General features: G+C 38.8%; 98 protein-coding genes, 2 tRNA genes, 2 pseudogenes and 1 riboswitch (2 of these 103 only partly in view). Of the genes and pseudogenes, 45 read left to right on the plus strand and 57 right to left on the minus strand.

The features are described 5' to 3' along the window. From A6E03_RS05705 to A6E03_RS05725, 5 genes are all read left to right on the plus strand, one after another. On the plus strand, positions 1–670 hold the 3' portion of the coding sequence (locus tag A6E03_RS05705; RefSeq protein WP_065600367.1) for an MIP/aquaporin family protein. Its footprint begins 185 nt before the window's first position; the window shows 670 of its 855 coding nt (coding positions 186–855); the start codon falls outside the window, past its left edge; the stop codon is at positions 668–670. Between the two features lie 76 nt (positions 671–746). Next, positions 747–2,261 carry a glycerol kinase GlpK gene (gene glpK, locus A6E03_RS05710; RefSeq protein WP_065593346.1) on the plus strand — a complete coding sequence of 505 codons (1,515 nt, stop codon included), beginning with the start codon at positions 747–749 and terminating at the stop codon, positions 2,259–2,261. Between the two features lie 190 nt (positions 2,262–2,451). Then, complete coding sequence (locus tag A6E03_RS05715) at positions 2,452–3,219, plus strand: DeoR/GlpR family transcriptional regulator (RefSeq protein ID WP_065600368.1); 768 nt, start codon at positions 2,452–2,454, stop codon at positions 3,217–3,219. Between the two features lie 181 nt (positions 3,220–3,400). Then, positions 3,401–4,948: a glycerol-3-phosphate dehydrogenase gene (gene glpD / locus A6E03_RS05720; protein ID WP_065600369.1), complete on the plus strand. Its 1,548-nt coding sequence runs from the start codon at positions 3,401–3,403 to the stop codon at positions 4,946–4,948. Positions 4,949–5,107: 159 nt separating this feature from the next. Continuing rightward, a complete protein-coding gene (locus A6E03_RS05725) occupies positions 5,108–6,190 on the plus strand; it encodes a linear amide C-N hydrolase (protein ID WP_065600370.1) in 1,083 nt (360 codons plus the stop codon). Positions 6,191–6,367: 177 nt separating this feature from the next. Here A6E03_RS05725 and A6E03_RS05730 read toward each other — a convergent pair whose 3' ends face one another. Both A6E03_RS05730 and A6E03_RS05735 read right to left on the minus strand, forming a co-directional pair. Further along, positions 6,368–9,193 (minus strand): PAS domain-containing hybrid sensor histidine kinase/response regulator, encoded by a 2,826-nt coding sequence (locus tag A6E03_RS05730; RefSeq protein WP_065600371.1) that lies wholly within the window; start codon positions 9,191–9,193, stop codon positions 6,368–6,370. Next, the gene (locus A6E03_RS05735) at positions 9,190–10,221 is read right to left on the minus strand and encodes a cytochrome-c peroxidase (RefSeq protein ID WP_255310589.1); all 1,032 of its coding nucleotides are present in this window, start codon (positions 10,219–10,221) and stop codon (positions 9,190–9,192) included. The genes A6E03_RS05730 and A6E03_RS05735 overlap by 4 nt, the downstream gene beginning before the upstream one ends. A gap of 503 nt (positions 10,222–10,724) precedes the next feature. Between A6E03_RS05735 and A6E03_RS05740 the strand changes: the two genes are divergently transcribed. After that, on the plus strand, positions 10,725–12,686 hold the full coding sequence (locus A6E03_RS05740) for a methyl-accepting chemotaxis protein (protein ID WP_255310590.1): 1,962 nt from the start codon (positions 10,725–10,727) through the stop codon (positions 12,684–12,686). Positions 12,687–12,729: 43 nt separating this feature from the next. Here A6E03_RS05740 and A6E03_RS05745 read toward each other — a convergent pair whose 3' ends face one another. From A6E03_RS05745 to glpA, 4 genes are all read right to left on the minus strand, one after another. Then, the gene (locus A6E03_RS05745; protein ID WP_083201840.1) at positions 12,730–13,971 is read right to left on the minus strand and encodes a winged helix-turn-helix domain-containing protein; all 1,242 of its coding nucleotides are present in this window, start codon (positions 13,969–13,971) and stop codon (positions 12,730–12,732) included. 137 nt (positions 13,972–14,108) lie between these two features. Then, positions 14,109–15,380 carry an anaerobic glycerol-3-phosphate dehydrogenase subunit GlpC gene (gene glpC / locus A6E03_RS05750; RefSeq protein ID WP_065600375.1) on the minus strand — a complete coding sequence of 424 codons (1,272 nt, stop codon included), beginning with the start codon at positions 15,378–15,380 and terminating at the stop codon, positions 14,109–14,111. Next, positions 15,377–16,747, minus strand: coding sequence for a glycerol-3-phosphate dehydrogenase subunit GlpB (gene glpB / locus A6E03_RS05755; RefSeq protein ID WP_065600376.1), 1,371 nt, complete (start codon positions 16,745–16,747; stop codon positions 15,377–15,379). The genes glpC and glpB overlap by 4 nt, the downstream gene beginning before the upstream one ends. Further along, complete coding sequence (glpA, locus tag A6E03_RS05760; RefSeq protein ID WP_065593354.1) at positions 16,744–18,459, minus strand: anaerobic glycerol-3-phosphate dehydrogenase subunit A; 1,716 nt, start codon at positions 18,457–18,459, stop codon at positions 16,744–16,746. The genes glpB and glpA overlap by 4 nt, the downstream gene beginning before the upstream one ends. A 294-nt stretch (positions 18,460–18,753) precedes the next feature. On the opposite strand from glpA, the gene fdhF reads away from it, so the two are divergent. Continuing rightward, positions 18,754–22,917: a formate dehydrogenase subunit alpha gene (gene fdhF, locus A6E03_RS05765; protein ID WP_065600377.1), complete on the plus strand. Its 4,164-nt coding sequence runs from the start codon at positions 18,754–18,756 to the stop codon at positions 22,915–22,917. A gap of 95 nt (positions 22,918–23,012) precedes the next feature. On the opposite strand, the gene pepT is transcribed toward fdhF, so the two are convergent. Together pepT and A6E03_RS05775 are read right to left on the minus strand one after the other, a co-directional pair. Next, positions 23,013–24,251, minus strand: a complete 1,239-nt coding sequence (pepT, locus tag A6E03_RS05770; protein WP_065600378.1) for a peptidase T — start codon at positions 24,249–24,251, stop codon at positions 23,013–23,015. Positions 24,252–24,391: 140 nt separating this feature from the next. Beyond that, positions 24,392–24,772 carry a helix-turn-helix domain-containing protein gene (locus tag A6E03_RS05775; protein WP_065593357.1) on the minus strand — a complete coding sequence of 127 codons (381 nt, stop codon included), beginning with the start codon at positions 24,770–24,772 and terminating at the stop codon, positions 24,392–24,394. Between the two features lie 589 nt (positions 24,773–25,361). Between A6E03_RS05775 and A6E03_RS05780 the strand changes: the two genes are divergently transcribed. After that, the gene (locus tag A6E03_RS05780) at positions 25,362–26,150 is read left to right on the plus strand and encodes a helix-turn-helix domain-containing protein (protein WP_065593358.1); all 789 of its coding nucleotides are present in this window, start codon (positions 25,362–25,364) and stop codon (positions 26,148–26,150) included. A gap of 13 nt (positions 26,151–26,163) precedes the next feature. Here A6E03_RS05780 and A6E03_RS05785 read toward each other — a convergent pair whose 3' ends face one another. Then, a complete protein-coding gene (locus A6E03_RS05785) occupies positions 26,164–26,355 on the minus strand; it encodes a hypothetical protein (RefSeq protein WP_065593359.1) in 192 nt (63 codons plus the stop codon). A gap of 63 nt (positions 26,356–26,418) precedes the next feature. On the opposite strand from A6E03_RS05785, the gene A6E03_RS05790 reads away from it, so the two are divergent. Further along, positions 26,419–26,784: an MmcQ/YjbR family DNA-binding protein gene (locus A6E03_RS05790; protein WP_141676964.1), complete on the plus strand. Its 366-nt coding sequence runs from the start codon at positions 26,419–26,421 to the stop codon at positions 26,782–26,784. An 87-nt stretch (positions 26,785–26,871) separates the two neighbouring features. Here the strand turns inward: A6E03_RS05790 and A6E03_RS05795 are convergent, their stop codons facing one another. Further along, positions 26,872–27,435, minus strand: coding sequence for a malate synthase (locus A6E03_RS05795; RefSeq protein ID WP_065593360.1), 564 nt, complete (start codon positions 27,433–27,435; stop codon positions 26,872–26,874). Positions 27,436–27,596: 161 nt separating this feature from the next. On the opposite strand from A6E03_RS05795, the gene A6E03_RS05800 reads away from it, so the two are divergent. After that, positions 27,597–29,111: a DUF3612 domain-containing protein gene (locus A6E03_RS05800; protein WP_065593361.1), complete on the plus strand. Its 1,515-nt coding sequence runs from the start codon at positions 27,597–27,599 to the stop codon at positions 29,109–29,111. Positions 29,112–29,199: 88 nt separating this feature from the next. On the opposite strand, the gene A6E03_RS05805 is transcribed toward A6E03_RS05800, so the two are convergent. From A6E03_RS05805 to A6E03_RS05835, 7 genes are all read right to left on the minus strand, one after another. After that, positions 29,200–31,116 (minus strand): monovalent cation:proton antiporter-2 (CPA2) family protein, encoded by a 1,917-nt coding sequence (locus tag A6E03_RS05805; protein WP_065600379.1) that lies wholly within the window; start codon positions 31,114–31,116, stop codon positions 29,200–29,202. Further along, positions 31,113–31,739, minus strand: a complete 627-nt coding sequence (locus tag A6E03_RS05810; protein ID WP_065593363.1) for an NAD(P)H-dependent oxidoreductase — start codon at positions 31,737–31,739, stop codon at positions 31,113–31,115. The genes A6E03_RS05805 and A6E03_RS05810 overlap by 4 nt, the downstream gene beginning before the upstream one ends. Before the next feature lie 72 nt (positions 31,740–31,811). Further along, positions 31,812–32,045, minus strand: coding sequence for a multidrug efflux SMR transporter (locus A6E03_RS05815; protein WP_255310591.1), 234 nt, complete (start codon positions 32,043–32,045; stop codon positions 31,812–31,814). 134 nt (positions 32,046–32,179) lie between these two features. Beyond that, positions 32,180–32,587: an RNA-binding S4 domain-containing protein gene (locus A6E03_RS05820; protein WP_065593364.1), complete on the minus strand. Its 408-nt coding sequence runs from the start codon at positions 32,585–32,587 to the stop codon at positions 32,180–32,182. An 87-nt stretch (positions 32,588–32,674) separates the two neighbouring features. Then, complete coding sequence (locus A6E03_RS05825) at positions 32,675–33,847, minus strand: YcbX family protein (protein WP_065600380.1); 1,173 nt, start codon at positions 33,845–33,847, stop codon at positions 32,675–32,677. A gap of 66 nt (positions 33,848–33,913) precedes the next feature. Beyond that, complete coding sequence (locus tag A6E03_RS05830) at positions 33,914–35,176, minus strand: HAMP domain-containing sensor histidine kinase (protein WP_065593366.1); 1,263 nt, start codon at positions 35,174–35,176, stop codon at positions 33,914–33,916. Further along, positions 35,151–35,816: a response regulator transcription factor gene (locus A6E03_RS05835; protein WP_065593367.1), complete on the minus strand. Its 666-nt coding sequence runs from the start codon at positions 35,814–35,816 to the stop codon at positions 35,151–35,153. Before A6E03_RS05835 ends, A6E03_RS05830 begins: the two co-directional genes overlap by 26 nt. 80 nt (positions 35,817–35,896) lie before the next feature. On the opposite strand from A6E03_RS05835, the gene A6E03_RS05840 reads away from it, so the two are divergent. Both A6E03_RS05840 and A6E03_RS05845 read left to right on the plus strand, forming a co-directional pair. Further along, positions 35,897–36,796, plus strand: a complete 900-nt coding sequence (locus tag A6E03_RS05840) for a DUF5666 domain-containing protein (RefSeq protein ID WP_065600381.1) — start codon at positions 35,897–35,899, stop codon at positions 36,794–36,796. Positions 36,797–36,946: 150 nt separating this feature from the next. Continuing rightward, the gene (locus A6E03_RS05845; protein ID WP_065593369.1) at positions 36,947–37,852 is read left to right on the plus strand and encodes a DUF808 domain-containing protein; all 906 of its coding nucleotides are present in this window, start codon (positions 36,947–36,949) and stop codon (positions 37,850–37,852) included. A gap of 183 nt (positions 37,853–38,035) precedes the next feature. Here A6E03_RS05845 and A6E03_RS05850 read toward each other — a convergent pair whose 3' ends face one another. After that, positions 38,036–39,049 (minus strand): acyltransferase, encoded by a 1,014-nt coding sequence (locus tag A6E03_RS05850; protein ID WP_065593370.1) that lies wholly within the window; start codon positions 39,047–39,049, stop codon positions 38,036–38,038. 207 nt (positions 39,050–39,256) lie between these two features. Between A6E03_RS05850 and A6E03_RS05855 the strand changes: the two genes are divergently transcribed. Continuing rightward, entirely contained in the window at positions 39,257–40,222 is a 966-nt protein-coding gene (locus A6E03_RS05855) for a trypsin-like serine protease (protein WP_065593371.1), read from the plus strand. 73 nt (positions 40,223–40,295) lie between these two features. On the opposite strand, the gene A6E03_RS05860 is transcribed toward A6E03_RS05855, so the two are convergent. Beyond that, positions 40,296–41,423 (minus strand): fatty acid desaturase, encoded by a 1,128-nt coding sequence (locus A6E03_RS05860; protein ID WP_065593372.1) that lies wholly within the window; start codon positions 41,421–41,423, stop codon positions 40,296–40,298. A gap of 320 nt (positions 41,424–41,743) precedes the next feature. Here A6E03_RS05860 and A6E03_RS05865 point away from each other — a divergent pair, with 320 nt between their 5' ends. After that, positions 41,744–41,980, plus strand: coding sequence for a DUF3389 domain-containing protein (locus tag A6E03_RS05865; RefSeq protein ID WP_065593373.1), 237 nt, complete (start codon positions 41,744–41,746; stop codon positions 41,978–41,980). A gap of 130 nt (positions 41,981–42,110) precedes the next feature. Here the strand turns inward: A6E03_RS05865 and A6E03_RS05870 are convergent. The 4 genes from A6E03_RS05870 to A6E03_RS05885 form a co-directional block, all read right to left on the minus strand. After that, positions 42,111–42,187 (minus strand) — tRNA-Asp (locus A6E03_RS05870). A 38-nt stretch (positions 42,188–42,225) separates the two neighbouring features. Further along, positions 42,226–42,316, minus strand: a tRNA-Ser gene (locus tag A6E03_RS05875). Between the two features lie 82 nt (positions 42,317–42,398). Continuing rightward, positions 42,399–42,896, minus strand: coding sequence for a RimK/LysX family protein (locus A6E03_RS05880; protein ID WP_065593374.1), 498 nt, complete (start codon positions 42,894–42,896; stop codon positions 42,399–42,401). 196 nt (positions 42,897–43,092) lie between these two features. Further along, the gene (locus tag A6E03_RS05885) at positions 43,093–44,037 is read right to left on the minus strand and encodes a TerC/Alx family metal homeostasis membrane protein (protein WP_065600382.1); all 945 of its coding nucleotides are present in this window, start codon (positions 44,035–44,037) and stop codon (positions 43,093–43,095) included. A 389-nt stretch (positions 44,038–44,426) separates the two neighbouring features. Between A6E03_RS05885 and A6E03_RS05890 the strand changes: the two genes are divergently transcribed. Then, a complete protein-coding gene (locus A6E03_RS05890; protein ID WP_065593376.1) occupies positions 44,427–45,590 on the plus strand; it encodes a tetratricopeptide repeat protein in 1,164 nt (387 codons plus the stop codon). A 93-nt stretch (positions 45,591–45,683) separates the two neighbouring features. Here the strand turns inward: A6E03_RS05890 and A6E03_RS05895 are convergent, their stop codons facing one another. Continuing rightward, positions 45,684–46,568, minus strand: coding sequence for a metal-dependent hydrolase (locus tag A6E03_RS05895; RefSeq protein WP_255310592.1), 885 nt, complete (start codon positions 46,566–46,568; stop codon positions 45,684–45,686). A gap of 239 nt (positions 46,569–46,807) precedes the next feature. Here A6E03_RS05895 and nrdD point away from each other — a divergent pair, with 239 nt between their 5' ends. The 4 genes from nrdD to A6E03_RS05915 all read left to right on the plus strand — a co-directional run bounded on the left by nrdD (position 46,808) and on the right by A6E03_RS05915 (position 51,389). Beyond that, the gene (gene nrdD, locus A6E03_RS05900; protein ID WP_065593378.1) at positions 46,808–48,928 is read left to right on the plus strand and encodes an anaerobic ribonucleoside-triphosphate reductase; all 2,121 of its coding nucleotides are present in this window, start codon (positions 46,808–46,810) and stop codon (positions 48,926–48,928) included. Continuing rightward, positions 48,928–49,398: an anaerobic ribonucleoside-triphosphate reductase-activating protein gene (nrdG, locus tag A6E03_RS05905; protein ID WP_065593379.1), complete on the plus strand. Its 471-nt coding sequence runs from the start codon at positions 48,928–48,930 to the stop codon at positions 49,396–49,398. Before nrdD ends, nrdG begins: the two co-directional genes overlap by 1 nt. A 90-nt stretch (positions 49,399–49,488) precedes the next feature. Then, positions 49,489–50,676, plus strand: a complete 1,188-nt coding sequence (locus A6E03_RS05910; RefSeq protein WP_065600384.1) for an amino acid aminotransferase — start codon at positions 49,489–49,491, stop codon at positions 50,674–50,676. A gap of 68 nt (positions 50,677–50,744) precedes the next feature. Beyond that, positions 50,745–51,389, plus strand: coding sequence for an ATP-dependent zinc protease (locus tag A6E03_RS05915; protein WP_065593381.1), 645 nt, complete (start codon positions 50,745–50,747; stop codon positions 51,387–51,389). Positions 51,390–51,463: 74 nt separating this feature from the next. Here the strand turns inward: A6E03_RS05915 and A6E03_RS05920 are convergent, their stop codons facing one another. The 4 genes from A6E03_RS05920 to A6E03_RS05935 form a co-directional block, all read right to left on the minus strand. Next, on the minus strand, positions 51,464–52,879 hold the full coding sequence (locus A6E03_RS05920) for a lytic transglycosylase F (protein WP_176703457.1): 1,416 nt from the start codon (positions 52,877–52,879) through the stop codon (positions 51,464–51,466). Between the two features lie 169 nt (positions 52,880–53,048). Further along, positions 53,049–54,974, minus strand: coding sequence for a methyl-accepting chemotaxis protein (locus tag A6E03_RS05925; protein WP_255310594.1), 1,926 nt, complete (start codon positions 54,972–54,974; stop codon positions 53,049–53,051). Between the two features lie 57 nt (positions 54,975–55,031). Further along, positions 55,032–55,571: a hypothetical protein gene (locus tag A6E03_RS05930; RefSeq protein WP_060992246.1), complete on the minus strand. Its 540-nt coding sequence runs from the start codon at positions 55,569–55,571 to the stop codon at positions 55,032–55,034. Between the two features lie 83 nt (positions 55,572–55,654). Next, positions 55,655–56,032: a YgiW/YdeI family stress tolerance OB fold protein gene (locus tag A6E03_RS05935; RefSeq protein ID WP_065593383.1), complete on the minus strand. Its 378-nt coding sequence runs from the start codon at positions 56,030–56,032 to the stop codon at positions 55,655–55,657. A gap of 225 nt (positions 56,033–56,257) precedes the next feature. Here A6E03_RS05935 and A6E03_RS05940 point away from each other — a divergent pair, with 225 nt between their 5' ends. The 5 genes from A6E03_RS05940 to yjjG are packed head-to-tail and all read left to right on the plus strand — an operon-like array spanning position 56,258 to position 61,006. Then, positions 56,258–57,745, plus strand: coding sequence for a cobyric acid synthase (locus tag A6E03_RS05940; RefSeq protein WP_065600386.1), 1,488 nt, complete (start codon positions 56,258–56,260; stop codon positions 57,743–57,745). A 13-nt stretch (positions 57,746–57,758) separates the two neighbouring features. Continuing rightward, a complete protein-coding gene (gene modA, locus A6E03_RS05945) occupies positions 57,759–58,493 on the plus strand; it encodes a molybdate ABC transporter substrate-binding protein (RefSeq protein ID WP_065600387.1) in 735 nt (244 codons plus the stop codon). Next, positions 58,493–59,182, plus strand: coding sequence for a molybdate ABC transporter permease subunit (gene modB / locus A6E03_RS05950; protein ID WP_065593386.1), 690 nt, complete (start codon positions 58,493–58,495; stop codon positions 59,180–59,182). Before modA ends, modB begins: the two co-directional genes overlap by 1 nt. Before the next feature lies 1 nt (position 59,183). Next, the gene (modC, locus tag A6E03_RS05955; RefSeq protein WP_065600388.1) at positions 59,184–60,278 is read left to right on the plus strand and encodes a molybdenum ABC transporter ATP-binding protein ModC; all 1,095 of its coding nucleotides are present in this window, start codon (positions 59,184–59,186) and stop codon (positions 60,276–60,278) included. A gap of 47 nt (positions 60,279–60,325) precedes the next feature. Further along, a complete protein-coding gene (gene yjjG / locus A6E03_RS05960; protein WP_065600389.1) occupies positions 60,326–61,006 on the plus strand; it encodes a pyrimidine 5'-nucleotidase in 681 nt (226 codons plus the stop codon). Between the two features lie 96 nt (positions 61,007–61,102). On the opposite strand, the gene A6E03_RS05965 is transcribed toward yjjG, so the two are convergent. After that, the gene (locus A6E03_RS05965) at positions 61,103–61,291 is read right to left on the minus strand and encodes a DUF2986 domain-containing protein (protein WP_065593389.1); all 189 of its coding nucleotides are present in this window, start codon (positions 61,289–61,291) and stop codon (positions 61,103–61,105) included. Between the two features lie 4 nt (positions 61,292–61,295). After that, positions 61,296–61,814 carry a DUF2058 domain-containing protein gene (locus A6E03_RS05970; protein WP_065593390.1) on the minus strand — a complete coding sequence of 173 codons (519 nt, stop codon included), beginning with the start codon at positions 61,812–61,814 and terminating at the stop codon, positions 61,296–61,298. Positions 61,815–61,901: 87 nt separating this feature from the next. Between A6E03_RS05970 and A6E03_RS05975 the strand changes: the two genes are divergently transcribed. The 5 genes from A6E03_RS05975 (at position 61,902) to A6E03_RS05995 (ending at position 68,455) form a co-directional block, all read left to right on the plus strand. Next, a complete protein-coding gene (locus A6E03_RS05975) occupies positions 61,902–62,210 on the plus strand; it encodes a DUF1289 domain-containing protein (RefSeq protein ID WP_065593391.1) in 309 nt (102 codons plus the stop codon). Positions 62,211–62,540: 330 nt separating this feature from the next. Beyond that, a complete protein-coding gene (torE, locus tag A6E03_RS05980; RefSeq protein WP_065593392.1) occupies positions 62,541–62,717 on the plus strand; it encodes a trimethylamine N-oxide reductase system protein TorE in 177 nt (58 codons plus the stop codon). A gap of 57 nt (positions 62,718–62,774) precedes the next feature. Continuing rightward, positions 62,775–63,953 (plus strand): pentaheme c-type cytochrome TorC, encoded by a 1,179-nt coding sequence (gene torC / locus A6E03_RS05985; RefSeq protein WP_065593393.1) that lies wholly within the window; start codon positions 62,775–62,777, stop codon positions 63,951–63,953. A gap of 23 nt (positions 63,954–63,976) precedes the next feature. Further along, on the plus strand, positions 63,977–66,439 hold the full coding sequence (gene torA / locus A6E03_RS05990) for a trimethylamine-N-oxide reductase TorA (RefSeq protein ID WP_065593394.1): 2,463 nt from the start codon (positions 63,977–63,979) through the stop codon (positions 66,437–66,439). Positions 66,440–66,715: 276 nt separating this feature from the next. Beyond that, a complete protein-coding gene (locus tag A6E03_RS05995; RefSeq protein ID WP_065600390.1) occupies positions 66,716–68,455 on the plus strand; it encodes a glycoside hydrolase family 36 protein in 1,740 nt (579 codons plus the stop codon). 274 nt (positions 68,456–68,729) lie between these two features. On the opposite strand, the gene A6E03_RS06000 is transcribed toward A6E03_RS05995, so the two are convergent. The 6 genes from A6E03_RS06000 to pspF all read right to left on the minus strand — a co-directional run bounded on the left by A6E03_RS06000 (position 68,730) and on the right by pspF (position 75,131). After that, positions 68,730–69,554: an ATP-binding cassette domain-containing protein gene (locus A6E03_RS06000; protein WP_065593396.1), complete on the minus strand. Its 825-nt coding sequence runs from the start codon at positions 69,552–69,554 to the stop codon at positions 68,730–68,732. Then, positions 69,538–70,551 carry an oligopeptide/dipeptide ABC transporter ATP-binding protein gene (locus tag A6E03_RS06005; RefSeq protein WP_065600391.1) on the minus strand — a complete coding sequence of 338 codons (1,014 nt, stop codon included), beginning with the start codon at positions 70,549–70,551 and terminating at the stop codon, positions 69,538–69,540. The genes A6E03_RS06000 and A6E03_RS06005 overlap by 17 nt, the downstream gene beginning before the upstream one ends. Beyond that, on the minus strand, positions 70,551–71,438 hold the full coding sequence (gene sapC / locus A6E03_RS06010) for a putrescine export ABC transporter permease SapC (protein ID WP_065593398.1): 888 nt from the start codon (positions 71,436–71,438) through the stop codon (positions 70,551–70,553). The genes A6E03_RS06005 and sapC overlap by 1 nt, the downstream gene beginning before the upstream one ends. After that, positions 71,425–72,387 (minus strand): ABC transporter permease subunit, encoded by a 963-nt coding sequence (locus A6E03_RS06015; RefSeq protein ID WP_065593399.1) that lies wholly within the window; start codon positions 72,385–72,387, stop codon positions 71,425–71,427. The genes sapC and A6E03_RS06015 overlap by 14 nt, the downstream gene beginning before the upstream one ends. Further along, a complete protein-coding gene (gene sapA, locus A6E03_RS06020) occupies positions 72,387–74,012 on the minus strand; it encodes an ABC transporter substrate-binding protein SapA (RefSeq protein WP_065600392.1) in 1,626 nt (541 codons plus the stop codon). Before sapA ends, A6E03_RS06015 begins: the two co-directional genes overlap by 1 nt. A 78-nt stretch (positions 74,013–74,090) precedes the next feature. Beyond that, the gene (gene pspF, locus A6E03_RS06025) at positions 74,091–75,131 is read right to left on the minus strand and encodes a phage shock protein operon transcriptional activator (RefSeq protein WP_065600393.1); all 1,041 of its coding nucleotides are present in this window, start codon (positions 75,129–75,131) and stop codon (positions 74,091–74,093) included. 196 nt (positions 75,132–75,327) lie between these two features. Between pspF and pspA the strand changes: the two genes are divergently transcribed. The 12 genes from pspA to thiE all read left to right on the plus strand — a co-directional run bounded on the left by pspA (position 75,328) and on the right by thiE (position 85,079). Beyond that, the gene (gene pspA / locus A6E03_RS06030; RefSeq protein WP_023603015.1) at positions 75,328–75,993 is read left to right on the plus strand and encodes a phage shock protein PspA; all 666 of its coding nucleotides are present in this window, start codon (positions 75,328–75,330) and stop codon (positions 75,991–75,993) included. Between the two features lie 45 nt (positions 75,994–76,038). After that, on the plus strand, positions 76,039–76,263 hold the full coding sequence (gene pspB, locus A6E03_RS06035; protein ID WP_012551815.1) for an envelope stress response membrane protein PspB: 225 nt from the start codon (positions 76,039–76,041) through the stop codon (positions 76,261–76,263). Next, complete coding sequence (gene pspC, locus A6E03_RS06040; protein WP_017021854.1) at positions 76,263–76,649, plus strand: envelope stress response membrane protein PspC; 387 nt, start codon at positions 76,263–76,265, stop codon at positions 76,647–76,649. The genes pspB and pspC overlap by 1 nt, the downstream gene beginning before the upstream one ends. A gap of 135 nt (positions 76,650–76,784) precedes the next feature. Beyond that, complete coding sequence (locus A6E03_RS06045; protein ID WP_065600394.1) at positions 76,785–78,182, plus strand: YcjX family protein; 1,398 nt, start codon at positions 76,785–76,787, stop codon at positions 78,180–78,182. Further along, the gene (locus tag A6E03_RS06050) at positions 78,179–79,216 is read left to right on the plus strand and encodes a YcjF family protein (RefSeq protein ID WP_065600395.1); all 1,038 of its coding nucleotides are present in this window, start codon (positions 78,179–78,181) and stop codon (positions 79,214–79,216) included. Before A6E03_RS06045 ends, A6E03_RS06050 begins: the two co-directional genes overlap by 4 nt. A 63-nt stretch (positions 79,217–79,279) precedes the next feature. Then, positions 79,280–79,377, plus strand: a riboswitch (TPP riboswitch). 103 nt (positions 79,378–79,480) lie between these two features. Beyond that, positions 79,481–80,335, plus strand: a complete 855-nt coding sequence (thiD, locus tag A6E03_RS06055) for a bifunctional hydroxymethylpyrimidine kinase/phosphomethylpyrimidine kinase (protein ID WP_065600396.1) — start codon at positions 79,481–79,483, stop codon at positions 80,333–80,335. Beyond that, a complete protein-coding gene (locus A6E03_RS06060; RefSeq protein ID WP_065600397.1) occupies positions 80,335–81,108 on the plus strand; it encodes an ABC transporter ATP-binding protein in 774 nt (257 codons plus the stop codon). Before thiD ends, A6E03_RS06060 begins: the two co-directional genes overlap by 1 nt. A 55-nt stretch (positions 81,109–81,163) precedes the next feature. Next, entirely contained in the window at positions 81,164–81,919 is a 756-nt protein-coding gene (locus A6E03_RS06065; protein ID WP_255310603.1) for an ABC transporter permease, read from the plus strand. Between the two features lie 27 nt (positions 81,920–81,946). Next, positions 81,947–82,894 carry an ABC transporter substrate-binding protein gene (locus tag A6E03_RS06070; RefSeq protein ID WP_012551822.1) on the plus strand — a complete coding sequence of 316 codons (948 nt, stop codon included), beginning with the start codon at positions 81,947–81,949 and terminating at the stop codon, positions 82,892–82,894. A gap of 33 nt (positions 82,895–82,927) precedes the next feature. Beyond that, the gene (gene tenA, locus A6E03_RS06075; RefSeq protein ID WP_065600399.1) at positions 82,928–83,590 is read left to right on the plus strand and encodes a thiaminase II; all 663 of its coding nucleotides are present in this window, start codon (positions 82,928–82,930) and stop codon (positions 83,588–83,590) included. A 54-nt stretch (positions 83,591–83,644) separates the two neighbouring features. Then, positions 83,645–84,448: a hydroxyethylthiazole kinase gene (gene thiM / locus A6E03_RS06080; protein WP_083201841.1), complete on the plus strand. Its 804-nt coding sequence runs from the start codon at positions 83,645–83,647 to the stop codon at positions 84,446–84,448. A gap of 10 nt (positions 84,449–84,458) precedes the next feature. Further along, positions 84,459–85,079, plus strand: coding sequence for a thiamine phosphate synthase (gene thiE, locus A6E03_RS06085; protein ID WP_065600400.1), 621 nt, complete (start codon positions 84,459–84,461; stop codon positions 85,077–85,079). 41 nt (positions 85,080–85,120) lie between these two features. On the opposite strand, the gene A6E03_RS06090 is transcribed toward thiE, so the two are convergent. The 6 genes from A6E03_RS06090 to A6E03_RS06115 all read right to left on the minus strand — a co-directional run bounded on the left by A6E03_RS06090 (position 85,121) and on the right by A6E03_RS06115 (position 90,917). Continuing rightward, positions 85,121–85,903 (minus strand): GGDEF domain-containing protein, encoded by a 783-nt coding sequence (locus tag A6E03_RS06090; protein ID WP_065593411.1) that lies wholly within the window; start codon positions 85,901–85,903, stop codon positions 85,121–85,123. A 336-nt stretch (positions 85,904–86,239) separates the two neighbouring features. Further along, positions 86,240–86,968: a DsbA family protein gene (locus A6E03_RS06095; RefSeq protein WP_065600401.1), complete on the minus strand. Its 729-nt coding sequence runs from the start codon at positions 86,966–86,968 to the stop codon at positions 86,240–86,242. A gap of 10 nt (positions 86,969–86,978) precedes the next feature. Further along, positions 86,979–87,515 (minus strand): protein disulfide oxidoreductase, encoded by a 537-nt coding sequence (locus A6E03_RS06100; RefSeq protein ID WP_065593413.1) that lies wholly within the window; start codon positions 87,513–87,515, stop codon positions 86,979–86,981. Further along, the gene (locus A6E03_RS06105; protein ID WP_065600402.1) at positions 87,515–89,623 is read right to left on the minus strand and encodes a protein-disulfide reductase DsbD; all 2,109 of its coding nucleotides are present in this window, start codon (positions 89,621–89,623) and stop codon (positions 87,515–87,517) included. Before A6E03_RS06105 ends, A6E03_RS06100 begins: the two co-directional genes overlap by 1 nt. A 53-nt stretch (positions 89,624–89,676) precedes the next feature. Then, a complete protein-coding gene (locus A6E03_RS06110; RefSeq protein WP_255310596.1) occupies positions 89,677–89,988 on the minus strand; it encodes a hypothetical protein in 312 nt (103 codons plus the stop codon). A gap of 230 nt (positions 89,989–90,218) precedes the next feature. Beyond that, positions 90,219–90,917: a metal-dependent hydrolase gene (locus A6E03_RS06115; RefSeq protein WP_065600403.1), complete on the minus strand. Its 699-nt coding sequence runs from the start codon at positions 90,915–90,917 to the stop codon at positions 90,219–90,221. A gap of 56 nt (positions 90,918–90,973) precedes the next feature. Between A6E03_RS06115 and A6E03_RS19995 the strand changes: the two genes are divergently transcribed. Beyond that, entirely contained in the window at positions 90,974–91,144 is a 171-nt protein-coding gene (locus tag A6E03_RS19995; RefSeq protein WP_141676963.1) for a hypothetical protein, read from the plus strand. 169 nt (positions 91,145–91,313) lie between these two features. Here A6E03_RS19995 and A6E03_RS20210 read toward each other — a convergent pair. The 3 genes and pseudogenes from A6E03_RS20210 to A6E03_RS06125 form a co-directional block, all read right to left on the minus strand. After that, positions 91,314–91,919, minus strand: a pseudogene (locus A6E03_RS20210) (OmpA family protein); the annotation flags it as partial. A 51-nt stretch (positions 91,920–91,970) separates the two neighbouring features. Further along, positions 91,971–93,413 (minus strand): annotated as a pseudogene (locus tag A6E03_RS19790) (S9 family peptidase); the annotation flags it as partial. Positions 93,414–93,685: 272 nt separating this feature from the next. Further along, the gene (locus A6E03_RS06125; protein ID WP_065600405.1) at positions 93,686–94,153 is read right to left on the minus strand and encodes a MarR family winged helix-turn-helix transcriptional regulator; all 468 of its coding nucleotides are present in this window, start codon (positions 94,151–94,153) and stop codon (positions 93,686–93,688) included. Positions 94,154–94,302: 149 nt separating this feature from the next. Between A6E03_RS06125 and A6E03_RS06130 the strand changes: the two genes are divergently transcribed. Both A6E03_RS06130 and A6E03_RS06135 read left to right on the plus strand, forming a co-directional pair. Beyond that, positions 94,303–94,725, plus strand: coding sequence for an organic hydroperoxide resistance protein (locus tag A6E03_RS06130; RefSeq protein ID WP_065600406.1), 423 nt, complete (start codon positions 94,303–94,305; stop codon positions 94,723–94,725). A gap of 37 nt (positions 94,726–94,762) precedes the next feature. Beyond that, complete coding sequence (locus A6E03_RS06135) at positions 94,763–95,158, plus strand: DoxX family protein (RefSeq protein WP_065600407.1); 396 nt, start codon at positions 94,763–94,765, stop codon at positions 95,156–95,158. A 106-nt stretch (positions 95,159–95,264) separates the two neighbouring features. Here the strand turns inward: A6E03_RS06135 and ygjK are convergent, their stop codons facing one another. From ygjK to A6E03_RS06150, 3 genes are all read right to left on the minus strand, one after another. Beyond that, positions 95,265–97,646 (minus strand): alpha-glucosidase, encoded by a 2,382-nt coding sequence (gene ygjK, locus A6E03_RS06140; RefSeq protein WP_065600408.1) that lies wholly within the window; start codon positions 97,644–97,646, stop codon positions 95,265–95,267. A gap of 142 nt (positions 97,647–97,788) precedes the next feature. Beyond that, a complete protein-coding gene (gene ygjJ, locus A6E03_RS06145) occupies positions 97,789–98,784 on the minus strand; it encodes a protein YgjJ (protein WP_065600409.1) in 996 nt (331 codons plus the stop codon). Positions 98,785–99,018: 234 nt separating this feature from the next. Continuing rightward, on the minus strand, positions 99,019–99,789 hold the full coding sequence (locus tag A6E03_RS06150) for a helix-turn-helix domain-containing protein (protein ID WP_176703454.1): 771 nt from the start codon (positions 99,787–99,789) through the stop codon (positions 99,019–99,021). Positions 99,790–99,883: 94 nt separating this feature from the next. On the opposite strand from A6E03_RS06150, the gene A6E03_RS06155 reads away from it, so the two are divergent. Further along, the gene (locus tag A6E03_RS06155) at positions 99,884–101,116 is read left to right on the plus strand and encodes a CynX/NimT family MFS transporter (RefSeq protein WP_065600410.1); all 1,233 of its coding nucleotides are present in this window, start codon (positions 99,884–99,886) and stop codon (positions 101,114–101,116) included. Positions 101,117–101,243: 127 nt separating this feature from the next. Here the strand turns inward: A6E03_RS06155 and A6E03_RS06160 are convergent, their stop codons facing one another. From A6E03_RS06160 to A6E03_RS06200, 9 genes are all read right to left on the minus strand, one after another. Further along, positions 101,244–102,665, minus strand: coding sequence for an amino acid permease (locus tag A6E03_RS06160; RefSeq protein WP_065593428.1), 1,422 nt, complete (start codon positions 102,663–102,665; stop codon positions 101,244–101,246). 303 nt (positions 102,666–102,968) lie between these two features. Beyond that, positions 102,969–105,878, minus strand: a complete 2,910-nt coding sequence (locus A6E03_RS06165) for an HD domain-containing phosphohydrolase (RefSeq protein ID WP_255310597.1) — start codon at positions 105,876–105,878, stop codon at positions 102,969–102,971. Between the two features lie 161 nt (positions 105,879–106,039). After that, the gene (locus A6E03_RS06170) at positions 106,040–107,467 is read right to left on the minus strand and encodes an amino acid permease (RefSeq protein WP_065600411.1); all 1,428 of its coding nucleotides are present in this window, start codon (positions 107,465–107,467) and stop codon (positions 106,040–106,042) included. Positions 107,468–107,598: 131 nt separating this feature from the next. Beyond that, on the minus strand, positions 107,599–108,051 hold the full coding sequence (locus tag A6E03_RS06175; RefSeq protein ID WP_065600412.1) for a beta-galactosidase subunit beta: 453 nt from the start codon (positions 108,049–108,051) through the stop codon (positions 107,599–107,601). Next, positions 108,051–111,152, minus strand: coding sequence for a beta-galactosidase subunit alpha (gene ebgA, locus A6E03_RS06180; protein ID WP_083201842.1), 3,102 nt, complete (start codon positions 111,150–111,152; stop codon positions 108,051–108,053). Before ebgA ends, A6E03_RS06175 begins: the two co-directional genes overlap by 1 nt. Before the next feature lie 340 nt (positions 111,153–111,492). Further along, positions 111,493–112,488: a transcriptional regulator EbgR gene (gene ebgR, locus A6E03_RS06185; RefSeq protein WP_065593432.1), complete on the minus strand. Its 996-nt coding sequence runs from the start codon at positions 112,486–112,488 to the stop codon at positions 111,493–111,495. A 153-nt stretch (positions 112,489–112,641) separates the two neighbouring features. Next, positions 112,642–113,982: an MATE family efflux transporter gene (locus A6E03_RS06190; protein ID WP_065593433.1), complete on the minus strand. Its 1,341-nt coding sequence runs from the start codon at positions 113,980–113,982 to the stop codon at positions 112,642–112,644. Between the two features lie 119 nt (positions 113,983–114,101). After that, entirely contained in the window at positions 114,102–115,112 is a 1,011-nt protein-coding gene (locus A6E03_RS06195) for a substrate-binding domain-containing protein (protein ID WP_065593434.1), read from the minus strand. Between the two features lie 172 nt (positions 115,113–115,284). After that, positions 115,285–115,343, minus strand: partial view of a beta-galactosidase gene (locus A6E03_RS06200; protein ID WP_065600414.1) — the 3' portion only. 3,034 nt of this gene lie beyond the right edge of the window; only the last 59 of its 3,093 coding nucleotides appear in the window; its start codon lies off the right edge, out of view; it ends in the stop codon at positions 115,285–115,287.

Raw genomic sequence — 115,343 nt, forward strand, 5'->3', positions numbered from 1 at the left:
GGGTGTCTCTGGTGCACATCTTAATCCAGCGGTTACCATTGCATTAGCTGCCTTTCATGGGTTTGATAAAGCAAAAATAATTCCTTACATCATTGCTCAAGTACTTGGTGCTTTTTGTTCTGCTGCGTTAGTTTACGCGTTATACAGTAATTTATTTGCTGATTATGAAATTGCGAACGGTTTTTTAAGAAACAGTGAAGCTGCATTATCAACGGCTGGTATCTTTTCAACTTATCCCCATCCTTCTTTATCGATACTAGGCGCATTTTCTGTTGAATTTGTTATTACTGCGGTTCTTATGTTCGGAATTCTTGCTTTAGGTGATGAACATAATGGCGCTTCTCGCGGCCCTATGAATCCACTTCTTATTGGTTTGCTAATTGCGGTTATTGGTGGTTCTCTTGGTCCTCTAACCGGTTTTGCAATGAACCCTGCGCGTGACTTTGGTCCAAAACTATTTGCTTACTTAGCGGGTTGGGATTACGCATTAACAGGTGCAAAAGAAATTCCTTACTTTATCGTTCCAATCTTAGCGCCAATTGCAGGTGCATGTTTCGGTGGTTGGGCTTACCCAAAAATGATTGGCGCTTATCTACCAACAGCGGGTCAAGGTTGTACTATTCCGAATCAATGTGATTCAGAGAAAGACGCTAAAGCAGCTGAAGCTTAATATAAAAAATAAGAAACTAACAAATATAACCCTACGAGTTAATACATTATAAACTTATACATAAAAGGATTCCATCATGACTGAGCAAAAATACATTGTTGCACTTGACCAAGGAACTACTAGCTCTCGTGCCGTCATTCTTGACCACGATGCGAATATTGTCAGTGTTTCTCAGCGTGAATTTACTCAGATTTATCCTCAAGCAGGATGGGTTGAGCATGATCCACTCGAAATCTATGCAACACAAAGTTCGACGTTAGTTGAAACCTTAGCGAAAGCGGGTATTCGCAGTGATCAAATTGCTGCAATTGGTATTACTAACCAACGTGAAACGACGATTGTTTGGAACAAAGAAACGGGAAAACCAGTTTACAACGCTATTGTTTGGCAGTGCCGTCGTACTGCGGACACGTGTGAAAAACTAAAAGATGCAGGTCTAGAAGAGTATATTCGTGAAAATACGGGTTTGGTTGTTGACCCATACTTTTCTGGTACAAAAATCAAGTGGATTCTTGATAATGTAGAAGGCGCTCGTGAAGACGCTGAAGCAGGTAAATTGTTGTTTGGTACTGTTGATACTTGGCTTGTATGGAAGATGACACAAGGGCGTGTTCATGTCACTGATTACACCAATGCTTCTCGTACTATGGTCTTCAATATCAATACATTACAGTGGGATGAAAAGCTGCTGAAAGAACTGGATATTCCTCTTTCAATGATGCCTCAAGTGAAATCGTCATCAGAAGTGTATGGCGAAACAAACATTGGTGGTAAAGGCGGAACACGTATTCCAATTGCAGGTATTGCAGGGGATCAGCAAGCGGCACTTTACGGCCAAATGTGTGTAGAACAAGGTCAAGCTAAGAATACGTACGGCACGGGTTGTTTCTTGCTAATGAACACGGGCAAAGAGAAAGTAACGTCTCGCAATGGTCTATTAACAACGCTAGCATGTGGTCCTCGTGGTGAAGCCTCTTACGCACTGGAAGGTGCGGTATTTATGGGTGGTGCATCAATTCAATGGCTACGTGATGAAATGAAATTACTGGCCGATGCAAAAGATTCAGAATACTTTGCAACTAAAGTGGATTCATCAAACGGTGTTTATGTGGTTCCTGCCTTTACGGGGCTTGGTGCTCCTTATTGGGATGCGTATGCTCGAGGTACGATTGTTGGCTTAACGCGTGGTTGTGGTTCTAACCATATTATTCGTGCAACGTTAGAAAGTATTGCTTACCAAACTCGTGATGTGATTGATGCAATGCAAGCGGATTCAGGTATCAAATTATCGGCACTTCGTGTTGATGGTGGTGCGGTAGCCAATAATTTCTTAATGCAGTTCCAATCAGATGTATTAGATGTGGCCGTTCATCGTCCACAAGTCACTGAAGTTACTGCTTTAGGTGCCGCTTATCTTGCTGGTTTAGCGGTTGGATTCTGGGGTAGCTTAGATGAATTAGCGGGCAAAGCTGTGATAGACCGTTCGTTTGAACCTCATCATGATGAAGAAAAACGTAATCAACGTTACCGTGGTTGGAAACGAGCAGTTAAATGTGCTCAATCATGGGCAGAGATGCATGACGAAGAGTAATTAACCTAATTTGATGGTTAATTAAACAAAGGGAGCACAAATATTGTGCTCCCTTTTTCTTTTTCGAACTTTGTTTGATATATATCACGCATATTCATGTCAAATATTTCCAATCTTTATGGCTTCTTTGTACACTGATTTCAGATAAAAATAATAAGTCATTGATTGTTCGAAATTAGGGGAGTAATTCGTGAAGCAAATATCAAGACATCAAGAAATTGTGAATTTAGTGCAACAGCATGGTTATGTCAGTACTGAAGATTTAGTGGAGCAATTCAAAGTCAGTCCACAAACGATTCGCCGTGATTTAAACGAATTAGCAGATGAGAACAAAATACGCCGTCATCATGGTGGAGCGACCATTCCATTAAGCTCGGTAAACACCGCATACACAACACGTAAAGTGATGCAGTTAAACGAGAAAGACACGATTGCAGAAGCGTTAGCGAAACATATACCAGATGGCGCTACGTTATTTATTGATATCGGTACAACACCAGAATCAGTAGCTAAAGCATTGGTTAAAAATCATAAAGATTTACGAGTCGTAACGAACAACATTAACGTAGCGATGATCTTAATGGCTAACCCTGATTTTAAAGTTATTCTTGCCGGTGGCGAAGTCAGAAATCGCGATGGTGGAATTGTAGGTGAAGCAACGTTAGATTTTATCAAACAGTTCCGTTTAGATTTTGGCATATTGGGGATCAGTGGTATTGATTATGATGGGTCGCTATTAGATTTCGATTATCATGAAGTTCGAGTGAAAAAAGCCATTATTGAAAATAGCCGCAGCGTATACCTTGCGGTTGACCATACGAAATTTGGTCGTAATGCGATGGTTAATTTAGGTAGCATCACTGAATTACAGATGATAATCACAGATCAAGAACCACCAGAAGAGATCGTTGCGATTCTAAAAGATAATGAAATTCCTTATGAAGTAATTTCTAAGTAAGCCTCATTTCTAATAAATAAAAAATCCCTGTTCTTGATTGAGATCAGGGATTTTTTGTATCTCCATCACACTAAATGTTCGTAATCGAAAATATAAAGTGACTCAAAACGAAAGTTAAGTTATCGTTAATTCCCATCAACTAATGTTCGTTCGCTCATTATGAGTCTTTGAGGTCACTACTATGAATAATGGAAACCAAACACACACAGACTGCGCTGTTTTAGATTTAATCGTAGTTGGTGGTGGTATTAATGGCGCTGGAGTTGCCGCTGATGCTGCTGGACGAGGCTTAACTGTTGGCCTATATGAAGCCGCTGATTTTGCTTCTGCCACTTCATCTGCAAGTTCGAAATTAATTCATGGTGGGTTACGTTATTTAGAGCATTACGAGTTTCGTTTAGTATCAGAATCATTAGCTGAGCGTGAAGTCCTATTAGCTAAAGCCCCTCATATTGCAAAACCAATGCGTTTTCGCTTGCCTCATCGTCCATTTTTACGTCCAGCATGGATGATCCGAGCTGGTCTTTTCCTTTACGATAATTTAGGCAAACGAACTACGCTTCCAGCAAGTCACTCTGTTAATTTAGCTGCATCGGGTTTATTAAAACCTGAAATGACCAAAGGCTTTGAATATTCAGATTGTTGGGTGGATGATGCTCGGTTAGTAATTTTAAATGCAATGGCAGCTGAGAAGAATGGTGCGGAAGTAAAAAACTATTGTCGAGTTGAAAAAGCAATACGTGTTAATAACATTTGGCATGTCACTATGTTTGATGAGCAAACGAACACACGCTTTGAACGTAAAACTAAAGCGTTAGTTAATGCCGCTGGCCCGTGGGTAAAACAATTTTTTGATGACAGTTTAGAAGACGAGTCTCCACGGAATATTCGTTTAGTTAAAGGCTCTCATATTGTCGTGCCAAAAATTCATAACGAAGAGCAAGCGTACATTCTACAAAATAAAGACAATCGCATCGTCTTTGTTATTCCTTACATGGAAGACTTTTCTATCATTGGCACAACCGATGTTGAGTATAAAGGTGACCCAAGAAAAGTTGCAATATCTGAAGATGAAGTAAATTACTTAATTGATGTTGTGAATCAGCATTTTGTTGATCAAATTCAACGTGATGATGTTGTGTGGACTTACAGTGGCGTGCGTCCATTATGTGATGACGAATCTGATTCACCACAAGCAATCACTCGTGATTACACCTTAGAGTTAGAACAAGAATTAGACCAAGCACCGTTATTGTCTATTTTTGGTGGGAAGCTAACGACGTACCGAAAACTAGCAGAAACGGCAATGAAGATGTTAAGCCCATACTTTATGAAGATAGGGACTCCGTGGACCAAAAATGTTGCATTACCAGGTGGTGATTTTGATTACCCACGTACACAATTAGTGAATAACATTTGCAGTAAACATATTTGGCTAGCAGAGAAAACAGCAACACGTTATGTGAATCAATTTGGTACTTTGGTTTGGACATTATTAGAGAACATTACTTGTGAAGCCGATATGGGGCAAGTGTTCGGCGAAGGCGTATATCAAGCTGAAATCGATTATTTAATGCACCATGAGTTCTCACAAAAAGCAGAAGACGTATTGTGGAGAAGAACTAAACTTGGTCTGTATCTAAGCAAAGAAGATCAAGCAAAAGTAGCTGATTATATGAATAGTTCAATAGCATCAAAGGTTGAAGTTACATTAGAACAAGTAAGTTAAATAAGAGATAAAAAGCACTCAGATAATTCAATAAATGAAATGCATCTAATTCTAATTAGGTGCATTTTTTATTATCTGAATTACGAATGAACCAAGATTATTCTTGGCATTATTATCGATAAGAGTACTATCTGAATGTCATTAAAATGAGATAGTAAAATGAAAATTAAATTCCTCTCAATGCTTATTGCATCTTGTGTAGCTTATTCTGCTAGTGCCTGTACTGGTATTTCTCTTTCAACAACAAATCATGATTATATTCAAGCACGAACGATCGAATGGGGCCAAAATGACCTCAACAGTAAATTGATTGTGTCTCCTCGTGAATATACATATATATCGACCATGCCAGATCAGAAGAAAGGACTTGAATGGAAGTCTACATATGGTTTTGTTGGTATTTCCGTCAGTGATGATCGTTTTATTGCTGATGGGGTTAATGAGGAAGGATTAACCGCGGGTTTATTCTATTTTAAAAACTACGGTTCATTAGAAACATACGATCCTAAAGACACAAAAACAACCATTACGGATATGGATTTTAATCGTTGGATGTTATCGAAATTTAAGACGGTTGCTGAAGTAGAGCAAGCGCTAAATCAAATCAAAATTATTCCTGTTTATATTGATGCAAAAGGTGTCCCATCGCCAACGGCACACTGGCGCGTTGCAGATAAAGAGGGAAATAACATTGTTATTGAAATTATGAATAACGGTGAAATTAGTATCCATAAAAACACAGCGAAAGTACTAACCAATGCCCCTGATTACCAATGGCAGGTGACAAACTTGAATAATTACATTCATCTAACGCCAGGTGTTAGCCAAGGGCAGAAGATTAATGATGTTAATGCTTTCTCATTCGGTGTCGGTTCTGGTTTCTTAGGGTTGCCGGGTGATATTACCCCACCTTCTCGATTCGTTCGTGCGGCTTTTTATGTGAACGCAGCTCCAACAATAAAAGAGAGTAATGATGCCGTTTCTCAAGCCTTTCATATCTTAAATAATTTCGATATTCCTATTGGCAGTGAGTTTAATAGCAAAGCGCATATTCCTAATCTACCTAGTGCAACTCAGTGGACTTCAGTTGTTGATCAGACTAACGGATTGTTTTTCTATAAAACGATGTATGACAGTACAATTAAAAAAGTGGATCTAAACAAGCTTACTTTTAGTGGTAAAACAGAAGAAAAGCGCCCATTAGATGCAGGCAAGTTCCATGTTGAAGAGATCACGCCTTAACATTAAGTCAATATACGATTAAAAAATAAGCCTCGGAATGAGGCTTATTTTTTATCTTTACTGTCCGCAAAAAATGTATAGATAATTAATTAGAATGCCTGAATCTTAATCATGCTTCATAAGAAACAATAAACCCTTACAAAGTATAACTATTGATGATATCTAGTTTCATTTAAATTAAGAGTTAATGCTAGCATCACCTTGATTTATATCAGAATTGTTTTTTATTAATCGAGTGGCTTGTTGAATATTTACTTCTAATAAATTAATTAATTGTTGTATATCGTCTAAATTTGGCATGGTGTTATTTTTAGCCTGTTTTTCAATGTTGGTAGCACTCTCTACAAGACGATGGGCGTCAAAATTACTCGCCATTCCTTTTACTGAATGTGAATGCAGGCGAATATTATCAATTTCCTTTTTATCGTAAGCGGTAATTAAAGAAGTAATGCAGTCTTCAGAGGTATTAATAAATGAGGTTAAAAAGTCATTTAATATATCAACATCATCACCACAAATAGCAATTAAAGGAACTAAAGTTAATTCAGCTTCGGTAAGTGCTAATGTAATTTTTTCTTTAGAATGCCTTTTTAATTCAATCACATTTGTTTTTTGTTCTATGGCCGTTTTATTCTTTGTCTGATTGCGCTCAATGCTGGTTTTATAATGGTTAATAGCATCAAGAAAACTTTGTTCTTGAAGTGGTTTTGTTAGTACATAATTGGCACCCGCTGCAATAAAATTATCATGAGCTTCTTGGAACACATCTGCGGTACAGGCAAAAATGACGGTTGAAAGTTTTCGTTCATTTCGGATAATTGTGGTTGCACTAATGCCATCCATTACTGGCATATGATTATCCATAATAATCAAATCAAATGCACTTTCTTGTAATATATCGAGAGCGATTTGCCCATTCTCGGCTATGGTCACTTGGTGACCTAAACGTTGACAGAACATTTTAGCGACTAACGCATTTACCTTATTATCTTCTGCTATCAAAATAGATAGATTTTTAGGCGCGTCATCTTCTTCTATATCCACTATTGGTAAATGTTCAGTACTTGGTTTTTCTGGCTGCTGTATACGGCTTTTAATAGGGATCACAATGGTGAATTCAGTGCCTTCACCTTCGACACTGTGAACCGAAATATCACCTTGCATCACATTAATTAGCTGTTTAACAATGGCTAAACCTAATCCAGTGCCACCATATTGTCTTGTTGTGGACGATTCAGCTTGAATGAAAGGGTCGAAGATTTTCTCTAAACGTTCCTGACGAATGCCAATCCCACTATCTTTGATTTGAAGAATGAGTCCACTTTCATTATTGGCTTTGTAAATAGGCTTGAATAATAACGTAATGCTTCCTTTATGAGTAAACTTCACAGCATTACTAATTAGATTAAAAATTATTTGTCGGATCCTAGGCTTATCCCCATTAAATATGGCGTTAGGATTGATATCATTTTTTATAATCAGATTAAGGCCTTTATCTTCGCAAATTGAAAAGTAAGTATGCGTGATAGGGCTTATTACCTCTTTGAAGTAAAACTCTTCATAATTTAGCTCAAGCTTATTTTGTTCAATTTTAGAAAAATCAAGAATGTCATTAAGTAAAGAAAGTAGGTGATCTCCTGATTCGAGTAGAACGTTAATCTGTGTGTGTTGTTCGGGATCTTTTATATTACTTTCGATGATCTGTGCCATGCCTAAAATACCGTTAAGTGGCGTTCTTAATTCATGGCTCATGGTTGCTAAGAAGGTTGATTTGGCTTTATTGGAAACTTCCGCTTGTTCTGCTGCATTGAATAAATCAATTTCAAGGGCTTTACGTTTGGTGATGTCTCTTTCTACGGCGATGAACTGCTCTACTGAACCATCCGAATTGAAGGTTGGGGTAATGGACATATCTATCCAGTATTCAGATCCGTCTTTATGATAATTGATTAATTCTGATTCAATCGATATCCCTTCTTTGATGGCGGAAGAGATGCGTGCAACGTCGTCTTTTGATGTGTTTTTACCTTGTAATAGTTCACCCGGTTTTTTTCCTATCACTTCATTGAGTGGGAATCCTGAGAGTGTAGAAAAACTTTGGTTTGCCCAAGTAAGTATGCCATTTTTATCGGTGATAAGAATGGCATCGTGCGCGTGTTCGGCAACAAGGGCGAGCTTTGATTTTTCTTTTTCTGAGCTTACGAGTTCTCTTTTTATAATTAAGGTTTGTTGTAAGCGTTCTCGTAATTGAAGGTAGAAATAAGCGGCAATCGCGCAGATAAACAGTATTACAGTAATGAACATGTGATTTTTTATTGATTCTGATTGAGATAACCAATAATTATTTTGCTGTGTGAGCCTTTTTTTTACGTCGTTGGTAAAGATGTCTTTTTCTTTGTTTTGACTTTCTATTTTAATACGTTCACGAAAGGAGATGTAATTAGATAAACTGTTAAAATCAGCGTGTTTTTTTAATTCATTACTCGGGGGGGATTCCATTAAACCCATCAGTGTGAATTGTGAAACATACAATTTATCTTCTAGTCTGGCTAAGCTAGATAATAGCTTCTTTTCTAATAGTAAGGTTGTGAGCGTTGAGTATTCGTATGAGACTTTTAATCTTAGCAACGTTTCTAGATCGTTTACTAAAGCAGAGACACTGACTTGAGTATTTTTTGCATAAGTAGCGGCTTGTTCGGTATTGATAAGTAAACTTGATAACCACTGATTTTGGTCGTTTTCTAAGTGTTCAGAGAGAAAGGAGGCTTTTAGATCGGCATTAACGAGTTGAGATGAGTAAGTGTCATAGGCTCTATTGTCTTGATGATTAAAATAATAAAGACTTTCTCTAGATTGAATGATGCTGTCAGATAATGATAAATAAGCGCGTTGATATTGCTCGACTAAATGGCTTTTGGTGACAATCAATGACAAATACAGAGCTGCACAGGTGATAACCGCGATCAGTATAAGGCTGAGTTTGTTGGTATTAATTAATATCATTGAATTAACTCCTCTAGTGCTGCGGGTCTTGGTGCCGTTAAGGTATTTAAAAAGGCACTTATCTCAACAACGGTCATAGGATTTAACTCTTGCCCTAATTGTACCCTAGCCATAATGATAATGGCTTCTTCAAGGGTTGCTGTTTTTCCATGATGGAAATAAGGAGCGGTAATGGCGACATTGCGCAGGCTAGGGACGCGGAAGACGTGGCGATCATTATTGTCTCCTGTGATATCAAAGCGACCAAGGTCGTTATTTACAGAATCGCCAAATTGCGTTTCTAATTCAGTTAAATTACCAAATTTCTGAAATAGATTACCGCCTACGTTTTGTCCTTGATGGCAAAATACACACCCCAATTGTTGGAATTTATCCCAACCATTGGCTGCTATTTTGGATATGGCTCTTTTGTCGCCCTTTAAATAGTGGTCAAAAGGAGCGTCTGGTGTATTGAGAGTTGTCATGAAAGTGACTAAGGCGTTTTTGATTGTTGCTTCTGTGATGTCGCCGTTGTATTCCTGTTTGAAACGATTTGAATAGTGCTTAGAAGTACTAAGAAATTGAATGATGTCAGTCCAATTACTGTCCATCTCTAATGGGTTATGAATAGGGCCATCAAGTTGTTGCTCTAAACTTGCGGCTCTTCCATCCCAGAAAAAACGAGTATTTAAACTGATATTAAACAGTGTTGGAGAATTGCGTAGCCCTTCACCATTAACCCCAATCGAAGCGGGAATAGATTCGGCGCCATTCGTAAATATGTGGTGGCAAGATTCGCAACTGACTTGCCCGTTAGAGGATAACCTTGGATCAAGAAAGAGTTCTAAGCCTAATTTAGCTTTGCTTTTTTCTTTAATTTCTACCTCGTTGATGGCAGTAATGGCTTTAGAAAACAGTTCATTACTTTCAATCGTTTGTGGATGAGAATTAGGACCCCAAATAGGATCTTGAAAAGAGAAGTACAAATAGATACTACAGACACTGATTATAATAAGTGGGATAACCCAGCGAAACGGTAAAAGATGCACTATTAGTTTTCCTATTAGATTCCTTTCATTTGAAAAGTATAGGATAAAGAATCACGTCTTTATGTAGAAAGTTCCTTTTATTAAAAAGGACAGTGATTTTTCTTATATTTCTAGTCTCATTTTCATCTGCGTATTCAGAAAACAAGGGTGATTCTTTTAAATGGGAATTTAGACCTAAAATATTCTAAATTAAACCTGTTCAGTTTTATTTAAACTATTGATTAATAATGTTTTATGGTTTTAATTGCTTATTGTGGCATTACGCATGGTTAAATAAATCGTTTACACTGCTTTTCCTTAAAATTAGAGATGTAACTCAATGAAAATAAATGAAAGGAATAAGAGTGGAAGTAAAGTCAATTATAGAAACTTTAAAGACCATTTTCATACTGTGTCAAATGTATTAAGTGACGAAGAAATTGCTTTTATTGAAGGTGTTTTTGGAATGCAGTTAATTGAGTTATATGGAATTAATAATTAATAAAGCAAAAAGGAAAGTAAGTTTGACTCAATTAGAACGCATTTTTATGAATCTTCAATTAAGATATCAAATACTCATACCAGTAGCGATCGCCATCTCTATTATGGCGTTATCGTTAAGTGTGATCATTCAAAGCTATGATAAATTATCAGCAAACTCATTAGCCATGGATTACAATTCCATTGATAGTGCAAAGCTCACTTATGCACAAGAAAAACTACTTCATCTCCGTATTATTACAAGTCGTGCTTTAGGTAATCCTAATTATTTAAAGTCAGCTGATAAAGAATTCATAGAAACAAATCGAGCCGTTCTTCAATTATTATCTGAAGTGAAAGCATCCGCTAATGTCACGACATCTACGGATGAGTTTCAAAGACGTATGACAGAAGTTCAGGTATTGATTGGGAAGTATGGTGCTGATTTACAAAAAGTTAAATCGGACTATGAGCAAATGGATACCGCTTGGATGTCTCTTCCTTGGATTAGTGATTATATTGATCAAGCGAATAATATAATAATGGCAAGTAATGTCAGCTTAGAAGAAGAAACAAAATGGGCACAAATCCGTCAAGCGTTGTACTCTTCAAGTACAAAAATCATTGTAAGAATGTCATCAGTGCATTCTTTAGATTTACTGCCACAATTTGAAAAAGATCTCATCGAAAATTTTAATATCGCATTTACTGAAATTGAAAAGCTGAATAATAAAGAAGCTAAAAAGGTGTTAGAGCAAGGTTTTAATACGTATTCAGCGATGAATGGGATGCTGTGGGAAAGTGGTCGAGGAATTCTTCAATATAGCGATAATATCGTCGCATCAGGCACGAAAGCGGATGACATTTTAGCAAAGACGTTATCTGAGTTAATTCAACGAACTCATGATTTAACAGTAGGTTCTACCGGTTTAATTACTGATAGTGAATCTATGCTGTTGGCATCGTTAACTTTCATTATTCTGTTTTCGATCTTAACTGGCTGGTTTGTTGCAAGAATCATTATCAGACCTATTTTACGTATTCAGGATCAAATGGCGTATGTGGCGAAAGGTGATTTGACTGATATTATCAATTATCAAGGTACTAATGAAGTTGGAACCCTTTGTAAATATACTGATGATACTGTTAGGAATCTACAGACGTTAATCTTTGATTTGAGGAATGTGGGTGATGAAGTGTCTTCAGCTTCAACTGAACTCGCTGCAGTTATGGTGGAAAGTGAAGCTAATGCGAATGATCAAAAAGGGCAGGTTGAACAAATTTCTACAGCAGTCACTGAGTTATCTGCATCTGCAACGCAAGTTGACGCTTCAGCTAACCAAGCAGAATTAAGGGTGAAAGAAGTATTGGAATTAACGTTAACGGGCTCTAAAATTGCTAATGAGAGTGCACAGTTAAGCCATTCTTTAGCAATGCAAATGGATGTGACTTCGGAAGAAGTGAACGTACTTAAAGAACAAACAGATAAGATAAGTGAAGTCATCACTGTTATTGATTCTATTTCTGAACAAACTAATTTACTGGCTTTAAATGCGGCTATTGAAGCTGCTCGTGCAGGGGAAAGCGGACGAGGCTTTGCCGTTGTTGCGGATGAAGTTAGAGTGTTGGCTGCAAAAACTCAAAAATCGACACAGGATATTCAACGTATTATTGATAACCTTCAGCAAAAATCTTCTGATGTTGTTACTTCTGTTTCTGATTCAATTAAGATCATTCATGAAACCACACGTATGAGCCAAGAAACTAATGAGCAGTTAGATAATATATCGGTGGCGATTGACATGATATCGCAAACGAACTCAGAGATGGCAAATGCTGCCAATGAACAGAGTCGAGCTATTTCGTCTATTAGTGAAAATGTTAGTACCATTAGTGAAAGTATTAATCAAAATGTAGAAGGAATAAAAGAGACTGCTCAAGCTAGTAATCATTTGTCTGAGCTATCTGAGGGACAGAAAGCGAAGCTATCATTTTTTAATGTATAAATTGTCTTAATGTTAGGGGGAGGGTTATCCTTCCCCCTTAGATTTATTTATGTTCAAACATAAGTAGAGATGTTTTAGTATCTTCAAAATAAGTGAAATTAGTATTTTTACTTATTGGGTAAATATGGGCATAAGATGTTTTTATTGGGCCATTAAGTAATCGTGGATAGGCATAAAGTTGAGTTTGATCTTTGATTATTCCGTGGTGTTCACGACCAAGTTTAAAATTCGTTGTTTTATTCATATTACTTAGCAGTGCGAAATATTTATCATTCTCTTTATGAAGATTGATAGTTAAATCTGATGAGTATCGATAGCTTCCCTCGTAGCCAGACTCAGTAATGAAAATAGAAAATTCACTAATGAGTTTCTCATTACGCTCCGTTTTAAGGTCGTAGTATAGATAAGCGTGGCCTGAATAATTGTCATTATCTAATGCGCCAAGATCAACACTGCTTTCCACCTTGAATTCATCATCTATTTGATGGGCAGCCAATAATTTAGGAGGGGTGTAGTCAAAGTATACTTCTGATAAATAAGGAGTTATTTCTTCTGGTGTGTTATTTTCGTTAGTAAAGAATAGTTTGTTATAGATAGATCGACATTGTCCATCTTCTAGTTTACAAGCTGAAATACTTAGATTGCATTTTTGTCTATTAATATAATAGTAAATATCAGTTTTGATGACATTGTTATCAAATATTACTGGCAGTGAATTACTTGGTTTGAAAATATTAGGTGAATGCTCTACAAGCTCTTGAACTATAGGCTTTTTAATTATGTAATCGTCATATAACATATATGAGATGACAGTGCAGGTTAAAAAAGCAACAAGTAAAGCCCATGTTTTTATGTTAGGTATTTCAAATGAGTTGGTTTTTTCTGTCGCTTTATATCCTTCGCCTTTTATCGTGTCAATTATATCTATATTATGTCGATGAAGCTTTTTTCTTAACAGTGAAATTGTTTGTGGAACCACACTGACGTAGTTATCATTTCTATTCCAGGCATAATTCAGTATGTCTTCTTTTCTGTGTGTAACATTATGATTTTTAATCAAAAGAATGATTATTCTTAATTCAATGTCTGTTAGTTGAATCGTTGTTTTCTTTGTCGATATGCTCTTCTTTTTTATGTTAAGAGAAATGTTATTATAGTGAATGTTGTTTTGTTTTTTAACAAAAGGCTGTTTTAACATTGAGATAAATAAATGACTACTATTTGAAATAATCGAGTATTCTATCAATATACCGTAATTAATATCAACATTAATTAATATCAACATTAATTAATGATTGAATCGGTTATTTTTACTAGGGTCGATGTTGTGAATTTAGATCAGTGAATATTTACTATTAGCCCTTTAGTATTAATATAATGGGTGATATTTAGTATATTCTATATATCACCCATTTAATTCATTCACATTAAGGCTTCACACAATAACGAGATTGGATGAATAGTCGTAACATTTGTATTCTCTTCTATTTGCCATTTACAGGTTTCACAATCGGTAATGGCATAATCTGGCTTAGCCGCTTTTATTTGGTCAAATATGTTTTTACCAATAGCAATAGAGGTATCGTAGTTTTCTGTTTTAAAACCGTAAGTTCCTGCTAAGCCGCAACATTCACTGTCCAGTACTTGCACTTCTAAGCCCGGTATCGCTCGTAATAATTCAATGGTGTAAATGTTGCCGCCACTGCGCTCTAAGTGACAAGGCGTATGATATACAATTTTTTTATTTAAAGGTTTCATTTTAGGGCCGCGACCGTTCATGATCTCTTTTAATAAAAAGCGAGTTACGTATTCTATTTTCTTCGCTACTTTGCTGTTATCTACATCCAGTACGTGTGGATACTCTTGCTGTAAGGTGAAGGAGCACGTTGAAGAGGTCGATAAAATCGGTACGTCTCTACGTTCAATGGCTGCTTCTAAGTTAGCGACATTAAATTCTGCATTTTTCTGTGCTTTTTTATGGTATCCATTTGCGATAAGAGGTACGCCACAGCATTTCTCTTTATCTAATAACTGAACCCCAATGTGCATGTTGTTCATGACTTTAATAAAATCTTTCCCCAGTTGTGGGTGGTTATAATTTACAAAACAGCCATGAAAATAATGAACTTGTTGTTGGTAGATAGATTGATCATTAACTTCTTTTTTATACCATTTACGAAAGGTGCCGTGAGAGTATTTTGGCAGAGATTTATGATCATGAACGCCAATGGTTTTGTGCATCACTTTTTTAACTAATGGCACGCTCGTCATTGCGTTAACAATAGGGGCAATAGGCGTTGCGACTGAGCCAAATAGGTCAGTATGACTTAATACAAAATCTCGGATCCCCTTCATGTTATACGCGGGTTTTCCGTGTATTCCACGAGCGACTGCTATCATGTCACCAATTTTAACCCCTGACGGACACGCGGTTTCACAGCGTTTACAGTTGGTGCAGAGTTTTAAGGTTTCATCATAATATTCTGGGCTTTTAAAGCGTAAACGCTCGCCATCAGGTCCACATTGTTTTGGACCGGGGTAATCAGGGTTCTCTTTAGCAACCGGGCAATACACGGTACATACGGTACATTTTAGGCATTGATCAAAGCTCGTATTTGCTGGCGCTCTAAAAATTAAGTTATCTTTTGCAAACTTGTCTTTTAATAAGTTTGAATTAAATAGTGGGCTGCTCATAATGCGACCTCTTGTTGTGTTTTTATTTTATTGCCTGATAAAAACTCAGGATTTATTTGTTTGATAATAGACTCTGCAGCATGAAAGCCAGAGCTAATTGCAACGCCACTGCCACTGCCTTCTAATACGGGGTTATAACCAGATAAAATGGCACCGGCGCAATAGACGTTATCAATAACATGACCTGATTTTATAGCTTGCAATTGTGGCGTTGTTTTTACGCCCATACTTAAAAACGGGTGTGATTGTGGACTAAAAAAAGCAGAGCTATACCAATCGGTGCGAGACGCGGTTTGGTCCATATCTAAACCAAAAATAGGTTCTTCCATTGAATCAGCACTTGCTTTTAAGCCTTGGCTAAAGAAACTGCCTGTTGCTAGTACAAACTGTTTTGCTTGCAGTGGAAAGTCACCATGATTTTTAGTGAAAATTCGATTTAGTCGGTAATGTGAATGCTCAGGGTCTTCTTTATCAACATACGAGAACTCACCTTGAATGACATGATCCCCATTGAGTAATGTTCCCCCTTGAGTAATGAAAGCGTGTTTCATCGTTTCTTCTAATCGAATGCCCAATAAAGAAGGTGGCATCGTTGGGACTTCACATAAAGTTAATTGGGTTAACGCTTCAATTTCTTTTAAAAATCCCAATCCTTTTCCGTTACCAAAAATGGCAGGGATTACGACAAGATCGCCGGGATTAGCGTGTTGTTGCAATGCATGTGCAAATTCTTGTAGGTTGGCTCGTTTGGCAAGCAATCGAGAAAGATCAATGGAGCGTAATTCACAGTGATTACGTTGAATGTCATTAAAAGCAGACAGAGAGACGGTTGCTGTTGAAATCTCGACATCAGATAATTGAGTGATATGCTTTAAGTTATCTTGTGCTAACTTTGGTTGAAAATCACGAAAGCCATCCACGGTGATCAGTACGATTTTTTGCACTGTATTGCTTTCTAATGCCATTGGGAATTGATGAACAAAAGGCTGTGATAACCAGGTTGATTTCATTGTACCTAAAGGCGTTAATCGATAATGATTGCATCCATTTGCTTGTGAGGCGAGAGGGACACCGATAGTCGATAACGTTGTTTGGTACCAATCAATCGCGCGATTTACCGTTTCTCTTCCTAGTGTGCCGTAAGGATGTTCAGGATAATGAGTCGAAAACCCATCAATTGCCGCCATTGGGTCGACAACATGCGTACCATCTGGTGTTTTTGCTAATACGTCGACAGAGCCTGATGAGAAATGCAGAGCGCTTTGACCAGAGGCTATCACCGCTGTTTTTAATCCAGCTTCTAAGCAGCGTAAAGCACAACTTAAGCCAGCCATGCCACCGCCAATGATAATGGTATCGAAATTCATAATGTTGCCTCTTGTTTTTCTTTTGATTGAGACGTAGTTATTTGAGAGCCGTCTACGTGGTCTTTTTCTAATTGAGTATTCGGCGTTGGCATATTACTTGTTGGAATGTCACTTGCGCCAAACAGACCTTCATAAATCCAATAACTGAATTCTGCTTCACGTAATGCATCACCCCAAAAAACGGGTTTAATGCCTTTCCAACGTTCTTCTAAAAAGTGCGTTAATAATTGGCTTGATTGATTGCCAGAGACTTGGCCGCATTCTTCAAAAAGCCCCGCAGCACGGTAAGTACATAGTTCGCCTTGGCAAGGTCCCATACCTAAACGAGTACGGCGACGAAGATCCACCAGATTGTGAACATCTAATTGATTGATGGCGTAGTTAATTTCGCCTTGAGTTACCATTTCACATTCACAGATCACCGCTTGATCTTTGGCGTTATCAGTCAAAAATTGCTGCGCCCGTTCACCATGACGATATACCGCACTTTGATAAACAGGTTTTGCCAGGCTTGCGGTTTTTTTCGCTGCGATAGAAGCACTATTTGAACCTGGGAGTGGACGGCTATGTGTTGTACATTCTTGGTTGTTATTTAGTTTTTTCGCCACGAGATCGGTCGTCATTTCTGCCATCAAACGAGAGGTCATTAACTTGCCTCCGGTAATGGTTGTGAAACCATTGAGGCCATCTTTTTCACCATGATCAAGCAAGACAATGCCACGGCTTATATTTCGACCCGAGCCATCATCATCAACAGCGACCAACGGACGAACACCAGCATAAGCACGAAGTACACGAGTGTTGGCCATTATTGGGGCTAATTTCGCGCCTTCACTTAATAGAATATCCACTTCTTTAGCGCTGACATGTAAGTCATCAATTTTATCGTAGTCAATGTGCTCAGAGGTGGTTCCTATCAGTGAAATTGTGTCACCGGGAACTAAAATGTCAGCATCTGATGGCTTACGGCAACGGTTTATTACTAAGTTATTAATACGATAATCTAAGATCAGTAGAGAGCCTTTCGCTGGGAACATCTTGATACTCAAATCAGCGTATTCACAAATATTTTGTCCCCAAATACCTGCGGCGTTAATCACTTCTGAAGCAAATATTTCAATCTTTTGATTGGTTCTCACATCAATGCAATTAACCCCAAGCACCGTATCTTGATGGCGAATAAGCGAGGTTACGTGAGTGTGTGTGAGCAAACGCGCACCATTTTCTTTCGCATCAAGTACATTTGCCGCACATAAACGAAAAGGGTCAAGTGTTCCATCGGGTACTTGAACCGCGCCAATTAGATTAGGGTTGACGTTTGGCTCAAGTAATAAGGCTTCTTTAGGGGTAAGTTGTTTTGCTTCAATACCAGCAACTTGGCATGATTCAATAAACTGCTTTTGAAAATCTAAATCATCATCAGGAAGAGAGATAAACAGGCCTTGTGTATCCTCAACACAATGTTTTGCGATATTTTTTAGAATTTTATTTTCATGGATACATTCTTTAGCTGATTCGTTATCCGTCACCGCATAACGCGCGCCAGAATGAAGTAAGCCATGATTTCTACCTGTGGTTCCAGAGGCTAAATCGTCCTTCTCGATCAAAATACAATCGATGCCACGCAGTGCACAATCACGCATGATGCCAGTGCCAGTTGCTCCCCCTCCGATGATGATTACAGAGGTGTCTAATCGAGAAGTTTTGTCCATAATGTGGTCTCTTTTTTACTACTTTTGATGTATGAAACCATCATGATATGAATGTTCGACACTTTCTTTGATTTAGCGCAATTATGCTCGTTCGCGCTTTCGTTTTGTTTTCGTAATGGTGCATGAGTCACACGTTTTTCATTATACGAACGTGTTTTCGGTACTTTTACGCGACGGATGATGGAATAATTTGCGCGTTTTAGATTGCGCTGACAGCAGATTTGCGAGTGACATCAAAAACACTCGAAATGAGGTGATATAATCGAGAAAATTATAAGTCAATCTGGGTATTGAATGATGAAAATAACTATAGATAACCAAACATTCACTATCGATGAAGAGATAACACTGTTAGCAGCTGCAAAGGAATGCAATGTCGAGATCCCTTCACTGTGCGGAAACAATATTAATGGTGAAAAATTGCCATGTGATTTGTGCGTAGTAGAAATCGAGGGACAAGGAATTCAACGCGCTTGTGAAACAAAAGCGGTTGATGGAATGCAAGTGATCACTTCGTCTGAAGCGTTAGCAAAACGTCGTCAAAGTGCATTAAATAAAATACTTTCTGATCATTACGCAGATTGCGAAGCGCCGTGTCAAACCGCGTGTCCTGCTGGCGTGGATATACAGTCATATCTGTATCATATTTCGCAGAATGATCATCAAAAAGCCATTGAAGTCATTAAACGAACATTACCAATGCCATTATCGATTGGTCGTGTGTGTCCTGCTTTTTGTGAAACCGAGTGTCGTCGTGGCTTGGTTGATGAGCCATTGGCTATTCGTCAGCTAAAACGTCACGCGGCTGATGCAGATTTACATGCTCAAGAATCGTATGTACCGCCAAAAAAAGCAGACAAAGGTAAATCCATAGCTGTTATTGGCAGTGGCCCTGGTGGATTAACCTGTGGTTATTACCTAACCAATGAGGGTTACAACGTCACGGTGTTTGATTCGATGCCTAAAGCAGGTGGTTGGTTACGCTATGGTATCCCTGAGTACCGTTTACCAAAATCGATTCTAGACAAAGAAATTGAGTTGATGTGCCGTAATGGTATGGAGATCAAAACCTCGGTTAAATTAGGTGAAGATTTCTTATTATCACAGTTAAGTGATGATTATGATGCGGTGTGTTTGGCTGTTGGTGCGTCTAAAGCGGTAGAAATGCAGTATGAAGGCAGTGAGCTTGGTGGTTGTTATTTAGGTGTTGATTACCTAAAAGATTACGTAATGGAATCTAAACTCATTACCGGTAAAAAAGTAGCGGTTATTGGTGGTGGTAACACAGCGATTGACTGTGCGCGTACTGCGGTGCGTGATGGTGCTGATACCACGCTTATTTATCGTCGTACTCGTGAAGACATGCCCGCTGAAGATTACGAAGTGGTTGAGGCTGAACATGAAGGCGTTAAATTCCATTTCTTAACTAATCCTGTTGAGAATATTGCAGATTCAGAAGGGCGTGTTACCCAAGTTCGCTTAGAGAAAATGGCATTGGGCGAACCGGATGCATCAGGCCGACGAAGCCCTAAAGCGACAGGTGAATTCTTCATTGAAGACTTTGATACCGTAATTTCAGCCGTATCTCAAAAACCAGATTTAAGCTTTCTAGAAAACGACACGATTGATTTGCCGTTGACGCGTTGGAACACGGCTGATTCTAATAGCTTAACCATGCACAGCGGTGTGAAAAACATCTTTAGCATTGGTGATTTTCGTCGTGGCCCTGCAACAGCGATTGAAGCCGTTGCTGATGGTCGTATTGCCGCAGAAGCGATTGATCGTTTCTTTAAGGGTGATATGGAGAAAATACCGACTAAACAGTTTAACTCTCAAAAAGAGAAGAAGACGAAGCAGGTTGATCCTAAATATTTCGAGCACATCCAAAAAGCGATGCGCGTTATCATGCCTGAATTAACGGCAGAGCAGCGCGAGCAAAGTTTTGAAGAAGTCGAAACGGGCTTTGATAATACCGATGCGATCCGTGAAGCAGAGCGCTGTTTAGAGTGTGCGTGTCAGGCGAATACAGATTGTGGCTTGCGTGATTATGCGACGGAATACAAAGCGTCAGAAACCGATTTAAGTAACGAAAGTAAGCAAAAATTTGCTATCGATACCAGCTCTGAATTTATCGTGTTTGATGCCAACCGCTGTATCAGCTGTGGTCAGTGTGTTGATGCCTGTAATGAAAAAGGCGTACATGGCGTATTGAGCTTCATGAAAAATGAAGACGGTACCAATGCCTCTCGCCCTGAATGTCGTGCTGGTTTTGAACACGGTTATGACATGGGTAACTCCAATTGTGTGCAATGTGGTGCGTGTGTTCAAGCGTGCCCTGTTGGTGCATTGGTTGATTCTCGTGATAAGTCTCAAGGCCGAATTGAAATTTTAAAACCAGTAGATACCATTTGTACTTATTGTGGTGTGGGTTGTAAGTTAACCATGATGGTGGATGAATCAACAAACAAAATCAAATACGTGCAAGGGGCGAAATCGTCTCCGGTGAACGAAGGCATGTTATGTGTTAAAGGTCGTTTTGGGTTTGATTTTGTCAGCAGTGAAGAGCGCTTAAAAACACCGTTAATTCGTAAGAATGGCGAACTCGTTCCTGCAAGTTGGGAAGAAGCGATCACGCTGGTTGCTGATAAGTTTAATGCAATTAAAACGCAACATGGTGGCAATGCATTAGCGGGCTTCTCTTCAGCGAAAACAACCAATGAAGATAACTACGCATTCCAGAAACTGGTTCGCTGTGAGTTTGAAACAAATAATCTCGATCACTGTGCACGTTTATGTCACTCAACCACGGTAACGGGTTTAGAGGCCTCTATCGGCAGTGGGGCAATGACCAATGATATTCCAAGTATCAAACATTCAGATCTGATCTTTATTATTGGTTCAGACACCACATCGGCTCACCCGATCATTGCGTCTCATATTAAACAGGCCATTCGCCATCACGGTGCGCGTTTGATTGTTGCCGATCCTAAGCAAGTGGATATTTCTGATCATGCTGAGTTGTATGTAGCGCAGCGTCCGGGTACGGATGTGATGTTACTTAACGGTATCATGCAGCAGATCATTAAAAATAACTGGCATGATCAAGCGTACATAACAGAACGTGTTGAAGGCTTTGATGAGCTGAAAGCAGAAGTAATGTCAGAGACGTATTCGCCTGAGAAAATTGAGTTAATCACTGGCGTGAAAGCGCACGATGTGATTGAAATGGCGCGTTATATCGGAACAGCCGAGCGCACAGCTATTTACTATTCAATGGGTATTACGCAGCACACGACAGGTCATGATAACGTTCGTTCTATTGCTAATTTACAAATGCTGTGTGGCAACATTGGTATTGAAGGCGGTGGTATTAATCCACTTCGTGGTCAATCAAACGTACAAGGTGCGTGTGATATGGGCGCGTTGCCAACGGATTTCCCTGGTTACCAAAAAGTGGAGAATCCAGCGGTTTACGAGAAGTTTGTTAAAGCATGGAATAAGCCAAACTTACCAAATAAGAAAGGCTTAACGTTAACAGAAATCATTGATGCAGCATGCCATTCAGAAGTGAAGGGCTTATTCATTATGGGTGAAAATCCAGTATTGAGTGATCCTGACCAAGCGCACGTTATTCACGGTTTAGAGACGTTAGATTTCTTAGTGGTACAAGATATCTTCATGACGGAAACCGCCGCATACGCAGACGTGATCTTGCCTTCGTGTTCGTTTGCTGAAAAAGCGGGGCATTTCACTAATACAGAGCGTCGTGTTCAGCGTATTTCTCCGGCAGTTAATCCTCCGGGTGAAGCGAAAGAAGACTGGTGGATCATTCAAGAAATTGCGAAAGCGATGGGCGGAGATTGGAGCTATCAATCGGTTGAGGAGATCACCGAAGAGATCACTCAGGTTACGCCGCAGTATCAAGGCATGCATTGGGATGCTATTGGTAAAAATGGACTTCAATGGCCATGTAATGATGCGAATCCAGAAGGAACGCGCATCATGCATAGTGAGAAATTCATTCGTGGAAAAGGTCAGATGGCCGCCGTACCATTCAGATACGCCGCAGAACTGCCTGATGGAGAGTATCCATTAGTGCTGACTACGGGTCGCTTATTAGAGCAATACCATACCGGCACCATGACTCGTAAAACCAAAGGGTTGAACAACCTTGCAGGGCCGCGAGCTATGATCAGTGTGGCAGATGCAGAGCGTCTTGGTATTTCTAACAGTGAAATGGTTCGTGTATCAACTCGTCGTGGCACGATTGAAGCGCCCGCATTTGTGACTAAGCGTATGCAAGAAGGGGTGGTATTTGTTCCGTTCCACTTTGTTGAAGCGGCGGCGAATAAATTAACCACAACAGCGTTAGATCCTCATGCGAAGATCCCTGAGTTTAAAGTAGCAGCGGTGAAGGTTGAGAAGGTAATACAACCAGAACCTGAATTGTGTATATAAATAACGCATAGCGTAAAATAAAATGCCCGATGGTTATTAATCATCGGGCATTTTTTATCATTGCTGATGAATAGTCACTAAACAGTGAGTATTAATTACTGGTGCGATTTAGTATTGATTGCGTTTAACTCTGCAATTTTCACAATCACATCAACCGCTTGTTTCATGCCATTAATGGTAATGAACTCATGAATACCGTGGAAATTGTAACCACCAGTAAAGATATTCGGACAAGGTAATCCCATGAATGATAAACGAGCGCCGTCTGTTCCGCCACGAATAGGCTTGATGTCTGGTTGCACATCACACGCCGTCATCGCTTGTTTTGCTAACTCAATGACGTGTGGATGAGGCTCTACCATTTCACGCATATTGAAGTAACTGTCAGTTAAAATCAGCTCAACACGGCCTTTTTCTAGTTTTTCGTTCAGTTCATCGACTTTTTGTTGCATAAAGGCTTTACGCTCTGCCATGCCTTCACGACTAAAATCACGCACAATATAACCAAGTTCAGTTTTGGCAACACCTGCATTCATTGATTTTAAGTGGTAGAAACCTTCGTAGCCTTCAGTGCCTTCCGGTGTTTCTTCAGCAGGCATCATCAATTGAAATTGTGCGGCAATGTTCATTGAGTTGATCATTTTGCCTTTGGCTGTGCCCGGGTGAACGTTAACCCCATGACAAATCACATCAGCGCTAGTGGCGTTAAAGTTTTCATACTCCAATTCACCAACGGGACCACCATCAATGGTATAAGCCCACTTAGCATTGAATTTTTCTACATTAAATAAGTTTGCACCACGACCAATTTCTTCATCTGGCGTAAAGCCAATGCAGATATCACCGTGAGGGATCTCTGGGTTTGCTTGTAAGATGGCGATTGCAGTTAAGATTTCTGCAATGCCCGCTTTATTATCTGCACCTAATAGAGTAGTGCCGTCGGTGGTAATTAAATCATGACCGATAAGGTTTTTTAAATCAGGAAATTGGGTTGGATTTAACTCTTCACCGCTGGTGCCTAATGTGATTGTTTCACCTTGATAGTTTTTAATAATTTGTGGTTTTACATTTTCACCTGATGCATCTGGTGCCGTATCCATGTGGGCAACAAACCCGATAGCAGGCACGTCATAATCAACGTTTGAAGGCAAGCGAGCCATGACATAGCCATTTTTATCTAAAGAGACATCAGAAAGCTCTAATTCGTTTAACTCAGCGATTAATTGTTTTGCTAAGTTGAATTGCTTTTCTGTACTTGGGCACTGTGGTGCTGCAGGATTTGATTGGGTATCGATACTTACATAAGAAAGAAAGCGTTCTACAAGGTTTTTCATGATAGTCACTCTGTATAGTTGAAAAGAAGGCAAGGAGTGAGTATGGATCAAAAAGGAAAATTAGAAATTGCGATGGGTCATAAAAAAGGAAGGTCTTGATAGCGCATATTTTATCTATATGCGCTAAATAAATTCGATGTTTACTTTGTCCCTTTTGTTTTTAAAATAAAGCCAAATTGCTGAATTAAGCTACTGATTGACTTAAACAACATGGTTCGTTCAGATTTTGAGTACTTTGATAGTTGCTGATGAAATTCGATCACATCAGACATGGTTACGCCTAACCAATCAGAAATGTCATTACTTCCTGATATGATCCAATTGATCTCTTTTTTAAGAACAAAACTTAACGGAACAAGCTTGGATATATGCGGACTAGAAAGTCCGCTAGTCCAGTTGATCACAGTCCTGGTGGATACATCACACGCAGTAGCAATTTGGATGTTGGAAAGCCCTAGTTCTGCTTTTCTTACCTCGATCCGTCGAGAAATGCTTTCCATAGAGGTGTTTTTTTCTAACACAGTCGACCTCGGAAATAGTGATTTTATAATATAAAAGAAATGAGGTTGTCATTTTTAATGAAATAAATTCTCGCTTTGCTTTTAAACCGAATGAAATAAACTTCATGATGTTAATATAATTAAATAAATGGGTAAGATGTTTTACACCATGATATTTATTTATTAATTACATTTAAATAATCGTGACACTGTCAATTTTCTTATTTTAATATGAATATGTTCATTATAATTAACCATAATAAATGGAACGCAGTTAACAATAAATCTAATTAGCCAAATCATTATTACTGTTACTCGATATGCTTTTGATTTAAAACAAATAAAGACAAGTTATAGATTAATTGGCTGCATAGTAATCATATTGATACTCTAATGCAAATGGTTTGTAGGTAAAATTATTTTTATTTTTTCTTCATTATAACAAGAATGGTAATATGTTTTAAAATGTGAATAAGCAAAGTGTATTTAAGTTGGTTTTCTTTTTTTCTATTAATATGCTTGTTAGTGATAAGTAACTATGCTTATATGGTTTAGTTACAAATTATTAGTTGATATTCAAACAGTTATACACCGTGAATTAGGAAGATAGATGGCAGTTAAACGGCACATACAAGCATCAGTCACTTTTGAAACTCTGCCGTCAGATATTTATTTATTATTTGACGCGTTTCGGTCAAATACTGAAACTCGTTCCCATTCCCATTCATGGGGGCAATTACAAATTATAAGTGGGGGAATTTTAGAGTTAAAAGCGGAAGGCCATCGCTTTCTTGCTCCTTCACATTTTGCTATTTGGGTTCCTGCTGGAATGCAGCATCAAAGTTATAACCGTAAACCTATTGCCTATTGTTCCGTAAATATTATTCCTGATTTAGCAAAGAAGCTGCCTTCTCATACGTGTTTATTGGAAGTGAGCCCTTTAGTGGAAGCTCTTATTGCGGAGTTACGTGAGCAAGGTATACAGCAACCAGAAAATGAGCAAGAAGATAGGTTGATCCGCGTTTTATTTGATCAACTATTAGTTGCAAAACAGAGTGAACGTTTTTTACCAACATCAAAAGATAAATTATTAAAGCCAATTTTAGAAACGTTAGAATCCAATCCTGCTGATGAAAGAACGTTAGCTGAATGGGCTGCCCGGAATCATACAACAGAGAGAACGTTAGCACGTCATTGTCAAAATGAATTAGGAATGAGTTTTACGGAATGGCGGTTACGTATTAGATACCTTTATTCATTAGAATTATTGCGTAAAAAAATGTCAATTAAAGAGATCGCATTTAGTTTAGGTTATAGTCAAACTAGCCCTTTCATTACTATGTTTAAGCGATATGCCGATTGCACTCCTGAACAATATAAATTGAAGCACTCAATTTAGGGCAGAAAAAACGTTATCGGTCATCATTTTTAGCGGCAAATTGAAAAGCAAAATAAACAATAATAATCATAAGTAATGGAATAAATGCCGCAGTGTATTCAAGCCAACTCGCATTAGAAAAAAGGCTGCTAAGAATAATATGTCCTACAACTGAAAGAACCGCGCATAGAATTGCAATAGGAATAAGCTTAAGTTCTGATGACATTACTGTTTCTTCACGGTAAATTAAAGTACAAAGATATTAACATAAAATAGGACGGAGCTATTGATGGAGAGCAACATTCAAGAAAAGGAATGGATCAATTATCTACTTGCCAAACCATGCAGTGAAGATTCATTTCCATTTGGACCAGAAGCTCATGTGTTTAAAGTTTTTGGTAAAATGTTTGCATTAATTGGATATAGAAAAGATCAGCTAGAGATTACGCTTAAAGCGAAACCAGAAGACGTAACGTTCCTTACAGAAGAGTTTAAAGAGATTCAACGTGGCTACCATATGAGTAAAAAACATTGGATTACAGTAAGGTGCTCAGAAGATGTCACAATGAGCATGATAGAGTCATGGATAGATAATTCTTATGATCTTGTTGTTTCAAAACTTACAAAAGTAGAAAAAATGAAGATTAAAGAATGAATCGGATCATAATAAAAATTGAAAGATTTAGATGGAAATGGACCATTATTAAAAATCATATAATGGTCCATTCTATTGATATTTTGTTTAAAGACTAAAACAGCAAGCAAGTTGGTAATCGTCCCCATTCTTTGCTGTGTATTCTTTATCTTCACGATGAGCTTTATGATGCGATTTCTCATCACGTTTTAGTAAACTAATCCAATGACGCATTGCTGCTAAACTGAAATCTTGACTAAACGTAGTACACGTCTCCATTTCAATATCTTCAATCGTTACTAGTGTATTTTTCCCCGGCTCATGATGACCAAAAATGATTTCAACATGGCTGCCACTGTTGTCTTTTAAAAGAATGGTGTCTGGAGAAGAACGATGACCTGTAAATGCCACAAACTTCCCAGGGTTACGCAAACCACTGCAACCGCCATCTTTAAAAAACACCACTAAATGATGATAATCTAATAGATAGTTGGTTACCTCTTGATGCGATCCTTTTGTTAAAGGGAACAGTTGGTCGAGTAAATTTTTAATGTTGTGTTGTTTTTCTTCTGTATGACCTGCATCCATGTTTTCCACGGCATAGACAGCTTCAGCCATAAACGGAGTTTCTTGTTGTGCATTGTTTGTGTTGTTTATATTTGTGATAGCCATAGTCTTGCCCTCGAATAAATAGTCCTTAAGTAATGCCAATTTCTTATCGACATTGGTAAGTAAGTCACACTGGTCAGAGTTGTTTGCTTACTTGTATTGAAGCTTAGCTTAATATTGACTACAATTTCACAACAAAAACTTAACAGTGTGAATTTTACAAGATGCGTCAGTCAAAAAGTATAATTAGACAAAGTCATTTTCTTGGGACTAAAATTCGAAACCTGAGAAAACGCAATCACTTAACGATGGAAGATCTCTCTACGCGATGCATTCGTGTGGATCCCGAGAATTCACCATCAGTGTCTTATCTTTCTATGATAGAGAGAGGAAAGCGGGTTCCCAGCGCTGATATGTTAGAAGTTATCGCTACTGTGTTCCAAAAAGAATCATCATGGTTTTTAGACAGTGAACCTGAGTCTCAGGCTATTACGCCTGATAAAGGCAGAAAAGGCGGGATCAGTGGAATGGCATTGGAACCGAGTTTTCTGTTCTCTAATGACATCCTTCAAATTGCTATTCCTGAAATGCTCAACCAAACAGGGGTTACTGGCCGTCAATTTGCACACCTTCTTATTCGAGCCCATCAAGAAAACAATCAAAATCACTTTCCTGATTTAGAGCGTGCAGCAGAAGAGGTTGGGTTAAAACAACTGCCACTCAGTGTTGAGCAGATGATGGATATTGCGGCTAAGCATGGCTTGATATTCAAATGGGTAAAAGAAACGCCTAAATCAGTCGTAGATGAATTCGGTGTTAATGGTAAAGAGCTCTTGACCTCTTTTTTTGAGCCGCCATGTACTGTGTATCTGAATGAGATCTTAAAGAATCACCCAACACGATTAAAGTATGATTTAGCCGTTTATATTGGGCACTGTGTTTTACATAACAAAGAAGGGTTAAAGAGCTCATTATCTGTGGGCAGTCATCGTGTATTTGATGATGAAATACACCACACAGATAGCTCACTAAACGCACAAGACATTTTGAATGCATGGCGTGATTTTGAATCCAGTTTTTTCGCTGGTGCTCTATTATGTCCACGAGTTCCATTTAGACAATTACTTGATAGACATGGGTATGAAATAGATGCTCATCGCTTGGCTGGCGTCTCTCCTTCTGTTGCTATGAGGCGAATGACGGTCGTTTCTCCTTACCCTCATTGGCATTATTTTGATGCGTATGCTCCGGGCAAGCTTAAAGCGGTGTATCGAGGTAATGGTATCCCTCTGCCTTGGGGAAATATGAAACAAGTGAATGACCCTTGTCATCATTGGGCGGTATTTCGCCGATTATCAGAACCAAAAGAGGGGAGTTCGGCTCAGATATCCATTCTTAATGTCGATAATGAACCGCGTATTTATTGTTGTGAATCGGTGAATATGACCGATCCTGCGGGTAATAATCGAGTGTTGTGTGCCGGAATTGATTTAAACCCAGCCATTGAAGCACAAGGTAAAGATGCCGTTTCATTAGCTCGTGATTTACAAAAAGCGTGTGTCAAAAATGGTGGAGAAAGCCCGATAGCCAAGAGTATAAAAAGAGAGTTGATCAGTGTCGCTAAGATATTAAATATTAATTGGATTGAGCGTGGGTTAGAAACGGATGCGAGAGTGATTTGTTCTCGTGGTGCGGTGTGCCCGAGAAAGCCAAGTTGTTATTCTGAATGCAAAGAATAAGGAGTGTATAGTTCCAAAGTAAAATGCCCTAGTCAGTAATGAGTAGGGCATTTTTATGTGTGGATACTTGAGTTATTTATTCACGTGATTACTCATCAAGATCATCAGCATAGCCTTTTGGTGGTGGAGTCCAAGCACGCTCTGATTGATTGTGTTTATCAGAGCGATCTTTACTCATGGCATGTTTAATGGTGCTTTCAAGCTCAATGAAAAGTTTACGATAGTTATTATCAAATCGTTCGCCTTCGGAGTCATCTAACCACGCTTGATATAATTTATCAGAGCTTTGATTCTCTACCTTTTTGTAGGCCAATTTTTGTTGTTCAACATGGAATGGATGTTGGCCAAGTTCACGCATTGCTTCTGCTCCCATCTCAAGCGCAGAACGAGTCGTTTCAGATTCAATAAAATCGGCACCTGCACAACGAAGCATATAAGAATGGCCTCTATCGTAAGCACGAGCGAGCACTTTTACTTTTGGATAAGTGTGCTTAACGTATTTTACCAATTCGACACTGCTTTCTTGGTTATCGATGGCAACAACCAACATTGCTGCATGTTCGATTCCAGCGGTATGCAGTAGGTCAGGGCGAGTCGCATCACCAAAGTAACTCTTTGTATTTACTTGTCGTAATGAGTCAACCTGATCTGCCTGGTGGTCAAGCACAATGGTTTTTACATGATTTGATACTAAGAAGCGATTTACTACTTGTCCAAAACGACCTCCACCCGCGATAATTACCGTGCCTTTCTCATCAATACTATCAGTTTCACGATCATTCGATTTTTGCTCAAATCGAGGCAAGATCACTTTATCAAATAAGATGAATAGCCCTGGAGTTAAGAACATCGAAAGTGCAACCACTAATGATAACGGTTGTGCAATTTCAGGAGGAAGAACATGACTTTGAACGGTAAAGCTTAATAGTACAAAACCAAATTCACCAGCCTGAGCCAGACTTAATGTAAACAACCAACGATTGCTGTTTTTAATCTTAAAAATTAAGGCGAGAACGTATAATATCAAGGCTTTTAGAGCCATAACACCAAGGGTAAGACCGATAATAGTAAAGAAGTCGTCAAACAGAATACCAAAATTGATGCCGGCTCCTACAGTGATAAAAAATAACCCAAGCAATAAGCCTTTAAAAGGATCAATATTAGATTCTAGTTCGTGCCTAAACTCTGAGTTCGCTAATACTACGCCGGCTAAAAAAGTCCCCAGAGCAGGAGATAGACCCACTAAACTCATCAGTGCTGCGATACCAATCACAAGCATTAATGCCGTGGCAGTAAAGATCTCTCGTAGGCCTGAGCTTGCGACAAAACGGAATAACGGACGACTTAAGTAGTGACCACCGACAACGACGATAGCAATAGACGCTAAGATCACCATACCATAGGCCCAACCCGGAAGACCGACGACTAAGCTGATTTCGTCATGATGCTCTGCTGCACTTGCTGCGGCTAATTGGGCTTTTTCAACCAACTCAGGTAATGCTAATAGCGGAATGAAAGCGAGCATTGGAATAACGGCGATATCTTGAAATAACAACACAGAGAATGCGTTTTGTCCGCCTTCTGTTCTAGCTAGTCCTTTTTCATTGAATGTCTGCAACACGATAGCGGTTGAAGAAAGCGCAAAGATTAAACCAATACTCAATGCAATGGTCCAAGGTTGACCAAAGAATAGGGCAATAGCCATAACAATGGCAGTAGTACCTCCGACTTGTAATCCACCTAGTCCCATTAAGCGATGACGCATTCCCCATAGCATTTTAGGTTCAAGCTCAAGACCAACAAGGAACAGCATCATTACAACACCGAATTCAGCAAAGTGCTGGATCGTTGTAGTCTCTTCGCCAACTAATCCAATAATTGGACCAATCACGACACCAGCAATTAAATAACCAAGTACAGAACCAAGGCCAAGGCGTTTAGCGATAGGTACGGCTACGACGGCGGCAAACAGGTAGATAAAGGCTTGTAGAAAATATCCTGTCATGATGCTGGGTCCTTAATAAATTTATCAAACGAATGATTTAATTTTGGCAGTGTTTTTGCGATTTCAATATCAACACGATCTTCAATTAATGCAGAGAGTAAATTTTTAAAACGGTCAGAGTGTCTTTCTATGCGGTCATCTTCCAACGCAGTACGTGCACCAAATAAAACAAGTGGGGCAATGTATTCCATACTTGTTAAAGAAGCCATTTGCTCAAGGGGGTGAAGGAGTTCACGAATGGTAAATTGATTATAGCCATTGGTTTGGTACGCTTCTTCTTTGCCACCAGCAGTAATCGCACATAGGAAGGTTTTATCTTGTAATGCTTTTCCTTCTGTCCCATAAGCAAAGCCATATTCTAATACCATATCTTGCCATTCTTTGAGAATGGCCGGTGTGGAATACCAGTACAGAGGGAATTGAAAAATAACCACATCATGGGTTAATAACAGTTGTTGTTCTCGATCAATATCTATATTGAATTTTGGGTAGTCATGGTACAAGTCAACCACAGTAACATGATCAATTTTCTTTGCTGCCTTTAAAAGTGACACATTCACTTCAGAACGATGCTGGGAAGGGTGAGCAAATAATATCAACACTTTCTTAGGTTGTTTGGTCATAAAACCTCTTTGTTTTTATTCTGTTTATAAAGTAAAAATAGCTTCCTTTTCTATCATAACAATAAAAAGAGATTAATGGGTATGTGGAACAGATGAAAGATTTATGATCGCAATTCCGATACTAATAAATCCAATACCGAGCCAAATTTTGCTGTCTAAATGCGGGTGATAAAATAGGCTTGAAATTAAAGTAACAGCGATAATAGCCAGTCCTGCCCAAGAAGCATGAGCAATACCAACAGGTAGGGTTTTCATTGCTTGGCTAAGAAAGTAAAAGGCACCTAAGTGTCCGGTAATAACAATCACATTAGGTACAAGGTGTTATTAAGTTGGGAAGAGTATATCTTTTGCATATTTGTAATAATAAAAGGCGGAAGGATGCCATGCTATTGGGGTAATAAATAAGCCCCTGAAGATAGGGGCTTATTATTGAAACTGGATTAGAAGAAGTTAATTGAACGTCGACCGCTTTCTGGATCAATCGTAGTTGGTATTTCTGGCTTTTGCTTTTTCTTTTTTTCTTTCTTAGGTTTTGGCTCTGTATACTCAGGTTCTACTGGAATAAATTGAGGTTTCTCTTCAACTTCTGGCAGCTCACCAACTGGAGTGTCACAGATAACTACGTAATATTCTTCATTAAACTCAATCACATCACCATCGTACATTTTACGACGTTTGCGTTGTTCTAATTCACCATTGACGCCAACATAACCTTCGCCAATCATGTGCTTAGCTTCACCGCCACCATTCACAACATTGGCAATTTTTAATACTTTGTATAGTTCAATTGGTTGCATGTTAACTTCAACACCAATCGCTTCTACTTCAAATTCTTCTTGGTCTGACATGACGATCTCTTTAATTACGAATTGGCGCTATTGTAACTGAGAGAAGGGCATCGTCCTATGCCTTTCTCTTTTTAGCATCAGTTTAGGTTAATCAACCACTTCAATGTCGGTTTTAGGTACAGAGCAGCAAGCTAAGATCATTCCTGCATCTCTTAACTGCTGATTTAAGGCCGGAGAATCTTCTTGTTCAACATCTCCAGATTCTAAAGTAACTCGACAGGCACCACATAAACCAGCACGGCAGCTGTTATTTATATTAAGTCCTGCGGCCTCAGCTTGTTGAAGTAAAGGCTCAACAGTATTTCCTGTAAATAAATTGCCGTTTAAGCTAATGGTGATCTCTTCTGATACCGCAGCACGTTGAGGTGTTGTTTTATGATCTGTTGTTTCTGAAGTATCTGTATTTTTGGTTGAATCGACGTAAAACTCTTTTTCTTTGGTTTCTAATACTTCAATTACGTCACCAACGTTAATCGTGCCTTCATTTTTAGCAATGAGGTTTTGACCAAAATAGACATTGCCAGAATCGTCAGCACGGAAAGTCGAAAATGTCTTTAGCGGTTCTTTGTTAGGATGGTATTGAGCGGTGTTTGGATTTACCGTCGTTAGGATACAACGTTGGCAAGGTTTAACAATTTCAAATTCTACTTCGCCAATACGGATGCGTTTCCAAGAATCTTCAATGAATGCTTCTGTTCCTGATACAACAAGGTTTGTTCTAAATTGTGCCATCGTTTGGTGGCCAGTACTGCGTTTGTTTAATTCTGCTAGAGAGGCTTCGCTGATCACGAGTAATGGATAACCATCGGCAAAACTTACGTTAGTTTGGATTTTTTCACGAACACGATTAGATTGCTCACCAGAGTAAAGCAGTTGTGTTTGAAGGCCTAAAATTGCAGAGAACCATTGATTGGCTTCTTGAGTGGTACTATAGGCAGAAAAAGAATCACTCCAGACGGTAGTTGTCACCTTTTTCATGTCAAAATCATTAAAAATTAGATGTAAATCAAGTAAGCCAGGATAACAAAGTATCAATCCATCAGGTTCTATAATGGCTTTGATTTTTACCATGTTAGGATGAGTACGTGCAGTAATCATTTTGCCATCCAAGGTTGCGACCATAAAGCGGCGATCGCATTGCAAGCCTTGCTTTTCGACTTTAGCGGCAGAAACTGAAATTCCTGAAATTGATTTTACTGGGAATATATTAATGTTTGATAAATTTGAAACTGAATTAATTTCGCTCACAGTGGTATCCATTCTTTGTGTTTTTATTAAGTAAAGTGTATCAAAATCTGTGTTGTTTTACTGTCAATTCTCTGCTTACTACGAGATTGAAAGGTCATAAGAACTAAAGATAACCGTCGTAATAAAGTATTTTTCAGTTTGCTGTATCTCAAACTGCCAGTTCATTCTTTCACAAATTCTTTCAACAATGACTAATCCACAGCCATAGCCTGCGTTGTAAGTATCGTTGCCATCATGGCAATTGGAGATACATAGAGTATTTTCATTTAAGCTTATTTCGATATCACCAACACTGTAACTGAATGCATTTTTAATCAAATTATTTATAACTACAGTGATAAAACTACTTGGAGCAAGGCAGGGTTCTCCTTGTTTTATAGAGAGTTCTGCGCCCATTTCTTGCTTTGCAAATAAAGGTTTCAGGTGTTTCAATTGTGTATTTAATATTTTATCTATTTGATATTGATGAAAATGGTGAGTTTCAATGTCTTGCTTACCGAGTAACAAAAAGGTCTCTGTTAGTAACGTCATTTCTTCACTGGCTTGATGTAAGCGATTGATGGCTTTTAAAGCGACATTGGGTTGATTAGGCACTTTTGCGAGTAAATCAGCAGAGCCTTGAATAACCATGATAGGGGTTCTTAATTCATGTGACGCAAAGCGGCTAAACTCTTTTTCCCGAGTGAAAAATTGAGCAATATGATGTTTATTTTCTAGGAGAGTTCGCTCGATATCTCGCGTTTCTTGGTACTTAGTATCAACTGTGAAGTCATCATACTCTGGAGACATGAGTTCCACTTTATGTTGAATATGGCGAAGCGGTAAGGAAATACTACGAACAAAATAAATGCCGTATAAGATCATTAAAATAGTAGAAATACCACCAAGAGATAAGGTTAATATATGCAAAGTTGCTTCGTATTCATCTAAATAATCATCGGAATCATCTTGAAAGAGAACATACAATAAGCCTGAACCAGATGGATGAGGCTTAACGATAAAATGTTTATCTTCAATACCGAGTTGTTGCTCGTATAGCCCCGGTTTATTATAAGTATTTAACCAAAGAGGGTGTTCTTGTTCGCTCCAATAAGTAGAGAACTCTTCTTCATTAGGCAAAGGTGTTTCTTCGCCTAATTGAGGGTATTTTCTGATGTATTGATTTGCTTCGGTATCAAGCCAATGATGAAGACTAATTATTTCTAATTGATCTTCAGCAATGTAGATAACAGACCAAAATAAAGAGAACATTAAAAACGTCAGTATGCCAAACGTCCAACGTATTTTTTTAAAGAAACTAGGGTGCTTTATTGTGTTATTTAAGTCGGTAACCTTTTCCATGAATCGTCTCTAGTATTGAGGTATCAAAGCCTTTATCAATGGCGTTTCTAATGGTGTATAAATGACTTCGTAATGCATCACTTGACGGGGATTCATCACCCCAAATATGTTCAATAAGTTCATTTTTACTGACTATATCAGGCGCTTTTTTCATTAATAATGCAATAATTTTTAATTGAATAGGGGCCAGTTTTATTAATCGTTGTTGGCGAGATAAGGTGCCTGCTTTGATATCCATTTCCATATCTTTAAACGTTAGTTTTCCAATGTCGGTACGACGTCCGCGTTTGGATAAAGCCAATAAACGTATATGTAATTCTTCCATGGCAAAAGGTTTTACAAGGTAATCGTCTCCACCGACTTCAAAGGCATGAATTTTATCTTCAAGGGTGTCTTTGGCGGTTAAAAATAGAATTGGAGTGCTGCAAGCATGATCGTTTCTTAATGATTCAACAGTACTGATACCATCAAGTTTTGGCATCATAATGTCCATTACGATGACATCGAAGCTTTCTTTTTTTAGAATTTCAATCGCCGCAACGCCATGATACGCACAATCGATATCAATACCGACAAGCTCTAAATAATCGGCAATGGTTTCTGCTACGTGGTGGTTATCTTCAACAATTAATACTTTCATTTCTCTCTTCACGAATCCTTCACACTCTTACCACTATAGTACTCTTAGAAATTGAATTAATTATAAGAATTAGGTTAAAAATGAAGAAAGTCGCTATTTTATTATTAGGAACAGCTGTTTTAACGGGGTGTGGCTCTGAGGATTCAGGTGATTCAAATGATCATCACGCATCAAGCTCATACATTGGCGCGATTGAAGCGGTTGATACGAATACTGATACGATGACAATCAATTCTATGCCATTAAGTTTAGCGAGTACTCGTATTGAGTTAAATGGTCATTATGTTGATAAAAACAATCTTGCAGCAGGTATGCAGGTTGATGTTGAGTTCGACGATGGTGTTGCTTATGAAGTTGATCTTGACCCTGAAATTGTCGGAGCTGTTGAGGAAGTAAAAGCAGATAGTATTAAAGTTAATGGGCAGCTTTTTACTTTTTCTAATTTGGATGTTTCAAATATTGTAGTTGGTGATTGGGTGATGCTTTCTGGTTATATAGATGCTACACCTAAATGGGTACTTACTGCTATAAATGAGATTAATTTTACAACTCAAGCTTTACATGAAGGCAAGATCTCGGCTTTAAATTTAAATACTAAAACATTTAAAATTGGTGATGTAGATATAGAGTATTCAGGTGCATTCTTAGATCATGAGGATGAATCTGAATTAAGTGAGGGTGCTTGGGTTGAGATTGAAGGTTCTTATAATACTGCCTCAAAAATATTCGATGCAACAGACGTTGATGTTGAGGACGGTCTAGATCTAGCAAATGCAGAAGTAGAAGGCTATGTAACAACACTAGTCCTGAATAATGGTGTTGGTATGATGACTCTAAATGGTAAAACAGTTGTCACTATTACTGAAAATACTCGCTTTGAAGATGGAACGAAAGATCAATTAAAAGTAGGTTCTAAAGTCGATGTTGATTTGATTAATAACGCTGGTCAATTACAAGCATCTGAAATCGAATTTGATTAAATTGATATATGTATCAAGATTAACCACTGCCTTTCCTAAGTCAGTGGTTTTTTGTTTTTCTGCACGATCTAAAAAATAAGCCATGACAATTGATAAATTCGGCTTACTATTTAATGAGAACTCAAAAGAATTAGTTAAAAAGGAAACAAAATGGCTGGGTTAAGTTTATTAACACTTTTAGATGATATTGCATCCGTACTTGATGATGTTGCTCTGATGTCGAAAGTGGCAGCAAAGAAAACAGCAGGTGTATTGGGCGATGATTTAGCGCTTAATGCACAACAAGTGTCTGGTGTTAGGGCGGAACGAGAGATCCCTGTTGTATGGGGCGTTGCAAAAGGCTCATTCAAAAATAAGCTAATTCTGGTTCCGGCAGCCTTGTTGATTAGTTCCATTGCACCTTGGTTAATTACCCCATTATTGTTAATTGGTGGCTTGTTCCTCTGTTTTGAAGGTGCAGAGAAAATTCATGAGAAATTCTTTCACCAGCATGATGCAAACGAAGATCATGACAAAGAGACGCAAACCAATCCAGAAGACAGTGAAGATTACGAGCAGAAGAAGATAAAAGGGGCGATTCGTACCGATTTTATTTTATCAGCTGAGATTATTGTCATTGCACTTGGCACGGTACAAGGGCACCCGTTTATTACTCAAGTATTAGTAATGAGCTTAATTGCGGTATTAATGACCATTGGCGTGTATGGCCTTGTGGCTGGTATCGTAAAAATGGATGACCTTGGCTTTTATCTACAGCGTAAAAGCAAAGGTGAAGGCATTTTAAGCTCTGTTGGTAATGGTTTAGTGGCACTGGCACCAAAGTTAATGAAGTTTCTAACCGTGGTTGGCACTATTGCTATGTTCTTAGTCGGTGGTGGTATTGTCGTTCACAGCCTTCCATTTGTTCATCATGCGTTAGAAAGTGGGTTAACTCTTCTTCCTACTATCCCATATGTCTCTGTGACATTTCCGACAATAGGTAATGGTGTGATAGGGCTAGTTAGTGGCTTTATTCTTCTTGCTGTGATGAGCGTGTATCATAAAATAAGAGCATAATAAAAAACAGCCGATGTGTATGCATCGGCTGTTTGGCTTTTATTTAAACATTGTAATTAGTAGCTCCATTTTCAACAAAGCCAATTAAAGCACATATGATTTGGCCTACTAAATTTGTAAATAAATAAGGCGAATCAATGGCTGCGACAGTTAATTATCGCAGCCGAGAAGAGTTAGTTTATTCTAAGGGACAAGCCATGCCGTCTTCTTGGATTTTGAAAGCAACCAACTTAACCCTAATGCGCCAGCACCACTGAGCACAACCCACACAGGGATCACCCACATAGGATTATGGCCGTCATACCATTGGAAATTCTTCATAGGCCATAGGAATAATGGGTGAAGTAAGTAAATACCTAAGCTGTAGGTACTAATGAAGCCGACGATGGTTCGTGATTTTTCTGATAATGACTCGCCATAGTAACGACACACAAAAAATAGCATTCCAGCCGCTGCAACGGTATTGATGGTTTTATACGATAACCATCTTCCGACAGTGTATTCACCTAATAGCACACTTTGGCTTATCACCATGTAAACGGTTGTCGCTAATGCAGTGATCCCAATAATAAGCGCTATTATTGTGTTTTTCTGGGTTAGTTCTACTCGTTGATATAATGCATAACCCAGTAATAAGTAACCACTGTATAGCCAGATCTCAGTGCTCCACAACCCCTCAAATTTGGCTAGGAAGAAGCAAGTGGTTAGTAACCAGATCCCAATGATTGAAAATAGAGCGGTATTATCCAGTTTTTGCACCATGACTCGAAAGAAAGGGATCACAAAATAGAGTGGAATGAAGTAATAAAAGAAACCTAAATGGTAATAGGTATACTCAAAAGGAAGATCGATAAGGACGCTTTTCGCCGATTCAAAATCATAACCTTGTGCGGTTAGCCCTGAGAGTAAGGCATAAAATATAGACCAAAAAAGAAAAGGAACTAACACCTTTCCTAGGCGTTTTTTTGCATAATAAGGGGCGTTAAATTCTCGTTTGTCACTGAGCATTAATGCACCCGTGATCATAATAAAAACAGGGACAGCCCAGCGACTTAAGCTGTTTACTGATACCGCCGTTGCCCATTGGTCAAATGGAATCACATTAAGCTCGTTTCTGTAAGGGGCAAGCACATGAATAGCGACTACCGCAATAGCTGCAATGCACCTTAGTAAATCAAAAAAGAAGACTCTTCCCATCGTACGTTCCTACCTATCATTTATTTTGGTTAGCTTAGTTGTACTTTAAATAGTGCAATAAAGTGTCTGATTCATGTAAGGAGTTGAAATATGTTAACTGCAACGTAAAGTATTACTGAATATAATAAAGAAACAAATATAAACTAAAATTAAAACAACATATTGGTATATTATTAACATATATTATCTGTGTATCAAGGAATAAAGATGAAGACAGTTCTTGGGGTGTTGTTACCATTATCATTGTTTTCTTCTGCTCTACAAGCAGAGGAAGTTAATATTGCACCATATATTGTTGGAGGGGATCCTGTAAATGTTGCGGGTTATCCTTTTATGGCATCGCTTATGTTTGAATATGAGAGTCAACCAGGAAGCGTTTATCCATTTTGTGGCGGTTCAATATTAGATAGCACTCATATTTTAACCGCAGCCCACTGTGTTTATGATGTCGCTTCTTACCGTATTGGAAATATGAAAGTAGCAATAGAAGCGAATGATGGCCAAGGCATGTTGGCAGCACAAAGAGTATCAGTAAAAAATATTTATTATCCGAATAATTACAATGATTTAACGTTACTTAATGACGTAGCAGTACTTGAGCTATCTCAGCCTTTATCGACATATACACCATCACATGCTGCCATATTAGGTGATTTGACAGTTGAAGGGCAGGGATATAGAGCTGCTCCAGTGAAAAACTTTAATATTATTGGTTATGGTCGATTAAGTTCAAGTACAGCAAATAGCCAAGTCGATTTTATGCAAGCAACGGTTGAATACGTTGCTCCTAATGTATGCGATATATGGACTAATTTTACCACATCAAATAAACAGGTTTGTACAACGGGTAGTTCTTTTGATAGCAGTCATTTAGTGACTGCAACATGCCAAGGTGATTCTGGCGGTCCGTTGGTTTGGGATAACAACGGTGTAAAAACACAAATAGGTATTGTAAGTTTTGGTCCTGGTGTTTGTGGTGATGGTTCTCTGGTTGCACAGTCAGTTTTTACCGATGTCAGTCAATATGCAGATTGGATACGTAAAGCGCAGAATGGTGAAATAGCAGCAACAAGAACTGCGACAGATTTAAGTGATAGTTCTGGTGGTTCTTTGGGTTTTGGTAGCTTCTTTTCATTGGTTTTGTTTAGTTTATATCGTCGTAAGTTTTCTTGATTTTTGTATTCACATCAATAGAGAAAAAGGACAGCTCATTATGGGCTGTCCTTTTTATTTACGTTAAAAAAAATTAAACATATTGTAAAACAAGACTGTTCCATGCTCTTTTTTGTTGTTCAAACTGCAATTTAATTTGCTTATGTTGAACACTAAGTACTGCCAATTCATATTGTTTTGATAGTGCATTTTTTTTGTTTTCAATAAGCTGTTTTTTTGAATCATAGTATTCAGACATACGCTCAATTAAAACATCGTATTCTGCTTCTAAGTGTTCTTTTATGGCTTGATAATTTTGTAGTGTTGCAATTTTATCTTCGGCTTTTTTTCTCAACATTAGAGCTTTGGCTTTTTCAATTTTATCTTGTGGGCTAACTCGTAATTTATTAGTTAATCCTAACCATGAGCAGCTTTTAATTAGCCATTTTGTTGGATCGTATTGCCACCAATAAATACCATTGCGGTAATCGTTTTCAAAAATATGATGGTAATTATGGTAGCCCTCACCAAAAGTTAATATGGCAAGAATACCGTTATCGCGTGCTGTGTTTTTTTCGGTATAAGGTTGAGAACCCCAAATATGTGCTAACGAGTTAATAAAGAAAGTGGTGTGATGGCTTAAGGTTAAACGAACAGCACCAATCATTAAAAACATACCGATTATATCACCATAGATAACACCTAATAATAAAGGTATGCCAAAGTTCATTAGTAGAGCAAGAAGAACGTAATACTTATGCTGCCACATTACAATCTTGTCTTTTTGAAGATCTCGACAATTTGCATAATCATTATAAGCGGCAGGTTGGTAATGACGTAGCATCCAACCAATATGAGAAAACCAAAATCCACGTTTAGCAGAGTAAGGGTCTTTATCATTATTATCTACATGACGATGGTGAATTCGGTGATCAGAAGACCAATGAAGGGCGCTATTTTGAAGTGCAAACGCGCCACCTAAGGCAAAGATAAATCGTAAGGCTGGGTGTGCATTATAGGTTTTATGTGACCATAAGCGATGATAACCAGCGGTAATTGAAAGATTACAAAAGCTAAAAGCCAATAGAAGCCATATCCAATGTTCGCCATCTAAGCCATGATAGTAGGCATAAATAGGAGTAGCGACAAAAGCAAGCAACAAACTTGATGTAAAAACAAATACATTTAACCAAATAATTGGTGGTTTCGATCCCTTGTTCATAATTAACGTTCCATCTAGGCGTACAGTTGTGCGCTAGAATAATTTGTGTGATTCTTTTAGTCAAGAAGAGTAAGGGAAGAATATGTAACAAATGTGATGAGGTAATCTCAATTTTATTCATGATTCATTGCTTAAACAAATAAATAAGATCGAGGTAGTTATACCAACCCCAGTTATTATCTTGTTTATTCTTACTTGTAAGTTACTTTTTGACGTCATAAATATATTGTCGAGTTAATGGAATAGGTATGGTATTACTTTGAAGTGAAGGTAAAGAGGGTATAATTTGAAGCTATCAAACAGTGTAGAAGAAAATTAGAATGAAAATTACTTTTTCAGAAGGCGATATCATTGCAACTCAGCATGAGATTGTTGTTCGCTTAAAAAATAATTCGAGAACCACAATGCAGGCAGAAATTGATGCGCTAACTTTAATTGGTGGGGCAAATGTGATTAGTGCTGTTGGCAGTGGTATGAAATGGTCGCTGAAATTAGATGATGAGATCCAATTAAAGCAACTATCTCAAGAAATAGGCATAGCTATCGAATTTTATTGATATATATGGGTAGTAATCAGGTAGAGCAATTCGGTGTCTGCCTTGTTGTTTTGCTTGATACTGCTTGTTGAGATTTCATATTCGACAGATACAAAAAAGCCTCGTCATTTCTGACAAGGCTTCGTTGTATTGGCGGAGCGGACGGGACTCGAACCCGCGACCCCCGGCGTGACAGGCCGGTATTCTAACCAACTGAACTACCACTCCAATTTTTAAAACTCAGACTCTATCTGAATTTTGAAAAGTGGTGGAGGGATAGGGATTTGAACCCTAGAACCGCTATTAACGGTTGCCGGTTTTCAAGACCGGTGCTTTCGACCACTCAGCCATCCCTCCAGTGCGGTGAATAATAGTCAGCTTTGATTTTTATGTAAAGCATTTTTTTAAAATAAATCGTTAAGCGTTTAAAAAATAAACGTTATTCTACATTTTTTTCAACATCGACTAAGTAATCACCTTCTAACCAGTTGCGTCCGATTAATAATTTGTAATCTAGCTTACTTCTATCTCGAAGGTTTACGGCAATTTTCTTTTCTTTTCCATCGAACTGTAAATGCATTCTTACTGCATAACGACGTTCAACACCTTGAGCATTGCGAATTTTACTGACTTTTATAATACGACCAGTGTGTTTAGAGGCGATGTTTTCTTCGTTATAAGTCGTAAATGTAACGGTATCTCCTAAATGATCTCGCATATCATTACTTTCATCGTCCTGCCCAAGGATCTCAATATTCGTTGCATGGATAGAGGTTGTAGCTGCGCCTGTATCAATACGAGCTTTGTAGTTTGTATCAAGCTCTTTGATATGAATCGTTTCTATTTGCCCAACAATGGTTTTGTTTGAACAACGTTCACTAGCAAAGCTCGGTGCCGCGAGTAATAAAAAGCAGAGAGAGATAATGAGTTTTTTCATGATAACCTTTAATAATTAAATACAATAATAAAGCATAGACGCTTTAATGCTCTGTGAGTTCATTTATATGTAAAAGGTAGGACAAATTTATGCAAACACCTAATATCAATCTAAATAGATAATTGAAGATGTATTACTCATTTAGATTGAAATGATAGAAAATGGCGATGCTCAAATTAGCATCGCCGTTGCGGTGTTAAGCCTTCAAAGAGCGATTTTTAATAACCGATCCAATAATAGCTAATGAAATAATACCAATAATAGTTAGTAGTGAAATTACTGTTGGGACTTCATATGCAGTACCTACCAAGAACATTTTAATACCGATGAAACTTAGTATAAATGCTAATGCTGGTTGTAAGTAACAGAACTTATCTAACATACCTTGAAGAACAAAATACAAAGAACGTAAGCCTAATAGTGCAAATACGTTAGCTGCAAATACCAAGAATGGTTCTTGAGTGATGGCAAATATTGCAGGAATTGAATCTAGCGCAAACATAATGTCGGTAAACATAATCACAATAACAACCAACAATAGTGGGGTTGCGATTCTTTTACCATTTATTTTTGTAAGTAATTTGTGGCCATCGTATTTGTCATCAAATGGAATGTATTTCTTTGCAAATACGACCAATTTTGATGATGAAAAATCACTGGTCTCTTCGGTATTGGCAAACCATAATTTCACACCTGTAATGATTAAGAACACAGCGAAGATATATAAAATCCAATGGTATTCAGCGAGCAACCCAGCCCCGACAAAAATCATCACAGCACGTAATGCAAGAGCACCAATAATACCCCATAACAAAATACGAGGACGGCTTGATTCAGGAACCGCAAATTGACTGAAAATTAAAGCAAAAACAAATAAGTTATCTACGCTTAGCATTTTTTCGAGTAAATACCCGGTAATGAAAGCGATGCTGGCATCTTTAGGCGAATAGCTGCTGTTTGGTGCCATTAATGGCCAATAAACATAAATAGCAGCACAAAAAATAAAGGCAAGAACAAACCAGAAAAAAGACCAAAGTAATGCTTTTTTCAAGCTTGGTGCTTCTTTTCTTGTTTGAAACATATCTAGAGCGAATAGAGCGAGAACAACGAAACCAAAAAGTTCCCAAGTTAACGGTGACATAATAATTCCTTACAAGTAGGTGAAAGGAATCCCGCTAAAATGAGTGAGTAAACCTTCCACCATAAACAATAAAATTAACGTTATGGTGTTTGGTCTTGTCAAAGTGATTGGCATTCATTTGCCCACTTACAGATACCGGAAGCCTAAGCTTCGGGATGACGATATCTGAACAAAGTTAAGTATTAAACTTTGTGACTACTCCCCAAGATCTGGATAGTAATCCTCATTTTTGATTTTTACAAACAAAAACTACTTGAATAGAAGTAATTTATAAATCAAAGGCATCAGGCATGAATATTTTCAGCATAAGTCACAAAGTTTTCTCTCGAGTTTTTACCTTTTGTGTCGATAATATAGGAGATGTCAAAAAATAGAATAAATGGTGTAACATGAATTGGATTCAAATTGCTGTTGGTGGATTAATTACTTTACTTGTATTGGTGAGTGTGAATTTCTTCTTTGTAAATCAAAAACAAAATAAAAAAGAGAAGCAAAGGGAGATGAAAGCAAGCTCTTATCGTAGAGCATTAGCGGATGCTCGTGCTGCTGAACATCAAGAGCGAGTATATAAAGCACAAACAGGTCATATTTCAACTCAACTTTTTTTAGCGAAAGAAGCTGAAATGAATAACTTTGATGAAGCGTTACATTGGTATGAAATGGCTGCAAAGTTAGATAATAATATAGCAATGCGTTCGGTTATTCGTTTATGTGATAGCCGTCGTGAAAATTCAGGTCTAAAAGAAAAATCTGTATTTTGGAGTAAAGTTGTTGCAGCCCAAGATGGCGGAGCTGAAGAGAAACTAATACTGGGTATTGCCTTTTTACAAGGTAATGGCGTAGACGTTAACATGGAAAAAGGGATTAATTTAATCTCTGAAGCTGCAGAATTAGATTATATACCAGCTCAATTATTCATTGCTGATTGGTATATAGCAGAGTCCAATCCCCAACCTAATGCACGATTAGCCGCAGAATGGAATTTACGAGCAGCAATGCTTGATAATGTTGAAGCTCAAATCCGTATTGGTAAACAATATGCAGAGGGGCGAGGTGTTCAAGTTGATCCTAAAAAAGCTACGTATTGGTTAGAGCTTGCGGCAGAATCAGGTGATGCTAAAGCTCAGTATTTTGCTGGCGAAATGGGAGCAGGTACGAGCGAGAAGGGCAACTCTATTGCTTATATTTGGTTATGGTTAGCAGCAAAAAATGGTATTGAAGCTGCCGTGTCACGACGAGATCATGTTGGCCATCTAGTGGGGGTTGATACTGTTATTGGCTTACAGGGCATGGCCAAACCACTTTATGAAAAGATGGCTAGAAGTAAATTAAAAAAACACACCATTATTAAATCACTGGATAAACTATACCAACGCGAAAGCTATTTCCCTGAGAATAACGAATTTGTTGTAGGTGAAGAGATCGCAAGTAAATCGAATGATGATGCTAAAGAACTTAGCTCGGTGAAAGAACAACTAAATGTAGATAAAGCAGAAAAGAAAGAAAGTATTAACTTTAGTCAAACTAAAATGGATGGCGCTGCAAAATTCTAACCTATGAATAGTATGTTTAGCGTATAGATGTAAGGAGCACTTCATGGTGCTCCTTATTTATATCTAGAATAAAGTCAATTGGCTTTAAGCGGTTTAATTATATTCAAAAAGAATAGGACAATGGTCTGTCAGTTGGTATTTTTTAACGTCAGCTTGTTCAAACGATTGTTGAGTGACATTGAAATGGCTTTCAGACATGTTGGTAACTCCATGGTCAATTAAGCGAGTAAAAGTAGTGTACTTTGGCCAGCCTCGTTTCCATTGTTTGACGGTACAGCTTGCCTTTGTTTGCTCTGTCAGTAGAAAAGGCGTTTCTTCTGTTTGCGTATCAATATTTTTCCACAACCAACTTCTTCGGTGAGCAAGAGTATGATTAAAATCACCTAATATTAAATAAGAGTCGTTATTTATTTCTCGTAAATTAATCCAGTCAGTTAGCTCTTTGGTTTGTTGATCTAACGTTGAACATGCGTAATTCTTTTTCTTTTGTCCCATACAGCCTGATTTTAAATGTATTGAAAGAAGATGGACTGGCTGCTTATCAATAATAGCAATGACATAAGTGGCGTAGCGTAATTTACTGCTTTTTTTCTTGGGTAAAAGAGGGATGTCTCTAGGATCTGTAACTGAAATTGACTCATGAATAGCGAAACCAGTGTATTGGTTTATGTCATTAAACTGCTTTTTTGGGTGTGATGAACGATCGGATAAGTAAATTTTATACTCATTACCAACTACTTTTTTTATCGCCTCTACAGAATCCACTTCTTGAAAAGCTAAAATCTGACTATTAGATTGTAAAAAATATTTATTTAGTTGTTCAAAATCCTGCTTATGCCTTTCGGAGGAAGAAAATTCTTTAACAGGATTGAGCGTCAACCATTCCATGTTCCATGTTGATAATGTGATCGCGTTACTAGTAAATGAACTAAAAATGAGTATGCAAAAGCTAAGTAAGTGAGTAATTCGTTGATTCATAAGTCCTCCTGAAATGGCAAGCAGTTTAATCAAAATCTTACTGCATAGCACATAAAAAAATGTTTCATTTTATAGATTGCATAAAATTTGAGAACAATCTTAAAGCAGTGGTGAAACTAGAATCACCCTCAGATTTATGTTGATCTAGATCAAGGTATTTTATTCGTAGATCGAGCTTAATACACCACATCTTGTGTTAGCGAGTCTAATGCATCCACTATTTAGTATTTGGAGCCACTGTGAACATAACTGTAATCAAACGAGATGGAAGTCGTGCTGCCTATAAGAATTCTCGTATTATTGACGCTGTAAAAGGTGCATCAGAGCAGGTTACGCCTGAAATTGATAGTTATGCACAATTAGTGGCTCACGCTGTAGAGATTGCACTACAGGGACAAAAAGAAGTAGCGATTCGTCAGATCCAAGATTTAGTTGAAAACGAATTAATGCAAGGTCCGCACAAAGTGCTAGCGCGTGCTTATATTGAGTATCGCCATGACCGTGACATTGCTCGTGAAAAAATCAGTGTGCTAAATAAAGAAATTAGCGGCCTGATTGAACAAAGCAATGCTGAATTACTGAATGAAAATGCCAATAAAGACGGCAAAGTTATCCCAACGCAGCGTGATTTACTGGCGGGTATTGTGGCTAAGCACTATGCGACACGTCATATTTTACCGCGTGATATCGTTCAAGCGCATGAGCGTGGAGAGATCCATTACCACGATTTAGATTACGCACCGTTCTTCCCAATGTTCAACTGTATGCTGATTGACTTAAAAGGCATGTTAACAGGTGGCTTTAAAATGGGTAATGCGGAAATTGATACGCCAAAGTCGATTGCCACAGCGACAGCAGTAACCGCGCAAATCATTGCTCAAGTTGCAAGTCATATCTACGGTGGAACGACGATTAACCGTATTGATGAAATTCTTGCGCCTTATGTAACGGTTAGTTACGAAAAAGCGAAGAAATTGGCTGAGAAATGGAACATTGCGGATACTGAAGCGTTTGCTCAAGCGCAAACAGAAAAAGAATGTTATGACGCATTCCAATCTCTTGAGTATGAAGTCAATACATTGCATACAGCGAATGGGCAAACGCCTTTCGTTACGTTTGGTTTTGGTTTAGGTACAAGTTGGGAATCAAAATTAATTCAGCGTTCAATTTTATCGAATCGTATTGCAGGTTTAGGTAAAAACCGTAAAACAGCGGTATTCCCTAAATTAGTATTCGCTATTCGTGATGGCTTGAATCATAAAAAATCAGATCCACATTACGACATTAAAGAGCTTGCACTTGAATGTGCAACAAAGCGTATGTACCCAGATATCCTTAACTACGATAAAGTGGTTGAAGTGACGGGTTCATTTAAAACCCCAATGGGTTGTCGCAGCTTCTTAGACGTTTATGAAGAAAATGGCGAGCAAATTCATGATGGCCGTAATAACATTGGTGTTATCAGCTTAAACCTTCCTCGCGTTGCGATTGAAGCGAAAGGTGATGTAGCAGCATTCTACAAATTGCTTGATGAGCGTCTACTTCTTTGTCGTCGCGCATTAGAAACGCGTATTTCTCGTCTTGAAGGTGTGAAGGCTCGTGTTGCTCCTATCCTTTATATGGAAGGGGCGTGTGGTGTTCGTCTGAAACCAGATGATGACATCATTAATATCTTTAAAAATGGCCGTGCTTCTGTATCACTGGGTTACATTGGTGTGCATGAAACGATTGAAGCATTATTTGGTAATGATGATCACTTATATGACAATGCTGAACTTCAAGCAAAAGCATTAGAAATCATTCAATACCTAAAAGATGCGGTAGAAGTTTGGACAAAAGAAACAGGCTTTGGCTTTAGTCTTTATGGCACGCCAAGTGAAAATTTATGCTCACGTTTCTGTAAATTAGATAACACACAATTTGGTGTTATTAATAAAGTGACAGATAAAGGCTACTACACTAATAGTTTCCATTTAGACGTTCAAAAAACAGTAAATCCGTACGATAAGATTGATTTTGAAATGCCATACCCTGAGATCTCAAGCGGTGGTTTTATTTGTTATGGTGAATTCCCTAACATGCAACGTAATATTGAAGCGTTAGAAAACGTATGGGATTACAGCTACAGCCGTGTACCTTATTACGGAACAAACACACCCATTGATGAATGCTACGAATGTGGCTTTACGGGTGAATTTGAATGTACAAGTAAAGGTTTTACGTGTCCTAAATGTGGCAATCATGACTCAACCAAAGTGTCAGTAACACGTCGAGTATGTGGTTATTTAGGCAGCCCTGATGCACGTCCATTTAACTTCGGTAAGCAAGAAGAAGTTCAACGTCGAGTGAAACATTTATAATGAATTATCACGTATATCATTCAATTGATGTGATTAACGGACCGGGTACGCGCTGTACCCTGTTTGTTTCTGGTTGTGAGCATAACTGTAAAGGGTGCTATAACAAGTCCACATTAAATCCAAACTCAGGTCATGTATTTTGTCAGCAATTGGAAGATAAGATCATTGCCGATTTGAATGATACGCGTATTCATCGTCGAGGGTTGTCGCTGTCAGGTGGCGATCCTCTTCATCCAGCCAATTGTGAGGCTGTGCTTAAGTTAGTTAAGCGCGTTAAGTCTGAATGTGAGAATAAAGACATTTGGATGTGGACAGGTTATACGTTAAGCGAGCTTAACCCAACGCAGCAAGAGATTGTGAATTTGGTTGATACGTTAATCGATGGCCGATTTGAACAAGAGAAAGCGGATCCATCATTAGATTGGCGTGGAAGCAGTAATCAAATTATTCATTATTTTAATGAGTTGTAAAATTAGAGTAAAAAATTAAGTAATAAACCGTGATATTTTCCTATCTGAATGGTAATTTAAATGTATTACAGATCATAAGGATATGAAAATATGCTGCAAAATATAGCGACTCCTGCTAAAGATCCCATTCTTTCTCTCTCTATTGAATACCGTGCTGATGATCGCGACAACAAAGTCGATCTCGGCATTGGTGTTTATCGTAACGACCAAGGTCATACTCCAATCATGAAAGCGGTGAGTGATTCAGCGAAAGCTATCGCTGCTGAGCAAACCACAAAAGCGTACGTTGGCCTTGCTGGTTGTGAAGTCTTTAACCAAAGCATGGTTGATCTGTTATTACGTGATACGTCTGCTTATGAGCGTGTTTCTGCCATTCAAACGCCTGGTGCCAGTGGCGCATTGCGTATGATTGCCGATTTGATTAAATCAACAGAACCAGGCGCGACAGTTTGGATAAGTAACCCAAGTTACATTAATCATCAACCGGTAATGGAAGCGGCAGGCTTAAAGGTTAAGCATTACTCTTATTTTAATCCTGTAACGAAACACGTTGATAGTGAAACGATGATGGCTGATTTAGCCAAGGCTGGACCTAAAGACATCATCTTGCTGCACGGTTGTTGTCATAACCCAACAGGGGCGGATATTCGTCTGTCTGATTGGATAGCAATTACTGAATTGGCGTTGAAAAACGGCTTTATTCCTTTTGTTGATATTGCCTACCAAGGTTTTGGTGATGGCTTAGAATCTGATGCTGCAGGGTTACGCTTTATGGCGGATCGTGTGCCTCAAATGTTTATTGCAACTTCATGTTCTAAAAACTTTGGCTTGTACCGTGAACGCACTGGTGCAGCAATGGTTATTGCTGCCAATATTGAGATTGCGATGAACGCTAAAGCGAAATTATTACAAATGGCACGAGCGACTTACACCATGCCTCCTGATCACGGTGCGGCAATTGTAGGGCGTATTTTAAATGATGAAGCATTAACGCTATCATGGCGAACTGAGCTAGATACGATGCAAAAGCGTTTACTAGGTTTACGAACGAATCTTTGCGCTGCATTACGAGATGAAACGCAATCAACTCAGTTTGATTTTATTGAACAACACAAAGGTATGTTCTCTGTCATTGGCTTCAATAACGAGCAAATGTTGGCATTAAAATCTGACTATGGAATTTATGCAGTAGGGGACGGTCGTATTAATATTGCGGGAATGCAAGAGCAGCATATTGATTATATTGCTAAATCTTTTGCCTCTGTTGCAAATAAGTAACAGATTTTTTTGAGATTTATTACTATAATAGAATTAACGATTACAGATAAGACAGTAAAGGAAAACGCATGAAGATAACAAAAGAATGGTCAACGTTACTTTTACCTATTTTGCTTGCTGGTTGTATGTCAACCACCGCAACAACGCCAACGGACACCGCAACAACGGATAAACCGGCTGTTGAGCAACCAGTAACTCCGGAAACAAAGCCGGAAGTAAAACCAGAGCAAAAGCCACAAGTTGATCCTAAACCACCTGTAGCTAAAAATCTAAAAACTGCAGATGGTAAGTTGATTTTAGGCGAAGAAGAGTGGATGTACATCAAAGCGATTAACCATAACTCGAAAGCTCGAATTGATACAGGGGCTACAACCTCGTCAATTTCAGCGGTTGATATTGAAATGTTTGAGCGTGATGGAAAAGATTGGGTTAAATTTAAACTTGCTCATGGTGATAGTGAGACAAAAGAGTTTGAATCACCAGTGGCTCGTATCGTAACTATTCGTCAATCAAGTACAGAGAAACGTACTGATCGTCCAGTAATCGAAGCATGGGTACAAATTGGTGATTTAAAAACCAAAACTGAATTTACTCTTAATGATCGCACACACATGACATACCCAGTATTACTTGGGCGAACTTTTTTCCGTGATGTGGCAGTTGTGGACGTAAGTAAAAAGTACATTCAACCAAAAGTGAAATTAGCAAAATAACGTAAATAAATTATTTTGAAATAAAAAATGCCCAAATATCATATTTGGGCATTTTCGTTTGTGAATTTACATTATCAAAATAACTTATAATTAGAGGCGTTTTGTTGTTCTCTAAGGGCTTGAAGCAAGGCTATTTGTTTATAAATAACATAGTAACGGCTAATATTGGTAACGTAATGAACCGGTTCTTTACTGACGTATTTTCTAGCCATTATCTCAACGTTATTGAACCAAACATTAGGGTCATAGCCATGTTTTACTGCCATTCTACGCATTTTCCTTACGTTTGCAGGCCCCGCATTATAAGCGGCTAATGAAAAATACATTTGATTTTCTTTTGTTATTTCTGGCTTTTGGAAATAACGTTTATGCACAAAACTCATGTATTTAACACCAGCATGAATGTTGTGTTCTAATTGTCTAAAATTTTTAATGTTTATGTAAGGCTCTTTTGCTGTCTTTGGCAATACTTGCATAATACCGACAGCGCCCATGTGAGAAACCAAACGATTATTGAACCTAGATTCTTGATACGCTTGTGCTGATATCATCAACCAATCAAACTTATACTGGTCTGCATATTGTTCAAATAAAACAGCCAGAGCGTTAAATTGTTCCACTGTATTTGGGTTTAACGCTTTTGTAAGCCATTTGGAATTATCGAGATATTTATTGTAAATGACATTGCCTAAAAGCGATCCTTGTTTTATTTTATTCGCGTATTGATTCACTTCCGATTTTAACTGGGGGCTGTTTTTTCTCATTGCCCAACCGATACTGGCGTCAGTACGAAGGGGAAGCTCTTCATGAATAACGATATTATCCATTATTTTTGTCCACAGTTGAGATTTATGGCTATCAATGACTGTTATAGGGAGAATGTCTTGATTGATCATCTCCATTAGTTCGTAATCTTGTAGGTTTTCTTCAATAAATTGAACATGAATAGGAGGAACGCCATTAGCAGATAGCTGCTTGTTAATCTGTTGCAAACTTTCAAAGTAGCTCGAGCTGGCTCTTACCCAAACTTCCTTCCCTGATAGCTCTTCGTACGAAGTAATTGCTGGTGTTTTTTTTGATGTCACCAGCCATTCTTGGCTGTTACTAATGATAGGATCACTGAAATCAACATATTTTAATCGTTGAGGGGTAATGGTTAAATTAGCAACTGCAATATCACCAAAGCCGGCTTCAAGAGCATTAAGAAGGTCATCTCTTGGTACGGGGATCACTTGTACATTCACATTTATCTTTTTCTTATGTAAATGCAATTCAAAATGATGAATAAACTCGGCAATAATCCCTTTGGGCTGCCCTTTTTCTATATAGTAAAAACCGAGATCAGCAGAAACAAGAACACGGACGGTTCCTTTTTTCTTTAGGCTATCAAGATCTCCAGTATAAGGAACTTGTGCCAATGGAGAGAGTTCCAAAGCAAATACTAGGCTAGGGAAGAAGAAGAATAACAAAATATATTTATGTAAAAACATCATGTCGCAACATCCTTTTTTAACAACATGATAACAAGTTAGAGTTAAAAGGGCATGAAATCAAGTGTTTTTAGGATGATTGTTGTAATTCCTGTTTATAAACCAAAAACCAGAGTATTCATAATGAACACTCTGGTTTAATTTTGTTTTATACAAGTAACTTTAACGGCTAATACTTAAATAAGTTAACCTGATTATTAAGTTGCTTAGAAATACTACGCAGCTCTTCAGATAGCTTTTGAGAATTATCTGCTTGATGCGACATTTGGTCGGATACATCATTAGCGGATTGAATGTTCATACTTACTTCATCTGTCACTGTTCTTTGTTCTGCTGCGGCATTGGAGATCTGTGTTGCCATATCTGAAATTTGTATAATAGAAATTGAAATTTCTTCTAGGGCTTGCGTGGCATTATTTGCATCATCAACACTTGATTGAGCAAAAGTCTTACTTTCATCCATACTCTGAACAGCATTTGCGGTATTACGCTGTAAAGTTTCAATCATATGTCGGATCTCATCGGTAGAGCTATGAGTTCTTTGCGATAACACGCGAACTTCATCAGCAACAACAGCAAAACCACGACCTTGCTCACCCGCTCGTGCTGCTTCAATGGCAGCGTTTAGTGCGAGTAAGTTCGTTTGCTCTGCAATATCTCTAATTGTGGACAAAATAGTATTAATGTCTTGTGCATTTTTATTTAATTCTTGAATTATGCCTGAGGCATTCTCTACTTGAGAAGCTAAGTTAGTAATCGATTCTTGGTTTCGCATGATTACTTTTTTACCCTGTTCACAATGCTCAGTAGAGTTAACAGAAGAATCCGCTGTGATTTGTGCATTATTAGCGACTTCTTGAGCTGTTGCAGACATTTCATGAACAGCCGTTGCTATTTGAGATATTTCATTTAATTGAATAGCTAATCCATCACTAGTTTGACGTGCAACGGAAATACTGATTTTTGATTGAGAATCAAGCTTAGAAGATGAGGCAGCAATGTCTTTTACAATAATTTGTAGCTTTTCTACAAAGCCATTAACATGAGTCGCCAAAGTACCTATTTCATCTTTTGATTCTACTTTAATGCGTTGAGTTAAATCCCCATTACCATTTGATAAATCTTCCATTGCTACACTCAACACATTGAGGGGAGCTAATGCTTTTTGAACTAAGTACATAGCAAGTGCCGCAATAATAGTGATCTGCAACAAGGTCATTAATGCTGAATCGAATAAAACATCACGAACAGAAGAGAATGCATGTTGCTTATCTATAGTGACAAGTAAAAACCAATCTGTTTGTGGGATTTTTGCTGCAGTAACAAAGGCTGTTGAGCCATTTACTTCTATTTCTGTTTGTGTATTTTTTTGAGCAAGTTGCTGAATATCACGTAATGAAAAACCGCTTCCTAAAGAAGACGCTGGTTTCATTGCGAAGCTTGAATTAGGGTGAGCAACGAAATTACCATCACCATCAACTAAGAATGCAGATATTCCATTTTGATTGATCGCTTGAATATCATCGATAATAGATTGAATGCTAACATCAGCAGCAATAACACCGCGTTCATTATTTGTAATGAATGGTTGAGCTATGGTGATAACTAGTCCGCCATTACTGACATCCATATAAGGGCTAGTGACGACGGTTTTATTTTTGTTCGTTGCATCAATATACCAATCTCGTTGACGAGGATCATAATCATCAGGGACGGGATTGTCTTGATTGCTCTCATAAAAATCACCATTATCAAGGCCTGCATAAGAAATAATAAAGAGTCCAGATTTTTCTGCTTGATTTAGATATTCAACTGGAGAGCCTGAATGTGAAAAAGCACTAATAGATGCTTCGACAATATTAATCCGACCATTGATCCATTTTTCAATGCTAGAAGCACTTGTTTTTGTAATAGCGGCAGACAGTTGGTTAATAGAACGATATGTTTCCGTTATTAATTGTTTGCCTGTCATTGCTGTTTGAATGGATGCCATGACTAAAATGACAATAACGAACATTAAGGTAAGTTTATTTTTAATTGAGATATTTTTTAACATATTAAAACCACTAATTAATCCTTTAATAACGAACAACATAAAGCTGTCCAAAGCTTGTATCTTTAATAAGTTTGTAGAGGGAATTGATTTTTAAAATTAAAAAGTAAATCGTGCTGTCATCATCATTTGACCACCATAAACACCATTGAACTTAGCTTCAGCGCCCACTGATAATTGTTCGGTTGAGTGGAAGCGGAAATGAACACTGCCAATGTCTTTACTTACGTCACTATTAAATAGTTGACCGTATTGAGCACCTACTTCAATTTGCTGCATTAGCCATAATCTAAAGCCAATATTAATTTCAGTAAGCATCTCATCACCGAATTTGTCACTGCTGTTGTCTTTTACATTATGAAGAAGTAGTTGACCGTAAATATCGGAAAATTCATTAATTGGGCCATTAAAACCGATACCTCCAGCCACATCCCAATCACCTGAAAATTCAGTATCTACTTTAGCTACAAGGTGAGAGTTTTCTGTGAATTGTTGGTTAACTTGCACACCATAGGTACCTGGACTTGTACCGATACGAGCTTCAAAAAAACTATAAGGGAAATTGTTCGCCATTGCCGTTGAAGATGTCAGCGCTGTCGCTAAAAGAAGGGCTTTTTTGATGTACTTAGTTGATTCCATAACGTAGTTAACCTGATATTCATGAGTTTTATCTATGAAAAAGCCTGCAATAAGCAGGCCAGATTATCTATTGGTTGTTTATTTTATAGTGCTTGTAAGCGTTCTACTTCAATCTCTGGAGTACTTCCACCTTCATACTCACCAAAAATACGAACTTTAGTGGTTTCATTGATCGCGGTTGGTAGCGAAATATCATCATCCAGTTCAATTTGGATTTCAGTTGTACCATCAGAGAATACGTATTTATCTTTGCGAATATGACGAACAATATGGCCATCAATCGTTGCATCTTGTTCTGCAAACATTCCTGTGTCTTTTAATAACTCGGCCACAGTCGTTGTTGTTACTGGACCTGTGTAGTTCAATTGAGCGTGTTTATTGTTATGGTCGCCATTGTCAGCTAAAACGATGGTTGGAGATAAGATTAAGGCTGCTGTAATTGCAATGATTGTTTTTTTCATAATGGAATCCTTCATTAAATAAAATAGTTCAGCGCAGTGCGCTTTGTTTCGATGAGGCTATTAAAACAAAGTGTGGCTGAATCTATCGTGACTAATGTATTCATATTCTATTCATCTAAGAGACATGAATAAGAAGAAGGAAATAAGAGGTTGGATAATTAGCCTCTCAACTAAGAACAATGTTAACATTATCGATCTGACGTATAACGAAAACTAGATGGAATTATGACCGCTTTATCTCCGTTAATGGTTCAAGGAACCACTTCTGATGCCGGAAAAACCGTGCTTGTGGCAGGCTTATGCCGAGTGCTTGCAAATAAAGGGATCCAAGTTGCCCCTTTTAAACCTCAAAATATGGCACTCAATAGTGCGGTCACCGAAGATGGAGGGGAAATTGGTCGAGCTCAAGCGCTGCAAGCGGATGCCGCAAGAGTAAAACCTCATGTCCATATGAACCCTATCTTACTTAAACCCAATACAGATATCGGTGCGCAAGTTATTGTTCAAGGTAAAGCGATTGAAACCATGGATGCATGGGGTTTTCAAGATTATAAAAAACTAGCAATGCCTTATGTTTTAGAATCGTTTTCTTATTTGAACGATAACTATCAATGCGTAGTTATTGAGGGGGCAGGAAGCCCAGCAGAAATTAATCTACGTGAGAATGATATAGCGAATATGGGCTTTGCTGAAGCGGCTGATGTTCCTGTTATTATTGTTGCCGATATTGATCGTGGTGGGGTATTTGCGCATCTTTATGGCACATTAGCACTACTGTCTGAATCAGAACAAGCACGAGTAAAAGGCTTTGTTATTAATCGCTTTCGTGGTGATATTTCTTTATTGGTTCCGGGTCTTGAGTGGCTAGAAGAAAAAACAGGTAAGCCGGTATTGGGTGTTATCCCTTATTTGCACGGTTTAAATTTAGAAGCGGAAGATGCAATTAAAAGTGAGCAACAAGAAAAGGGCAAGTTTGTTGTAAAAGTGCCAGTCGTTACTCGTATTAGTAATCATACTGATTTTGACCCATTGCGTTTACATCCAGAAATAGATCTTCAGTTTGTTGGTAAAGGGCAGTCATTATCAGGGGCTGATTTTATTATTTTGCCGGGCAGTAAATCAGTTCAAGCTGATCTGAATTATCTTAAGTCGCAAGGCTGGGATAAAGACATTGAACGACACTTGCGCTTTGGTGGGAAAGTCATGGGAATTTGTGGTGGCTATCAAATGCTAGGTGAGCGTCTTTCCGATCCTTTAGGTCTTGAAGGTGAAGCCTCATCTATTGATGGGTTAGGTTATTTAGCCATTTCAACAGAATTGAAAAAACAAAAACAGCTTACTCTTGTTGAAGGGGAGTTGATATTACCGGATCAGACCGTTGCTAAAGTTACTGGTTACGAAATTCATGCAGGAGTTAGTACGGGCTCTCTATTGAATGAATCCCCGATAATGATTAATAATGAACCGTCAGAAAGACGTGATGGTACAGTTAATCAAGAGGGTTCTATTTTTGGAACCTATTTACATGGTATTTTTGATGAACCAGAAGCATTTGAAGCCATTTTATCTTGGGCGGGTTTGAAAGAAACTAAAGCGATTGATATGAATGCGATTCAAGAAGAAGCAATCGAACGTATTGCAGAGTCAATTGAAGAAAGCTTGGATTTATTTCAACTATGGCCAAGCTTGTTTGAAAAGAAATCCGCATATTAAGGGTCCAGTAAATATGTCTCGAATTACGTTATTTTTTATATTGTTGTTTAGTTCTTTATCCGCATCTGCGAGTGTGACGGTTTATGCCGCATCATCATTAACCAATGTAATGAACGATATTGTGGATGCATATCAGAATAAAACGGGTGAAAGGGTTCGTGTGAGTTACGCTGGTTCGTCGTCATTAGCTCGACAAATTGAGAATGGTGCACCAGCAGATATTTATCTTTCTGCAAATACTAAGTGGATGGATTATCTCATTGAGAAAGATGAAATTGAAGCGGACACGAAAGTAGATTTATTACGTAATAGTTTAGTGTTAATTGCATCAAAGACGACCCCGACAGAAAACACATGGCAATGGTTTCTTGGGCAAAAAGGTCTTCGTCTTTCAATGGCCGATCCTAGACATGTCCCCGCAGGTATCTATGGTAAGCAAAGTTTAGAGAAACAGTACCGCTGGTCTGAAGTGAAAGATAATATTGCATCAGGAAATAATGTACGATCTGCTTTACTATTTGTTGAACGTGATGAAGCACCATTAGGTATTGTCTATAAAACGGATGCTTTATTATCAAAAAATGTAACCATAGTTGAAGAATTTCCTGCAGACTCTCATGATCCTATTGTGTACCCAATGGCGATTGTGAAGAAAAAAAACTCAGATGAAGTGGCGGCTTTTTATCGATACTTACTTTCTGAAAGTGCAAAAGATACCTTTATTTCTTATGGATTTACAACAATTTAATGATATTGACAGATTACGAAATAGAAGCCTTATTGCTGAGCCTAAAAGTCGCAGGGATTGCGGTTAGTTTTTCTTTGCCGATTGGGATTTTGTTAGCATGGATACTTGCTCGCTGTGAGTTTAAAGGCAAAGCAATATTGGATGGATTAATTCATCTTCCCTTGGTATTACCGCCTGTAGTGATAGGTTATTTATTACTTATTTCAATGGGGCGACAAGGCGTTATCGGTAAGTGGCTTTATGAATTATTTGGTTTAACTTTTAGTTTTAACTGGAAAGGAGCGGCATTAGCCTCAGCCATTGTTGCATTACCCTTAATGGTCCGAGCTATTCGCTTAGCATTAGAATCGGTAGACCAAAAACTGGAACAAGCAGCAAGAACATTAGGCGCGTCTCGTTTTAAAGTTTTTTCTACGATCACACTTCCTTTAATGTTGCCGGGTATTTTAACGGGGGCAGTATTAGCGTTTGCTCGTAGTTTAGGAGAGTTTGGTGCAACCATCAGTTTTGTTTCTAATATAGAAGGTGAAACTCGAACGCTTCCTCTTGCTATGTTTAGTTACATTGAAATCCCTGGAGCAGAAATGGAGGCTGCACGCTTATGTGTGATTTCTATAGTTGTGGCGTTAATTTCGCTATTGCTCTCAGAGTGGTTAGCAAGAATAAGTAAAAAAAGGTTGATGGGATAAAATGTTAGTTATTGATATTCAAAAACAATTAGGTGATTTGGATTTGAACGTTCAATTATCACTCCCATCATCGGGTATTAGCGCTATATTTGGTCGTTCAGGGGCGGGTAAGTCGACACTTGCCAATGTGATTAGTGGTTTAACGTCTCCTGATAAAGGGCGGATCTCACTTAATAATTCGGTATTGTTTGATTCAAGTAAGAAGATATCAATACCGCCGGATCGCAGACATATTGGTTATGTTTTTCAAGATGCACGCTTATTTCCGCATTATAAAGTAGAAGGAAATTTACTTTATGGGTGTGATGGAAAGCGAACAACGTTATTTAATGATGTAGTGAAATTATTAGATATAGAACCTTTACTGCAACGTTATCCGCATTCATTATCAGGTGGTGAAAAGCAAAGGGTAGCAATTGGTAGAGCTATTCTTTCTGAGCCAGCACTGCTTATTATGGATGAACCGTTGGCTTCTTTAGATTTACCAAGAAAGCATGAGGTCATGCCTTATTTAGAAAGACTAGCCAAAGAGATTCAAACCCCGATCATTTATGTCTCACACAGTTTAGATGAGATCCTAAGATTAGCGGATCACATGGTCTTACTTAATAATGGAACCGTGAGTTTATCTGGTGACATCACATCGGTATGGAGTTCTCCATTAATGCGCCCTTGGTTAAATGCATCAGAGCATTCTGCATTATTAGAAGGGACGATAACTGAGCTGCATTCAGAGCACCCAATGACCTTGGTTACATTAAAGAATACGGCACAGGGCATTTGGGTGAAATCTCCTTGTGAGTGCACAGAAGAAGGTCAAAATATTCGTTTACGTATTCGAGCAAATGATGTTTCATTGATAAAACAACAGCCAGAATTTAGCTCCATTCGGAATATTCTCCCTGTTGTTATTGAGAGTTTAACCGAAGATAAAGAAAACGATGTAGTGGCAGTAAAACTGAATTTGTCTGGGCACGTATTATGGGCAAATATCACTCGTTGGGCAAAAGAAGAATTAGCGTTAGAGCCAAAACAAAAATGGTTCGCACAAATTAAAGGCGTAAGTGTTACTCAATCAGACTTGTGTTCTAAGTGATTGACTCATTTTATAACGATGTAGATATGACAGTAAGGATGTAGTTAATGAAGTACCAATGGATATTATTCGACGCTGATGAAACTCTCTTTCATTTTGATGCGTTTGCTGGTTTGCAACGCATGTTTTCAGGCTATGGTGTTAATTTTAGTAAAGAGCAGTTCATTGAATATCAGTTGGTAAATAAACCGCTGTGGGTACAATATCAAGATAATGAAATTACTGCGCAACAGTTGCAAGAAATTCGCTTTGAATATTGGGCTAACGAGGTAGGTGTAACACCAAAAGCGATGAATACGGCTTTTATGATGGCAATGGCCGAAATTTGTGCGCCATTAGATGGTGCTAGAGAGTTGCTTGATTCATTGTTAGCAAACAATGTAAAAATGGGGATTATCACTAATGGCTTCACTGAACTGCAAAAAAATCGATTAGAAAAAACAGAGTTTAGTCATTATTTCGAGCTTATCGTGATTTCAGAGCAAGTAGGCGTCGCAAAGCCAGATAAACGTATTTTTGAACATACTTTTTCTATGATGGGTGAGGTGGAGTTGTCCTCGATACTTATGGTTGGTGATAATCCTGACTCAGACGTGCTTGGTGGTATGAATGCCGGTATTGACACATGCTGGCTAAATGCAAGCCTACAAGAGTGCCCTGACGGCGTTAAGCCAACGTATACAGTCAAGACGCTTAATGATTTACAAGTGCTGCTAGATGCTGCCTAGAAGCCTTCCTACGCAGTAACCTATGCTGTTGTTATAAAAAAAGCCCCACTGTTTATTATAACAATGGGGCTTTTTTGTACCATTTGAGTAGAAATATTACTCTTCTGATGGTGTTAGTTGTTCAGTGTTTTCTGTTTCAACCGCTGCTTGTTCTGCCTCAAGCTCCATTTTCTCACGATCAGCTTTACAGATGTATTTTGGCTTATTGTGTGAACGGCTATTTTTTGTTTGAGTTCTGCGGTGCTTCTTTAAAAGGTTTTCTTTGATTTTGTTTTTACGGCTCATTGTATTACCACATTAAATCATCAGGAATAACGAACTCAGCGTATGGGTCGTCTTCATCCTGCGCATCTTCCGCTATTACGTTGTTAAGTACAACAACAGATTCATCGCGCAGAGTAATCTTATCGGCAACACCAGCAGGAACAACTTCGTAATCTTCATTAAAATGAACAATCGCTAAGCGACCAGCAACCAATTGAGTTTGCATTGTTTTATCAACATACATTTTTTTGACGAGTACGCCATCAGTAAAGTTATAACCGATATCACCATGTGTGCGATCCAGTTTATTTGCTGAGATAAGCTGTTTGATTTGCGCAAGCAATTCTTTCTGGTCTTTCTCTGCTTTGTGTTGTGCGCTCAATTCTTTGTCTTTTTCAGCTTGAGCTGCTTTGTTCAATTCAACCGCTGCTTTTGCTTCGCGATTTTGAACTCGAGATTTTTTTGAAGCTTTCTTTGCTTTTGCTACTTTCTTTTGGTTCACTAACCCAGCTTTTAGCATTTGCTCTTGTAAGCTTAGTGCCATAAATAATTCCTAATAATAACGATGTCGAATTCCGACGATTATCCCATGAGTTGTATGGGATTTAAAGGACAATAGAGAGAAGTAAAGATGAAAACACCGTGTATTGCTGCTTGTAAAAATGAAGGTGGTATTTGTATTGGCTGTAAACGCACCATTACTGAAATAATTGAATGGAAATCAATGAGCGATGGAGAAAGAGATAAAGTGATGGAAAGGCTATCGGGAAAATCATCCACACATACTTGTCCAGAATGCACAAAACCAGCTCAGTGCGATATCAAAATGGGGAAAGAGACGTGTTGGTGTTTTGAGGTCGAAACTCGGGATGTAGGTATCATTTCTGAGAACAATGAGTGTTTATGTCAACATTGTTTAGCAAAGAAACCTATAGCGTAAATTTTACGTGCTACTTTATAAAATAGAGCGTTAAAATTGATATGGATCTACTGACAAGGTTACCAATCTCACCTATACCTTAGTGGCATTTAACATTGTTAACAATTTTCACATAAAATTAATCTTTCACAAGTGTTAATAAATTTACACATTTAATTTCAATTAATTACATCTCTGGATGAACGCAAAAAACTAGTAGATAAAAGGGTTTATCTTGAAAATTTAATTGAAGCACTATTTATGAGGGATTAAAATCTATGTCAGATAGGTTCGACAACTTGTTAACATTTTCTATAATTATAAAGTAGAAAGATAACTAGGAATAAAATTATGAGCAATGCAATAAAGCAAAACGATGGAGCCAAACGTTCATCTGAATGGAAAGCCTTTTTCTTCATCACAGTTGTTCTTTTCCCAATTCTAAGTGTGGGTGTGGTTGGTGCATACGGTTTCTCTGTGTGGTTAATGCAGGCGCTGTTTTTTGGTATGCCAGGTCACGGTGGTTGATTCTTTTAAGAATACAACCATTACAACGAATTAGAATTAGATAAAAGAGAAGCAATTATGATGTCATTACTTAAAAAAGCTTGGTCGGTTTTTGCTCGCCCAAGTGTTCATATCAGCTTGGGTGTACTAACCCTTGGTGGTTTCATCGCTGGTGTTATCTTCTGGGGTGGCTTTAACGTTGCGCTAGAGGCAACAAATACAGAAGAGTTCTGTGTTAGCTGTCATGCAGACAACATCCAACCAGAATACGCAGGTACAATTCACGATAAAAACCGTTCAGGTGTTCGTGCTACGTGTCCTGATTGTCATGTACCTCATGAGTGGACTTCTAAAATTGCTCGTAAGATGCAAGCAAGTAAAGAAGTATTTGCTCACGTATTCGGTTTTATCGATACACCTGAGAAATTTGAAGAGCGTCGTATCGTTTTAGCCCAGCACGAATGGGACCGTTTTAGCGCAAACAAATCTCTTGAATGTCGTAACTGTCATGATTATGACGGTATGGATTTTTCTAAAATGCAACCAACAGCACGTATTCAAATGCAAGGCGCAAAAGAACGTGATCAAAGTTGTGTAGACTGTCATAAAGGTATTGCTCATAGCCTTCCTGCAAATATGGACAGTTCTGGCGGCATGGTAAGTGAATTAACTCAACTGGCGAGTAATACTAAATATGAAGATGGACAAACTTATGTATCTGTTCGTCACCTTCCTATGTATGAAGACGCTAAGCTGACTGTCGAAGCGGGCCTATTAAACCCTGCCTCTCAAGTGACGGTACTTGAAGAGAAAGGCGATGCAATGAAAGTTGCTATTGAAGGTTGGCGTAAAGTTAAAGGCTTCGGTCGTGTTATCCAAGAAGATTTTGGTATGAACATTGCGGTTGGTGCTTTACTTAAAGATGCAGCTCAGAACGATAAATTTGTTCAGAAATTTGAAACGAAAGAAGATGACCTAACGGGTCTACCTTGGCAACGTGTAACGGTGAGTCTATGGATGAAGAAAGAAGATTTCTTACCTGACTACACAACGGTTTGGCAAAAAGCGGAAGAATCATACAAAACTAACTGTTCTGTATGTCACACTCAACCAGCTGAAGGTCACTTCGATTCAAACACATGGCCTGGTATGTTTGACGGTATGATGGCATTCGTTAACTTCGATACAGACAGTAAATCACTTGTATTGAAATACCTACAAAAACACTCTTCAGATTTTTCTGACGAAAAACACTAAGAATTAATGGAGTAGATAGCATTATGTCTATTAGCAGAAGAAGTTTTCTAAAAGGTGTTGCAACAACAAGTGCAGTATCTTTGGTAGGTCCAAGCCTACTAATGTCTTCAAAAGCAAGCGCAGCTGAAACTACAGGCACATGGCGCATGTCTGGCTCACATTGGGGTGCGTTCCGTGCGCACATCTATGCGGGTAAAGTTCAAGAAATTAAAGCATTAGAAATGGATAAGCATCCAACAGAAATGTTGAATGGTATCAAAGGCATTATTTACAGCCCAAGCCGTGTACGTTACCCAATGGTTCGTCTAGATTGGCTGAAAAAGCACAAGTACTCTACTGAAACTCGTGGTAACAACCGTTTCGTACGTGTAACTTGGGATGAAGCGTTAGATTTATTCTACCGCGAGCTTGAGCGTGTTCAAAAAGACTACGGTCCATGGGCGCTTCATGCTGGTCAAACTGGTTGGAACCAAACAGGTTCTTTCCACAACTGTACTGCTCAAATGCAACGTGCCGTTGGTATGCATGGTAACTTCATCAAGAAAGTAGGTGACTACTCGACGGGTGCAGGTCAAACAATTATGCCTTACGTTCTTGGTTCTACAGAAGTGTACGCACAAGGTACTTCTTGGTCTGAGATCATCGAGCATTCAGATAACATTATTTTATGGGCAACGGATCCAGTTAAAAACCTACAAGTAGGTTGGAACTGTGAGACTCATGAATCTTACGCATACCTTGAGAAGCTAAAAGAAAAAGTGGCTGCAGGTAAAGTAAATGTTCTTTCTGTTGACCCAGTTAAAAACAAAACACAACGCTTCTTACAAAATGACCACATGTACTTGAATCCACAAACTGATGTGGCGTTCATGTTAGCTGTGGCTTACACGTTATACACTGAGAACTTGTACGACAAAGCGTTCATCGATACTTACTGCCTAGGCTTTGACGAGTTTATGCAATACGTGCTTGGTGAAACGAAAGATAAAGTAGTTAAGACTCCTGAGTGGGCTGCTGAGATCTGTGGCGTATCACCTGAGCAAATTCGTGAATTTGCGAAAATGATGGCAACTGGCCGTACACAAATCCTATTTGGATGGTGTATCCAACGTCAACAACACGGTGAGCAACCATACTGGATGGGTACGGTTCTATCTGCAATGACTGGCCAAATCGGTCTTGCTGGTGGTGGTGTATCTTACAGTCACCACTACTCAAGTGTTGGTGTTCCTTCTACTGGTTTTGCAGGTCCTGGTGGTTTCCCACGTAACGTGGACCAAGGTCATGAGCCTAAGTGGAATAACAACGACTTCAATGGTTACAGCAATACTATTCCTGTAGCGCGTTGGATTGACTGTCTATTAGAACCAGGTAAAGAAATCCGTTATAACGGTAATAAAGTCGTATTACCTGATTTCAAAATGATGGTTATTTCTGGTAACAACCCTTGGCATCACCACCAAGATCGTAACCGTATGAAGCAAGCGTTCCAAAAACTTCAAACGGTTGTAACGATTGATTTTGCTTGGACTGCAACGTGTCGCTTCTCTGATATCGTACTTCCTGCATGTACGCAATGGGAACGTAATGATATTGACCAATACGGTTCATACTCGGCGCGTGGCTTAATTGCAATGCACAAGCTGGTTGATCCACTATACCAATCAAGATCTGATTTTGAGATCATGACTGAACTGACTCGTCGTTTTGGCCGTCATAAAGAATATACTCGTGGTATGGATGAGATGGAGTGGGTTCGTTCACTTTATGCTGAATGTCGCACAGCAAACGAAGGCAAATTTGATATGCCTGAATTTGATGTATTCTGGGAAAAAGGCGTTCTAGACTTCGGCGAAGGTAAACCATGGGTTCGTCACGCTGATTTCCGTAAAGATCCTGAAGTGAATGCACTAGGCACACCTTCTGGTTTCATTGAAATCACAAGCCGTAAGATTGCGCGCTTTGGCTACGAAGAATGTCAAGGTCACCCAATGTGGTTCGAGAAATCTGAACGTTCACATGGCGGTCCGGGTTCTAAAGAACACCCATTCTGGATGCAATCTTGTCACCCTGATAAGCGTCTGCATTCACAAATGTGTGAATCTGAAGAGTTCCGTGCAACTTACGCGGTTCAAGGTCGTGAGCCGGTATACATTAACCCTCAAGATGCTAAAGAAAAAGGCATTAAGAGTGGCGATCTAGTTCGCGTATTTAATGGTCGTGGTCAGCTTCTTGCTGGTGCTGTTCTTACTGATAGTTACCCTCGTGGTGTTATCCGTATCGAAGAAGGTGCATGGTACGGTCCATTGAACGAAAAAGTGGGCGCAATCTGTACTTATGGCGATCCAAATACACTGACACAAGATATTCCATCATCAGAGCTTGCTCAGGCAACATCTGCGAATACATGTCTAGTTAACTTTGAGAAATTCAAAGGTAAAGTTCCACCAGTAACTTCGTTCGGTGGTCCAATTATTGTTGAATAAGACAATAAAAGTTAATTAATTAAAAAGCACCTATATTTAGGTGCTTTTTTTATATGTTTTATTCTCACACGAAAGCACCTCAAATGGATATACAGAATAAGTTGTCATAATATTTATTTCAGTTGCTTTCTCTTTTTTAACCGTCTAATTTTTCATAACTTCTTCTAGATCTCGTCTTACGCCTGTTATTGTTGCTTGTATTTTGAATCGTAGTATTCTACGAAAATCACATAGTTAGTTGATTAATTTCGTACAAAAAACAGCAATAGGAAGCACATGATGACCCCGCTATTTTTCTTATGTGGACAAGAAGCACTTTCTGTTCAAAGTGATTTAGTCTATGAATTAAAAAACGATCAAATAACCCTGCGCTTTGCTGGGATTCATAATTCTCCTATTAATGATCATTACTTAATCCTGCAATTTCCAACACAACTTGAGCATGATGCTAAAATTTTGGGTGATGGCTTTCAAATGTTAGCTCAAACAGCCGGTCAAGTTGATGCGCCAAAAGACATAGGTCGTTGTCCTGATAATAATTCAAGCTACCGTTTATATTCTGAAGATGCGAAGAAACGGTTTTATAATTATCTAGTCGTCGAACAATCAGATGGTTTTACTTTGTTTGGTTTTACATCGTGCCATCGCTTTGCGGGATATTTTGAAATACATGAATCTCAAGGCAACATGAATGTAATGGCCTTTCTTGATGGTGAGCACACACGACCACAAGATTGGGCAAGTAATCACATGGAAGCCGTAACCGTAATTACGGCAGATTCACTGGCTGAGATCTATGAACTTTATGCGGTGAAAATTCAAGAAAATCATCCTATTAGAGCTGGGGTAAAACGCAATGCTCCGGTTGGTTGGTGTTCTTGGTATGCATACTATGCAGAGGTTACCGAAAAGAATGTACTCGATAACGTAGAAGTGATGTGTACAGAGCAACAAGATTTTGAATGGGTGCTATTAGATGATGGTTATCAAGCATTCATGGGAGATTGGCTAACGCCATCAAGTAAATTTCCTAATGGCATTCAATCTTTGCTTAGAGAGATTAAAGATAGAGGGAAAAAGCCTGCTATTTGGATCGCCCCATTTATTGCACAGCCAGAATCAGACGTATTTAAAAACCACCCTGATTGGTTTGTTCGTCACGAGAACAGCGATTTACTAAAAGCAGACGATATTACTTATGGTGGTTGGCGTTGCACGCCATGGTACATTCTTGACACCTCAAAACCCGCGGTTCAACAACATCTAACAAATGTTATTCATACTATGCGAGAAGAGTGGGGCGTTGAGCTTTTTAAGCTAGACGCAAACTTTTGGGGTTGCTTAAAAGGGCATCGAGTTCAATCTGGAATTACAGGTATAGAAGCTTATCGTCTAGGTATGCAAGCCATTATTAATGGGGCAGGGGATGCATTAATACTAGGGTGTAATGCCCCGATGTGGCCATCTTTGGGTCTTGTTGATGCAATGCGTATTTCGGATGATGTTGAACGTAATCCTGAACGTTTTGAACAACTTGCTAAAGAGACATTTTACCGCAGTTGGCAGCATCGTAAGTTATGGCAAATAGACCCTGATTGTGTAACGTTGGTTTCTTTGCCTAATCAAGGCACAGAGCGAAAATATTATGAGTTCCATCGTAATGTGATTCTTGCTTCTGGAGGTTTAGCACTATCTGGTGATCCACTACCAGAGTTAAATGAATTTGCAAAAAAAACGTGGAAGAACTTACTGTCTCGTCTGCGTTTAACTCAAGATGCTGCACAATTTAAATCGCTATCAAACCACCATTGTACTTTACGATTAAATCATCAGCATGAGCTGCATTGTGTATTTAATTATGATTATGAACCTATGGAACATACATTAGTCGCTGACCAACCATCAATCTGGCGTGACTTTTGGACGGGTGAGCAGTTAAATGAAGAACCAATGCAAATGTTATTGCTTACATTAGAAAATGGATTAAGTAGCCGAGCCATTCTGGTTTCTAATTAAACGTTCTCATATAATTTGAAATTAAGGGTGTTATTTCCAATGTAAGGAATTAGCATCCTTTTTTTATAAAAAGATCTAAAACATCCAAGGATATCGCGATTTAATGTCATGAAATATAAAGGTTAATTTTTATCATCACGTTTTTTGTCATTTGAAGTTAATAATATGGGATCATATACTTCAACGCCATTTGCTTTTATAAGTACAGTTAACTCTCATAATCAATGGTCATATTTGTTGTTTTTATTATTTCTTTTTTATTCATAGGTGTTAATTAGCACTCAATTTTAGGTGTTGCTGCACTGATTCGTTGTTTTCTATCATGCGTTGGTGCATCAAAATGACTTGCTAGCAAACGCTGTGTAATAGAGTGTTGAGGGTTAGCAAAAATTTCTTGAGTTACCCCTTTTTCTACTACTTCCCCTTCATGCATCACCATTACTTTATCTGTAATATGTTTTACCACCCCAATGTGCTGAGATACGTAAATAAATGAGATAGCCATTTCTTGTTGAAGCTCTAAGAACAAATTAATGATCTGAGAACGCATAGCCATATCCAACCCATTCAATGCTTCGTCCGCGACAATAATAGAGGGTTGTAGTATTAACGCTCGAGCTAGACATACACGTTGTTTTTGTCCTGTTGCTAACATTTGAGGGTAGAAGTACGCATGTTCCGGTAATAATCCTACACGTTGGAGCGTATCTTTTACTCGTCGCTCTCGTGCATCTTGAGACATACTGGTATTACGCTTTAGTGGACCTTCTAGTATATGACCTATTTGAATTCTAGGGTTCAACGAAGAGTTCGGATCCTGAAAAATCATACGGATCAGTTTACAGCGAGTTTTAAAATCTTTGTAATCTAAGACTTCACCATTAACTTTAATTATTCCTGATGTAGGCTCAACAACACCAGCAAGCATTCTGGCTAATGTTGATTTTCCAGAACCATTAGCACCAATAAAACCAATGGTTTGACCTGCCTCTAAAGAAAAGCTAACTGGCTTTACAGCCTCTCTAATTTGTTTACGAAAAAGGCCAGTACGAAATACATAGTCTTTTTTAAGGTCAGTAACTTCAAGAAGCGCAGTCATTCTTCTTCTCCTCAAAATTTAATGGGAAATGGCAGCTAAATTTATGGTCTTTCACTTTTTGTCCTTCAGGCACTTGTACGCATTTACGTTGAGCATAAGGGCAACGCGGACCTAAACGGCAACCAATCGGTAAATGTTGTAGTGGAGGAATGGTTCCTGGCAATGATTCTAGCTTGGCTTTATGGGGGATCCCATCTTTACTAAAATCAGGCATCGCGCGTAATAATGCATTGGTATAAGGATGCTTTGGTGCCTCAAGAATTTCTTTACGACTAGCCGATTCGACTGATTGACCACAATACATTACGGTAATTCTATCTACCCATTGAGTTAACGTTATTAAATCATGACTAATTAATACAATTGTTGTGTTGTTAACTTGATTCATACGACTTAATAATCGAAATACTTGTGACTGTGTCACAGCATCAAGTTCATCTGTCGGTTCATCGGCGATCAAAATACGTGGTTTATTAGCGATAGCCATGGCAATCATAACTTTTTGACATTCACCAGCGGTAAGTTCATAAGGATAACATTTCATAATATGCTTATGATCTTTAATACCCACTTTATGAAGTAGGGCAATTGCCCCTTTGGTACGCCAATTCCAGCGTTGCCACCATTTACCTAAAAAGTACTTTGATGGGATTGCTTCTTTAAGCTGATTCCCGACTTGTTCTGAGGGGTCAAGACACGTAGAAGGTTCTTGGAAGATCATTGCCATTTCACGGCCAATAACACGGCGTCGTTCTTTTGGAGATAAAGCAAGTAGATCAATGTTACCTAAACGCATTCTGTCTGCGCTTATCTTCCAGTTATCTTTGGTTATCCCTAAGATTGCTTTCGCTACGAGTGATTTACCAGAGCCAGATTCACCAACAAGGCCACGAATTTCACCCTCATTAAGAGTTAAGCTCATACGATCAACCGCTTTAACCATTCCCTGAGGGGTCTCTAATTCAATGGTTAAATGGCGAATGTCTAATAATGGCATTATTCGGTCCCCGCATTTAATGCGCGTTGGATCCCATCACCAACTAAGTTAATGATAATCACAGTGAAAGTTATAACGATACCCGGCAATGTTACGGTCCAAGGGGCGATATAAATCAGCTCAATAGAGTCACCTAACATAGCCCCCCATTCTGGGCTTGGGGCTTGTGCGCCTAATCCAAGAAAGCCTAATGCGGTAATGTCTAAAATCGCAACAGAAAGAGCTAACGTCATTTCAGCAACAATAATAGTTAAAATGTTAGGTAATACCGAATTCCACAACAAATAGAAGTCATTTGCGCCATCTAAACGAGCGGCAAGAATGTAGTCTTTTTCTATTTCACTGTGTACAGCAGTATAGACTGCTCGGATAAAACGAGGAATAAGGGCAAGCCAAATCGCCAGTAAAATACTGAATTCACCAAAGCCTAGAAATGCCACAAAAATAATGGCAAGCAGCAGTGAAGGAATAGATAAGATAGTATCTAAAAGGTGATTCAAGGTACTTGATATTAGCCCTTTAGTCATACCAGCAAAAATGCCGATACCACAACCCACAAACCCAGAGAGTAGGGTAACGATTACAGCATAGCCAAAAGTAAGCTGAGAGCCTGTAACTAATCGGGATAAAATATCTCTTCCTAGATCATCGGTGCCTAAGAAAAAAGTCACGTCCCCTTCTGAGTTCCAAGACGGTGGCATGAGTAAATTCTCTGATTGCCACTGTGGATCGTATGGGCTCAACCATGGAGATGCAATCGTAATAATAATGATGAGTAATAAGCACCAAAAACCAAACATTGCCAATGAATTAGCACGATAACTCAGCCAGAAACGCTCCATCTGAGTAGGGATGTGTTCTTCTTGATAAACGCTATTTGAGAGCATAGAACTCTTTCCTTACTAACGGGTTTACAGCGGCACCTAATAAATCCGATAAGATATTAGCCAATAAAATAAATGAAGCTACGGTAATAACCCCGGCTTGAATAGCTACAAAATCTTGATTAATAATAGCATCAAGTAACCAACGTCCCACTCCTGGCCAGTTAAAAATAGACTCAGTTAATATGGCTGCGGTAAACAAACCCGATAATTGAATCCCAAGTTTTGGAATTATAGGGGGTAAGGCGTTACGTATAATATGTTTTATCATGATCTCAAATTTAGAGAGACCTTTAGTATGAGCCACTTTAATGTAATTCTGAGTGATGACGTTGGATACTGAAGAGCGCATTAAGCGGATGACTTCAGTCATTGGAGCAATAGATAAAACCAAAGTAGGTAATATTAAGTGATGAATAATATTCTCTAGCATTTCAGCACGGTAAGGTGAGTCAGATGCTAAAACATCAATAAAGACAAACCCAGTTCTTATATCAAATTCATACAATAAACTGTAACGGCCAGAAACAGGGGTCATACCAAGGTTTAAACTGAAAAACATTAATAATATTAGTGCAATCCAAAATAGAGGCATTGAGTAGCCGACTAAAGCGATGGAAGAGACAATCGTATCTGTTGGTTTACCTTGGCGCATACCGGCAATAGTACCGAGAGGAGTACCAATGATTAAGGCGATAAAAAAAGCAAAAAGGCAAAGTTCAATAGTCGCGGGGAAAACTCGAAGAATTTCATCGAGCATATTTACCCCAAATTGGTTAACACCTAAGTTCCCATTGGTTAATTGGCCTAGATAAGTGACCCAGCCAGAAAAGAAAGAGGTTTGAGACCATACAGAGGTTTCATCAAGGCGTAAAATGTTGAACCCAATTAAGGTAAGGATCAATAGCGTTATAATAAATAAATTAAAACGTCGAATCGTGTATATCCACATTATTTTGCCTCCTCAAATCTAACCACGTTATGGAAAGAATACGTATTAAATGGACTTAAATTAAATCCTTTTAATGATGATTGATTTGCCTGATATTTCACACCATGAGCAAGTGGGATAATGGGTAGCTCTTCACTTAATAAGTTTTGAATTTGACGATAAATATTAATACGGTAGCGAGGTTGGTTGGTCTCTTTAGCAAGGTCTAATAAAAGGTCAAACTCTTCATTACACCAGTTAGCAACGCCGAATCCTGCTTGTTTTGCATTACAAGAAAGTAAAGGTCTAAGCATTGAATCAGGATCCGAGCTATTGGCATTCCACCCAGTAAGGACGAGGTCAATATTATTATTAATTAACTCATTACGGCTTAATAAATCACTGGTAATAAGCGTTAAATTAACCCCTATTTTTGCAAAATCATTTTGTATGATTTCTGCTGATTTTTTAGGGCTAGGGTTATAAGAGTTATTGTCCAAAGGAACCCACATCTTCAATTCTAGAGGAGTGTTAACTCCTGCCTCTCGTAACAAGCCTTTCGCGTAGTTTAAATCATAACGGATAAATGAACTGTCGTTTCCATAAGCCCATGATGCAGGAGGTAAAATCGATTTAGCTTCTATGCCTGAGTTATAATAAACCGAATTTATTAAGCTTGAGCGGTCTATCGCTAGATTTAATGCTTTACGAATACGACGATCTTGTAAAAGAGGTTTTTGCGTATTTACGGCAATAAAAGCGACGTTCGTTGCTGTTTGTGAGAACAACGTAAGGTCGTCGTTTTCAATAATAATAGGCAATTGACTTGAGATCGGATTAACAACCACATCGCATTCCTGACGTAATAATTTTGCCAGAGAACCAGTACCGCGACTTGAAATATCAAAAACAACCTGTGACATTTTTGCAGGGCCTTGCCAATAGTTATCGTGTCTTTTTAAGCGAACGAGTTCACTTTTCTGAAACTGATCAAGTTTAAATGGTCCTGTGCCTACTGGTTTAATATCTATTAATTCTTTCTCATCAATGGATGCTAATTTTTGAGCATATTCCTGAGAGTGGATAACCGCATATGAACTCGAGAGTGCGGATAAAAAAGTATTGTCAGGAGCTGAAAGTACGAATTGCACTTTGTTGTTGCCGATAGCATTAACCGATTTGACGGTGTTGGAAAAATTAATGCTATCAAACCAAGGGTAGTGACCAGAATTTACGGAGTGATAAGGATTTTCGGGATTAAGAATACGTTCAAAACTAAACACAACATCATTGGCATTCATGGCTCTTGTTGGAGTGAACAGTTCAGTTGAATGAAAATCGACATCAGGTAATAAGGTAAAGGTATAAACAGTACCTGTCTTATCTATTTCCCAAGAGCTTGCTAAATTAGGAGAAGGCTTTTGTGAGATAGGGTCAATGATTAATAGACGGTCATAAATCTGAGCGCTAATTGCCTCAAGAATGCTATTTTCATCAGAAACTTGTGGATTAAAAAATTCCACACTTCCAGATTCACAATAAATGAATCCTGTTTCCTGAATAGTCTGTTTGATCCCCGCATCATAACAGCCAGTAAGATTAAATAATCCCGTGGCAGCAATGAGTATACGCGTAATAATCTTCATAATGACCGCAGCTTTTATCAATTTTAATTAATGAACCAGTCATTTTATACCCAAGTGACTGGTTCTGCACTTAAATATCTAAGATTCTCCCTTGTTTGTGTCTAAGATTTGATGCTTTTTTAATAATCCTCGAAATTGGTGATAGGTAATGCCTAATTCTTCAGCAGCTTTTCGTTGATGATGTTGCGTTTTAAGTAACGCCTGTTCTAACAAGTCTCTTTCTTGTTCACTTTGAAATTGTTTTAAATTCAAAGGCAGCATGGTAGTTTGAGTTTGAGTTTGAGTTTGAGTTTGTTCATTGTGAATGTTGAGTATAGTCGAAGTCGGCGTCTTCACCTGTTCACTTTCCCAAGGAGAGATAAATGGATTAAGTTGGATAGATTCAATTTGTGCTTCTTCATGATTATGCTTAAATACAGCACGTTCAATGCAGTTTCTTAATTCACGCACGTTACCTGGCCAATCATGATCTAATATTTGTTGTTTTGCATAATAAGAAAACCCTGCAAAATATCGCAAATTCATCTCTTGGCACATTTTTATCGCAAAATGCTCAGCAAGCAACAGTACGTCTTGCTCGCGATAACGCAATGGCGGCAAGTGAATGACATCAAAAGATAATCTATCAAGTAAATCCGCTCTGAATTTTTTCTCCTCAACCATTTCCTGAGGGTTCTGATTTGTCGCACAAATTAAACGCACATCGGCTTTTAAGGTGTGTGAACCACCGACACGCTCGTACTCTCCATATTCGATAACACGAAGTAGCTTTTCTTGAACGGTTAAAGGCGCGGTGCCAAGTTCATCTAAAAATAGAGAGCCACCATCTGCTCGTTCAAATCGACCTTGATGACGCTGTTTTGCGCCCGTAAACGATCCCGCATCATGGCCAAATAATTCAGAATCTAATGTACCTGAACTTAATGCAGCGCAGTTTAAACTCACGAGTGGTTCATCCCACCGTTTGGATAAGAAGTGAAGACGCTGAGCAATCAGCTCTTTACCTGTTCCTCGTTCGCCCAAAATCAGAATTGGTCGATCAATGGTAGCTAATTGAGAAGCATGATCTAACGCAGATAAGAAGGCGTCAGACTCACCAATTAAACTGTCTTTTCTCATATCTTCTCCATAGTGGTGATGGTCAATATAGCCAAATAATGGTCTTTTTAATCATGGACTAAAGTTTGGTTGTGGTCAATTTAATGTAAGTGGTTGATTTTTAGTGTATGAAAAGTTGGCATGCATTGTGTAATAGTTATAGTAAGTTTCAAAACAACGAGTTATTAGATTCGTATTAAATTAAGAGGAATTGATTATGGGTATTTTTTCACGCTTTGCAGACATCGTTAATGCTAACGTTACTTCATTATTGGATAAGGCGGAAAATCCAGAAAAGATGATCCGTTTGATCATTCAAGAAATGGAAGACACGTTAGTTGAAGTTCGTACTGCATCAGCAAAAGCAATTGCAGATAAAAAAGAGTTAACACGTAAAATTGGTTCAATTGAAGCACAAGTCACCGATTGGCAAGAAAAAGCAAGTTTAGCTTTGATTAAACAACGCGAAGATTTAGCGCGCTCAGCTCTGATAGAAAAACAGAAAGTTCAAGATGTGCTATCAAGCTTAAAAACAGAATTTATTCTTGTAGAAGAAAGCATTGAGAAGTTGACCACAGAATTAACCGAGCTAGAGACTAAACTGACAGAAACTCGTGCTCGTCAACAAGCGTTAGTGATCCGTCAGCAAACAGCCCAACACCGTAATGACATCAAAGCACATACGCATTCAGGAAAAACAGAACGTGCAATGGCAAAGTTTGAACAATATGAGCGTCGTATTGACGAATTGGATGCAAAGGCAGACACTTACTCAATGGGTAAAGCAAACTCACTAGAACAAGAATTTGCAGAGCTGCAAGCGCAAGATGAAATTGAAAAAGAATTAGAGCGTCTAAAAGAACAAATGAAGAAAGACGCATAATAGATTACAAGAGTTGATCGAATTTGAATTACTAAGGAGAAAACAATGAGCGGCTTTTTTGCTTTCCCATTGGTTATATTTTTTATTTTTGTTGCCCCGTTATGGCTGTTTTTACATTACCGAAGCAAAGGTAAAACAGCACAAGGTCTGTCGCATGAAGACACACAGTTATTGAAAACAATGACAGAACGTGCGGATAAAATGCAACGTCGTGTTGAAACATTAGAGAAAATTCTGGATGCAGAATCCCCGAGTTGGAGGGAGCGCTAATGTCAAAAGAACTGTATAGAGATACTCGAAATGGAAAGATTGGTGGCGTCTGTGCAGGCATTGCTCAGTACTTTGGTATTGAACCTTGGATAGTACGTATATTAGTCGTCTCAGCAGCCTTGTTTAGTGCTGGTTTTCTGGTGATGTTAGCCTATTTTGCAGCCATGCTTTTTTTAGATAAAGCACCGGTTGAAATGTACTATCGAACAGAAGAAAAGCGTGAACACACGGTAAAAAGCAAACCGTGGCAAGCAGGGCAATCGCCATCGGAAGTGATTAAACGTGTTGATAAAGACATGGCGAGAATGGAAGAAAAAATTCGTCGAATGGAAGGCTATGTTACGTCTTCTGAATACAAGGTTCGTCGTGAATTTAGAAACTTATAACTGGATTAATTAACAAGAGCAGTCAATAACTTATGTAGATTGACATGAAACATAGGATTACTATCTTGTTCATGGGGTGTTCAGAATCAGTTCTGTACACTCCATTTGTTGTTTATAGAAAAGAGAGAAATATGAATGAGCAGATTAACCAAAGAAATGAATAAATTAGTTAGCCGTAGTATGGATCGCCACGTCAAGTTGGCGGTTACAGGGCTATCGCGTGCAGGTAAGACGGCATTTATTACCTCTTTAGTTAATCAGTGCTTACATGCCGCTTCAAGTGATAAGTTACCTTTGTTATCCGTGACCCGTGAAGGGCGAATGATTGGTGCGAAACGCATACCGCAATCAAATCTTTCTATTCCTAGTTTTACTTATGACGAAGGAATGGACTCACTACTTTCTGAGCCTCCAACATGGCCAGAGCCAACACGAGATGTGAGTGAGTTACGTTTAGCGATAAAATTTAAACCAAAGTCGGGTTTCTTAAAGCATTTACAAGACAGTGCGACCTTGTATGTGGATATTGTCGATTATCCGGGTGAATGGTTATTGGATTTACCGCTTTTGGATATGGATTATTTAGCGTGGTCTAAACAACAGCAATCGAATTTAACTGGGCATCGTAAAGTGTTGTCTGAAGCTTGGTTGCAAGAAGCGAAGAAGTTAGATCCTCTAGCGCCTGTTGATGAAAAGCAACTTGCTCATATTGCTGAGTTATTTACACAATATCTTCATGATTGTAAGGATTCTCAGGGATTACATTGGGTTCAGCCGGGCCGTTTTGTATTACCTGGAGAGCTAGCAGGCGCGCCTGTTTTGCAATTCTTTCCTTTTATGTTTTTGCATAAATACACAGAAGAAGAGTTGGCAAAAGCGAAGAAAGATTCAAACATCGCCGTGCTTAAAAAACGTTATCAGCACTACCAACAACATGTAGTGAAGAAGTTTTATAACGAACACTTTAGACATTTTGATCGTCAAATTGTATTGGTTGATTGCTTACAGCCGTTAAATGCGGGTGAACAATCATTTAATGATATGCGTCAGGCTGTCGATCAGTTGATGCGTAGTTTCCAGTATGGCAAAAGCTCAATGCTTAAACGTCTGTTTTCCCCAAAGATAGATAAAGTGTTGTTTGCTGCCACCAAAGCCGATCACGTTACGCCTGAACAACACCCCAATATGGTGTCGCTGTTGCAACAAATGATCCACCAAACATGGCAAGAAACCGCTTACGAAGGCATTAAAATGGAGTGCATGAGCATTGCCTCAATTCAAGCAACCACCGCGGGAATGATTGAGGACGACGGTGAATTATTTTCCGCAATATCAGGGGTCACCGCCAATCAAACACCGATGATGATGTTTCCGGGTGAGGTGCCTAAACGTATTCCAAGTAAAGCGTATTGGGAAACAAAACCTTTTAATTTCATGAGTTTTCAGCCGTTAGAAAGTGAGACTGACAAACCGCTACAACATATCCGTATGGATAAGGCGATGCAGTTTTTATTAGGAGACAAATTAGTATGAGTGAATTAAAAAAACAGCGCGTATTTCAATCTGAGCCTCAATTTACAGAAAATGAGCAGACTACAGAATCGCTGAATACTCAAAAACTGTTCGAAGAAACACAAACTTTTATTCCTCAAGCGATTGAAGACGAAAGTGAATTGGATGATCTTGATATTGAAACGCCATTAGTGAAAAAGAAAACCCATTGGAGTATTAAAACACTGATTGGTGGTTTCCTTGGATTAACAGTATGGCAAAGTGTTGATCATGTTATTACCGCAATTCAATCGGCTGATTTTCTGTCATTAGGCTGGGCTGGGTTAATTAGCCTTGCAGCAATCATGGGGGTTACTGCTATTGGTCGTGAATTATGGACATTGCGTAAACTTAAAAACCGAGCTGAAATTCAACATCAAGTAACTGAATTGGTTGAAGGCAATGGTATTGGTCAGGCAAAACCGTTCTGTGAAGCATTAGCTAAGAAAGGAGCGACGGCGAATACGGCAGAATATACGCGCTGGGAGAACAGCATTGAATCGCATCATAATAACGCTGAAGTATTTGAAATGTATGACAGCATGGTGGTGTCAGAGCAAGATAAACGAGCAAAAGCATTAATTAGTAAACACGCAGGTGAATCAGCATTGATGGTGGCATTAAGTCCATTAGCTGTGGTGGATATGTTATTAGTAGCGTGGCGTAATATTCGATTAATCGAACAAGTTTCTCAAGTTTATGGGGTAGAGCTTGGCTATTGGGGCCGCTTACGTTTGTTCAAAATGGTTTTGCAAAACATGGCGTTTGCAGGAGCAACTGAAATGGTGACGGATGTTGGTGTTGATATGCTATCTACTGGCCTTGCCGGTAAATTATCAACCAGAGCAGCACAGGGGTTAGGGATTGGTTTATTAACGGCACGTTTTGGATTAAGAACCATGAATCTAATGCGTCCATTGCCATGGCAAGTAGGTGAAGCTCCAAAGCTTTCTGATATGCGTAAAACGATAGTTGCTCAATTAGCATCCAAATTGAGTTCTCAAGATAAGAATTAACTAATACAGTTATCATTCTCATAAAAAAGCATACTATTTACAAATCGATTAGTGATAGTATGACGGCATTAGTCGGGGAGCCAATAGGCTGAGATCGCAATAGCGAACCCGTTGAACCTGATTCAGTTAGTACTGACGTAGGGAACTAATGGTCCTTTTGACACGATCTTTCAATTAGATCCGTTTCTTTTGGTGAGATCTACGTCTATACGTACTTGTTCTCACTCGACTGTTTTTCCTGACCGTTAGTTAGGGAAAATAAGTATGCCTTCATTAAACAACACTGCGCTTTTATCTACATTATCTTCTACCACACCGATTGTATTAACTATTGCTGGCTCTGACAGTGGTGGTGGTGCAGGGATCCAAGCTGACATCAAAGCAATTTCTGCAACCGGCAGTTATGCGTGCTCGGTGATTACCGCATTAACGGCTCAAAATACGCAGGGCGTGACGGGCATTTATCCAATCAGCAGTGAATTTGTTGAGCAGCAACTGGATGCTGTTTTTTCTGATTTAAATGTTATCGCCGTTAAAGTCGGCATGTTAAGTGATTCTGATATCATCCGCTCGGTTGCGAAAAAAATAAAACAATACTCTCCTCGCTATCTTGTGGTTGACCCTGTTATGGTCGCGACCAGCGGTGATCTTCTTCTAAAATCGTCTGCTATTGAAAGCCTTAAATCTGAACTGCTTCCCCTTGCCGATGTTATCACGCCAAACCTACCAGAAGCCGCAGCATTGATTAATGCGAAAGTACCCGAAAGTGAAGTAGAAATGACAGCAATGATCGATGAACTTCGTCAATTAGGTGCTAAGTCAGTATTGCTAAAAGGTGGGCATTTAGAAAAGGATGAAAACAGTACCGATTTGCTGATTTTATCTGATTCCATAGAACGTTTATCGACACCTCGAATTGAAACTCGCAATACACACGGCACGGGCTGTACATTATCGTCAGCGATTGCTTCGTATTTAGCGCAAGGTCATGAGTTACAGGCGGCAGTAACACTAGGTAAGCATTATATTACTCAAGCGATTATTCATGCGGATGAACTGAATATTGGTCAGGGACATGGGCCTGTGAATCACTTTTTTGCTTTACATACTCCAGAGTAATGGGGGTGAATAATCGCATTGGTGCCGTCATTTCTAATGGGGCGTTACAATATAAAGACAGCGAACACCCTATTATTTTCAATCTAAATATGACGATCCCTAAAGGAAAATGGACAGCCATATTAGGAAAGAGTGGTTGTGGTAAAACATCGATATTGCGTTATCTCGCCGGATTATTGACCGATAAAGTCGTGTGGTCAGGGGATGTTTCGATTGATGGCGTAAACGCATTAGAAGGCAATATCGCGTACATGGCGCAACAAGATTTATTGATGCCGTGGTTAAACGTAATAGATAATGTCTGCTTTGCCGATAAGTTTGCAACGAACTCCCGCTTTAATTCAACGAAACCGAATTCGGATAAACACAGAGCGCATGAACTTTTAGAGTTAGTTGGACTAAAAGGGCATGAGTTTACGATGCCGTCGCAATTATCGGGTGGGATGCGCCAGCGTGTCGCGTTAGCTCGAACATTAATGCAAGACAAGCCAATGGTATTAATGGATGAACCTTTTTCTGCGTTAGATGCCGTCACTCGTTATCGCCTGCAAGATCTTGCTGCTCAAGTGCTAGCAGATAAAACCGTTTTATTGATAACGCATGATCCACAAGAAGCGTTAAGACTGAGTGATGCGGTTTATATCATGCAAGGACAACCTGCTTCAGCGGTCTCCTTACCCGTTCCAAGTACGTCGGTACCTCGCAAGATTGATGCGGAGTTAGCTGCACTTCAACAACAGATAATTGATACGTTAGAGGTCGATTATGTCTAAATCACTTCTTATAAATTCGACATCAGCAACGATAGGAAAAGTAACGCCAAAACCAATGCTACAAAGCGTGAAATCCTTAATAAGAATCTTAATCAGTGCGGTGGTTATTCTTGGGTTGTGGCAATTCATCGTAATCGTTTTTGCTTTACCAAGCTTCATTTTACCGAGTCCATTGGCTGTCTTTACTAAATTAATACAACGATACGATGTGCTACTTACTCATTCATGGATAACGGCTCAAGAGATCTTGCTTGGTCTTGGCTTGGGCCTTTCTATGGGGTTGTTATTTGCGCTTCAAATGCTGTTGTTTGATCCACTTCGCCGTTGGTTATTACCAATTTTAATTGCGAGTCAAGCAATCCCCGTTTTTGCTATAGCACCTATTTTGATGTTGTGGCTAGGCTATGGCATTGCATCAAAGGTCGTGATGGCGGCATTAATTATCTTTTTCCCTGTGACTACCTGTTGTTATGACGGGCTGCGAAATACCCCTAGTGGTTACCTTGATTTAGCCCACACGATGGGTGCATCAAAATGGCAATTATTAAAATACGTTCGCTTACCTGCGGCTTTACCTGCCTTAGCATCTGGTATTCGTGTTGCTGTTGTTGTCGCGCCTATTGGTGCGGTCGTTGGTGAATGGGTAGGGTCAAGCGAAGGCCTCGGCTATTTGATGCTGCAAGCGAATGCTCGAATGATGATAGATGAAATGTTTGCTGCGTTATTTATTCTCGCGGCGTTATCCGTCAGTTTGTATTTTCTTGCGGATGTATTGATTCAAAAACTCATACCGTGGCAACACGATAAGTAAATTCATAATAAAAGGACTCATTGAATAATGAAAAATAGAGTAATTAAAGGGGCGATGGCTCTGCTTATTTCAAGCTACTCCATGATGGCAAGCGCGGAAGACAAAGCGATGACATTAATGTTGGATTGGTTTGTAAATCCGAACCATGGGCCAGTGGTTATCGCACAACAAAAAGGCTACTTCAAAGAAGAAGGCCTAAATGTGACGATTCAAGAACCCGCCGATCCAAGCATGCCGGCAAAATTAGTGGCGGCCAATAACATTGATTTAGCGATTTCTTACCAAACCAGTTTAACGATTGATGTAGCAGCAGGCTTACCGTTAATTCGTTCGGCAACCCTTATCGCCACGCCATTAAATACCTTAATGGTACTGGATAACGGCAAGATAAACTCTTTAGCTGATTTGAAAGGCAAGAAGATCGGTATTGCAATTGCGGGTAATGAAGACGCTACGATAGGAACGATGCTGAATACAGAAGGGGTTGATTTTTCTGAGGTTAAAATCATCAATGTAGGCTGGGCATTATCGTCGTCATTAGCCTCAGGAAAAGTGGATGCTATTTGGGGAGGATTACGTAATTTTGAAACCAATCAATTGGCATTAGAAGGTTACAAAGCGAAATCTTTTTTCCCAGAAGAGCATGGTGTGCCCTCGTATGATGAGCTTGTTTTTGTTGCGAATGCCAAAACATACGATGCCGATGCGCTAAAGAAATTTAATCACGCTATCGAAAAAGCGACACAATTTATTGTGAATCACCCTGATGAATCGTGGAAAACCTTTGTTTCTTACGCGCCAGATACCCTAAACAATGAATTAAATAAACGCGCATGGAATGACACGTTAACGCGTTTTGCCTTACGCCCATCAGCGGTTGATTTAGAACGCTACAATCGCTTCTCTGAGTTTATGTTCGAGCATAAGATCATAAAAACACAACCTAAAGCCCAAGATTTTGTGCCGGTGTTGTAATCCATTTTCCCTGTTTATTTTTAGAGAATCAGTATGAATCATCAAGACTTAATTCAAGCGTGTCAAAACGAGTGGACCGAATACACCGAGCATAGCTTCGTTCAACAATTAGCGCTTGGAGAGTTGGCGCATTCGTCATTTCTACATTATTTAAAGCAAGACTTTTTGTTTTTAAAGCAGTACACCAGAGCGTATGCCTTAGCGATTTATAAAGCGAGAACGTTAGCGGAAATGCGAATGGCGTTACCGAGTGTACAAGCGTTATTGAGTTCTGAAATTGCACACCATGTGACTTATTGTGGTGAGTGGGGCGTGTCAGAAATAGAGATGGAAGCAGAGCCAGAAGCCTTTGGCACGGTAGCCTACACTCGATTTGTATTAGATACCGGTATGTCTGGTGATTTCATTGATTTATATGCAGCATTAGCGCCCTGTTCTATTGGTTATGGGGTGATTGGTGCGCAATTGCTAGCAAGAGAATCAACTAAGCTAGAAGGCAATCCGTATGCGAATTGGATCAAGATGTATGGTGGTGAAGAGTTTCAATCAGGCGTGCAAAAAAGCATTACACAGCTAGATGAATTACTTGCCGATATCGATCTTAATAGTCAGCGTGGACAGCGTTTGTGTCATATTTTTAAAACGGCGACTCGTATGGAAGTGGCGTTTTGGCAGCAAGGATTAGATGAAGCCTAATTGTTGATGATTAGTACTTTATTAATGAAAAAGCGAACGAATTAAGGAAGAACAATGACAGTCATGAACACGCAAGAAATTATTGAAGCATTGGCAATGTTACGCGAGAAAAAGCCATTAGTTGTGAACATTACTAACTATGTGGTGATGAATAACACCGCGAATGCGTTATTGGCGCTAGGTGCGTCACCAATCATGGCGCACAGCCAACAAGAAATGGCAGAGATGATGAGTTTCTCTGGTGCGTTGGTGATCAACATCGGTACATTAGACAGCGTATGGACACCAAGAATGCATTTCGCGGTAGAGCAAGCGAATCTCAATAATAAAGTGGTGGTGCTTGATCCGGTAGGATGTGGTGCAAGTCAACTTCGTACCCAAACCGCGCGTCAAATCGCAGAAGCGGCGAATACACTGATTATTCGAGGCAACGCCTCTGAGATCATCGCATTAGCAGGTGAAAACGCAAAGAGCAAAGGCGTAGATGCATTAGACAGCAGTGATTCTGCATTAGGTGCGGCTTGTTATGTCGCGCAGCAGTATCAATGCAGCGTCGTTATTTCGGGTGAAACCGATTACGTTGTCACAAAAGAGGCACAGTATAAATTAAATAATGGCCATGCGATGATGCCTTTTGTTACGGGAATGGGTTGTACTCATACTGCATTAACGGGGGCTTTTGCGGCAATAGGTGATCATTCAGGGGTTGCTGCGACGGCTGTTTTAGGTGTTGCAGGTGAAATCGCCGCAGAGCAATCAGCAGGCCCAGGTAGCTTGCAAATGAACCTATTAGATACGCTTTATCAGTTAGATGAAGAAACGCTTACACATCGTTTGAAATTAACGATTAATGCATAGGTTTCGTAATATGAATAACCTTTATACATTATATTTAGTGACTGACGATCAACAAGACATTGATACGTTGTGCCACGTTGTTGCAGAGGCAATAAAAGGCGGCGTAACCATGGTGCAGATCCGTGAAAAACATGGTGATGTACGTGCTTTTATTGAACGCTCATTGGCGATAAAAGAAGTATTAAAAGACAGTGGGGTGCCATTGATCATTAATGATCGTGTTGATGTGGCATTAGCGGTGCAAGCGGATGGGGTTCATTTAGGTCAATCGGATATGCCTGTAAACCTTGCTCGTCAATTGATAGGCTCTGATATGATTTTAGGCTTGTCTGTCGAAAATGAAACGCAGTTGCGTGAGGCGCAAGATCTACCTGTTGACTACCTTGGTATCAGTGCGATATTTTCTACGCCAACTAAGACTAATATTATTAAAGAGTGGGGCATTGACGGTTTAACGAAAGCGGTTAAAGAAAGCAAACTCCCACTTGTTGCCATTGGTGGAATTAACGAAACGAACATTAAGAAAGTAGCAGATACTCAAGTGGATGGTATTGCTTTAGTGTCGGCAATTTGCCATGCAACATCGCCAAAGCAGGCAAGTGAAGGGTTACTTGAATTGATGGGACGTTAATTGTTCTATTAGTTAGCTTATCAATATGAAATTTGAGCACTTTAGGTGCTCTTTTTTAGTGATTTTTTCATTTTATACATCGCTTTATCTGATTGTATTAATGCTTCTTCAAAGTTTTCTTTCGTTGCTTTTTCAATCCCGTATGAGAATGAAATAAGATCATTTTCTAATGTTTTATAAACACTAGCGATATATGAGTTTGCTCGATTAGGCTGAGTGATAACAATAAATTCGTCTCCCCCTGCTCGAAAAGCCATTTCTTGTTTTAAGCAATGCTCTCTAAGAACTTGAGCAAAACGAATGATCATAAGATCGCCAATGGCATGACCTTTCATGTCATTTATTTTCTTTAAACCATTTAAATCAAAGTAAATTAGATCAAACGATGATAATGAGATATCGGTAAACTTTTTTCGGTTATATAGTCTTGTCAAATCGTCTTTCATACTTTCTTTTATAATATTTGCCACTATCGTTGTTAGCCCGATAGCAATTAATAAGAAAGCGACTAATAACGTTCCATCATCGAGAATAGTATCAATGATTTCATAGTTGTCAGAATATTTATCAAAGAATGGAATTTCAGTTAATAAATCATAACATTTATTAAATAAAAGTAGGTAAGCCCCATTCATTATTTTAGAGTATGGAATAAGGTGTGGCTTTACCGTAAGGAAAATATAAACAAGTAAAATGAGCGTAGCACCTTCAAAAAAAACATCTGAAATAGAATCAAAACCTACATAACGACTCATTGCAACGATGGCAATTAATAGTAAGGTTGAAATACCGACAGCGATGATAGAAACATTAGATTCAGGCATATTAGTTCAATCTATCCTTGTTGGGTTGATGTTAAGAATACTTAATTTTCCTCAAAAAATAAACGAAATATTTCAACATTACAGGCAATTTAAATGATCGTTTAATATAATAGTACATAAAAAATGCAATTTTATAAATATAGGGTGTTGTTACCGTGAAATGAAGGGTTATTATTTTTATAAATGAAAGGTCGGCGGCTTACAATATAGAAATGTATTGATTATCAATGGTTAATTAATTGATCTACTTTGGTGAGAAAGACTATATATTTTATAATGATGAAAATTAAATAAAGTAGCTGTGGTACAGGTAGGCCACAGCTACTTTATTCTAGCTTATTTTAACTGAGCTTTTATCGTTGCTTCTAATTGGTCTTGAGGAATAAATCCTGGGATAATTTCATCGCCAATGATCAAACTTGGAGTGCCTCTTAAACCAAGTTGAGAGAATATGTCTTCATTTTTTTCAACAAGTTCTTTTTTCTTTTGATTGGGCGTTAAATCTTTCTGAGTATCAGTAAGATCGGCAATTTTCATGATTGATGTGCTGTCATGTCGTGATGGTTTTGCCATCATTAGACGATGTACCTCGGCAAATTTAGAACGGTCATTTTCCCACACATTTAATGCGTACCATGCTGTATTGGTTTTTAGTCCTGGGATCATGCGCTGTTGAAATGGGAGCAGAACATTTACAACGCGGATTTCTGGATGTTTTTTAATCACTTCAATTAATCCTGATTCTAAACGCTTACAATAAGGGCAGTTATAATCGGTGAAGTTGATGATCGTTAGCTTTGGATTTTCAGCACCAAAATAAGGTTGTTCAGGGTTGTTGTATAAGTAATCATGATTCTGTTTTAAAGTATTTTCCAGAGTTTGTTGTCCATCAATATATTGAGTTAAATTTGAATGTAACCCTTCAATAATGTTTGGATTTTGACGTAATAGATCGGATATTTCAGTTAATTGCTTTTCTTGGTTTGGCGTAAGGCTTTCTGCTGAGACCAATGGTGAGAATACAAGACTTGCTGCGATTGATACGGATAATAGTAATGATTTCATGGAGTGACTCCTAAGCGAATAATAAACGTAGCCACAAGCCCATTGGGGTTGTAACGCCAGTTGTAATTGAAGATATTTCACCGTTTTTTACGATGACGATCGATGGGGTAGCCGTAACTCCCCATTCTTTACTAATACTGCCCGTTGAATCATTAATCACGGGAAACTCATAGCCTTTGTAATTCATGAATGTCGTTAACCGAGTATTATCACCGGAGGTTATAGCGACAGAAACAACGTGATGCTCACTTGATAACCAACTCACGCTTGGGCTAACAACATTGCACACTGGGCACCATGTACCCCAAAAATAAAGTAAGACGGGTTCATCTTGACTCATCTTCTTAATGTCTACCCATTCGCCCTCGATTGTGTTGATTGACAGGGAAGGAATAGTTTCTGATGGCATGTCTTGGCTACGCCAAAAATCAACGGCAATAGAAAACAAGGTAATGATAAGCGTGAATTTGACGATCTCTTTTACCCAACGGGTGATCTTTTCTTTCATCGTTTGTGTCTTTTTTGGCGTTATGTCTTTCTTTGCCATTAGTCTGTTCTCCCTGCATATTCCATGGCTTGAATAACATCATCACTGGTTAATAGCACTGACAATGGTAATCCCTGAGGCGCATTGGGGCCATAAACGACATTGAGTGGCACCCCAAATCGTTGATGGCTTTTTAAGTAATTGGTGATTTTATCGCTTGGGTGCGTCCAATCGCCTTTCATGGTAATGACGTTATCTTGCTGTAATGCTGAATACACAGGATCTTGCAAAATCACACCAATCTTATTGGCCTTACAAGTAATACACCAATCAGCCGTTACATCGACAAAAACCGTTTTTCCTTGTTTAACGTATTCATCAATGGCGTGCTCATTAAGTGGCTGCCAAGCAAGGTTATCTTCAATAGGGCTAGCCCAGTGTTTTGTTGTCATGCTGCCAATAATTAGCGCAGCACTACTTGCAAATACAATGACAGCAATAATCGCAATAACAGTGTTTTTACCTTGGGTTTTACCTATTTGATACAGTAAGTATGTGCTGAGTAATAACCCAATAATGGCAGCTGATAGCCCACCAATAAATGGTGTAAGTAAACTCAGTAACCACAATGTGGTGATTAACATCATGAGGCCAAAAATGAGTTTGACTTTATTCATCCACATGCCCGGTTTTGGCATAAACGAAACAAGGCGAGGGAATAAAGCAAAAACCAACCAAGGTAGTGCCATACCTAACCCTAAGAAAGTGAATATCATCAACATTTCAAGGGTACTTGCACCTAATGCAAAGGCAACCGCGGTACCCAGAAATGGCGCACTGCATGGGGTTGCGAGTAAGGTTGCAAACATCCCTTGTACAAAATGCCCAACCGTTGAATCATTCCCTTTGTTTGCAAGAGAGGTAGAGAATCGACTTGGTAATTGAATTTCAAATACACCAAATAGATTAGCTGTGAATAAGGCGGTTATTGTGACCATAAAACCAATGAAAATAGGGTTTTGGAACTGAATTCCCCAACCAATAGCACTGCCTGTGAATTTTAAGATAAGTAACCCTGCTGCTAATAACCAAAATGAGGTTAATATTCCGGCGGCAGAGGCAAAAAACTGCAAGCGAATTGAGCGTTTACTCGCTTGAGAAGACGCCACCATGCTGTTCAGTTTCATGCCTAATACGGGCAATACACACGGCATAATATTAAGAATTAAACCACCAAGCAACGCAAAGCCTATCATTGTTAATAAGCTTGTTGATGCCATTTGTGCAAAAGGCTTGTCATTGATAACAGCCTTTAGCTCATGAGAGAAAAGGGCATCAGACACGGTAATCGAAATAGGTTTGCCGACTAAGTCTGTTTCGCCTAACCAGTTCGTCACCTTATAAGTCGCGGTGACGTCGTTACCATTAATGTCTATTGATGGTTGGGAAAAATAGTCATCGGTAATTTCGCTGCCATCAATGAGGATCTGTGGTTTATCCCAACCTGCATCTTGACGTAATTTAATGTGTAATTGTTGCGACACCTTATTAAATGAGGCAGCTACTATGGTAATAGAATCACTTGCTGTTGGTACGTTTGAAAACCCTTGTTGGTATAAATGTTGAGCGTCTGCGTCCGTTTCAATATCGGTGAGATTGATAGGAGGTAATTCCAAATCATATTCTGTTAGGACACAAATATTGGTACAGGTTGGCAGGGTCAACTTACCTAAGAAACTAACGGGTTTGGTAATATCATCAACGGTTAACTCCATAGGGAAAACAACATCATGCTTGTAGCCAAGTGTCATTAAGCCTGATTGCTCATAATAAGCAGGGGTAGGCCAATGCCAATCTAAATTAGAAAGGTTGGTTGATTTACTCCAATCGAGTACCGGTGAAACGCCTGCCTCACCAGGTGAGCGCCAATAGGTTTTCCATTCGCCATCAAGTTTTACCTCGAGTAAACCTCGTGCTTGATTGTTCTCTTCATCGACTTCACCTGTCAGCATAAAGCGAACTTGTGCCGGTGGATAATCAGGGTGAGTTAACCAACCTGTTGTAATGGGTTGTGCAGATACCGAAAATGCCGACAACAAGAGTGTTGACGTTAAAAGAATAGCTAAGCGTAATAGGCTCACTATTTTAACTGGTTGAATTTTAAACACAGTGTTACTCCGAAAATAATTATATAAAAAAGATATAAGTACTTACGGTATGTTTATTCTTGAAAGGTACAGAAGGCCAAATGCCGCCGCACACCATAAGAGGTGGTGGGCTCTGTAAATGCATAGGTAGCCCCAGCGTGTTTAAGCATAGACGCAATAATGAGCAGAGCGACGATAAACATGGGGATAGCAAAATCTAAATGAACAGTATGAGCATTAAATAAATGTTCACTGTTATGGCATTGAGAAACACCATCATCAGGAGTTTGAGTGGTTGATTGTTGCTGCAATTGCTCAGTCGCGTCTGGATGAGGCGTTAGTGAGCAAAATGAAGAGAGACCTAAATTTTGAGAAAAGCAAACCATTAGCACAATACTCACTAATATTAGTGACCATGAAGCGAGGTGTTGACGCTTGTATTGGAGTAATGAGAATTTCAAAAAATCAGCTCAACCTTAGGGTGATAACAACAATGCTATTCTATGGAGATAAATAGAAATATCAATGTTGTTTTTGTTATGATTAAAAAAATGAGTAGTTACATTCAGAAGAGCAGACAGCGTGAACTTCTGAATGGTTCAATCTTTTTCATTTTTTACCAAATTTTAAATGCTTGCCAGTTACTTAACGTGATAATCGTTGATTCTATCGGAGGGGCGAAAAATGCCAAGATAGCAACGACAACAAGGAAAACAGTCGTTAATGAGATATTTGAAAAGTCGGTGAGTTTAAATGCCGAACCAAACGATCGTTTAATTCGTACATTAGCTAAATCGACACTGTATAACTCATCCAACAACAAATGGATTATCCCCCCACAAAAAACAAACCCCCCTGACAGCCATGAAAATAAATCCGCATTTTTAAATTGTTCGTTAATGATGAAGGTTGTGATATTGGTTGTTAATAAACCACAAAATAATAAGAAGAGAATAGAGTGGCATATACCTCGATGAATGGTTTGCCATTCAAATACATTACGAACGCCATATTTTATAAAAAGATGAATGACTACAGGTAGGCCAATAAGAAGTAAAAATTGTCTTTCATTAATAGCGTCACTAGTAAAATATCGAATGCTAAGTAACACGATACAGATCGTGAAAAGATTAAAGATAATATCTAGAGATGTTGAATTATCAGAGTCGATATCAGGCAATAACCCACCAATAGTCCCTAAAAACCAAAGCCATAAGGCCGTATTGAGTTCTATGTGGTTTGCTGATAATAAGGCAGCAGAAGCAATGCCTGAAACGAAAGTGGCGCTGTTAAAATGAGTACTAAAATTTGCCATAGGTTTTTAACGATTTCTTTTGTAAAATAAAGCCTGAATTAATAGAGAAAATAATCATGTTTAAAGTATTTGCATTACTGTTTATCGCACTTGGAATTTATATTGGAATGAATTACGGCGATGAAGTTCAGAACATTATGGATTCAGATGCCTTTGAGAAAGTACAAGAAACTATCGTTGATGGAAAAGATCTTGTCGTAGATAAAATAGAAGACGCGGTTCAATAATTAAATAGAACCAAACTACTTAGCAATTAAGTGGTTTTCCTTAAAATAAAAATCCCCCTTGATGATTAGCATCTTGGGGGATTTTTAATTCTATAGCATCAAATAGTTAAAACCAATCAAATAACTGTATTTATATACAGTTATTTCTGTTTTCTACCCATTTTGATGTTTATTTGAGCGGAAGGATCGTAATTTCAACACGACGGTTACAGGCGCGGCCTTGTGATGTTGAGTTATCACATACTGGGTAACGTTCACCGTAACCTCGAGCGTGAACACGACCAGCGGCTACTTTTTGCTTAATTAGGTAAGTACGAACTGATTCAGCACGCTCTTCTGAAAGAGTTTGGTTTTTAATATCGTTACCAGAACTGTCAGTGTGGCCATCAATTTGAAGAGCGGTGTCTGGGTATTCAACAAGAATACGAGCAACACCATTTAATGTGTTGTAAATGCTAGCGTCTAATTGGTAAGAGCTAGATTGGAAGCCAACACCATTGTCCATGATAAGTTTTAATTCGTTATCACCAACTCGTTCGACTTGTACGCCAGAGCTTTTTAATTCGTCACGTAGAGCTTGTTCTTGGCTATCAAAATAGTAGCCAACACCACCACCAACTGCGCCACCTGCCGCTGCCCCGATTAATGCATTCTTACGACGTTCTTTGGCATTATCGCCAGTCGCAAGTCCAACGGCAACACCTGCAAGAATCCCAGCAAGCGCGCCTTTTCTTGCTGAGTTTGTTTCTGTTTCACCGGTGGTGGCATGTTGTCGGTTAAGCCCTCGACCTGCGTTATACCAAGCATCGCCGTTATAGCCACCGCCTCTGACATGAGCAATGGCGTAAATAACCCCGCGATCCAATAAGCTGATGATTTGTGGCATAAAGTAAGGTTTCATTGTTACGCCATACGCACCGTAACCATAAAGAAAAACAGGGCTTTTATGGGTTAACGTGTCTTTTCTATAAGCTAACGTAACCGGCAGATCTACTCCGTTTTCAGAAATGATCACTTGTTCAGTGATGTAATTTGATGGTGTCACCGTAGGGTAGTTGTCTTGTGAATAAAGCGTTCGTTCTAATGTTGAGCTATTTACCTTTTCCCATTTTGGCGGTTGAACCATCGACATACTGCGGATATAGAGAGTATTACTTTTAAAGTCACCCACACGACTTACCCATGCCGCTTGGCCAGAAACGGCAAGGCTTTCTTTATGGCGAATAGTTCCTTGATGATTTAAATAGATTAATTGTGTATGTTGACCTTCACCAATTGAAGCGACAGTTCCTGATGAAAAGAGGTAAAAGTTATTTAGATGCAAGCCTTTGGCTGGAGAATAGAATGAACGCCATTGTTGATTATTAAAAAGTTGCGCTAAAGAGATCGAATACAGCGCAAAGCGATTTTCTTTAATGTTGCTGTTAATAATGGCGTAACTCAGTTTTTTATCAGCAAGAGGGACGATGTCTAGGTAATATTCAACATCTTGTGTACGAGCTTTAATTGGTGGAGATAAGTCACCAGTCCTTAAATCTAATAAGCGTTGTTCACTGCTGTTGTCGTTATTGGTTTGAACGATGGCGTGATCACGGTCGCTGCTTTGATAAAAAGACAGTAACCAAGTTGAGTCTTTCTCTTCAAGAATAGAGTCAGTATCAGTATTACCCAAAGTGAATTTAATCAATTGAAAGGGTCTTGATGTGCGTATTTCTTGTTGGATTAAAAATAAAGAACGATCATCGTGAGACCATAATATATTTGGCTCCACACCTTTGGTTAGTGTTGTAACCGCATTAGTCGATAAATCCACCACACTAATTTGGTATTGTTCTGAGCCCGTAATGTCTTCCGCAATGGCCAGTGTTTTGTGATCATTACTTAATTCCCAGTGGCCTAATTGGTAATAATCAAATGTATTTGAACGTTCTGAAATATTAAATAAAGGCGTTATTTTTTTGGTTGTTAATTCACGAGAAAGTAATTGGCGCTGTCCATCATGCTGAGTGATGGCGTATTCGTATTTTCCTATTATTTTCCATGGTTTTTGAGAAACCGTTGGTTGGTTATCTTGCCATTCTTGTAATAATTTTGTGATGCTAGATTTAAGACCAGTTTTGAATTTATCAACATGTTTATTTTCATTTTTTAGGTGATGAATAGCATGTTCATTAGTGCGAGAATCGTCTCTTAACCACTCTAAATTATCAGTAGCAGATACTGATAATGTGAAGATGAATAGCCAATAATAAACATTAATAAATTTCATAAAAATAACGAATCCATGAGTTGATTGTATACACCGAGAGAATGGTGCATATAAATACGAATGAGATCAATTATCATTTTCATTTAAATTTGTTGTTATTGTGATGTGAATCACGCATTTGAGAGGCTACTTGACATTGTTTTACGTTTGTATGGTGGATTTTTGAGTATTTTGTTCTACGTAGGGTTTGAATGTAGAGGCGAAGCGAAGAGAAAGAATGGAAAAGAAAAAGGCACACTACCAATAATAATTAGACAGTGTGCTTACGAGGACTAGTTTTGTAAGTTGGCTAATAATTTTTCACAGGTTTTTTTCAATTGTTGTAACTCTTCTATTTCTAGCTGGCTTTTACAAAATATAGCATTAGGGACAGAGAGTGCTTGCTTCTTTAATTCGATGCCTTTTGTGGTGAGAAAAACTTGTCGAATACGCTCATCTTGAGTGCTGCGTTGACGAGTAATGATCTCTTTTACTTCTAGGCGTTTTAATAACGGCGTTAAGGTTCCTGAATCTAGGTGTAGCTCTTGACCTAATTCTTTTACATTGATGCCATTTCTTTCCCAAATAACCATCATTGCTAAGTACTGAGAATAAGTAAGATCCAGTTCGTTTAGTAGTGGGCGATACGCTCTTATCATGGCATTTGATGCACTATAAAGAGAAAAACAGACTTGATTTTTAAGTAACAATTGAGGTGCTTCCACTTCATTTTTACCGTGTTTCTCAGTTGAATTCGTCATTTTAACACCCTTATTAAAAATGGATTGCGCACAATATACTTGTATTTTGTCTTCGGATCGACTTATACTTATTGAAATTCAATTGTGCGCAATCTAATTGTTAGCAATTAAAGTAATTAATTATCGTATTTAATTTAAAGGACATCATTATGACGACGTTATACACAACGAAAGCAACAGCATCTGCAGGACGTAACGGCCAAGTAACGACAGACGACAACATGCTTGATCTTGCTTTAAGCTATCCAAAAGAAATGGGCGGAACAGGGGAAGCAACGAACCCTGAGCAATTGTTTGCGGCAGGGTATTCTGCGTGTTTCTCAAATGCGATTATTCACGTAGCACGTGAAATGAAAATTAAATTAACGCAAGCACCTGTAACGGCTGAAGTGGGCATTGGTCCAAATGAAACGGGTGGTTTTGCACTCACGGTTGCACTGGCTGTTACGTTAGATCTAGACGATGAACAAGCGCTGCAATTAGTAAAGACAGCACACCAAGTCTGCCCATACTCGAATGCAGTTAAAGGCAATATTGATGTGAAACTGTCAGTAAATGGCGTTGTACTATAATTGATTCAATGAGCTGACGTTATAAAGGATAAATAACATGAATACGCTGTTTTTAACGGTTGGGCGAGTCTTACTTGCGTTGTACTTTTTAGTACCTGGGATCATGAAATTTGTGTCATGGGATATGCACATCCAATTAATGGAAAAGCATAATATGCCATTTGTGCCTGTCCTATTAGGACTTGCGGGTATCTTCCAAATAGGTGCTGCCGTTTTACTAATAGCAAATCGTTTTACGTGGATAGTCGCCTTATTATTGGCAGGATTAGTGTTGGTTATTAATGTGTCGTTGCATGATTTCTGGAATTATTCAGGATTGGAAGGCGCGCATGAGATGCAGAATTTCATTAAGAACTTAGGTATTTTTGCTGGGTTATTGGTACTTTCAGGCCACGCAATGCCTGAGTGCTGTAAAGAAAAAGCCAAATCGTAATAACGATATAAAACAATCTCAAATTAAAATAGTAAAAAAGGGATATGACGTTAATCATATCCCTTTTTGTTGTCTGTTATTTAAGATGTGCTAAGTAAAGCGTTTATTATTTTTCTGCGGTGAAGAAATCGTTATACAGCATGTAAAGGTGAGCTGAACTCCAAGAGAAGTTTGGTGCACCTTGCTGCTCGCCAGTTAGTGGATTGTAGTTTTCACGGATAGGGCCGTCATCAACTAGGCCATCTGCGTGATCAAAGAATGCTCCTGCCATTTCAACCGCATCGTCACGATAGCCGTAGCTTTCCATGCCTTTTAGGCCAAAGTAAAATTGGTCAACCCAAACACGACCGCGCCAATAGATATCAGGACCAAATGCAGGGCTAGATAGTGCTGCCGTACCTAGTGGGATATAAGTATTGAATTCAGAGGTATCCTTCATTACTTTAACAACAGCGTCAGCATTTGCTTGGGTTGCTGCTTTATTGAAGAGTGGTGACCAACCTTCAGGGCCTTTTCCACGCTCAACAATTGGCTTACCCGCACAGCCGTTTGCTAATGGTTTGTCTTCAATACGGATATCGTAGAAGAAGCCAGTACCTTCATCAAACATACAAGTGTTGATGTAACTTGCTAACTTATCGGCTTTTTCACGGAACTCTTTTGCATCAGTATCTTTACCTAGGATATCAGCCATTTGAGCTAGATATTGGTTGTCACTGAACATGTAGCTTGCTTGGTCAACGGATTCTTGTAGTAGAGAATACCCCAGTAGCGTGCCATCTTTATCTCGATTTTGTGCGAATTTCACTTCCCAATCCGAGCGTTTACCACCATTAGCAACATAAGCGTCTAGTTGATCTTTATCGATAAAACCAAAGGCTGCCGCATCATCACGACCCGACTCCCAAGAGGCTGCTGTTTGTGCCGGGATCTCAATGTGGTCATAGTCCCCAGATTTTATGATCTCTTGATACTTATCTAAGCCTGCAAACTCTTCTTTCTTATCTCCACGTTCAACCGTAAATAGCATATCGCCATTGTCTGTATTGTGTGCTTTATCGCGTGAAGCACCATACTCAGGAACGCCGTTGCCATTGTTATCACGATTACGTAACCACCAATCATGATAAGCTACCAATTTAGGGTACATTTCTTCTAACCACGCTTTATCTTCAGTGGTTTTGTACACTTCCATTACTGCCCATGCAGCAAGACTTGGCTTGGTATTTCGCTCATTCCAGTTGCCACCGTCACCGCCACGCTCTGGGCTTGTGTTGTAAGCTAATAAATCAGGAATAAAACCAGCATCCCAAGGGCGAACTTTATCATCTGCTTGAATTTGATAAGCAAACATAGCGCGAATATTATCTTTTGCTACTTCAGGGTTGAAGTGTGCCATTGCGTAGGCTTGTTTCCATGTATCCCACGGCCATGTTTGGTTACCTGAGAACCAACGAGCGGTTACAGATGGTGTTACTGAATCAAACTCCATTGCACCAGCCGCACCACGCCAGTTACCATTAAGCGTTTCCATTGCTTTTACTGCAACGCGCTCTTGTTCAGGGGTTGCATTTGGGTTGGTTAAGCCTTTATCAAGGTATTCTTCCCAACGTTTTTCAGTCGCAACTAAATATTGATTCGGATTTGCTAGAATGTCGGTGATTTTAGCTTGTTCTGCTTGATTTTCTTCAGCGGTTAATACATGAGAATAAGTGGTGTAAATAGTAGTGGATTGCTCAATATTAGCGGTAGAAGTAAATGTTAAGCCATCAACAGTAGTCGCTGTTGGAATTGATTTATGAACCTGATATTCAGAGGCTCCAGACGTTAATAACGACCATGTTGCACGCACTTCACCAAAAGTAACCGTTAGTCCATCGTCAGTTGGTACGATAGTACGGTTGTAATCAGGGTAGGCCTCTGCAATCGTTTTATCTGATTGAGATTTCTCTTCTTTTGCGTGATTTCCTTCGATTAGCTCACCATCCCAAACCAGCTCAACAGGCGAGTTGGTTGTGATTTTAGTTTCCACTAACGAAGTACGGTTTGTGGCAAAGCGCAGTGTCATTTCGACTTTTACGTCATCAGAACTTAATACTTGCACTAATGCGCCAGGAAGGCTGTACGCTTCCATAGTAAATTCCACTTTCTTGCCACCTTTAAATACACTTAGGCGATCGAAATTGTTTGCCATGAAATTAATGTATTCTTCGGTAAGTAGAGCTGTTCCTGGGAAACCACCCATACCATCATCGTTGTCTGGTAGTAGATGACCGTGCCAAGAGCCCATGTCAAAGAATGGGTTAAAACGTTGATGATCATCAAAATCGTAATCACGCATATATTCAGGGGAACCCGTGCGATCAATCACGTCTTTAAATTGTGCCGCTTTAAGCTCAGTAGAGTTAAGGTCTGTAGGTGATGTTTGTGCGCAGCCCACAGCAAAAAGGGCAGTAGCAACAGCAAGTGCAGAAATTTTTAAATTCATAATTAAATTCTTATAATTGATTTAGCAAGCATTTAGTAAAGTTTAGTAAAGTTAACTTGGTAGATATTATTGATAAAGAGAACAATTGTCCGTGAACTCAGTCTCATTTAATGAAGCTGAGTTCAGGAAGAGTGTGATGTCGTTACCAGTAATAGTACTGCATGATAAATATTTCGTTGGCTGAATCTGTCGTGTCATTGTTCATGAAAAACTTAGTATCAATCGCGGTAGCAAATTTACCATCGGCGTATTCATACCAAACACCACCATTGAGGTAAGAGGTCGTTTCATCTTCGGCTGTATCAAGTTTAGTATTGGCATAGTTATAAGCCGCAGAAAGGTAAACTCCCTTAGCCACTTCATAATAAGCACTGGTCATGATGCCTGTTTCTGTACCTTCACTAATGTCATTACCTTGATCGGTATGATGCCAAACTCGAGCGGCTAAGGTTTTATATTCCGCTCCGATTAAGTACATCTCACCATCGCCATCGGTAAATTCAGCACCACCAAGTAACGTTAAGTTTTCGGCAATATCATACTGAACATAACCATTTACAAAGGCGGTATAGCTGTATTTATTGGCGTATTCATCATATTTACCGAAGTGAACAAGAGCATCATCTTCAGAAAAATTAGACTCTGGTGCTGCAGAAACACTGTAACGAAGGGCTCCTTCCTCATTACGGATTTTAATTCCTACATTTACATCTCGGGTATTTGGTAGGGTATAACCATTTTCTGGTGTTGCATCTCCCCACCATTGAATATCATCCAAAGATGAGTCTATGCGACCAGCAATAAACTCTGTTCCTGCGTCAGTTCTATAACCAGCATAAAAGCGGTTGATCCCTCCTTCAAATCCACCCCAACCATGGCCGGTTGCCCATGCATTGCCATCATCATCCGCTTGTACTGTCCAACCCTCACCGTAAATGAGACCGAACCAGTTGCCTTCTTCAATGGCGAGTCCGCCTTCAATATAGGTGCCATCACTGTAGCGACCTTTATCGTCACCATCAAAGAATGTGCGACCACCAATGCCCATTTCACCGTAAAAGTCGGTTTCAATGGCATGGACATTCGCTGTTAAAAGTAGAGTGGAAAGTAAAGACAGCTTTGCAAAAGTAGGTTTCATGTTTAGAGGTTCTCACTGTTGTGGGTAAATTTTTCTTATTAGAAATTGATTGGGTTACTCGGTAATAAATGAATACGGAGTTAATTATCAATAAAGAAAGAATAGCGAGGAGAGATAAGAAAAAGAAGAATAAAACGGCATAAATGTGAGAGAAGTGAGATTATTTTTATCTATATTTACTTAAAGTTTTACTTCTAAAAAGATCTAATTTACTTAGACCTAATTAGGGAGTATTTACTTAATCTTCATGTATTGTTTTGGTGAGCGGCCTAATGTTTTTTTGAAGAAAGAGATGAAAGCGCTGACCGATTCATAGCCTAGATCTTCAGCAATGCGTTGAACCGCGTCTCCAGAAGAGAGTTTTTGCAACGCCACTACAATGTGTAATTGACTGCGCCAATGGCCAAAGGTCATTCCTAACTCTTGTTTTACTAATCTTGATAGCGTTCTTTCACTCATGGCAAAGCGTTTTGCCCATTCACCAACAGTGAGGCGATTGCTTGGATCACCGTACATTTCTTTGGCTATTTTATGTAAGCGAGGCTCTGAGGGGATAGGGAAATCAAAGTGCTCTGCTGGCATGGCGGTTAATTCATCGAGCAGTACCTCTACTAATCTTGCGGTTCGCCCTTCGGCTTCATAATGTTGATCGGTTGATGATAACGCAATGATCGATTCGCGCAATAAAGGGGAGATAGACAAGGTACAGCTCTTCTCTGGAATGCCTTTTATGTCGGGATCAATAAAAAGCATACACACATCAGAACCTGATGATATTCGATTGCTGTGAAATACTTGGCTTGGTATCCAAACGGCACAATTTGCAGGTACCATCCAAATGGCGTCGGCAATAGTACAAGTGACAAATCCGCTTAACGGCATCACCAATTGACCTCTTTGATGCTGATGAAAGACCGTTTCTTCTTCTTGATTAATACGAAGAGCGGTGACTTTTTGTGAGTAGGCATCAGAATCAAAATTATAAAATATTGAATTGTTAGGCATGGCTTTGACCGTTTATCGTTATTTATTGTCAATATACATAAATTCGGATGAGAAAGTAAGGTATATGATAGAGCCTAGATTTGAGGAGATTTGTATGTCACATAAAAATAAAATTAAAAAACTGGCGCACCCTGGGCTTGTGATTGTTGGTATTTTACTTATTGCGAGCAATCTTCGAGGTCCAATTACGGGAATTGGCCCCATTTTAGATTTCATTTCACAAGATTTGGGATTAACGGCAACAGAAGCCGGAATGATCACCACCGTTCCTCTGTTGGCTTTTGCTTTCTTTTCTCCTCTCTCATCAGGATTAGCTCGAAAAATAGGATTAGAATCGTCATTAATGGTGGCTTTGATCGCGATTACCATCGGTGTTCTTCTTCGTTCGGCTGGGTCGGTTCCGATGCTGTTTTTAGGAACCAGTATTATTGGGGTCGGTATTGCGATTGGTAATGTATTACTGCCAAGTTTACTAAAGCGAGATTTTCCAAAGCAAGTGACGACGTTTACTGCTATCTATGTATTAATGATGGGGGTTGGGTCGACCATTAGTTCAAGTTCCGCTATACCAATGCTAAATTTAGCAGATTCTTTGGGTATCACGGCCATACCAAATTGGGCTGTATCACTGGGTTCGGTCATTATCTTTCCCATTATCGCTATTGCAGTGTGGTCATTACAGTTAGGTAATCGCACGGCACCAACGAAAGATACGGCACAAATTGACAGTCACAGCTATATCTGGAAAACAGCGGCGGCATGGCAAGTGACGGTTTTCTTAGGGTTGAACTCATTCATTATGTACATCTTCATTGCTTGGTTACCGACTATCTTGGTTGATAATGGGTATTCAGAGCATCAAGCGGGGTATTTACATGGGATTTTACAACTTTCAACAGCGGTACCGGCGTTAATTCTTATTCCGTTAATGTCGAAAATAAAAGACAAACGAGTATTAAGTGTGTTGATGTCAACGTTAGCGTTTGTTGGTATCTGTGGTTTATTAACGATGCCAGAGCTGGCGGTTGTTTGGATCATTATGTTTGGTTTTAGTTGTGGTGGTGGTTTTATTTTAGGTTTGTCGTTTGTTGGTATTCGAACTCACGATGCACATCAAGCGGCCGCATTATCAGGGATGGCTCAATGTATGGGTTATCTTCTTGCGGCAGGAGGGCCTATCTTTTTTGGTTTGTTGCATGAGATGACAGGAAGCTGGAATGCGCCATTGATGATGTGTCTTGGTGTTTGTATTGCGTGGGGTATCACTGCGATGTTTGCAGGGCTGCCATATACGATAGATAAAAAAGGCCATGCCAAACGAGTGTAATATTCATTTCATACTGATTGCATTTAGGCATTAGCTAAATAAGAACAGACACAAAAAAGGCACTGAGGAGATCAGTGCCTTTTGATTTTAGGGAGATACGAAAACTAAACGCTAATTTGATTCCTACCTATTTTACCGTTGCTGTTTTTAGTTCAGCATTTTTAGCTTGTTTCTTTTCAAAGCGAGAGATCCACCACCATGCAATGGCAGAGAATACAGCGGTCATAAACACGTTAATAAAGAAGGCCTTAACTAAATCAACACCGGTTGGGAAGGCTGATGCAGTCATACTTACGACAAAGATAGCAATAAGAACAGACACCACACTCATACCAAACTTACGAGAACCCATGCGGAAATCTCGTGGCGTATCGTCATACTTAAGACGGAAAACAAAGTAAGCAACCATAATAAAGATCGGCGGTAGCATTGCGGTACCAGCAGTTAGGTTGATAGCGGTGTTCATCATTTCTTGTACTGATTCAGAACCAAAGCCATTCACGATTAACATTACAACAACGAAAGCAAATTGCCACCAAGCGGCGCGAACAGGAACACCGTGTTCATTTAGTTCAGTTGTTTTCTCACCGTAAACACCTTTTGGAATTTCAGAGAAGTGAATCTTAACAGGAGCAGCAGTCCACATCATCATCGAGCCAAACATAGCGATGAACAGAACGATACCAACAAAGCGACCAACTAATGATTCAGAGATACTGAAGTACTGAGCCATACCCGTAAATATTTCAACCATACCACCTGCGTAAGTCAACGATTCACGAGGCACAAACACGTTAACTAGCAGAGAGCCTACCGCGTACATAGCGCCTATAAGAACACCTGCTGCGATGATTACTTTAATGAAAGTCTTCTGACCGCCTTTCACATCTTTCAAGTAGGCTGCGGCGGTTTCTGCCCCACCGGCTGCTTGGAAAATCCAACACATAATGCCGAGTGTTGCCCAGTTAATGGTTGGAGTCATTGCTTCTAGTGTGATTGGTTCTGCTGGAACGTGATCCCCACCCAATGCCATTAGCGCGCCAATGACGTAAATACCAAACAATGCGAACACACCGTATGCCACTAACTCTGAAATTTTACCTAACCAAGAAGCGCCTTTTGTCGATATGTGAGTTGCCCCTGCAAACAAAACAATCGAAATAATAGAGGTCACCATTGGTGAGAAGCTGTATTCATAACCCAGCATTGCATAAGACGCATAAGCGATAACGTTAGGCAATAGAGAGATAAACCAAAATAGGTTAACAAACCAATAAAGGAAAGAACCCAAGTACGCGGCTTTAGTACCTAATGGTTTTTTTAGCCAATCGTACATGCCTGATTCTGAATCTTTGTTTGCAGACACAAATTCAGAGATGATAAATACGAATGGAATGAAGTAAACAAGGGTAGCAAGCAAAAAAATGGGCGCAGAACTCAGCCCCAATTCGATATTATTATTCACAATGTTGCGGACATTAAAGACCGCGGCGAGGGTCATAGACAGTAAAGCAAATTTTCCTATTGTCCCTCGTAAAGAATCAGACATAGTAATGGTATCCCTATAGTTATGTTTGCAGATTATTCTAATTAATAGTTTTAGGTAACTTTTAGTAAAATTATGGTAATTAAATTTACTAAAAGTTACTGTGAGTTCTGTCATTAAACCGGGAATAAAAAAACAGCAAACTGTGATGGGGATCTACGCTAGCACAGAGAATAGTGATCAGTAGAAAAATAAAAGAAATAACTTTGCACCCATATTTATAGGTGCAAAGAAGTGAGACATAGGAAGTACGGAAGGTTATTTGGGTTGTCGTGCTCAATAAACCAGAAAGTAGCGCTAATACGACTAGCTTAGGTAGTTATTAATATCAACGTCATCACACTGTTCTGGGTTTAAGTGTATTTCTGCGTATTTGAGATAAAGACCAGAGGTTAAAAATAAATTAAATAAGGCTTTATCTATGTGTTTATCTTTAACCATGAAGCTCATGATTTTTAAAGACTCCGTTAATGTTTTTGCTTTCTTATATGGTCGATCGTGACTGGTTAGGGCTTCAAAAATATCAGCAATAGCCATTGCTCGTGCGGTGAGTGGCATTTCTTCTGCTTTTAGTCCCATAGGGTAACCAGTGCCATCGACTTTTTCATGATGGCCACCTGCTATTTTTGGAACATCCTTCATCGTTTTTGGAAATGGGAGAGCTTCCAGCATTTTAATGGTCTGAATAATATGGTCATTTATTGTGAATCGCTCTTCATTATTTAACGTACCGCGCTGAATCGATAGATTATAGGCTTCACCAATATTATTTGTGTATTCTGGAGGTTGTAATGTAAAGCGTGGATCTTGATCTGTATTGGTTGTTCTCGGAATTAAGTGAGATTGATTGTCTTGTAAGAGAGTAACCGTTAAGGGAACTCGGATGTTATTTGAGTTATTCAGGCGTGCTTTTTCTTCCCATGCCAGACCAAGGCTATTATCTAGTGTCTGTACCCAGGTTTGTTGACCAATTTCTTGAATTTTTTCAGCGTCTTGCTCTGATAAGAACTCATCACCCACATTTACCCTCGCAATAAGAGCAAATTCTTCATCTAATCGTTGCCATTCTTGTTCCAGTTCTTCTCTATACTCATCAGGCAGTGTGTTGTTGAACGCTTGTTTCCATTGTTTTATTTCAGCATCACGTTTTAATACTTCAAATCTTGTTCTTATTTCATGAATTCGATTGTAAATAGTTTCTAATTTTGTTGCTTTATCAACGATGTATTCTGGTGTGGTTATTTTACCGCAATCATGTAACCACGAAGCAATTCTTAACTCTTCTTGTTGTGTTGAACTCAGTTTAAAATCGTTAAAGGGTGGAGTGGAAGAATCACTCGCCACTTGCGAAAGCCATTGGGTTAATAAAGGCACTTTCTGGCAATGGTTTCCAGTATAAGGAGACTTTGTATCTATCGCACTTGCCATTATTTGAATAAAAGAGTCGAGTAAATTCTTTTGATTTTGTTGCATTTTTCTTCCATCGAGAGCAATCGCGGTATAATTCACTAAGGATTCAAAGTAGTGAAATTGAGTATGACGAATGTACTCGCTCTCTTTCACATCAAACACTAATACCATTGCCCCTATGGTTTGTTTTTCTCTAGAAAATAAAGGAAAGGTGATAGACCATATTTGTTCACTGTTTAAACCCAATTTGCCCTGTTCTTGTTTGTCGAGCAGATTAATATTAAGGTTTTCAAAGGGTTTCTTTTTGATCATCATGTGTTCAATTATTTTTGCTATTTTTTCATCATTTAGAGCAAAGCTTTCTAATTGACTAATGTCTTCGTTTTGTGTGGTGGCTCTCCATGCAAATTGAGGCTCTATGTGCGTTTCTGCATCATTAACAAGGTAAAGATAAGCAGCGTTTGCTTTTGTTGCTTCGGCAGTACTGCGGCCAATGAGTTTTATTAATTCATCAAAATCATTTTCTTTTGATATTGAGTTCGTTAGATTGAAGTAATTTTCTATTGCTGATTTCATGCTGGAAATCGATCGGGTTAGATTTTCTATTTCAAGAATTTTAGTAGGAGTTTGATCGATAGATGAAAAATCAAATGTAGATATTAATCGTGCTTGCTCTGTGGCTTGTTGCATTGGCTTTGATATTCTTTGTGATAGGAAGTAGACGCAAGGAATAGATAGAATAAGGATAACGAAAGACCACAAGATGGTTTGTTGGCGAATAATATAGGCACTAGATAATAACTCTGATTCTTTTACCGCAATCAATAAGTTTAATGTTCGCTCTGTATTAATTTGAACCGAAAATATTTTCCCATACCATTTTTCGCCATTATTTTGATATGGTTGAATTTCTTGGTCTAAATTGATGTGATTAATTGAATTTAATACCTCAGGGTTAAATAAATCACTCAAATTAATAATTTTACTTTCTTCTTTTTTAATTAAAGCGAGGCTAGGGGCATTACTTGCGTAAACGATGCTTTTTTCATCGTAAAGCACTCTAAGAGAGGAAGGGTAAATAGTCGTACTTTTTAATACGTGACTGAGTTTTTCCATTAAAATATCAGCACTTACAACAACGTTATTCTCTGCTTTCTTATGAAGGGTTAAACCAAATTGTTGTAATCCTGGAAAGTAACGAGGTTTAGATAAAACAATTTTTTCTTTGTTTGAATTCTTAAACCAATTTTCATTTCTTGGATCATACTGATGTTCATTAAGTTCATCTGAACGGATAAAACGTGCTTGATTATCGTAGAAAAAAACGGTGGTTTTATTTTCGATAGCAGAGTTATGATTGATGAAGAAATAGTAAGTATTCTCTGGAGTGTTTAGTTTTTTTCTAAATAAGGAATTACCTAATATACCAACGCCAAACCAATCGCCATTTGGAAAGGAAATACGATACGTCGAGACGTGTTTATGTAAATCTAAGAGCATCGCTAATTCGGTAAAGTAAGCGTTGCGCTGCTCTAATGTTTCGGTATGGACTATATCTCTTTTGGAGAGCTTAGCTATTGCGTTAAATGCGGGTCTATATTCACTTCTTATTGAAGATCTTGTATCTGTCGATATTCGGTCAAAAATGGTTGAGGTAGCTTCAAGTAAAAGTTGATTGATGCCTTTGTTGGTGATGTATATTTGTACCGAACAGATGACGACGATCATTACCATAAACAACGTCGATATATGAATGTGCAGTGGCAATAGCAGTTTATCTTTTATTTTTTTTATTCGAGATATCATAACGCACCAATTGTTTTTATTATCTAGAATAAACGTAGTTTACAAATAGGAAAAAATCGATGGCGAATAACGGATAAAGTATTAATTAAAATAAAAAAACCGAGAGTATGGCTACTCTCGGTTTTTTTCGGTTTAGTTTTATTTAATTAAAAAACCATGAATTATTGAACCGCAGGTTTTGCTTCTTCAATTCGTTCTTCTTTAGATAATGATTTTTCGTATTTGCTGTATTTCCACCATGCATAACCAAGGAAGATAACAATACCACCGACGTTGTAGAAGATAATCGTCATGATATCAGCACCCGTTGGGAAGGTTGACGCAAAGAAACCAACCGTGAAGATACCAATCAGAATTGAAACCACAGTGATACCAGTAAGGCGAGAGCCCATTCTAAAGTCACGCTCTAGATGATCCAGTTTTATACGTAAGTTTAAGTACGCAATCATGATGAACAGTGGTGGAAGCATAGAGGCTGCCGCTGTCATGTTAATGATGGTGCTCATTAAATCTTGTACCGTATCAGACGCTAGTGTTGGGATAAACATTAGTGGAATAACGATTAAGAACTGAATCCATGCCGCACGAACCGGAACACCTTGTTTATTTAGTGCTACTGTTTTTTCACCAAAAATACCTTTTGGAATTTCAGAGAAGAAGATCTTAACCGGTGTTGCTGTCCACATTAGTAGCGAACCAAGCATAGCAGTGAATGATACGATACCAACAAAGCGGTTCATGATGATTTCAGATAAACCAAAGTGTCTTGCTAGCCCTTCAAATACTTGAACAGAGCCGCCAGTAAATTTAAGCTCTTCACGAGAGACAAATACGTTAGCAACGACTGAACCGACAGAATAAAGCACACCGATAAAGATACCTGCAATGATGATCACTTTAACGAACGATTTGTGACCGCCTTTGATGTCGTTTACATAAACCGCAACCGATTCTGCACCGCCTGCCGCCATGAATATCCATGTGATTACACCAAGGAATGCCCAGTTAAATGTTGGAGTCATTGCTTCAATAGTGATTGGGTCTGCTGGTTCAATACCACCAAGAAGTGCACCACCTGATAGAAGAATGTATGACAAGGTGAGTAGTAACATTAACGATGAAGTGATAGAGGTTATTGGCCCTAACAGTTTTGCACCATTGTTTGATACGTGCGTTGCTACTGCAAAGAGTAGGGTACTTAATACCGCCGTAGTGAGTGGCGTAAATATGTACTCGAACCCTAAGAAAGCGTAAGACGCATAAGCGATAATTCTTGGCAGTAAAGAGGTAAAGAAAAATAGGTTAACAAACCAATAAGTATAGGCCGTGATGAATGCCCAACGGCCACCTAATGAGCTTTTTACCCATGCGTAAACGCCAGCTTCAGAGCTTTTATTTAAGGATACAAATTCAGCTACTATTAAACAGAATGGAACAAAATAGAGTAGAGTAGCAAGAAAGAACATTGGGGCGGAAGATAAGCCAATTTCGATGTTATTGTTAATGATATTATTGAAGCTATAAACTGCTGCAAAGGTCATAGACAGCAAGGCGAACTTGCCTATGGTGCCTCGTGTTGATGTAGACATAAGGTACTCCGATGAATCACATATTGTAGGTATGATGGGAGAGATTTGGTTGCGATTTGCGATCCAATCTCTCCCTATTATTTGGCTCTGAATATATTTTCAGATGCCGTTTATTATTGGTTTTCTATTGCTTATTTATTCAGGAAGTAACCGTCTTCGATAGTGACTTTTAGAACCACTTTACGAACACGACTATCGCCATGGAATTTGTAGGCTTTACTGTTATCAAATACTGCGACTTGGCCTTTACAAAGTTGATGTATTTGACCGCTGCCATTTAGGTGTTCACGGTCCGTTTCATCTGAATACGCTTGCACGCTTTCTAGTTCAGATTTATCAGCGACTTCTATCGTTTCACGACCTTCTAGGTAGTAATGAATATCGAAGTAACGACGGTTTCCAACAAAGTTTTCAGTGTTTTTAGCCACGCCATCTTCAATCATGTACACCAGAGAATCACCAATCGAATACATAATGCCATCTCTAAGATTCGCAATGTTTTCAATTGCTTCTACACAACGGTTCCATTTACGGCCGTCACGATATACCACTTTAAATTGTTCTAGGTTGTCTAAAATGATCATTACTTTTCTCCGCCTTCAACTGTTGTTTTTGAAGTGAATGTCGTGTTTGAGGTAAATGTATGATTAGCTAATGTTTTTGGTGAACAGCCACCCTTTTGGAATGGAACCAAAGTCAGTGCGTATTGGAATTTATTCATGTAAACACGGTATGAATCCAACACCTCAGAGCCCCAAGAGTTTGAACCTAAGCCCATTAATTTATGGTCAAGGTTAAGTGTGATGTAGCCACTCTTCTCAAGCTCAATCGTGTGCTGTGCTTCGTGAATGTTTTGGCTCGTGTAGAACCAAGCGCTGAAGTTAATATCTTGCTCAGGTTTAACAAACAAACCACTACCATGGCGATTGGCTAGCGATGCCCAACGAACGTGTTGACGGTTGCCGTTATTTTGTGGGAACGGGTAGTTCTCAAACATATTCGCAACGGTGGTTTGGTATACATCAATCATGTTTGCTTGTTGGCTGTCTTGGTAGTTCTCTTCAGGACCTCGGCCGTAGTATTGAACTTGGTCAAACTCATTATTGATGCCAAGATCTAAACCAATCACAGGGATAACATGAGGGTAATCACCGTAACGTTCACCAGATAACTGAATATTTAACTGGCCTTCTTTATTGATTTCATAAACGTAAGTACAACGCATACCAAAATCAAACACAGGTGGCGCAATAATGCTGGTTACCGTGAAAGTGGCTTTACCATTTGATGCATCAAGGTCGATGGAGCGGAAGTGCTCTTGCATGATTTGAAGATGCGCAGGCTCCCACAGACCTTCATGCTCTTGCTTATGGTTATCCACCATTGGTTTGAAGAAATTCAGTTTAGGTGATCTTGCGATTAACTCTTCGCCATTCACTAGCCATGAGGTTAATTTACCGTTCACTTTTGAGAAAGTAAGCGCAAAGTTCAACCCTTTCACTACATAATCTAAACGAGATGTTGTGATATCAAGAGCTATCGCATTGCTGTTAGAGAACACTGGCAGTTGCTCTGTGTTTTCTTTTAACTGAACTTGGTAAATCGCAATGTCGTGATTTGCTTCGCTGTATAGAGTGCGAGAATCTTTACGCACAGTGAAGTTAATGAAGGCTTCACGGCCGTCTAGCTCTGGCAGTGCGATTTCAATATCACGGCTTGAGTTTTCAACCAAACCTTCTACTTTAAGCGTGGTGCTTTGCAGTGTTTCGCCTTCGGCACGGATCTCTGCGGTAATGGTGTAGTCATCAAGGTTTGAGAACCACAGTTTATTGTCTACTGTGAAAATGCCGTTTGCTGCGTCTTTCGCTTGGATCTTAACTGGTGCGATAACTTGCTTGTACTCTTTCAAGCCAGGACCTGGAGTTTGATCCGAGTAAACTAAGCCATCCATACAGAAGTTGTAGTTGTTTGGATAATCGCCGTAATCGCCACCGTATTTTAAGAACTCAGTGCCGTTTTCATCTTTAGCTAGGATGCCGTGATCACACCATTCCCAAACATAATGTCCTTGAATAGAGTCATGCTTGTAGAACACGTTTTGGTATTCAGTTAACCCACCTGGGCCGTTACCCATTGCGTGTGCGTATTCACAAATGATGCGTGGTTTATTATGAGGGTGCTCACCAAAGGCATTCATTAGTTGAGCGCGTGAGTACATGGTACTGATGATATCAACCACTTCAGCATCACGGTCTTCTTCATAATGAACCAGACGAGTGTCATCAATTGCTTTTGCAGCATCGTACATAGATTTGATATTACAGCCGTAGCCAGATTCGTTACCTAGCGACCACATGATGATTGATGCATGGTTTTTCTGTGCATGAATATGGCGTTGAATTCGTTCTACAAAGACGTCTTTCCATTCTGGATCATTGGTAATTCGGCTTAAATCTCCAACGTTAGCAAAGCCGTGTGTTTCTACATCGGTTTCACCCATAACAAATAAGCCGTAAACGTCACACAGTTCATAGAAACGTGGGTCGTTAGGGTAGTGTGCAGTACGAACAGAGTTAATGTTGTGTTGCTTCATCAATACGATGTCTTTCTCAACACGATCCATACCTACAGCACGACCTTTTAAGTGGTCGTTATCGTGACGGTTTACGCCATGCAGCATTACGTATTTGTTGTTGATGTAGAACAGGCCATCACGCACTTTAATGTCACGGAAACCAACGCGGTTTGGGATGATTTCTAGTGTTTTACCGTTTTCATCTTTTAGAGTTAGGATAAGTTGGTATAGGTAAGGATTTTCTGCCGTCCAATGCGTTGGGTTTTCCATATCAATCTTGATATCGACACTATGGTTCGCATCAAAAGAAAGCGAATTTACAGAACCTTCAGAAACAGCCGTCTTACCATCAAACAGTGCGTAACCAAGTGAATAATTAGATATTGAGCTATTTGTTAGGTTTTCTAATTGTGCCTTACAAGACAATGTCGCACTTTGATAGTTTTCATCAAAATCAGCACGAATCGTAATGTCTTGAACATGAACTTGCTCTTTACCTACGAGGTAAACATCACGGAAGATACCGCCTGTCCACCACATATCTTGGTCTTCAATATAGGTTGAATCAGCCCATTGCATCACACGAACAGAAAGCAGGTTTTCACCTTGTTGTGCAAATTCAGAGATATCAAATTCTGCGGTTAAACGGCTGCCTTTACTAAAACCAATGTAATTACCGTTTACGTACACTTCAAAGTAAGTTTCTACGCCATCAAATTTGATAATAGTTTGTTTGTCGTTCCACGTTTCGCCTAGAGTGAATGTACGTTGGTAAGCGCCTGTTGGGTTATCACTTGGTACAAAAGGAACATCGATAGGGAAAGGAAAGCCTTCATCTGTGTATTGAAGATCGCCATGACCTTCCATTTGCCACATGTTAGGAACAGTAATATTGCCCCAATCGCTCATGTGTTCAGAGTAGAACTCGTCAGGCACAAGCAGCGGGTTAGTGAAGAAGTTGAAAGTCCATTGGCCACTTAATAGCTGGTAGTGGCTGCTTAATTCACGTTGGAATGTTTTTGCAGACTGAACTGAATCGTATGAGAAGAAGTAAGCGCGTGGTGCCATGCGGTTCTCATTTAAACGGAAGAAGTTTTCCCAATTGTTCACGTGTAGCCTCCCGGACGATGCCGATAGTTCTTATTAATAGGTAATAAATCAATCTCTGGTAAAAGATATTAACTAAAGTTTTAGTAAAACAAATCAGTAAATTGTTTTACTTTTAACTTGGTCACATAATGAACTGAGCTTTGTGAGCTTGGTAACGTTAATCTGAGTTGTAGAAACAATTCATTAACTTGAATTGATTAATAAATAGATAAAATAAGTGTGAAGTGATGCGGTTTTGTGCAGAAATAGAAAAGAGTAGGATAATTCGTTAAAATTTAGATGTAAAAAAAAGCAGCGAGATAAACGCTGCTTAATATCAGTAAAAAGTGATTCGAGTCATTTATTTTTTAGTGGTATCACGTAAACGTAACTTACTCGGAATATAGGCTCTGATAGGGATAACACGTTCATCACGACGACGCTCAATCAACAAGTTAACGCCTTGGCTTCCCATCAGTTCAGAATGAATGCGAACGGTAGACAGAGAAGGGAAGGTAAATTTCGCTGTCGGAATATCATTCACACTGATTAACGCGATGTCGTCAGGTATACGTAAGCCTTTTTCATGAATGGCACGTAATACACCAATAGCGATTGAATCTGAGGCAATAAATAACGCACTTGGGTGATCGGTTTCTAACATGATTTTTGCAAGCTTATAGCCCGATGAGCTTGAAAACGCACCACGATATAAATCAGATTCAGAGACCACGCCTTTTAATTGGCCGTATTCAGTAAAGACTTCTTCACGAATATCAGAGCAATCAATATCATCTTGCCCACCAATAAAGCCAATGCGATCGTAACCTTGATTGATAAAGTAGTTGATCACTTCTTTACTGATCCTTGTTAGATCTATATCAACAGAATCAAATTCTTGGTCGTGATCGGTGTAATCAATATAAACAATATTACTGCAGATCTTTTGAATCTCTTTCAGCTGCTTTTTACTTTGGCGGCCAACGAGTAAAATACCATCAACGTTATGGTTTTTAATATCAAGATTACTTTCATAGCTATTGGTTAATGCGATATCAAATTTATCACATTGGGTTTCAATACCATGACGAATTGCTAGGTAATAAGGGTCATTCACTTCTGTTTCTTGCTTATAATTATAAAGCGCTAAAAAGTGAAGATTTCCTTGTACTTGTTTTGGTAATACGGCAGCGAGTTTTCGAGTGCTACTTGTCTTGTATTCTAGCTTTTCAGCAATTTCAAAAATGCGTCGTCTGGTTTCTTCTTTTACGCTCAACGTCGGATCTTCGTTCAATACGCGAGATACGGTTGCTAATGAAACTTTAGCCTCGTTGGCGATTTCCTTTAACGTTGCCATTCATCCTCCAGCCAATCGTTTTATAATTTATTCTTTTGATATAGTACTGAATTAACACTTAGTACGATACTCAAATTATCATTAATTTAGTAAAACTTTAATTATATCGAGATAAGCACATCATATTTTAGTTAATAGAGTAATATGTTGTAGCTATAGCGTGTATTTTATCCATTTCTTTGCTCGCCAACGATAAGCCATAATCAACCCTCTAAACCACTCATCCATGGCAACGGCAAGCCAGGCTCCTAATACACCATAACCCCAATGTATACCTAAGAAGTAACTCATTACGACACCGATGCCCCACATACTTAGTATTCCCATCTGAACAGGGAATTTAATGTCTCCTGTCGCTTTTAAGGCAGATATAAATATAAGATTAAATACACGACCTGCTTCAAGCAGTATTGAGCCTGTAATTAAGCTTGCGACCAAAAGAATAACCTCAGGATCTTGGGTAAATACATCAATGATCTCGAATCGGAAAAGATAAATCGTGATAGTGATAATTAAAGAGGCAATAAAGCTGACGACAAAATATTTTTGTACTTTTAAAGTAATGTCATCTATCCATCCTTTGCCGACAAAATATCCCGTCTGAATTTGGCTGGCTTGACCGATAGAAAGGGCAAAGGCAAAAGAAATACGAGCAATGTTTTGTGCGTAAGTGAAGGCGGTTAATGACGCGGTACCCATTTGAACGATAAAGAATACTATCGCCATTTGCGCCATATTATAAGAAAGTACTTCACCTGAATTCATGGCACCAATGGTTAATATTTTCTTGTATATCGCTTTTGGTACGCCACGATATTGAGCGAGTGGTAAAGTGATTTCTTTTTTACGCAGCACCACCAAAAATAATAAGGTGCCGATGCATTGACTAAATACGGTTGAGATAGCAACACCAGCAACGCCATAAACAGGCAATCCAAAAGGTTGATACAAAGCACAGTAATTACCGATGATATTAATCGCGCCTGCAATGAGATTTATGACCATTGGGGATTTTGCGTATCCGTGACTACGTAGAATTGTTGAGAATACAATACCAATGGTGATAGAGAAGGTGAACGCTCCGCTAATTAATAAATATTCAGTTGCGTACTGTTCGACTTGGGCTTCTAAATTGTAAAGAGGGATCAAATATTCGGCGCCAGTTACGGCAAACAAACTGAGAAGTATCCCGACAATAATAGCCAGAAATACACTGGCAATACCTACATGGACGACGTCGTCGTAACGACCAGCGCCATTGTATTGAGAGATTAATATGCCAGTACCGCTGCTGACCATGCTAGAGACTACGATTAGGAAAAAGGATATTTGAGAAATAACCCCAACAGCAGAAACAGCGTGATCAGAATAGCTAGATAGCATGAAAACATCACTGGTATTAATGGCAGTGCGAAGTAGCGTTTCAATGAATATTGGCCAAGTTAAGGCAATAATATTCATTCTTTTATTCATTGTAGCTTCGGTTCTTGGCATGGAAATACGCTCTAAATAAGAAAGCGATTAAAAATAATGACATGCCGAGGGCTCAGCATGCCATGGAAAATGATTCAGGTTTATAAGTTACTATTAAGGTTGTTGGTTTTAATGTGTATTTATTTCGATGAAATACAACCAACAGAAGAGCGACGAACTAAAATTGGAATAAATAACTTATGATCGGTTTGTTCTTCAGCATCGCGACTCGCTAATTTGAGAGATAAGTTTACCGCTTGATTCGCCATGATTTGGATAGGGTAACGAATAGTCGTTAATCGAGGATAAATATAGCGAGCAATATGACCATCATCAAACCCAATGACCGACATGTCTTCAGGGATCCGAATCCCGTTCTCTTGCAATAATGCCATGCATCCAGCGGCCATATAATCGTTATAAGTGGCGATAGCGGTAATCGGCGTATTCTTGGCAATTAAGTTTATAACTGCTTGCTCTCCGCCTTCTTCATCGGGTTCGCCATACTCAATGTATTCTTCTTTTACAGTAATCCCATTATCTTCTAATGCTTGTAAGTAACCGGTTTTACGGTCATGGGCATCATCAATGTCATGACTTGAGCAGATATAACCGATGTGCTGATGGCCTTGGCGGATCAAGTGCTCCGTCGCAAGGTAAGATCCTTTATAATTATCAAGTGCAATGCAACGAGACGCAATTTCAGGAATAAAACGGTTAATAAGAACCATGCCCGGAACTTCATCAGCTAACTTAATCAGTACTTCATTACTTAACCCTTTACTGTGCACCACTAATGATTCACAACGGCTATTAATTAACAAATCAATGGCGTTTTTTTCTTTAGTCGCATCATGATATCCATTACCAATAAGGACTTGTTTCCCTTGTTCATTGGCAACCGTATCAATGGCTTTTACCATAGAGCCAAAGAAAGGAGCTGAAACATCATTAACCAATACACCAATGGTATTTGAGGTTTTACTCACTAAAGCACGAGCGTTTGAATTGGGGCGATAACCTAAGGTTTCCATGGCTTTTTTGACAGCAACAATCGCTTTTTCACTGGTGTGTGGGGCATTGTTAATGACTCGGGATGTCGTCGCAATTGATACGCCTGCTTCTTTTGCTACGTCTTTAATGGTGGCCATAGAAATCTCTTATTCTTATTTGTGCAGTAGGGAGTATTGGTTTGTTATGAAGTAACTTGTTTAATATAAAGGATTTTATCTTTAAATAAAGCAATGTAATTAACATAGCGATAAGAAAAACAAAAAAATCCTCAGAACCGTGATTCTGAGGATTTGATTTGAGTTAGTGAGCTTAATGCGTTTTAGGTTTAAAACTTAATTGATAACGGTAAGATTTATCGGTTAACTGAT

This window comes from Aliivibrio sp. 1S128 (genome assembly GCF_001691065.1).
Taxonomy (GTDB): domain Bacteria; phylum Pseudomonadota; class Gammaproteobacteria; order Enterobacterales; family Vibrionaceae; genus Aliivibrio.

Coding starts and splice junctions, on each gene's coding strand:
- glpK (WP_065593346.1), top strand. CDS start 747: ATGACTGAGCAAAAATACATTGTTGCACTTGACCAAGGAACTACTAGC.
- glpD (WP_065600369.1), top strand. CDS start 3,401: ATGAATAATGGAAACCAAACACACACAGACTGCGCTGTTTTAGATTTA.
- A6E03_RS05725 (WP_065600370.1), top strand. CDS start 5,108: ATGAAAATTAAATTCCTCTCAATGCTTATTGCATCTTGTGTAGCTTAT.
- A6E03_RS05730 (WP_065600371.1), bottom strand. CDS start 9,193: ATGATATTAATTAATACCAACAAACTCAGCCTTATACTGATCGCGGTT.
- A6E03_RS05745 (WP_083201840.1), bottom strand. CDS start 13,971: ATGTTGATATTAATTAATGTTGATATTAATTACGGTATATTGATAGAA.
- glpC (WP_065600375.1), bottom strand. CDS start 15,380: ATGAGCAGCCCACTATTTAATTCAAACTTATTAAAAGACAAGTTTGCA.
- glpB (WP_065600376.1), bottom strand. CDS start 16,747: ATGAATTTCGATACCATTATCATTGGCGGTGGCATGGCTGGCTTAAGT.
- glpA (WP_065593354.1), bottom strand. CDS start 18,459: ATGGACAAAACTTCTCGATTAGACACCTCTGTAATCATCATCGGAGGG.
- fdhF (WP_065600377.1), top strand. CDS start 18,754: ATGATGAAAATAACTATAGATAACCAAACATTCACTATCGATGAAGAG.
- pepT (WP_065600378.1), bottom strand. CDS start 24,251: ATGAAAAACCTTGTAGAACGCTTTCTTTCTTATGTAAGTATCGATACC.
- A6E03_RS05780 (WP_065593358.1), top strand. CDS start 25,362: ATGGCAGTTAAACGGCACATACAAGCATCAGTCACTTTTGAAACTCTG.
- A6E03_RS05785 (WP_065593359.1), bottom strand. CDS start 26,355: ATGTCATCAGAACTTAAGCTTATTCCTATTGCAATTCTATGCGCGGTT.
- A6E03_RS05790 (WP_141676964.1), top strand. CDS start 26,419: ATGGAGAGCAACATTCAAGAAAAGGAATGGATCAATTATCTACTTGCC.
- A6E03_RS05795 (WP_065593360.1), bottom strand. CDS start 27,435: ATGGCTATCACAAATATAAACAACACAAACAATGCACAACAAGAAACT.
- A6E03_RS05800 (WP_065593361.1), top strand. CDS start 27,597: ATGCGTCAGTCAAAAAGTATAATTAGACAAAGTCATTTTCTTGGGACT.
- A6E03_RS05805 (WP_065600379.1), bottom strand. CDS start 31,116: ATGACAGGATATTTTCTACAAGCCTTTATCTACCTGTTTGCCGCCGTC.
- A6E03_RS05810 (WP_065593363.1), bottom strand. CDS start 31,739: ATGACCAAACAACCTAAGAAAGTGTTGATATTATTTGCTCACCCTTCC.
- A6E03_RS05820 (WP_065593364.1), bottom strand. CDS start 32,587: ATGTCAGACCAAGAAGAATTTGAAGTAGAAGCGATTGGTGTTGAAGTT.
- A6E03_RS05825 (WP_065600380.1), bottom strand. CDS start 33,847: ATGGATACCACTGTGAGCGAAATTAATTCAGTTTCAAATTTATCAAAC.
- A6E03_RS05830 (WP_065593366.1), bottom strand. CDS start 35,176: ATGGAAAAGGTTACCGACTTAAATAACACAATAAAGCACCCTAGTTTC.
- A6E03_RS05835 (WP_065593367.1), bottom strand. CDS start 35,816: ATGAAAGTATTAATTGTTGAAGATAACCACCACGTAGCAGAAACCATT.
- A6E03_RS05840 (WP_065600381.1), top strand. CDS start 35,897: ATGAAGAAAGTCGCTATTTTATTATTAGGAACAGCTGTTTTAACGGGG.
- A6E03_RS05845 (WP_065593369.1), top strand. CDS start 36,947: ATGGCTGGGTTAAGTTTATTAACACTTTTAGATGATATTGCATCCGTA.
- A6E03_RS05850 (WP_065593370.1), bottom strand. CDS start 39,049: ATGGGAAGAGTCTTCTTTTTTGATTTACTAAGGTGCATTGCAGCTATT.
- A6E03_RS05855 (WP_065593371.1), top strand. CDS start 39,257: ATGAAGACAGTTCTTGGGGTGTTGTTACCATTATCATTGTTTTCTTCT.
- A6E03_RS05860 (WP_065593372.1), bottom strand. CDS start 41,423: ATGAACAAGGGATCGAAACCACCAATTATTTGGTTAAATGTATTTGTT.
- A6E03_RS05865 (WP_065593373.1), top strand. CDS start 41,744: ATGAAAATTACTTTTTCAGAAGGCGATATCATTGCAACTCAGCATGAG.
- A6E03_RS05880 (WP_065593374.1), bottom strand. CDS start 42,896: ATGAAAAAACTCATTATCTCTCTCTGCTTTTTATTACTCGCGGCACCG.
- A6E03_RS05885 (WP_065600382.1), bottom strand. CDS start 44,037: ATGTCACCGTTAACTTGGGAACTTTTTGGTTTCGTTGTTCTCGCTCTA.
- A6E03_RS05890 (WP_065593376.1), top strand. CDS start 44,427: ATGAATTGGATTCAAATTGCTGTTGGTGGATTAATTACTTTACTTGTA.
- A6E03_RS05895 (WP_255310592.1), bottom strand. CDS start 46,568: ATGAATCAACGAATTACTCACTTACTTAGCTTTTGCATACTCATTTTT.
- nrdG (WP_065593379.1), top strand. CDS start 48,928: ATGAATTATCACGTATATCATTCAATTGATGTGATTAACGGACCGGGT.
- A6E03_RS05910 (WP_065600384.1), top strand. CDS start 49,489: ATGCTGCAAAATATAGCGACTCCTGCTAAAGATCCCATTCTTTCTCTC.
- A6E03_RS05915 (WP_065593381.1), top strand. CDS start 50,745: ATGAAGATAACAAAAGAATGGTCAACGTTACTTTTACCTATTTTGCTT.
- A6E03_RS05920 (WP_176703457.1), bottom strand. CDS start 52,879: ATGTTTTTACATAAATATATTTTGTTATTCTTCTTCTTCCCTAGCCTA.
- A6E03_RS05925 (WP_255310594.1), bottom strand. CDS start 54,974: ATGTTGTTCGTTATTAAAGGATTAATTAGTGGTTTTAATATGTTAAAA.
- A6E03_RS05930 (WP_060992246.1), bottom strand. CDS start 55,571: ATGGAATCAACTAAGTACATCAAAAAAGCCCTTCTTTTAGCGACAGCG.
- A6E03_RS05935 (WP_065593383.1), bottom strand. CDS start 56,032: ATGAAAAAAACAATCATTGCAATTACAGCAGCCTTAATCTTATCTCCA.
- A6E03_RS05940 (WP_065600386.1), top strand. CDS start 56,258: ATGACCGCTTTATCTCCGTTAATGGTTCAAGGAACCACTTCTGATGCC.
- modA (WP_065600387.1), top strand. CDS start 57,759: ATGTCTCGAATTACGTTATTTTTTATATTGTTGTTTAGTTCTTTATCC.
- modB (WP_065593386.1), top strand. CDS start 58,493: ATGATATTGACAGATTACGAAATAGAAGCCTTATTGCTGAGCCTAAAA.
- modC (WP_065600388.1), top strand. CDS start 59,184: ATGTTAGTTATTGATATTCAAAAACAATTAGGTGATTTGGATTTGAAC.
- yjjG (WP_065600389.1), top strand. CDS start 60,326: ATGAAGTACCAATGGATATTATTCGACGCTGATGAAACTCTCTTTCAT.
- A6E03_RS05965 (WP_065593389.1), bottom strand. CDS start 61,291: ATGAGCCGTAAAAACAAAATCAAAGAAAACCTTTTAAAGAAGCACCGC.
- A6E03_RS05970 (WP_065593390.1), bottom strand. CDS start 61,814: ATGGCACTAAGCTTACAAGAGCAAATGCTAAAAGCTGGGTTAGTGAAC.
- A6E03_RS05975 (WP_065593391.1), top strand. CDS start 61,902: ATGAAAACACCGTGTATTGCTGCTTGTAAAAATGAAGGTGGTATTTGT.
- torE (WP_065593392.1), top strand. CDS start 62,541: ATGAGCAATGCAATAAAGCAAAACGATGGAGCCAAACGTTCATCTGAA.
- torC (WP_065593393.1), top strand. CDS start 62,775: ATGATGTCATTACTTAAAAAAGCTTGGTCGGTTTTTGCTCGCCCAAGT.
- torA (WP_065593394.1), top strand. CDS start 63,977: ATGTCTATTAGCAGAAGAAGTTTTCTAAAAGGTGTTGCAACAACAAGT.
- A6E03_RS05995 (WP_065600390.1), top strand. CDS start 66,716: ATGATGACCCCGCTATTTTTCTTATGTGGACAAGAAGCACTTTCTGTT.
- A6E03_RS06000 (WP_065593396.1), bottom strand. CDS start 69,554: ATGACTGCGCTTCTTGAAGTTACTGACCTTAAAAAAGACTATGTATTT.
- A6E03_RS06005 (WP_065600391.1), bottom strand. CDS start 70,551: ATGCCATTATTAGACATTCGCCATTTAACCATTGAATTAGAGACCCCT.
- sapC (WP_065593398.1), bottom strand. CDS start 71,438: ATGCTCTCAAATAGCGTTTATCAAGAAGAACACATCCCTACTCAGATG.
- A6E03_RS06015 (WP_065593399.1), bottom strand. CDS start 72,387: ATGTGGATATACACGATTCGACGTTTTAATTTATTTATTATAACGCTA.
- sapA (WP_065600392.1), bottom strand. CDS start 74,012: ATGAAGATTATTACGCGTATACTCATTGCTGCCACGGGATTATTTAAT.
- pspF (WP_065600393.1), bottom strand. CDS start 75,131: ATGAGAAAAGACAGTTTAATTGGTGAGTCTGACGCCTTCTTATCTGCG.
- pspA (WP_023603015.1), top strand. CDS start 75,328: ATGGGTATTTTTTCACGCTTTGCAGACATCGTTAATGCTAACGTTACT.
- pspB (WP_012551815.1), top strand. CDS start 76,039: ATGAGCGGCTTTTTTGCTTTCCCATTGGTTATATTTTTTATTTTTGTT.
- pspC (WP_017021854.1), top strand. CDS start 76,263: ATGTCAAAAGAACTGTATAGAGATACTCGAAATGGAAAGATTGGTGGC.
- A6E03_RS06045 (WP_065600394.1), top strand. CDS start 76,785: ATGAGCAGATTAACCAAAGAAATGAATAAATTAGTTAGCCGTAGTATG.
- A6E03_RS06050 (WP_065600395.1), top strand. CDS start 78,179: ATGAGTGAATTAAAAAAACAGCGCGTATTTCAATCTGAGCCTCAATTT.
- thiD (WP_065600396.1), top strand. CDS start 79,481: ATGCCTTCATTAAACAACACTGCGCTTTTATCTACATTATCTTCTACC.
- A6E03_RS06060 (WP_065600397.1), top strand. CDS start 80,335: ATGGGGGTGAATAATCGCATTGGTGCCGTCATTTCTAATGGGGCGTTA.
- A6E03_RS06065 (WP_255310603.1), top strand. CDS start 81,164: ATGCTACAAAGCGTGAAATCCTTAATAAGAATCTTAATCAGTGCGGTG.
- A6E03_RS06070 (WP_012551822.1), top strand. CDS start 81,947: ATGAAAAATAGAGTAATTAAAGGGGCGATGGCTCTGCTTATTTCAAGC.
- tenA (WP_065600399.1), top strand. CDS start 82,928: ATGAATCATCAAGACTTAATTCAAGCGTGTCAAAACGAGTGGACCGAA.
- thiM (WP_083201841.1), top strand. CDS start 83,645: ATGACAGTCATGAACACGCAAGAAATTATTGAAGCATTGGCAATGTTA.
- thiE (WP_065600400.1), top strand. CDS start 84,459: ATGAATAACCTTTATACATTATATTTAGTGACTGACGATCAACAAGAC.
- A6E03_RS06090 (WP_065593411.1), bottom strand. CDS start 85,903: ATGCCTGAATCTAATGTTTCTATCATCGCTGTCGGTATTTCAACCTTA.
- A6E03_RS06095 (WP_065600401.1), bottom strand. CDS start 86,968: ATGAAATCATTACTATTATCCGTATCAATCGCAGCAAGTCTTGTATTC.
- A6E03_RS06100 (WP_065593413.1), bottom strand. CDS start 87,515: ATGGCAAAGAAAGACATAACGCCAAAAAAGACACAAACGATGAAAGAA.
- A6E03_RS06110 (WP_255310596.1), bottom strand. CDS start 89,988: ATGGTTTGCTTTTCTCAAAATTTAGGTCTCTCTTCATTTTGCTCACTA.
- A6E03_RS06115 (WP_065600403.1), bottom strand. CDS start 90,917: ATGGCAAATTTTAGTACTCATTTTAACAGCGCCACTTTCGTTTCAGGC.
- A6E03_RS19995 (WP_141676963.1), top strand. CDS start 90,974: ATGTTTAAAGTATTTGCATTACTGTTTATCGCACTTGGAATTTATATT.
- A6E03_RS06125 (WP_065600405.1), bottom strand. CDS start 94,153: ATGACGAATTCAACTGAGAAACACGGTAAAAATGAAGTGGAAGCACCT.
- A6E03_RS06130 (WP_065600406.1), top strand. CDS start 94,303: ATGACGACGTTATACACAACGAAAGCAACAGCATCTGCAGGACGTAAC.
- A6E03_RS06135 (WP_065600407.1), top strand. CDS start 94,763: ATGAATACGCTGTTTTTAACGGTTGGGCGAGTCTTACTTGCGTTGTAC.
- ygjK (WP_065600408.1), bottom strand. CDS start 97,646: ATGAATTTAAAAATTTCTGCACTTGCTGTTGCTACTGCCCTTTTTGCT.
- ygjJ (WP_065600409.1), bottom strand. CDS start 98,784: ATGAAACCTACTTTTGCAAAGCTGTCTTTACTTTCCACTCTACTTTTA.
- A6E03_RS06150 (WP_176703454.1), bottom strand. CDS start 99,789: ATGCCTAACAATTCAATATTTTATAATTTTGATTCTGATGCCTACTCA.
- A6E03_RS06155 (WP_065600410.1), top strand. CDS start 99,884: ATGTCACATAAAAATAAAATTAAAAAACTGGCGCACCCTGGGCTTGTG.
- A6E03_RS06160 (WP_065593428.1), bottom strand. CDS start 102,665: ATGTCTGATTCTTTACGAGGGACAATAGGAAAATTTGCTTTACTGTCT.
- A6E03_RS06165 (WP_255310597.1), bottom strand. CDS start 105,878: ATGATATCTCGAATAAAAAAAATAAAAGATAAACTGCTATTGCCACTG.
- A6E03_RS06170 (WP_065600411.1), bottom strand. CDS start 107,467: ATGTCTACATCAACACGAGGCACCATAGGCAAGTTCGCCTTGCTGTCT.
- A6E03_RS06175 (WP_065600412.1), bottom strand. CDS start 108,051: ATGATCATTTTAGACAACCTAGAACAATTTAAAGTGGTATATCGTGAC.
- ebgR (WP_065593432.1), bottom strand. CDS start 112,488: ATGGCAACGTTAAAGGAAATCGCCAACGAGGCTAAAGTTTCATTAGCA.
- A6E03_RS06190 (WP_065593433.1), bottom strand. CDS start 113,982: ATGCCAAGAACCGAAGCTACAATGAATAAAAGAATGAATATTATTGCC.
- A6E03_RS06195 (WP_065593434.1), bottom strand. CDS start 115,112: ATGGCCACCATTAAAGACGTAGCAAAAGAAGCAGGCGTATCAATTGCG.